General features: G+C 49.0%; 92 protein-coding genes (1 of these 92 running past the window's edge). 44 read left to right on the forward strand and 48 right to left on the reverse strand.

The annotated features are described in order from the left end of the window. The coding region (locus ACO0K2_RS14790) for a hypothetical protein (RefSeq protein WP_423020148.1) at window positions 1-6,835 on the reverse strand (6,835 nt) is incomplete at its 3' end. A gap of 60 nt (window positions 6,836-6,895) precedes the next feature. Continuing rightward, window positions 6,896-7,918 carry a filamentous hemagglutinin N-terminal domain-containing protein gene (locus ACO0K2_RS14795; protein ID WP_423020150.1) on the reverse strand — a complete coding sequence of 341 codons (1,023 nt, stop codon included), beginning with the start codon at window positions 7,916-7,918 and terminating at the stop codon, window positions 6,896-6,898. A gap of 729 nt (window positions 7,919-8,647) precedes the next feature. Here ACO0K2_RS14795 and ACO0K2_RS14800 point away from each other — a divergent pair. After that, the gene (locus ACO0K2_RS14800; RefSeq protein WP_423020152.1) at window positions 8,648-10,312 is read left to right on the forward strand and encodes a ShlB/FhaC/HecB family hemolysin secretion/activation protein; all 1,665 of its coding nucleotides are present in this window, start codon (window positions 8,648-8,650) and stop codon (window positions 10,310-10,312) included. A 76-nt stretch (window positions 10,313-10,388) separates the two neighbouring features. Continuing rightward, window positions 10,389-11,246, forward strand: a complete 858-nt coding sequence (locus ACO0K2_RS14805) for a sulfurtransferase (protein ID WP_423020154.1) — start codon at window positions 10,389-10,391, stop codon at window positions 11,244-11,246. Between the two features lie 50 nt (window positions 11,247-11,296). Here the strand turns inward: ACO0K2_RS14805 and ACO0K2_RS14810 are convergent, their stop codons facing one another. Together ACO0K2_RS14810 and ACO0K2_RS14815 are read right to left on the reverse strand one after the other, a co-directional pair. After that, a complete protein-coding gene (locus tag ACO0K2_RS14810; RefSeq protein WP_423020491.1) occupies window positions 11,297-12,049 on the reverse strand; it encodes a ZIP family metal transporter in 753 nt (250 codons plus the stop codon). A gap of 148 nt (window positions 12,050-12,197) precedes the next feature. Continuing rightward, the gene (locus tag ACO0K2_RS14815; RefSeq protein WP_423020156.1) at window positions 12,198-13,079 is read right to left on the reverse strand and encodes a dienelactone hydrolase family protein; all 882 of its coding nucleotides are present in this window, start codon (window positions 13,077-13,079) and stop codon (window positions 12,198-12,200) included. 272 nt (window positions 13,080-13,351) lie between these two features. On the opposite strand from ACO0K2_RS14815, the gene ACO0K2_RS14820 reads away from it, so the two are divergent. Then, window positions 13,352-14,980, forward strand: a complete 1,629-nt coding sequence (locus ACO0K2_RS14820; RefSeq protein ID WP_423020158.1) for a sensor histidine kinase — start codon at window positions 13,352-13,354, stop codon at window positions 14,978-14,980. 297 nt (window positions 14,981-15,277) lie between these two features. Then, window positions 15,278-16,975 (forward strand): L-lactate permease, encoded by a 1,698-nt coding sequence (locus ACO0K2_RS14825; RefSeq protein ID WP_423020160.1) that lies wholly within the window; start codon window positions 15,278-15,280, stop codon window positions 16,973-16,975. Between the two features lie 135 nt (window positions 16,976-17,110). Here ACO0K2_RS14825 and ACO0K2_RS14830 read toward each other — a convergent pair whose 3' ends face one another. The 8 genes from ACO0K2_RS14830 to rbsK form a co-directional block, all read right to left on the reverse strand. Continuing rightward, complete coding sequence (locus tag ACO0K2_RS14830; protein ID WP_423020162.1) at window positions 17,111-17,509, reverse strand: cytidine deaminase; 399 nt, start codon at window positions 17,507-17,509, stop codon at window positions 17,111-17,113. A 73-nt stretch (window positions 17,510-17,582) separates the two neighbouring features. Then, a complete protein-coding gene (locus tag ACO0K2_RS14835) occupies window positions 17,583-18,425 on the reverse strand; it encodes a 2OG-Fe(II) oxygenase family protein (protein WP_423020164.1) in 843 nt (280 codons plus the stop codon). 9 nt (window positions 18,426-18,434) lie between these two features. Further along, window positions 18,435-19,427 carry a nucleoside hydrolase gene (locus ACO0K2_RS14840; RefSeq protein ID WP_423020166.1) on the reverse strand — a complete coding sequence of 331 codons (993 nt, stop codon included), beginning with the start codon at window positions 19,425-19,427 and terminating at the stop codon, window positions 18,435-18,437. Between the two features lie 166 nt (window positions 19,428-19,593). Continuing rightward, entirely contained in the window at window positions 19,594-20,565 is a 972-nt protein-coding gene (locus ACO0K2_RS14845; RefSeq protein WP_423020168.1) for an ABC transporter permease, read from the reverse strand. Further along, complete coding sequence (locus tag ACO0K2_RS14850) at window positions 20,562-21,644, reverse strand: ABC transporter permease (protein WP_423020170.1); 1,083 nt, start codon at window positions 21,642-21,644, stop codon at window positions 20,562-20,564. Before ACO0K2_RS14850 ends, ACO0K2_RS14845 begins: the two co-directional genes overlap by 4 nt. A gap of 143 nt (window positions 21,645-21,787) precedes the next feature. Next, window positions 21,788-23,317 (reverse strand): ABC transporter ATP-binding protein, encoded by a 1,530-nt coding sequence (locus ACO0K2_RS14855; RefSeq protein WP_423020172.1) that lies wholly within the window; start codon window positions 23,315-23,317, stop codon window positions 21,788-21,790. Window positions 23,318-23,418: 101 nt separating this feature from the next. Next, window positions 23,419-24,414 carry a BMP family lipoprotein gene (locus ACO0K2_RS14860; RefSeq protein WP_423020174.1) on the reverse strand — a complete coding sequence of 332 codons (996 nt, stop codon included), beginning with the start codon at window positions 24,412-24,414 and terminating at the stop codon, window positions 23,419-23,421. Between the two features lie 163 nt (window positions 24,415-24,577). Continuing rightward, window positions 24,578-25,519: a ribokinase gene (rbsK, locus tag ACO0K2_RS14865; protein ID WP_423020176.1), complete on the reverse strand. Its 942-nt coding sequence runs from the start codon at window positions 25,517-25,519 to the stop codon at window positions 24,578-24,580. A gap of 417 nt (window positions 25,520-25,936) precedes the next feature. Here rbsK and ACO0K2_RS14870 point away from each other — a divergent pair, with 417 nt between their 5' ends. Continuing rightward, window positions 25,937-27,064, forward strand: a complete 1,128-nt coding sequence (locus ACO0K2_RS14870; protein WP_423020178.1) for a carbohydrate kinase — start codon at window positions 25,937-25,939, stop codon at window positions 27,062-27,064. Further along, entirely contained in the window at window positions 27,049-27,963 is a 915-nt protein-coding gene (locus ACO0K2_RS14875) for a pseudouridine-5'-phosphate glycosidase (protein WP_423020180.1), read from the forward strand. The genes ACO0K2_RS14870 and ACO0K2_RS14875 overlap by 16 nt, the downstream gene beginning before the upstream one ends. Window positions 27,964-28,009: 46 nt before the next feature. Here ACO0K2_RS14875 and ACO0K2_RS14880 read toward each other — a convergent pair whose 3' ends face one another. From ACO0K2_RS14880 to ACO0K2_RS14910, 7 genes are all read right to left on the reverse strand, one after another. Beyond that, complete coding sequence (locus ACO0K2_RS14880; protein WP_423020182.1) at window positions 28,010-29,350, reverse strand: DUF3426 domain-containing protein; 1,341 nt, start codon at window positions 29,348-29,350, stop codon at window positions 28,010-28,012. A 4-nt stretch (window positions 29,351-29,354) separates the two neighbouring features. Next, a complete protein-coding gene (prmA, locus tag ACO0K2_RS14885) occupies window positions 29,355-30,266 on the reverse strand; it encodes a 50S ribosomal protein L11 methyltransferase (RefSeq protein ID WP_423020184.1) in 912 nt (303 codons plus the stop codon). Window positions 30,267-30,443: 177 nt separating this feature from the next. Then, entirely contained in the window at window positions 30,444-31,811 is a 1,368-nt protein-coding gene (accC, locus tag ACO0K2_RS14890; RefSeq protein ID WP_423020186.1) for an acetyl-CoA carboxylase biotin carboxylase subunit, read from the reverse strand. 66 nt (window positions 31,812-31,877) lie between these two features. After that, the gene (gene accB / locus ACO0K2_RS14895; RefSeq protein WP_423020188.1) at window positions 31,878-32,336 is read right to left on the reverse strand and encodes an acetyl-CoA carboxylase biotin carboxyl carrier protein; all 459 of its coding nucleotides are present in this window, start codon (window positions 32,334-32,336) and stop codon (window positions 31,878-31,880) included. 145 nt (window positions 32,337-32,481) lie between these two features. Further along, on the reverse strand, window positions 32,482-32,919 hold the full coding sequence (gene aroQ / locus ACO0K2_RS14900; RefSeq protein WP_423020190.1) for a type II 3-dehydroquinate dehydratase: 438 nt from the start codon (window positions 32,917-32,919) through the stop codon (window positions 32,482-32,484). 72 nt (window positions 32,920-32,991) lie between these two features. Beyond that, on the reverse strand, window positions 32,992-33,534 hold the full coding sequence (locus tag ACO0K2_RS14905) for a TlpA family protein disulfide reductase (protein ID WP_423020192.1): 543 nt from the start codon (window positions 33,532-33,534) through the stop codon (window positions 32,992-32,994). 7 nt (window positions 33,535-33,541) lie between these two features. Then, a complete protein-coding gene (locus ACO0K2_RS14910) occupies window positions 33,542-34,144 on the reverse strand; it encodes a hypothetical protein (protein WP_423020194.1) in 603 nt (200 codons plus the stop codon). 93 nt (window positions 34,145-34,237) lie between these two features. On the opposite strand from ACO0K2_RS14910, the gene mpl reads away from it, so the two are divergent. From mpl to ACO0K2_RS14955, 9 genes are all read left to right on the forward strand, one after another. Continuing rightward, window positions 34,238-35,632: a UDP-N-acetylmuramate:L-alanyl-gamma-D-glutamyl-meso-diaminopimelate ligase gene (gene mpl / locus ACO0K2_RS14915; RefSeq protein ID WP_423020196.1), complete on the forward strand. Its 1,395-nt coding sequence runs from the start codon at window positions 34,238-34,240 to the stop codon at window positions 35,630-35,632. Then, the gene (locus tag ACO0K2_RS14920) at window positions 35,629-36,210 is read left to right on the forward strand and encodes a YqiA/YcfP family alpha/beta fold hydrolase (RefSeq protein ID WP_423020198.1); all 582 of its coding nucleotides are present in this window, start codon (window positions 35,629-35,631) and stop codon (window positions 36,208-36,210) included. Before mpl ends, ACO0K2_RS14920 begins: the two co-directional genes overlap by 4 nt. Next, the gene (locus tag ACO0K2_RS14925; protein WP_423020200.1) at window positions 36,200-36,805 is read left to right on the forward strand and encodes a chorismate--pyruvate lyase family protein; all 606 of its coding nucleotides are present in this window, start codon (window positions 36,200-36,202) and stop codon (window positions 36,803-36,805) included. Before ACO0K2_RS14920 ends, ACO0K2_RS14925 begins: the two co-directional genes overlap by 11 nt. 133 nt (window positions 36,806-36,938) lie before the next feature. Next, window positions 36,939-39,059: a ribonuclease catalytic domain-containing protein gene (locus ACO0K2_RS14930; RefSeq protein ID WP_423020202.1), complete on the forward strand. Its 2,121-nt coding sequence runs from the start codon at window positions 36,939-36,941 to the stop codon at window positions 39,057-39,059. A gap of 92 nt (window positions 39,060-39,151) precedes the next feature. Next, window positions 39,152-40,045: a TonB C-terminal domain-containing protein gene (locus ACO0K2_RS14935; RefSeq protein WP_423020204.1), complete on the forward strand. Its 894-nt coding sequence runs from the start codon at window positions 39,152-39,154 to the stop codon at window positions 40,043-40,045. Between the two features lie 17 nt (window positions 40,046-40,062). Continuing rightward, window positions 40,063-40,914: a shikimate dehydrogenase gene (gene aroE, locus ACO0K2_RS14940; RefSeq protein ID WP_423020493.1), complete on the forward strand. Its 852-nt coding sequence runs from the start codon at window positions 40,063-40,065 to the stop codon at window positions 40,912-40,914. Window positions 40,915-40,928: 14 nt separating this feature from the next. Further along, the gene (gene mtgA / locus ACO0K2_RS14945; protein WP_423020206.1) at window positions 40,929-41,624 is read left to right on the forward strand and encodes a monofunctional biosynthetic peptidoglycan transglycosylase; all 696 of its coding nucleotides are present in this window, start codon (window positions 40,929-40,931) and stop codon (window positions 41,622-41,624) included. Beyond that, window positions 41,621-42,085, forward strand: a complete 465-nt coding sequence (locus ACO0K2_RS14950) for a hypothetical protein (protein ID WP_423020208.1) — start codon at window positions 41,621-41,623, stop codon at window positions 42,083-42,085. Before mtgA ends, ACO0K2_RS14950 begins: the two co-directional genes overlap by 4 nt. Window positions 42,086-42,177: 92 nt before the next feature. Continuing rightward, window positions 42,178-42,567, forward strand: coding sequence for a VOC family protein (locus tag ACO0K2_RS14955; protein WP_423020210.1), 390 nt, complete (start codon window positions 42,178-42,180; stop codon window positions 42,565-42,567). Between the two features lie 11 nt (window positions 42,568-42,578). On the opposite strand, the gene ACO0K2_RS14960 is transcribed toward ACO0K2_RS14955, so the two are convergent. Together ACO0K2_RS14960 and recG are read right to left on the reverse strand one after the other, a co-directional pair. Then, window positions 42,579-43,352 carry a substrate-binding periplasmic protein gene (locus ACO0K2_RS14960; protein WP_423020212.1) on the reverse strand — a complete coding sequence of 258 codons (774 nt, stop codon included), beginning with the start codon at window positions 43,350-43,352 and terminating at the stop codon, window positions 42,579-42,581. 191 nt (window positions 43,353-43,543) lie between these two features. Next, a complete protein-coding gene (gene recG / locus ACO0K2_RS14965) occupies window positions 43,544-45,688 on the reverse strand; it encodes an ATP-dependent DNA helicase RecG (protein WP_423020214.1) in 2,145 nt (714 codons plus the stop codon). A gap of 164 nt (window positions 45,689-45,852) precedes the next feature. On the opposite strand from recG, the gene queA reads away from it, so the two are divergent. The 8 genes from queA (at window position 45,853) to ACO0K2_RS15005 (ending at window position 62,731) form a co-directional block, all read left to right on the forward strand. Continuing rightward, on the forward strand, window positions 45,853-46,902 hold the full coding sequence (queA, locus tag ACO0K2_RS14970) for a tRNA preQ1(34) S-adenosylmethionine ribosyltransferase-isomerase QueA (RefSeq protein ID WP_423020216.1): 1,050 nt from the start codon (window positions 45,853-45,855) through the stop codon (window positions 46,900-46,902). 46 nt (window positions 46,903-46,948) lie between these two features. Beyond that, on the forward strand, window positions 46,949-48,082 hold the full coding sequence (tgt, locus tag ACO0K2_RS14975) for a tRNA guanosine(34) transglycosylase Tgt (RefSeq protein ID WP_423020218.1): 1,134 nt from the start codon (window positions 46,949-46,951) through the stop codon (window positions 48,080-48,082). A gap of 249 nt (window positions 48,083-48,331) precedes the next feature. Further along, the gene (gene yajC / locus ACO0K2_RS14980) at window positions 48,332-48,667 is read left to right on the forward strand and encodes a preprotein translocase subunit YajC (protein ID WP_423020220.1); all 336 of its coding nucleotides are present in this window, start codon (window positions 48,332-48,334) and stop codon (window positions 48,665-48,667) included. Between the two features lie 76 nt (window positions 48,668-48,743). Further along, window positions 48,744-50,630: a protein translocase subunit SecD gene (gene secD / locus ACO0K2_RS14985; RefSeq protein ID WP_423020222.1), complete on the forward strand. Its 1,887-nt coding sequence runs from the start codon at window positions 48,744-48,746 to the stop codon at window positions 50,628-50,630. Between the two features lie 33 nt (window positions 50,631-50,663). Continuing rightward, window positions 50,664-51,605, forward strand: coding sequence for a protein translocase subunit SecF (secF, locus tag ACO0K2_RS14990; RefSeq protein ID WP_423020224.1), 942 nt, complete (start codon window positions 50,664-50,666; stop codon window positions 51,603-51,605). A gap of 426 nt (window positions 51,606-52,031) precedes the next feature. Then, complete coding sequence (locus ACO0K2_RS14995; RefSeq protein WP_423020226.1) at window positions 52,032-52,586, forward strand: hypothetical protein; 555 nt, start codon at window positions 52,032-52,034, stop codon at window positions 52,584-52,586. 156 nt (window positions 52,587-52,742) lie between these two features. Then, window positions 52,743-55,667, forward strand: a complete 2,925-nt coding sequence (locus ACO0K2_RS15000) for a beta strand repeat-containing protein (protein WP_423020228.1) — start codon at window positions 52,743-52,745, stop codon at window positions 55,665-55,667. A 56-nt stretch (window positions 55,668-55,723) separates the two neighbouring features. Then, window positions 55,724-62,731 carry a hypothetical protein gene (locus tag ACO0K2_RS15005; protein ID WP_423020230.1) on the forward strand — a complete coding sequence of 2,336 codons (7,008 nt, stop codon included), beginning with the start codon at window positions 55,724-55,726 and terminating at the stop codon, window positions 62,729-62,731. A gap of 42 nt (window positions 62,732-62,773) precedes the next feature. Here the strand turns inward: ACO0K2_RS15005 and ACO0K2_RS15010 are convergent, their stop codons facing one another. From ACO0K2_RS15010 to purB, 5 genes are all read right to left on the reverse strand, one after another. Next, a complete protein-coding gene (locus ACO0K2_RS15010; RefSeq protein WP_423020232.1) occupies window positions 62,774-63,202 on the reverse strand; it encodes a MarR family winged helix-turn-helix transcriptional regulator in 429 nt (142 codons plus the stop codon). A 148-nt stretch (window positions 63,203-63,350) separates the two neighbouring features. Beyond that, window positions 63,351-63,917 (reverse strand): YceI family protein, encoded by a 567-nt coding sequence (locus tag ACO0K2_RS15015; protein WP_423020234.1) that lies wholly within the window; start codon window positions 63,915-63,917, stop codon window positions 63,351-63,353. 103 nt (window positions 63,918-64,020) lie between these two features. Beyond that, window positions 64,021-64,533, reverse strand: coding sequence for a YceI family protein (locus ACO0K2_RS15020; protein WP_423020495.1), 513 nt, complete (start codon window positions 64,531-64,533; stop codon window positions 64,021-64,023). A gap of 69 nt (window positions 64,534-64,602) precedes the next feature. After that, window positions 64,603-65,139, reverse strand: coding sequence for a cytochrome b (locus tag ACO0K2_RS15025; RefSeq protein ID WP_423020236.1), 537 nt, complete (start codon window positions 65,137-65,139; stop codon window positions 64,603-64,605). Between the two features lie 319 nt (window positions 65,140-65,458). After that, window positions 65,459-66,826, reverse strand: coding sequence for an adenylosuccinate lyase (gene purB / locus ACO0K2_RS15030; RefSeq protein WP_423020238.1), 1,368 nt, complete (start codon window positions 66,824-66,826; stop codon window positions 65,459-65,461). Window positions 66,827-67,119: 293 nt separating this feature from the next. Between purB and ACO0K2_RS15035 the strand changes: the two genes are divergently transcribed. Continuing rightward, entirely contained in the window at window positions 67,120-67,728 is a 609-nt protein-coding gene (locus tag ACO0K2_RS15035; RefSeq protein ID WP_423020240.1) for a glutathione S-transferase C-terminal domain-containing protein, read from the forward strand. Window positions 67,729-67,811: 83 nt separating this feature from the next. Here ACO0K2_RS15035 and ACO0K2_RS15040 read toward each other — a convergent pair whose 3' ends face one another. From ACO0K2_RS15040 to asd, 3 genes are all read right to left on the reverse strand, one after another. Next, entirely contained in the window at window positions 67,812-68,165 is a 354-nt protein-coding gene (locus tag ACO0K2_RS15040; protein WP_423020242.1) for a hypothetical protein, read from the reverse strand. Between the two features lie 74 nt (window positions 68,166-68,239). Next, window positions 68,240-68,440 (reverse strand): hemin uptake protein HemP, encoded by a 201-nt coding sequence (gene hemP, locus ACO0K2_RS15045; protein ID WP_423020244.1) that lies wholly within the window; start codon window positions 68,438-68,440, stop codon window positions 68,240-68,242. Window positions 68,441-68,633: 193 nt separating this feature from the next. Further along, window positions 68,634-69,479, reverse strand: a complete 846-nt coding sequence (asd, locus tag ACO0K2_RS15050) for an archaetidylserine decarboxylase (protein WP_423020246.1) — start codon at window positions 69,477-69,479, stop codon at window positions 68,634-68,636. A gap of 354 nt (window positions 69,480-69,833) precedes the next feature. On the opposite strand from asd, the gene ahpC reads away from it, so the two are divergent. The 3 genes from ahpC to ACO0K2_RS15065 all read left to right on the forward strand — a co-directional run bounded on the left by ahpC (window position 69,834) and on the right by ACO0K2_RS15065 (window position 74,107). After that, the gene (gene ahpC, locus ACO0K2_RS15055) at window positions 69,834-70,397 is read left to right on the forward strand and encodes an alkyl hydroperoxide reductase subunit C (RefSeq protein ID WP_423020248.1); all 564 of its coding nucleotides are present in this window, start codon (window positions 69,834-69,836) and stop codon (window positions 70,395-70,397) included. Between the two features lie 209 nt (window positions 70,398-70,606). Next, window positions 70,607-72,154: an alkyl hydroperoxide reductase subunit F gene (gene ahpF, locus ACO0K2_RS15060; RefSeq protein WP_423020250.1), complete on the forward strand. Its 1,548-nt coding sequence runs from the start codon at window positions 70,607-70,609 to the stop codon at window positions 72,152-72,154. A 162-nt stretch (window positions 72,155-72,316) separates the two neighbouring features. After that, on the forward strand, window positions 72,317-74,107 hold the full coding sequence (locus ACO0K2_RS15065; RefSeq protein WP_423020252.1) for a hypothetical protein: 1,791 nt from the start codon (window positions 72,317-72,319) through the stop codon (window positions 74,105-74,107). Between the two features lie 68 nt (window positions 74,108-74,175). Here the strand turns inward: ACO0K2_RS15065 and ACO0K2_RS15070 are convergent, their stop codons facing one another. The 5 genes from ACO0K2_RS15070 to ACO0K2_RS15090 form a co-directional block, all read right to left on the reverse strand. Further along, on the reverse strand, window positions 74,176-75,120 hold the full coding sequence (locus ACO0K2_RS15070) for a MurR/RpiR family transcriptional regulator (RefSeq protein WP_423020254.1): 945 nt from the start codon (window positions 75,118-75,120) through the stop codon (window positions 74,176-74,178). 352 nt (window positions 75,121-75,472) lie between these two features. Then, window positions 75,473-75,838, reverse strand: a complete 366-nt coding sequence (locus ACO0K2_RS15075; protein ID WP_423020256.1) for a hypothetical protein — start codon at window positions 75,836-75,838, stop codon at window positions 75,473-75,475. Between the two features lie 12 nt (window positions 75,839-75,850). Further along, window positions 75,851-76,180, reverse strand: coding sequence for a hypothetical protein (locus ACO0K2_RS15080; protein WP_423020258.1), 330 nt, complete (start codon window positions 76,178-76,180; stop codon window positions 75,851-75,853). Between the two features lie 211 nt (window positions 76,181-76,391). After that, window positions 76,392-77,489 (reverse strand): tRNA 2-thiouridine(34) synthase MnmA, encoded by a 1,098-nt coding sequence (gene mnmA / locus ACO0K2_RS15085; protein WP_423020260.1) that lies wholly within the window; start codon window positions 77,487-77,489, stop codon window positions 76,392-76,394. Then, complete coding sequence (locus tag ACO0K2_RS15090; RefSeq protein WP_423020497.1) at window positions 77,486-77,968, reverse strand: NUDIX hydrolase; 483 nt, start codon at window positions 77,966-77,968, stop codon at window positions 77,486-77,488. Before ACO0K2_RS15090 ends, mnmA begins: the two co-directional genes overlap by 4 nt. A gap of 514 nt (window positions 77,969-78,482) precedes the next feature. On the opposite strand from ACO0K2_RS15090, the gene ACO0K2_RS15095 reads away from it, so the two are divergent. From ACO0K2_RS15095 to ACO0K2_RS15110, 4 genes are all read left to right on the forward strand, one after another. After that, window positions 78,483-79,598 carry a Re/Si-specific NAD(P)(+) transhydrogenase subunit alpha gene (locus ACO0K2_RS15095; protein WP_423020262.1) on the forward strand — a complete coding sequence of 372 codons (1,116 nt, stop codon included), beginning with the start codon at window positions 78,483-78,485 and terminating at the stop codon, window positions 79,596-79,598. A gap of 51 nt (window positions 79,599-79,649) precedes the next feature. Next, window positions 79,650-80,012: an aspartate 1-decarboxylase gene (panD, locus tag ACO0K2_RS15100; protein WP_186910976.1), complete on the forward strand. Its 363-nt coding sequence runs from the start codon at window positions 79,650-79,652 to the stop codon at window positions 80,010-80,012. Between the two features lie 111 nt (window positions 80,013-80,123). Beyond that, window positions 80,124-80,450: an NAD(P) transhydrogenase subunit alpha gene (locus ACO0K2_RS15105; RefSeq protein WP_423020264.1), complete on the forward strand. Its 327-nt coding sequence runs from the start codon at window positions 80,124-80,126 to the stop codon at window positions 80,448-80,450. After that, window positions 80,450-81,883, forward strand: coding sequence for an NAD(P)(+) transhydrogenase (Re/Si-specific) subunit beta (locus ACO0K2_RS15110; protein WP_423020266.1), 1,434 nt, complete (start codon window positions 80,450-80,452; stop codon window positions 81,881-81,883). Before ACO0K2_RS15105 ends, ACO0K2_RS15110 begins: the two co-directional genes overlap by 1 nt. A gap of 192 nt (window positions 81,884-82,075) precedes the next feature. Here ACO0K2_RS15110 and rocF read toward each other — a convergent pair whose 3' ends face one another. Together rocF and ACO0K2_RS15120 are read right to left on the reverse strand one after the other, a co-directional pair. Then, a complete protein-coding gene (gene rocF, locus ACO0K2_RS15115; protein WP_423020268.1) occupies window positions 82,076-82,987 on the reverse strand; it encodes an arginase in 912 nt (303 codons plus the stop codon). A 42-nt stretch (window positions 82,988-83,029) separates the two neighbouring features. Next, on the reverse strand, window positions 83,030-84,142 hold the full coding sequence (locus ACO0K2_RS15120) for an ornithine cyclodeaminase (protein WP_423020499.1): 1,113 nt from the start codon (window positions 84,140-84,142) through the stop codon (window positions 83,030-83,032). A 387-nt stretch (window positions 84,143-84,529) separates the two neighbouring features. On the opposite strand from ACO0K2_RS15120, the gene ACO0K2_RS15125 reads away from it, so the two are divergent. Continuing rightward, complete coding sequence (locus ACO0K2_RS15125) at window positions 84,530-84,985, forward strand: Lrp/AsnC family transcriptional regulator (RefSeq protein WP_423020270.1); 456 nt, start codon at window positions 84,530-84,532, stop codon at window positions 84,983-84,985. Between the two features lie 86 nt (window positions 84,986-85,071). On the opposite strand, the gene ACO0K2_RS15130 is transcribed toward ACO0K2_RS15125, so the two are convergent. The 5 genes from ACO0K2_RS15130 to ACO0K2_RS15150 form a co-directional block, all read right to left on the reverse strand. Further along, window positions 85,072-85,284, reverse strand: a complete 213-nt coding sequence (locus ACO0K2_RS15130; RefSeq protein ID WP_423020272.1) for a hypothetical protein — start codon at window positions 85,282-85,284, stop codon at window positions 85,072-85,074. Window positions 85,285-85,360: 76 nt separating this feature from the next. After that, window positions 85,361-86,533, reverse strand: a complete 1,173-nt coding sequence (locus tag ACO0K2_RS15135) for an FAD-dependent monooxygenase (RefSeq protein WP_423020274.1) — start codon at window positions 86,531-86,533, stop codon at window positions 85,361-85,363. Further along, window positions 86,530-87,897 (reverse strand): aminopeptidase P N-terminal domain-containing protein, encoded by a 1,368-nt coding sequence (locus tag ACO0K2_RS15140; RefSeq protein ID WP_423020276.1) that lies wholly within the window; start codon window positions 87,895-87,897, stop codon window positions 86,530-86,532. Before ACO0K2_RS15140 ends, ACO0K2_RS15135 begins: the two co-directional genes overlap by 4 nt. 2 nt (window positions 87,898-87,899) lie before the next feature. Next, a complete protein-coding gene (gene murU / locus ACO0K2_RS15145) occupies window positions 87,900-88,616 on the reverse strand; it encodes an N-acetylmuramate alpha-1-phosphate uridylyltransferase MurU (RefSeq protein WP_423020278.1) in 717 nt (238 codons plus the stop codon). 10 nt (window positions 88,617-88,626) lie between these two features. Further along, entirely contained in the window at window positions 88,627-89,691 is a 1,065-nt protein-coding gene (locus ACO0K2_RS15150) for an aminoglycoside phosphotransferase family protein (RefSeq protein ID WP_423020280.1), read from the reverse strand. Between the two features lie 183 nt (window positions 89,692-89,874). On the opposite strand from ACO0K2_RS15150, the gene ACO0K2_RS15155 reads away from it, so the two are divergent. The 6 genes from ACO0K2_RS15155 (at window position 89,875) to ACO0K2_RS15180 (ending at window position 100,438) form a co-directional block, all read left to right on the forward strand. After that, window positions 89,875-92,190, forward strand: coding sequence for an LPS-assembly protein LptD (locus ACO0K2_RS15155; protein WP_423020282.1), 2,316 nt, complete (start codon window positions 89,875-89,877; stop codon window positions 92,188-92,190). A 192-nt stretch (window positions 92,191-92,382) separates the two neighbouring features. Further along, complete coding sequence (locus ACO0K2_RS15160) at window positions 92,383-93,714, forward strand: peptidylprolyl isomerase (protein WP_423020284.1); 1,332 nt, start codon at window positions 92,383-92,385, stop codon at window positions 93,712-93,714. Next, window positions 93,714-94,757 (forward strand): 4-hydroxythreonine-4-phosphate dehydrogenase PdxA, encoded by a 1,044-nt coding sequence (gene pdxA / locus ACO0K2_RS15165; RefSeq protein WP_423020286.1) that lies wholly within the window; start codon window positions 93,714-93,716, stop codon window positions 94,755-94,757. Before ACO0K2_RS15160 ends, pdxA begins: the two co-directional genes overlap by 1 nt. Beyond that, on the forward strand, window positions 94,754-95,533 hold the full coding sequence (gene rsmA, locus ACO0K2_RS15170; RefSeq protein WP_423020288.1) for a 16S rRNA (adenine(1518)-N(6)/adenine(1519)-N(6))-dimethyltransferase RsmA: 780 nt from the start codon (window positions 94,754-94,756) through the stop codon (window positions 95,531-95,533). Before pdxA ends, rsmA begins: the two co-directional genes overlap by 4 nt. 57 nt (window positions 95,534-95,590) lie before the next feature. Continuing rightward, complete coding sequence (gene pgi / locus ACO0K2_RS15175; RefSeq protein ID WP_423020290.1) at window positions 95,591-97,237, forward strand: glucose-6-phosphate isomerase; 1,647 nt, start codon at window positions 95,591-95,593, stop codon at window positions 97,235-97,237. A gap of 372 nt (window positions 97,238-97,609) precedes the next feature. Further along, entirely contained in the window at window positions 97,610-100,438 is a 2,829-nt protein-coding gene (locus tag ACO0K2_RS15180; protein WP_423020292.1) for a hypothetical protein, read from the forward strand. A 105-nt stretch (window positions 100,439-100,543) separates the two neighbouring features. Here the strand turns inward: ACO0K2_RS15180 and gloA are convergent, their stop codons facing one another. The 6 genes from gloA to glyQ form a co-directional block, all read right to left on the reverse strand. Further along, window positions 100,544-100,942 carry a lactoylglutathione lyase gene (gloA, locus tag ACO0K2_RS15185; protein WP_423020294.1) on the reverse strand — a complete coding sequence of 133 codons (399 nt, stop codon included), beginning with the start codon at window positions 100,940-100,942 and terminating at the stop codon, window positions 100,544-100,546. 151 nt (window positions 100,943-101,093) lie between these two features. After that, a complete protein-coding gene (locus ACO0K2_RS15190) occupies window positions 101,094-102,020 on the reverse strand; it encodes a YgjP-like metallopeptidase domain-containing protein (RefSeq protein WP_423020296.1) in 927 nt (308 codons plus the stop codon). Window positions 102,021-102,125: 105 nt separating this feature from the next. After that, window positions 102,126-102,878 (reverse strand): lysophospholipid acyltransferase family protein, encoded by a 753-nt coding sequence (locus ACO0K2_RS15195; RefSeq protein WP_423020298.1) that lies wholly within the window; start codon window positions 102,876-102,878, stop codon window positions 102,126-102,128. Between the two features lie 60 nt (window positions 102,879-102,938). Then, window positions 102,939-103,505, reverse strand: a complete 567-nt coding sequence (gmhB, locus tag ACO0K2_RS15200; RefSeq protein WP_423020300.1) for a D-glycero-beta-D-manno-heptose 1,7-bisphosphate 7-phosphatase — start codon at window positions 103,503-103,505, stop codon at window positions 102,939-102,941. Between the two features lie 28 nt (window positions 103,506-103,533). Further along, a complete protein-coding gene (gene glyS, locus ACO0K2_RS15205) occupies window positions 103,534-105,618 on the reverse strand; it encodes a glycine--tRNA ligase subunit beta (protein WP_423020302.1) in 2,085 nt (694 codons plus the stop codon). A gap of 23 nt (window positions 105,619-105,641) precedes the next feature. After that, window positions 105,642-106,613, reverse strand: coding sequence for a glycine--tRNA ligase subunit alpha (glyQ, locus tag ACO0K2_RS15210; RefSeq protein WP_423020304.1), 972 nt, complete (start codon window positions 106,611-106,613; stop codon window positions 105,642-105,644). 380 nt (window positions 106,614-106,993) lie between these two features. On the opposite strand from glyQ, the gene ACO0K2_RS15215 reads away from it, so the two are divergent. The 6 genes from ACO0K2_RS15215 to ACO0K2_RS15240 all read left to right on the forward strand — a co-directional run bounded on the left by ACO0K2_RS15215 (window position 106,994) and on the right by ACO0K2_RS15240 (window position 115,217). Next, window positions 106,994-109,513 (forward strand): putative bifunctional diguanylate cyclase/phosphodiesterase, encoded by a 2,520-nt coding sequence (locus ACO0K2_RS15215; RefSeq protein WP_423020306.1) that lies wholly within the window; start codon window positions 106,994-106,996, stop codon window positions 109,511-109,513. After that, window positions 109,510-109,767, forward strand: a complete 258-nt coding sequence (locus tag ACO0K2_RS15220) for a hypothetical protein (protein WP_423020308.1) — start codon at window positions 109,510-109,512, stop codon at window positions 109,765-109,767. The genes ACO0K2_RS15215 and ACO0K2_RS15220 overlap by 4 nt, the downstream gene beginning before the upstream one ends. A gap of 87 nt (window positions 109,768-109,854) precedes the next feature. Further along, window positions 109,855-110,484 carry a 3'-5' exonuclease gene (locus ACO0K2_RS15225; protein WP_423020310.1) on the forward strand — a complete coding sequence of 210 codons (630 nt, stop codon included), beginning with the start codon at window positions 109,855-109,857 and terminating at the stop codon, window positions 110,482-110,484. 80 nt (window positions 110,485-110,564) lie between these two features. Next, window positions 110,565-111,341 (forward strand): hypothetical protein, encoded by a 777-nt coding sequence (locus ACO0K2_RS15230; protein ID WP_423020312.1) that lies wholly within the window; start codon window positions 110,565-110,567, stop codon window positions 111,339-111,341. Between the two features lie 43 nt (window positions 111,342-111,384). Beyond that, window positions 111,385-114,558: an alpha/beta hydrolase family protein gene (locus ACO0K2_RS15235; protein WP_423020313.1), complete on the forward strand. Its 3,174-nt coding sequence runs from the start codon at window positions 111,385-111,387 to the stop codon at window positions 114,556-114,558. Between the two features lie 35 nt (window positions 114,559-114,593). Then, window positions 114,594-115,217 carry a YkgJ family cysteine cluster protein gene (locus ACO0K2_RS15240; protein ID WP_423020315.1) on the forward strand — a complete coding sequence of 208 codons (624 nt, stop codon included), beginning with the start codon at window positions 114,594-114,596 and terminating at the stop codon, window positions 115,215-115,217. Between the two features lie 7 nt (window positions 115,218-115,224). Here ACO0K2_RS15240 and ACO0K2_RS15245 read toward each other — a convergent pair whose 3' ends face one another. Continuing rightward, a protein-coding gene (locus ACO0K2_RS15245) for a YncE family protein (RefSeq protein ID WP_423020317.1) crosses the window boundary here: on the reverse strand, window positions 115,225-115,343 show its 3' portion. The gene runs 868 nt beyond the window's last position; 119 of the gene's 987 nt are visible here — the last part of the coding sequence; its start codon lies off the right edge, out of view; it ends in the stop codon at window positions 115,225-115,227.

The following is a 115,343-nucleotide window of genomic DNA, read 5'->3' on the forward strand; positions in this document are numbered from 1 at the left end:
GACCTGACGATAAGTTCGTTGTGCTGTCGTAGGTCTTGGTGGCATTGATTGTCGCCGTAGCTTGATTAATCGTTACGCTGTTGGCACTGGAGTTGGTGGTTAAACTAGGTAAAACATAGTTTGATGCAAGGCCGGTGCCGTTGGTCAATCCTGTGATGCCGCTCACATAGTTACTGCCGTTAGCGAAAACGTTGGCATTGTTTGCTGATGCCGTTCCTGTGTAATTGAGTGTTTGTCCATTAACGCCGGTAATGTTGACCAGACCTGATGTTAAGCTCGTTGTGCTATCGTAGGTTTTGGTGGCGTTAATGGTGGCCGTTGCCGGTGTGACGCTCACCGATGTTTGCGAAGCGACGATGGGATTATAGTTACTGGTCAATGCACCGCCGACACCTGACAGGATCAGACCAGCGGTACTGCTCAGTGGCTGACTCGTTTGCACGTTACCGGCATTGAGTAAAGTGCCTGTCCCCGTCGCAGTGAAGGTCTCGCCATTGACGCCTGTAATGATCAAGTTGCTTCCACTAAAGTTCGATGTCCCGTTGTAGGTAGCGGTGCCAGTGGCACTGAGGTTGGCGGGTGTGATCGTTAAGCTGCCACCGGTAATGATGTCATTGCTAAATAGGGCGTTGCCGCGCAAGGTATAGGCATAGGGACCCGTGCTCACATTCTCTCCCGCGACGCGGCTCCCTGACATATTGGCGATCAGTGTTGCAGCACTGACGCTAAATGTATTATTTCCGCTCGTTGTAGTGAGGGTGGCAGGATTGCCCGCTGCCGTGTAGGCTGTCTGAAACGCGCTATTGAGCGTTGGATCGCTCTGACCATAGACTTTAGCAATGGATGCCAATGCCAGCGAGAATGCCGGGGCTGTTGTTGAGCGAAACATGACTTGCGTCGTGCCGCCGCCAGCGATGGTATTACCGCTGCCATACGCTGTATTAAAGGCGGTATTGAGCGAACTGCCTGACAGTGAGAGTGTCGTTAAGGCACTATTGAGATAACTTAAATTTCCGGTAGTGGCTGCATCCCCCGTATATAAATACAGATTACCACCACCGCTATTGCTGACGGTATTCCCATTCAGCGTGGTGATTTGTCCACCCGTAGTTGTTCCAGCACTAAGTAGCTTGCCAGCGATTAAACTCACATTGCCAGAACCGCTGTTAAGAATTTTAGCGGTAGTGAGATTACCTTGCCCATCAGTTGATAGAACGACATTCCCCGTGCCAGCCTGTGAGATCGTCGCTCCCGACGCCGCGGCTAATGTGGCTGTTGATGCAGCTGTGCCGTTACCCGCAGCAACAGTGATGTTGCCGGATGCGGTATTAGTGATATTGCTGTTGAGCGCCACGCCGTTCGTGCCTGTTAGGCTGGTGCCTGCAACGGAGACGATACTATTGTTCGTCGTCAATGTGCCGCTAGCACTGAAATTAACGCTACCGCCCGTCGTCAAATTAATTGGGGTATTGAGAGTCAGGTTGCCTGTGATGGTGGCAGAGACATTGCCATTTCCGGAAATGGCGTTGTTGATGGTCGTGTCTGTCGTTTGAGTGATGTTGAAGTTTGCGCCGTTATTCAGGGTGATGCTACTGCTGCCGAGCGTGCCCCCTGAATTCACATTTAATGTTTTTCCGCTGTTAATGGAGGTTGTCCCTGCAAACGTGGTACTTGCGCCTGTCAGTGTCAATGCGCCAGCGCCTGCTTGCGTAAGATTTCCAGCACCTGTGAATATCAGGTTCGACGACACAGCTTCAGCACGATCAAATGCTAAGGCGGATCCCGTTGCGATGTTGACTGTTGACACACCCAATGATTCTGTAAAGTTGGATGTTACCGACGTTCCATCACCAACCTGGACATAGCCCGCATTAATATTCAAGGAGTTTCCAGCGCTCCCGCTGATACCGGACTTAAACAATACGCCCCCGCCACCATTGACATTAATGACGCTGGCATTTGAGATACCTATTCCACTGGACCCGCTGGATGCAAAGGCGAGTGCGAGATAAGAACCTGTAGAGCCTAAGGTACCACTGGTCGCTGCAGCTAGGTTTAAAGTGAGGCTGTTGTTGTTCGCATTCCATAATCCATTGATCGTATCAGTTGCACCGCCGTTCGTAGAAAATTGCGTAGTTCCACTGCCGATTGGATTGCCCGTAAAATTAATGGTGCCTCCACCGCTTGTCCCCGTAAAATTAAAACTCGCATTGGTCCAATTGCTGCTGCCTGTGGTATTCAAAGAAAAGACCGACGCATTATTAACGTTGACGGTGGAAGGTCCTGTTAATGGAGAACTGGCGCTTGTGTTGAGTTGTAACGTTGATCCACCTTGCACAGTGTAGGCGTTTGAAATATTCGTATTTGCCGGTGTTGAGTAAGTCCATGAATCTAGCGTTAATGTGCCACCACCAGACATGGTGAGGTTGCTCGCGTTCGTTGCCCCGTCATAGGTACTGTTGCCAGTTTGAGAGAAGGTCACGTTCGCTTTGTTGTAGGTACTCGAACCAATCGCCCCATTGCCAGTTATTCCAGCGTTACCTGTTGACGTCAGATTAATCGATGAGCCTGCTGTCCTTGCAATGATGGGCGCTGCATTTTTGATCGCCGCATTGTAACCTGCCGTGTGTCCTTGAATACTGATGATAGAAGGACTCGCCCATGTATCAGTCACTGAAGCATTTGAGGCGATATTTATTCCACTACCAGTGATGTAACCCGATAACACCGTATTGTTGCCATTAAGGCTGATATTGCCACCGCTGGATGTGAGTGCCGTTGCGAGACTGATTCCGGTAGAGTTGGAACTGTTGGTCGCTCCACTGATATTCATATTGCCGCTGGCGGTGATCGCACCTCCGACAAGATTGATGCCATTGGTTCCGGTGCTACTGCTTGCGGAGGCAGTGCCGTTCGTGATGACACCTGTTGATGCATTGATGGTGCCATTGGTGTTATCAATGCTGATATTGTTGCCAGTTATGGTGCCAGTTTGTTGATAAATCATACTTCCATTGGTCGACTGAAGTATGACATTATTCGTGCCAGCTGCTATGTTGCCATTGAGTATAATCGCATTGCCTGACGCAGCTGACGCGCCGCCAGCCGTACTGCCTTGAATTGTCACGTTACTATTCGTGTTCGTATCGGTGATTGTCGCTCCGATACTCACACCGTTCCCCGTATTGCTGGCGCTGGTATTTGTATTATTACCTGTGATGGAAATCGCACCGTTGGCACTTAACGCTGTACTTGTGTACACGCCCTGCGTAGAAACACCAGCGGAATTGCCTGCAATTGTTAAGTAGCCACCTGAGCTTACTCCTTCTTGTACTTTGACTCCTGAGGCATTGGTCGAATTTCCAAACAGATTGATACCGGATGTCGCTGAAATACCAGCTCCAGTTAACGTTAAACCAGCTCCCCACGTCATCGATAATGGATTGGCTGTATTGGGTGCGTTGATGATGCCCCCAGAGTCCGTACCTCCAGTGTTATCGATACTGACATAATTACCCGCAATCGTGCCTGCTGTATGTGCTATTTGGCTACCATTCAGAGACTGAATCACCACGTTATTCGCGTTTGCTGTCGAACCAACGTTTGCACCAACCGACACGGCATAGTCGGTCCCAGAGGAAAGTCCTGATTTGCCTGAGATTGTAATAACACCATTAGTCAACGTATCCATCACGGGCTGGGAAACGAAAACACCATATGCTGTCGAGCTATTTGTTGCTGTGCCTGTAATATTGATCGCACCACCACTGCTCGTGAGTGAGCTACTCACTTGTGTACCTATCACATTGGTGGTCGAAGATGTATTTATGCCAGCGATGTTGAGATTTCCTGCCGCTGCGATGCTTCCGCCTGATAATAAAACGCCGGGTGAACTACCTTGCCCCCCTGCGCCGCTCCCCGTCGTAATGGCACCTGTAATCGAATCGATGATCCCATTCGTATTGTCGATGCTGATATTGGCTCCACTGATCGAAGTACTCGCTATACTCGTATAATCAATTAGCGTAACGTTACCCTGGTTGCCAGAAATGGTAATGTTGCCTGTCGCTTTCAACAGGGGAGTAGTTAGTGTAGATGTGCCTCTGATTTCAACCGAATTTGCGTTCCCAACGCTGCCAGTTGGTACCGTTGAGCTACTGACTGTCGTCGAACCACTGCCGCCACTTGCACCAAAGATGGCTGCGTTCGTGGTATAGCCAAGAATGCTGATGCCATTCGGCCCGACGGCTGTCGTGCCATTCGCGGTGGGCGATGCCGCTGCCCCCCAATAACCTGCGAGCAGAGTTGCATTGGTTGCTGGATTTACCTGCCCGCTTAGTATGCGTGCAGTGGTCGGCGCAGCGGTAACACCAAAGGTACTTCCATAGTACGTCGAACCATATGTAACTTCGACCATATATACCGTATAGGTTCCATTATTCTCTAAGCGATTTACCGCATACAGATAACTATTCGACCCATAATTGACCGTGTCAGAGCGGGAAATATTGACCGTCGCAGTTGACGCGGTTGTTCCGTTGGCGTTAGTGATCGTCGTTCCGTTATTTGCGAGGGTGAATGCAGATAAAGGATTGACGCCGTTGTATAAACCGTAGTTGCCTGTATTGTTTGCTGTACTAGCAGGTGCAATGCCAATTTCGGTGCCATTGGTCAACACACCGTTGCTATTCAAGGATCCAGCTGCAATTTTTCCGTTGATCGTAATCGATGCGCCTGATATCGGTGATGTAGGCCCTCCCACTCCAATTTGAACAGGGCTGGACGTACTGCCTGCACCATTTTGACCGAAAATATTAACGTTGCCTGATGCATTGATGGTCGTATCTGGCGAGTAAATGTATGAGCCAAAACTACTCGATGCAATCGCATTTCCTGGTGTAATTGTGCCAGTAAGGTTGTTGATGGCACCACCAGAATTGTCAATACTCACATTACCAGCAATCAGTGCGGATTGAGAGAGAATGATACGTCCAAAGTAATTACCACTCGACTGAATAAATAGATTGTGTGTGCCGACGTTGATTGTGGAGGATCCAACAGTCACGCTGGTGTAATTTGGTGCGAACGATGTGCCAATCAGCTTCGTGTCACCCCAACCAGATATTGTGGCGTATTCGTAAATGCCATTCGCATAAGTCGAACTACCGGTGATTGTGAGAGCACCCGAAGCACCTGTGATACTTCCGTGAAGATTAACACCGTCGCCCCCATAAGTGTTACTGCCAGGGGCAGCATAGCTATTGCCAACGATGCTGAGCGAACTCCCATTTCCAGCGGTTAAACTACCACCCATGTAGACGGCATGAATATCCGCATAGGCCGTCACGTTAGACATTTGTGTGCCAGTAATGGTGAGCGAACTATTTGCACTCTCATTAATCGTTCCTAACAAATTGACTGCACGATAGCTTCCACTGAATCCTGAAATGGACACGTTGCCACTCGTTGTCAATGTGTTGCCCGCGAATTCGATGACACCGTTCATACCATACGTGTCGTGCCCTGTACCAATCGAGGTTGCGTTCCCAATCAATGATAAAGTCGTACCGCTTGCTGCACTTAACGTCGTATTGCCTATTTCGAGAGCACCATAAGACGGTCCCCAGCCATAACTACCGTTATTATTCGAAGACGTACCGGTAATTGTGCTTGTCAAATTTCTGTTATTTAAATTAGTGACCGCTAAACTTCCGCCTAGCTCAATACCGTTGGCGACCGACGTGCCATTCATAACGATTTGATCGGATGTGATGACAGGAGTGCTAGCGGGACCAAATAATTCCACGCCGCGTTGCGACGCATTGCCTGTTCCATTAATAGTAACTATGCCGCCATTCGTTGATATTGCTCCGTTTGATGGCAAATTACTGATATTGATTCCCCATAATGACGAATTAATAGCACCTGAACCATCAATTTTGATCCCACTATAGGCATCGTTATTAATGCCATTGGCGGTCATTGCGACATTGATGGACGTTGGATTGGTTGCATATGTCGTTCCATTGGCAAACGTACCCGAAGCGGAAATAGGTGCATAAACAGAGATCGCGTTATTCGCATTCAGAGTTAGCGTTGGTGCCGCATTCGCTGACCAGCTCACCCCTGCGGCGGCGGTGACGTTGATGGGACTGCCAACCAAAATGTTGCCCCAAGATTGTGTCCCTGTGCCATTAATGCTCACCTGACCGGCTGTTGGGCTTGATGTGACGCTGGCATTTGTAGTGCCTGTGCCGCCCGTGGAAATCGTAACACTTGTGCCATTACCTAACGCCGTTGCAATTTGGCTGGCAGACACAACAGAATCCCCGTAAATATATGGTGTTGAAGAACTCGTTGCGAGAATCTCGACATTGTTCGGATCGAGCAACCATGTTTTGCCACGTACAGTGACACCGTCGCTTTTGAGAAAATCGCCCGACGTTTCAACGAGACCATTTTTCGCTTGCAGGTGAGCATTACTCACATCGGTACTTGCCGCGAGCACGCCGGTATCGGTATTGCGACCAATGATGATGTGTCCACTATCGGTGTTACCGCCATTGCTATCGGAAACAATGGTGCCGTGAATGGTGATCTTTCCATTGTCTGCACGTAGATCAATATTGCCACCTTCGCCGCTACGTCCGGTGGCACTCGCATCGATCATCGCCGTTGCTGCCAACGTGATAGCCGGAGTTGGATCGGCGGCTGTACCAGTGGATGTGCTATCGGCCTCGATGATAACTTTTCCACCTGTGATGCCAGTCGCTGAAATTTTGGCGTGATCCGTGAGGTGCACTTGATTTGCATTGAATGTGACGTCACCACCCATTCCCTCGTTGTTACTAACGTCAATGTTCGATTGCTCACTCAGAGTAATTTGATCCGATGCCTACAAGCGGATATGACCGTTGACGAGTTTGGTACCTGTTGCACTCAGGGTGCCGCTATTCTGGATAACGCCGGATGCCAATTGCCCAATCGACTTCGCACTGAGAATAATTAATCCGCCCGGCGCTAATACTGCACGTTGGTTTCGCACCAGACTCGCAATGGTCGATGGTGTGACCGTCATACCAATCAAACTACTGCCCTCGAATTGCAAGGCGATACCTTCGCCTGATGCTAATGCAACGGTACCCTGTCTCGCCAAAATGACACCGTCGTTACGTACCTCTGGCGCCAGCAGCGCAGCATACCCTGCAATGGCTGTTGTGATGTTTCCCTCATTGATGACAGCTGCTGACGATCCACTACGCGAAAACAGCGTGCGTCCCGCTAAGTAATCACTATCGCTCAACTGATGCGTTGTTGCGACGATACCGCCGACATTCACCTGTGATGTTTTACCGAATAGAATACCGCTCGGATTGATGATAAAGACTTGTCCCGTCGCATTCATTTTGCCGAGTATCTGGCTGATGTCGGCACTTTGAACACGGTTGAGTGTTGATGCTTGAGCGTCAGGTTGATTGAAGTTGACAGTAGCCGCACTGCCAATATTAAAACTTCCCCAATTAATGATGCCGGTTTTACTTGATTGGTTAATATTCATGACTGCAGTCGTTGGAGTGGTATTGCTTGTAATAGCAATATTCCCACTCACGATGCTTGCGTTACCAGGCAGTGTCGTTGGCGCGATCAGCGGTGATGCGGTGACGGTTGTGACAACAGGGGTGTCGAGATGTAATTTTGCAGGAGACGGTTTGGTGATGACTTCGGTCGTTGCCGTATTCGGACCAAGTGATGCTGCGATGGCGTTGAGTTGAAATAATCCAAGTGAGACGGCGGTAATGCCTAACGACGTACGACGTGAAATACTTCCTTGTCGTTTTCCATGTGCACGCGCTGTTTCAGCGACTGCGACAAAGCCACCCGCCACATCGCTCCATATTGTCCGATAAATGCAATTCATGTCATCACTCGTCAAATCCCGAAAGGCGGGTTGTTTGTTTTTGATTAATTAACTCATCAACGATCGCCTTTTTAGATGTGCAATGAACGCCATTTTTACCAAAGTCATTGTTGAGGCGATGTGTATTTTTTTGCGCCAAATGTTGCCGCGCGCCAATAATAAGTGAAAACGATTTGGATGAATTCACCTGCGTAATTGCTGTAACACTGCTTTACAAAGTTTCCGCCTTTTTTTGTTTTTCTAACTAGAAATTTATAAAAAATAGTTACTTCGAGATCCTTTATTTGTATCTCTACGACAAAGTTGTTTTTTTGATGCATCGTCATGTTTAAGATGCGCATGCATGGATGTTGACGATGTGAGAACAGGGAATGGGGGAGGGGGGATATGTCGTGTTGGAATAGGCAGTGACGTACGTTTTGATTACCGATCAATCACCGATCAATCAGCAGTCATAAAGACTGATTGATGTCTTTTAAGCGTCACATGGTGCGCAATAAAAATTGTACTTTGTGGCAAGCAGTAATAAGATGAGTGTGCTTTTATTGCAATATTTGAAATGTAAAAAGCGATCCCGACTCGGTTGTTGTTTGAATAAAATATTGAATTCCTGTTTTTTGAATGTTGATGAGATTTCGGGATTTACTTGCCCGCAGAAAATGCGGATGCCCACCTAAGCGATGCAATAAGACTTTATTGCCGTCGCTATTTGTTTTTACATTAGGGGTGATGGCGGTTACCGAACATGCCAGTGCCCAGACAACGCCCGACGCAGGTGCACTGTTGCGCCAAAATCAGCGTGATATGAATCCGTCACAAGCGCCGTCGTTGGTACACCCTCTCCACAAATCAGTAGCACCAGAATCAGCACCGACACCCGGAGAGGATGCGTTGAGCTTTATCGTTGACGCATTTCATTTTACAGGTGCAAATTTAGTCAGCGAAGAGGAGCTCAATCGGGTTGTAAAACCTTGGTTGCATCGTGAGCTCCATTTTAGTGATCTTGAACAAGTCAGCGATGCGATATCCGATGCGTACCGTCAGCATGGCTGGTTTGTGAGGGTCGTCATTCCTGAACAAGATATTGATCATCAGATCGTTACCTTGCAATTACTTGAAGCAAAGTTTGGAACGGCGCGCGTGATGGGGAATGCAGAACACACACGTTTTCGATCGCAAGCTTTGGTTGATATCGTCACCGTACGTCAACATACAGGCGATTATATTGATCTCAATAGTCTGGAGAGAGCGAGTAATTTGCTCAATGACTTTCCTGGCGTTACTGCGGGTTTATCGTTAGCGCCTGGCAAAAGTACGGGCTTAACTGACATCATCATCACGGCAGAAGATAAACCTCTGTTGTCGGGATTTTTGCAGGCGGATAACGATGGTTCACGCTCAACAGGTACCAATCGTGTTAACGGCTCTCTAAGTATTGATAATCTAAGAGGATCTGGCGATCAGATCGGTATCAACACAATTTCGACGCTGGGAAGTGAATATGGAAGTCTCAGGTACAGCACGCCATTGTTTTCAGACGGTCTTCAGCTTGGGGCTCAGTGGTCGACAATGACTTACCGCCTCATTGGCGATTTTTCCTCACCCAACGCCAGCGGTAAGGCGCAAACCGCCGGTGTATTTCTGAGCTATCCGTTTCTTAAATCGGCAAACCGAAGTGCCACATGGAATGTGGCATTCGATCATAAGGTCTACAATAACATCGCCAATCAGCAAACAATTTCTGATAAACGTGTGCATGAATTAACGTTGGGTCTCAGTACTGTTTTCTCTGCAATCGATGGTGGTTATGTGCTCCTTAACAGTAACGTTTACCTTGGACGGCTCGACTTATCGGGTGATAAGGCTAATGAGGCCGCCGATGTCACTGGACCGCATACGCAAGGTAGTTTCGGTAAAGTCGGTGGGAACATCGTGTATTTACAGCCGTTGCCACACAATATGAATGTGTCGCTTTCTGCGAATACGCAACTCGCGTTGAAAAATCTTGATTCGTCAGAGAAGTTGTCAATCGGAGGCAAGCAAGGTGTGACGGCGTATCCAAGTTTGGAAGGCTCAGCGGATACAGGGTACGTTCTCGTTGCGGAACTCAGTAAGGAATGGCGTCCTGGATTACAGACATCACTCGCTTACGATTATGGTTCTGTCTTTATCAATCAACATGCAAACTATCCCGGTGCCAGCTTGCTGAATCACTATTCATTGAGTGGAATTGCTGCTGGGGTCACCTTCAACAAAGCGCGACGGTATCAGTTCAGTGCAAACATTGGTCGAAAATTAGGTTCCAACCCCGCTGCTAACCGCAGCACTGGCGCAGATAGTGATGGCACAACTGGTCAGATACGGTATTGGGTATCGGGATCTCTCTACTTCTAATGCGTTACTATTCGTGATGTCATTAGTGTCAATGCACTCACAAATTAACCACTTTTTCTCATTGACGGAGTTGTCTATGGATTTATCAACGTATACCACGCTCATCAGCGCACAGGATGTCGCTGCCCATTTAAACGAGAAACATTGGGTCATTCTCGATGTCCGTCATGATCTGATGAATACTCAGGCAGGCGCTCAAGCTTATGCTGCTGGCCACCTTCCTGGCGCGCAATTTGTGCACGTAGATGATGCCTTGTCAGGACCCAAGTTAGGACCAGATGGTGCCTTTCGTGGACGTCATCCTTTACCTGAAAAGCAGCAGTTTATTCAAACATTACGTGGACTTGGCATTGATCATGATACGCAAGTAGTTGTCTATGACGCGCAGGGTGGCATGTTTGCAGCTCGCTTGTGGTGGATGTTGCGATGGGTTGGACATGCGGCTGTCGCTGTTCTCGATGGTGGGTTGCCAGCATGGACGGCACAGTCATTTCCAGTTTCGACCGACGTACCTGCAGCGCGCCTTGGTCAATTGACAGAGCGTCCGAGCTTAGTGACCCAAGTCGATGTCGCGAGTGTTGTGGCGAATCTCGATCATCCACAATGGACGGTGGTGGATGCACGTGCCCCAGATCGTTTTCGCGGTGAAAACGAAACGATAGATCCCGTGGGTGGGCATATTCCCGGCGCTCTCAATCGGTTCTTTAAGGACAACCTGCAAGCAGATGGTCGATTCAAATCAGCTGAACAATTGCGGGCTGAATGGTCTGGACTTCTGGCAGATCCGCAAAAAGCGGTGATGCAATGTGGGTCGGGCGTGACCGCCTGCCATAATCTATTGGCATTGGAAGCGGCCGGGTTAAGCGGTGCAGCCTTGTACCCAGGTTCTTGGAGCGAATGGTGCGCTGATCCGAGTCGCCCAGTGGCACGCTAAAAAAACGGGGATGATAGTCCCCGTTTTTTTTCGTAGGAGATTTCCTGATGTCACTCGTGTCGTGTCACAAAGAGAACAATGAGCACACCAAGGGCAACGAGTAAGATTTGAGGAATCGTTTCTTTCAAGGACGTTCTGCGCTGCATTTGTGGCATCAGATCGCTCACAGCAATGTAAATAAATCCTGACGAAGCGCATACCAACACATAAGGAATCATACCGTTGGCATGCTCCAATGTGAAATAGCCTAGAACACCGCCGAACACGCCCATCATGCTGCAGGCCAGGTTATACAGGTAAGCGCGAGTACGACTAAAGCCTGCATTGAGCAAGATAATAAAGTCGCCGATTTCCTGAGGAATTTCATGCGCAATAATGGCGAACGCCGTGACAAAACCAAGGTGAGGGTTCGCGAGAAACGCGGCGGCAATCAGAATCCCATCGGTAAAATTGTGCATCCCATCGCCAAGCAAAATCATCCAACCCGCTTTGCCTGCTTCATGGGCATCATGACCGTGTTCATGATGATGTCCATCGCCCTCATGGTGATGGGAGTGACGGAGGATCGCGAATTTCTCCAACAAGAAAAATGCGAGCAGACCACCTAGCAAACAAGCAAATAGGGTATGCGGATCGGCTTTTGACTCGAAAGCTTCTGGCAACGCATGCAACAGCGATGTCGATAACATAATGCCCACGGAGAGAGCAACCATGCGCTCTACGACTTTGGCGAGCAACGAAAATGAAAAGACCGCAGCAGCAGTGATACTCAATAACCCAGCCATGGCTGTGGTGATTAAGATGGAGATCAGAGTGGAGTGAATTTGGAACCTCGGCTTTAATTTGCAACTAAGTTGCAAATTAAAGCACAGAGCCGGATTTTATGCAAATCCGGCGTCCTTTTTATAGACGCACTCGTCGTGACGTTCTATGTATGAACGACCGCTGACGTTACACAACACCATGTGTTTTGAACCAATCAACAGCGCGAGACCAGCCGTCTTTGGCATCCGCTTCGACGTAGCTTGGGCGATAATCCGCATGGAACGCATGACCCGAGTGTTCATAGACTTTAAATTCTGAATGACTTTGGCCTTTGCTTAAGGCTTCTTTCATCTGTTCAACCGTTGCAACAGGAATACCGGTGTCTTTTGCACCGTATAAGCCGAGGATCGGTGTCGTGAGGCTTGCTGCAATATCGATAGGATGGCGTGGTGAAAGCGGCGTTGGATCGGCAACGAGCTTGCCATACCAAGCCACTCCCGCTTTGACTTTAGGATTGTGCGCGGAATACATCCACGTAATCCGTCCACCCCAGCAGAAGCCCGTAATACCAAGACGATTGATATCGCCTCCTTGCTCTTTTGCCCAAGCAACGGTGGCATCCAGATCGCCCATCACTTGGGCATCGGGTACTTTAGCGATGATGTTTTGGATAAGCTCAGCGACAGACGGATACTGATTCACATCGCCTTGGCGGAAGAAGAGGTCAGGTGCAATCGCCATGTAGCCTAACTTGGCAAAGCGACGGGCGACGTCCGCGATATGTTCGTGGACACCAAAAATTTCAGAAATGACCAAAATCACAGGTAAGTTTGTCTTGCCAGCCGGTTTAGCAACATACAGTGGCACCTGCTGGCCACCGACGGTGATGTGCGGACGACTATCTTCTAGTCCAGTCAGATCGGTTTTTACCATTGTTTGTGCACATACCGGCAATGCTGCTGCCGCAAAACCCACGCCAACAGCGGTTTGAATAAAATCACGACGGCTCATGGAATCGGACTCGTCGGAATTGCCCGTCATACTATTAAACTCTTCACGGTGTAGCATCGATTTCTCCTGCTGAATGATGGATGAGACCCAATGGGTGAGGGGGAAAATGCAAGCCGTATCTTAGCGTGAAATCAATTTTCAGGTGACCTGAGGAGTAAAAGCGTTAATGTTATGATCCATTTTCAGCCTCGCGAAGGCTTTTTGTACGGGTAGGACGAGCGAAGGGGAGTCGACGTCACTATTCTGCAACCGAAATAGTGTATGGTTTGCCTATACTGCCTGTTGGCAATATTTTTGAAGTTCAACGAGTACCCGCACGACGGTATGACATGATTATCTGGTTAGGTCGATTTGTTCATTCTTTGATAGGTTACTTTGCGGTAACTGCTGCCTTGTCGTTTTCATTGCTGATTGCAGGTGTCTTTTATGACGGTAACCGGACGCTAAAAACAGCTGTCGTTGAGAATGTTAAATCGAGTATTAATCAGACGTCACAAATTTTAAATATGACGGTCTCCACTTATGTTGCTAAAAACGATCTGAAAACGGTCAATATCTTTTTTAGTGAAATGCTGGATGAGCACGCTGAAAATGGATTGATTTATGTCGCACTTGGTGACTCGACCGGCAAAGTCTTAATCAATACGCTCAAGACCAACAGTGTATTGCCACCCCCGACGTCGCAGGCGGTGTTTGAGAACGCCGCATTGAAAGACGGCGTCGTACACATTCGGAATCCACTGCTACTGGCACACCGTGAAATTGGTTTTTTGCAGTATGGGTTTTCCACGCGAAGTCTGGTCAATGCGACGTCGAAAGAGCAGCAACGCTCCCTTCTTCGTACGGCAACCATCATGCTCGCCACCTTGATGGCAACACTGTTTTTGGGCTGGCGTATTTCTTTTCGTCTCAAAGAAATGGCGCGTGCTAGTCGGGCGATTGTCTCTGGTCGGTATGATCAAAAAATCGATATTTCAGGACGCGACGAATTAGCAGGTCTCGCAAATGATTTCAATCAGATGGCCTTCGAGATTGATAAGAAAATCAAAGAAATCACGGTACTCAATCAAACGCTAGAGCAGCGCGTGGCGCAACGTACTGCGGAATTAGAAATGTCCAATCATTTGCTGTCGGACAATTTGCAGTACCTGAAAAATACACAGGCGCAGTTAGTGAATTCTGAAAAGCTCGCTAGTCTTGGCTCGTTGGTGGCGGGTGTCGCCCATGAACTGAATACGCCGATTGGTAACGCTCTTACTGTTGCTACCTCGCTTATTGATAAGGTCAACCACACCCACGAAGAGTATCTCGCGGGGAACCTCAAAAAATCATTACTTGAGCGGCATTTCAATATGCTCAATGAGGCGAGCTATTTACTGACCACCAATATCGTCAGGGCTTCTGAACTGATTGTCAGTTTTAAAACCATCGCCGTCGATCAAACCAGTGAGTTGCGTCGGAAGTTCAATTTAAAAAAACTAATCGCAGAATCAGAACCCACCTTGCGTCTTCAGCTCAAAAAGCGCCAGTTGGTGTTACAGACTGATATTGAAGATGATATTGCGATGGATAGTTTTCCAGGTGCGTTGTCACAAGTGATCTTTAATCTGTTCAATAACGCCTTGCTCCATGCATTTGAAAATGATGAGCAAGGTCGCATTCAGATTTGGGCGAGCACACAAGGTGCGGCCGATGGGCATGTTTTAATTCGCTTTTCTGATAACGGCATTGGTATTCCAGAAACGCATCTCAATAAAGTATTTGATCCGTTCTTTACGACAAAATTCGGACAAGGCGGCTCAGGTCTCGGTCTTCATATTTGCCACAATCTCGTGGAAGCCGTTCTCGGCGGTACCGTACGAGTCTCCTCTGAACGGGGTGTCGGTACACAATTTGAGATTCTGATTCCATTATGCGCACCGGATAACCTCAGAAAGTCAGATCCGCTCTCCAAGTAAGCTGCTGTTGTTCATTGATGTTGTTACGCAACAATTCTGACGACCGATCCCGTCTCTCATTCATGCAAAAAGAACGCTTATCGCGTTTTCTTGGCGATCAAAGTGTTGGTGTGCAGAAATTTTTCTTCACTTTTAACTAGAATAACAAACTGTTTTGTTCAAAACATCTAAAAAATTCAACAATCGCTGAAATTCATTTCATGCCTGATCAATGAATTTCTCTCATCTTCCTGTCGTACCATCCAAAACTCAGAGCGACTACGGCTCGATGCACGAATAAAACAATGAGGAGATGAGATGGTCTGGAGTCAAGTTTACGACCCCTTGGGGAATGTATGGTTATCAGCGCTGATGGCGGCAATACCGGTTGTCGTGATGCTGGCATGTATCGCTTTTGGTCATATGAAAGCGCATTACGCAGCTGGTTTAGGCTTGATCAGTGCTTTGCTGGTGGCTATTTGGGGTTTTGGTATGCCTGCAGGCTTGGCGTGGAATGCCGCTGGCTTTGGTGCTGCATACGGTTTATTGCCTATTGGCTGGATCGTTCTCAATATTATTTTCTTGCATCAACTGACGATTGAAAACGGTTCTTTCAATGTGTTGCAAGACAGTCTGACGAATATCACTGATGATCGTCGGATTCAGTTGTTATTGATCGCTTTCTGTTTTGGCGCATTTTTCGAAGGTGCTGCAGGGTTTGGAACACCTGTTGCAGTGACAGCGGCGATTATGATTGGTTTAGGATTCTCGCCGCTCGCAGCCTCAGGTTTGTGTTTGATCGCCAATACTGCGCCTGTTGCTTACGGTGCGTTAGGAACCCCTGTCATTGCCCTCGCAGCAGTTACCGGACTTGATCTGATGCATCTCTCTGGCATGATTGGTCGTATCTTGCCTTTATTCTCTTTGCTCGTTCCCTTCTGGTTAATTTGGGCCTTTGCAGGCTTTAGAGGCATGATCCAAATTTGGCCTGCGATTTTGGTGGCTGGGTTGAGTTTCGCGATTCCTCAATATCTGGTGTCTAACTACCATGGTCCATGGTTGGTGGATGTGGTCGCGGCAATTGTTTCTATGCTGAGCCTGATTTTGTTCCTGAAGGTTTGGAAACCATCCAAAGTGTGGACTTCGGTGTCGCTCAAAGGTCATGCGGATGACTCTGGTGTGCCTGATGTCGCCAGTGAGCAAGCACACGGTCATGAAGCGGATGCCGCTGCGGCGATTTTCAAAAAGCACGATCGTCGCGCTTTGGTGTTGGCTTGGATGCCGTGGGTCATATTGACGATGTTGGTATTTATCTGGGGTGTACCAGAGTTTAAAAAATGGGTTGATAGCATCTCTATTTTCAAGATCCCATTTGCTGGCCTTGATAACCTCGTACAAAAAGTCGCTCCCGTTGTCGCGACGCCGCACAAAGAACCAGCGGTGTACGTCCTTAACTGGCTCTCAGCAACAGGTACAGGTATTTTCATTGCGAGTCTCTTGAGCGGCATGATGATGAAATACCGCTTCGTTGATCTGATACGTATTTATTTCCGTACGATTTGGTTGGTTCGCTATTCTTTATTAACAATCGTGTTGATGCTGGCGCTGGGTTATCTGACACGCTACTCAGGCACAGATGCAACGCTGGGTATTGCCTTTGCACATACGGGCAGTCTCTATCCGATTTTCGGTACGTTATTGGGCTGGATGGGCGTGGCATTGACTGGTTCTGATACGGCTGCGAACGTCTTATTTGGTGGTTTGCAAAAAACGACCGCCGAGCAACTGGGGTTGAATCCTATTCTGATGGCATCGGCAAACAGTGCTGGTGGTGTGATGGGTAAAATGGTCGATGCACAGAGTATCGTGGTCGCGAGTACTGCGACGCGGTGGTATGGTCACGAGAGCAGCATCTTGCGTTTCGTGTTCTTCCATAGTTTAGCGTTAGCTGTGTTGGTCGGTCTCTTTGTATTCTTATTGGCGTATGTGCCACCCTTTACTGCCTTAGTACACTGATCGTTTTTATTCATGGTGGATATGTTCCTCTTTCGCAGATGGAAGAGGAGCAAAGCGATTAAGAAAAAAAAGAGCGACATGACAGAGATGATCTGCATGTCGCTCTTTTCTTTTTTGAGTAATAGGAATGTCGATTTATTCCGGTTTCAAATAAAACGCATCGGGCAATTGTGCACCCGCTGTCGTTTCTTTGATATCGCCTTTGACGTTAGTGAGTACAACATCTAAATCGGGGCCACCCAGTTCAATGATTACCTGACGACATGCACCGCAAGGCGCAATAGGACCCTCTGTGTCGCCCGTTACGGCGATCTTTGCAAAATCGCCAGGGCGATAACCTGCTGCGATCGCACTGAATAAGGCAGTGCGCTCAGCGCAGTTACACAAGCCATAAGAGGCGTTTTCCACGTTGCAGCCGTGAAAAACTTTACCGTCTTTTGTCAAAACGGCCGCGCCGACCTTGAATTTTGAGTAGGGCGCGTAGGCACGCTCACGGGCGTGGTGTGCTTCTGAAATAAGTTGTTGAGTATTCATGGTTTTTCCATTAAAAAAAGGCATGTCGGAAAACGGCATGCCTTTAAGTCCAGTTCATCTTGCCGTCAAAAGCTTATTTTTTGACGCCTAATTCACGCAGACGTTCTTGCAAATAACTACCCGATGTGTGACGCTCGGAGAGCACGACATCTGGACGTGGATGCAAGAACAGCGGTAAAGAGATACGCGATTTTTTCGCTTCTTCGCCTGTCGGGTTCAGTACGCGGTGAATGGTCGATGGGTAGTAACCCTGAGACGCTTCATCGAGCATGTCACCGATGTTGACGATCAGCATACCGAAATCACAAGGTACGTCATGCCATGCATCATCTTTACCGAGCACTTGTAAGCCCGCTTGCGTTGCTGCTGGCAATACGGTCAGCAAGTTGATGTCGCCATGCGCCGCAGCGCGAACGGCATCAGGCTCCTCGTCACCTTGCAGCGGAGGGTAATGCAACACGCGCAGCAAGGTCAGATCGCTGTCCGTAATCATGTCTGATAACGGCATGGAGTACTTTGCTTTGATTTCAGCTGGAGAATGATCTTCCACCCATTGCAACAATTCTGCAGCGAGTTTAGAGCCTTCTGCGTAGTACTCAACGGCAGCGTTGGATACTTCCGATGGCACACGACCCCACGGATAGATGTGGTAGAACTCTTTTAAATCGCGCTTAGAAAAGCCCTTTGCTGTCTCGGACACTTTTGGCGAAAAATAGCCATCCATTTTCTCCGCGTCAAAGGGATATTTATTCTTCGCATCGGTCTGGAAGAACTCATACCATTCTTGATAAATGGTATTGAGCAAGTGTTGTGACAACGGATGATTTGTCAGCACACCAAAGCCTGTTTGATGCAGGCTTTCGGTGAATTTTCTGGCAGCATCTGGATCGCGATAATCAACAGGTTGAATATGCATGATCGCTCCTTATTTGCTCAATGGTGCTTGCAACCAATCGCTGCTCAATGTGGCATCGATCAGTCGAGAACAGGCATCTGCATCCACTTTCATACAAACGCGTGTTTCTGGTTTGCTTGCTTCCCATCCTGCTTGTGGATAAGGAATGGGCAGCTTTGCCATCATGGTCTGGCCATTGCCAATACCTTCTTTGGCAACACGAACGCGGCCGGATTGAGTTTCGAAAATTTCAGGGGCTACCAGCCATACAAACGCTAATACGTCGTGACCGTAGCAAGCGTGGCCCAGATCAGGGCGAATGCTTTGGTAGAAATTCGCGTAGAAATTCACAGCATGAGACAGCGTATCCATTGCTACGTGCTTGTGCTGCGCTGCTAAGCGGGCAAAGAAAGTCGAAGGCAAGACAACACGGTGTGTAACGTCCAGACCAACCATCGTCAGATCCCAGCCTGCGGTGAAGACGAGGTCAGCGGCATCCGGATCGTTCCAGACGTTTGCTTCTGCCACTGGCGACACATTACCTGGCTCATCGACTGCACCTGCCATCAGTACGACTTTTTTCAACAATTTTGGCAGTTGTGGTTCCATCTTCAATGCCAGACCCAAATTGCCCAATGGACCCACTGCGACCAGCGTAATTTCACCTGGATGTTGACGTGCCATTTTCACGATGAACTCAGCAGCGCTTTCAACTTCCGCTTTACCGCCGACTTCAATACGTGAAGGCAAATTACCCAGACCATCAGCACCGTGGATGAAGTCAGGCGGCGTGCCAGCAGCTTTTGCCAATGGTACATTCACACCTTGCGCCACCGGAATTTGACGACCAGCGATCCGCGTCAAATACAACGCATTCGTGGTGGCTTGTTCGACGTAGACATTACCAAATGTGGTGGTGATACCGACAACGTCGATATCTGGATGGGCGAGTGCAAAGTACAGCGCCATTGCATCATCTACACCTGGGTCGGTATCAAAAATGACTTTGTGTTTTGTTTGCATGGATGTTCTCCAAAAAATAACTCCGGCTGGCCATTGGACAGAACCCAGACGCGAAGCGATTTGTTGCGGTTGACCCGGTTCAAGGAGGCCGAAAATTGCGCTTTTCCTGAATCTAATCTGGCTGTGTCCGTGGTGTCAGCCAGATCGTGAAGTACTGAGGTTTGCGTTAGCGTGATTTCACAAAAGGTGTACCAATGGCTTTTGGCGCCACTGATTTAGCCATGAGGCCTGCTAAGACGATAACGGTTACGACATAGGGAATCATTTGAATCAGCGATCCTGGGACTTTACCAATCACAGGAAACACCACGCCTTCGATTTGTACCTGCAGGGCGGTAAAGAAACCAAACATCAAGCATCCCAATGCTGTTTGTAATGGCCGCCAGTTACCAAATACCAGCGCAGTCAGGGCAAGGTAGCCGTTACCTGCGGACATGTCTCGCAAGAAAAAGCCGCTTTGCACGATCGATAAGTAGGCACCGGACAGCGAGCATAAAACGCCGGCACACAACATCGCCATAAAGCGCGTACGTTCCACATTGACACCAGCAGCATCTGCAGCGTGGGGGTTTTCACCGACGGCGCGCAGACGTAAACCAAAGCGGCTGTGATAGAGCACCCAATGCACAATCGGAATCAATGCAAAAGCGACGTACACCAACACGCTATGTCCACCCAGTAGCTGTGTGTAGAACCAGCCTAAGAAAGGGATATGAGCAATGGCTGCTGATCCCGGTAAGACGATGTCAAACAGACGCGCTTCGCCGAGATCTGGCGTACGGCCGCCCTGCATAAAGAAAAATTGCGCCAATACAAAGGTCAGCCCACTGAGCGCGATATTAATGGCAATACCTGCGACTAGCTGATTGCCCTTTTGGGTGATGCTCACAAAACCCTGAAGGACGGCAATAGCGACCGAGACACCAACGCCTGCGAGCACGCCTAGCCATGGATTTTGCGTCGTATAAGCGACAGCCGCCGAGGCAAACGCTGCAGCCAGCATTTTTCCTTCTAGCGCAAGATCAACGACGCCACTACGTTCAGAGAAGAGACCAGCCATCGCTGCAAAAATGAGCACCGGTGCGTTGCGAATCGTGGCGACCAGAATGCTGGAAAATTGAAAATCATCAAACATCATTTTTCCTTACGTTTTAACAGTGCGGATAAAGCTGGCGCATAGAGGTTTTCCATTGCACCGCAGAACAAAATAATGAGACCCTGAATAAAAATGAACGTCTCTGGTGGAATGTTTGGTTTTTCCAGCGAGAGATCAAACCCACCCTGAATGAGCGCGCCAAATAGAATGGACGACAAGAAAATCCCGATCGGATGCTGACGTCCCATCAGAGCAATCGCAATACCGATAAATCCAGCGCCGGCAGGGAAGTTCAGATTGAGATAGTGTGTCGAGCCCATGACCGAGTTGACCGCTGCCAAGCCCGCCAGTGCACCTGAAATCATCATCGTGACGATGATCGTTTTCTTGATAGAAATCCCGGCATAGTGCGCTGCATGTTGGTTTAATCCAGTGGCACGTAATTGATAACCCCAGGTCGTTCGCCAGATAGCAATGCCATAAATGACCAACGCGAGGATCGCCAGAAGGAAACTGATATTGAGAGGTGTTTCACCGAGGATGGGGAATAAACCATTCAGCTTCGGCAACCAAGAACTCTCTGCAAACAAACGACTTGCGGTATTTTGCTGACCCTCTGGGATCATAAAGCCGATGATCAGGTAATTCATCAAACTGGCGGCAATAAAGTTAAACATGATCGTTGTGACGACCACGTGACTGCCGCGCTTGGCTTGTAAGTAGCCTGGCAAGAAGGCCCACGCCGCACCAAAAATGGCACTCCCTGCAATAGCCAGCGGGATGAGGAGCCAGCCAGGCAAGTGAGCGTCAAACGCCAGTAAGACGAGCGTCAGACCAAGTCCGCCGATATACATCTGACCTTCACTACCAATATTAAATAAGCCGGCTTGCATTGCGATGGATACCGATAAGCCGGTAAAAATAAAGGTCGCAGCGTAAAACAAGGTATAACCAAGTCCCTCGGGGTCGAGGACGGCGGCGTTAATGAGGATTTGTAGCGACTCAATCGGGCTTTCGCCGAGCAAATAAATGACGCCTGCTGCGACTAAAAGCGCAGAGAATAAATTGAGTAAGGGCAGGGCGAAGGCGCTGGCCCAGCGGGGAAGATCTGCTTGATTCATACGTGTAACTCTATCGTCACTGTTAGCTTTATATTTTCCGGGGACTTCATGTGAACTGACCGCTTGTGCGAATCAATATTCGTCCTGATTGGTTCCTACTGTTGAATGAAGCAACTCGCTATCATTCGGGCATCGCGATATGGCTAGTGCTTGTGCAAACCACCCATCAATAAACCAATACGGGTGGCATCAAATTCTTCTACTTTTAGCTCGCCCGTGATTTCACCACTGGATATCACCAAAATGCGGTCAGCAAGGGCGCGTACTTCTTCGAGTTCAACGGAAACCAGCAAAATGGCAACACCAGCATCGCGCATCGCAAGTAAGCGCGCATGAAGACTTTCGATGGTGCCGATATCGACACCGCGCGTGGGTTGTCCAACCAGCATCAGTTGCGGCTTCGCGTCAATCTCACGCGCCATTACAACCTTTTGCTGATTACCGCCTGAAAGCAGCGCAATACGCAGATGAGGATCCGCTGGACGCACATCGAACTGACTGAGCATCTCTTGGCAGTTCTTGAGAATCTGCTTGTAATTCAGTAAGCCAAACGCTTTGCCAAGTTTTTTTTGATAGCCAAGGAAACTATTCATCATGACCGAGAAATTTTTGACGACCGCATCTCGCAAGCGATCTTCAGGCACGTGGCCAATACCCCAGTCGCGATACACCGCAGGTAATCCATCTGCATCTTTGCGTCCTGCAAACGGGAGCTGTTTTCCGTGCATCGTGATGCTGCCGTTGGAAGGCAGACGCATACCGCTGAGAATCTCGAGCAACTCACTTTGCCCATTACCAGACACCCCGGCAATGGCCACAATTTCGCCAGCCCGGATGCTGAAATTCAGATTCTTCAACAAGCTGACTTGCTGATCATTAATGAGGTTGAGACCTTTCACCTCAAGGACGTTTGCCCCTGGCGCATAAGGTGCGCGTGGCAAATGGTTTTCGATGGGGCGACCGACCATCAGTTCTGCCAACTGTTCTTTGTTGGTATCCGCAGTCACGACGGAGCCTACCACCGTGCCACCGCGCATGACGGTCACTTCATCGGTAATTTCCAGAATCTCTTGCAGCTTATGCGTGATCAGGATAATTGTTTTTCCCTGCTCTTTGAATAAGCGTAAAACTTCGAACAGCGAAGCAGTCTCTTGTACTGTTAGCACCGCTGTTGGCTCATCCAAAATCAGGATATTAGCGCTACGATAAATCTGCTTGAGGATTTCAACACGCTGCTGAACACCGACCGATAAATCTTCGATCTTATCCAGAGGATCGACGTCAAGGTTATAGCGTTTGCAAATATCGCGGAGCGTGGCTTCAACTTCTTTTCGACGCTGCGCGAGACGGAAACCACCTTCACCACCGAGCATGACGTTATCGAGCACCGTCATGTTTTCAACCAGCATAAAGTGCTGATGAACCATGCCGATCCCTAGCATAATCGCTTCGTGACTGTTACGGATGTGCTGAGCCTGACCATGGATGAGGACGTTACCGCTATCCGCTTGGTAGTAGCCGTAAAGGATACTCATCAACGTCGACTTACCCGCGCCATTTTCACCAATCACGCCATGAATGGAGCCGGGCGCGATGGAAAAACTCACATCGCGATTAGCCTGTACTGCGCCAAAGCGTTTGGCAATGTGTTGAAATTCGACGGCTGGCTGCATACTTTCAGATTTCCAGAGGGTAAATAGGGCAGGGTACTAAGGTAAGACAATAAAAAAATTGCGGGGCGCTATGATTCAGCGCCCCGTTGACCAGATCTGAATCAGACCGGACACTTGTTCGCATCGCGGAAATCAACCACTTTTACTTTGCCGTTGATGATGTCCTGTTTTGCTGCATTCACGCGTTTTTCGACTTCTGCGCTGACGACGCTACGGTTGTCTTTGTCTAACGCCCAATCCACGCCGCCTTCTTTCAGACCTTTGTAAGTCACGCCGCCTTTCCAGGTACCGTTTTTGACTTCCATGAAGCTGTCGTAAATCACTTGATCAACGCGTTTTACCATGGAGGTGAGCATGTTGCCTGGGTGGATGTAGTTTTGGTTAGAGTCTACGCCGATACCCAATTTGCCTTTTTCTTTAATGGCTTGCAATGCACCCATACCGCTACCACCGGCTGCAGCGAAGATCACGTCGACGCCACGCTCAATTTGGGCACGGGCGAGTTCGCCACCTTTTGCAGGATCATTCCATGCCGCAGTCGTTGTGCCCACCATGTTCTGTACCAGATCAACTTTGGCATCCGTGGCTTTTGCACCTTGGGCGTAACCGCAAGAGAAATTACGGATCAATGGAATGTCCATACCGCCGATAAAGCCCAGCTTTTTCGATTTGCTTGATAAAGCGGCAGCAACACCGACTAAGTAGGAGCCTTCCTGTTCTTTAAACAAGACAGAGTTGACGTTATCGCCCTTTGCGATACCGTCAATAATCACGAATTTCGTTTTTGGGAATTCTTTAGCGATATTCTGTACAGCTTGTGCTTGGGCAAAGCCAATCGCCGCGATCAGATCGACATTTTTACGCGCCAGATTCCGCAGCATTTGTTCAGCCTGTGTATCGCTGGCGACCTGCACTTCAATCACATTGATCTTGGTTTCTTTTTTGAAGCGTTCTGCACCTTCCGATGCAGATTGATTGAAAGATTTATCAAACTTACCGCCTGCATCGTAGATGACCGCGACTTTAGGATCTGCTGCATAGACACTGCTTGCCGCTAACAGACCAGCCAGAGACAGGCAAATTTGCTTGAGTTTCATAAAAGCTTCCTTTTTAGATGTCGTAGTGTGATAGTGCTTAGGTCGAGACCAGTCTGGAATCAGACAAGTGGCGCTATCACTAGCCTACCATGCCCATCGCGATTGCTTTGTCATGGTAGCCAAATTTTATCAAATACTGATGTTTCTTATTCTGTTTGCCGCATTATGCCGCTTGGCATGCTGCTTGGCGTGCGGTCATAAACTGAATAACGTCCTGACGCTGCGGAATAGACGTCTGCGCGCCGAGTTTCGTTACTGTCAGTGCTGCCGTGTATTGCGCTTCGACACTCGCCTCTAAAACGCTGAGACCGTTTGCAATTCCGACGGCAAACGCGCCAACAAATGTATCACCTGCTGCGGTGGTGTCCACGACATCGACTTTGATCGCAGGAATGAATTGTGAACCGCTTTTCTCCGTGATGAGCGCGCCATGGCCACCCATCGTGAGGATGACGGTATTGACGCCCATTGCAGTCATCGCGAGAGACGCTTGTTCTGCAGTCGCTGTGTCTTTGACCGTGATACCACTCAGAAGGGTGGCTTCGGTTTCGTTCAGGATCAGTACATCAACTTGCGCTAACAGCGCTTGGCTTAATGCTTGTGCTGGCGCAGGATTGAGGATGACTTTCACGCCTTGTGCCTGCGCGACACTGATCGCATGTTCTACTGTCGCTAACGGTGTTTCAAGCTGGCATACCAAGAGTTTCGCAGCGCCGATCGTCGCGCGGGCCGCATCAATGTGCGCGGGCGTTAAGCAGGCGTTAGCACCAGCAGCGAGAACAATACTGTTATCCCCACCATCTTCCACCAAAATACCTGCGACACCCGTCGCGACGCCGTTGACAGTGGAGAGGTGATTGATATCGATTCCTTCAGCAGAGAGGCACTGCTGTGAGAATTGGCCAAAGCCATCATTACCAACGGCACCAATAAAACTGACTTCGGCACCCTGACGCGCGGCTGCGACGGCTTGGTTGGCACCCTTGCCGCCAGGAATCTGACGGAACTCATGCCCATGTAGTGTTTCGCCGAGCGCAGGCATGCGCGGGGTGCGAAAGACCAAATCCATATTGACGCTGCCGACTACCGTTATCCGTGGCTTCATGATGCTATTTTCTCGATAAAAAGTGGATGCGCAATCGTTTGCGCAATCGATTTCGTATTTAACTATGCGCTCATCAGCCAGTCAAGCGCATTCTCTGTTTTTGGTGAAATTTTGTGCAATTTAAAGACTTGCGGAGCGTCTTTGCGACATGACAAGCGGTCATTTTTATGATTTTGATCTCGATGACATTGTCGATTGCAGATGCGATTGTGGGGCTGATGAGCGACGCTGTCAAATGCTCCGAATGCTCAAAAAGCGCGTTACCTTGCGCCCCTTGCTTGAGGTAAAAAGAAGCCTGCGTTGACAAAGATAAGACAATTGTTTATTGTAATAAACAATTGTTTAATTTTTGATCGTTTGAGGTGTCTTTTTGCGCGTCATTTTGACCTCTTCGCCTTCCCATGATCCATTTAAAGTATGACTAAAGTACTTTCCAAAAAAGACCAACTATTCGAACTCGTCAGGGCGAATCCGTATATTTCGCAGCAGGAGTTGGCGGACCAACTACAATTGTCGCGCTCTGCGGTCGCCGGTTATCTCTCTAGCTTAACGAAAGACGGTCGCATCCTTGGTCGTGCTTACGTGCTGCCAGACCGCAGTCCCATTGTCTGTATCGGGGGTGCCAACATTGATCGCAAATTGCGCAGCCTCGCCCCTTTACAGATGGGTACGTCCAATCCTGTCAGTCAACACGAAAGCTACGGCGGCGTGGCGCGTAATATCGCTGAAAATCTGAGTCGTTTAGGTGCCGCGACACGGCTCATTTGTGCCGTCGGCGATGACGCGGCGGGACAAAGTTTATTGACCCATGCCGCCTCGGTGGGGATTGATGCGGATGCGAGCTTGCATGTTCCTGGTGCACTCAGTGGTAGTTACACCGCCTTACTCGACGATGCGGGTGAACTCGTACTCGCGCTGGCACATATGGAACTTTGTGAACATTTGACGCCGGCCTTTTTGCGCTCGCGCCAGCAACAATGGGCACATGCATCCATGACCGTCGCCGATATGAATCTGCCACTTGATAGCATGCAATTATTGCTCGACGAAGCCAAACGCGGGCGAACACCGCTGATTGTGGTCGCAGTGTCGCAACCCAAAATGGCGCGCTTGCCTGAGGATTTAACGGGGTTGCGTTTATTGATTCTGAACCAAGCAGAGTTGTCACAACGTTATGGCAAAACCTTGACCCATCACGACGAAATGGTGACCGCTGGACGCCAATTACAAGCGCAGGGGGCACAAGACGTCATGATCACGCTGGGAGATCAGGGTGTCCTGGTGAGTCATCGGAACCAAGGTGACGCTTGGATTTACGCTGAGGCCGCGCCAGTCGACGCATCTGCCGTTGTTGACGTCACCGGGGCGGGTGACGCATTTGTCGCCGGTGTCTGCTGGTCGCTGAGCGAACAACCCTTTGATTTGATGCGCGCCTGCCGTCGTGGGCAGCAACTGGCATCGATCACCATTCAAACAACAGCAACGGTTGCCCAACATTTGCACCCAACCTTATTTGACGAGGAACCTCAATGCATTCCCACTTAATTTATTCAGAAGAAGTTCGCGCAGCCACGTTATCAGGAAAGCCCGTCGTCGCCCTGGAATCGACCATTATTTCTCATGGCATGCCTTATCCACAGAATGTGCAAACCGCCCGAGAAGTCGAACAACTGATCCGCGATAGAGGGGCTGTGCCAGCCACGATCGCCGTGATGAATGGCAAGATTCATATTGGTTTATCTGATGCAGAGCTCGAATTGCTCGGTCAGTCTGGGGATGCATTGAAGGTCAGCCGTCGTGATTTACCTTATGTGCTGACCACCAAAAAACTGGGAGCCACGACAGTGGCTGCGACGATGATTTGTGCGCAGTTGGCGGGTATTCAAGTCTTTGTGACGGGCGGGATTGGCGGTGTTCATCGTGGTGCTGAGACCAGCTTTGATATTTCAGCCGATCTGCAAGAGTTGGCGCGCACTTCAGTCGCGGTCGTCTGTGCAGGGGCGAAATCAATCCTCGATATCGGCCTCACACTCGAGTATCTCGAAACCTATGGCGTACCTGTCGTGAGCGTTGGTCAATCGGCGTTTCCAGCATTTTTTACACGTGATAGTGGCTTCCGTGCTGATTTCCAATTAGATACAGCAGAAGCGCAGGCTGAGTTCGTACATGCAAAATGGGAACTGGGTTTGAGCGGCGGTATTGTCATTGCTAATCCTGTTCCAGAATCGGATGCAATGCCAAAAGAATATATTGATCAGATCACGTTACAAGCCTTGGCAGAGGCGGATGCGCAAGGCATTCAAGGCAAGGCGATTACTCCTTTCCTCTTGAGTCGTATTAAAGAGTTGACTGGGGGGCAGAGCCTCGCCACCAATATTGCATTAGTCAAAAATAACGCGATCGTGGGTGCCGAGTTGGCGTTGGCATTGCATAAAAAGCATTGAGCGTAGGCACTTAACTCAAAAAACGATGGTGGGCGAGGGCTCGCCATCAGGGGTAAAAGATACTGACGTGGTAGCCAGACGCTTTTGTCTTCGGTAACTCAAAATAGAGTTTAATATTTTGCTGACTTTTCGCTGCAAAGCCTTTGCTGATGACGGCTGGATCCACCAAATATTCTGATGGTTTGAAGGCTTTTTGCAAGACGGCTCTCTCTTTTTCATCATTCAAGACCAGCTCAACATAAGGCCACGCTTGTAAGGTGCTGCTGTTATTTTGCAATTGCATCGCAAGCGAAAATGCTTTGTTATCAGGCGGGAGTGATTCCAGCTCATTCGACTCGACGCTGATACGCTCGATCTGCGCGGGAAGATCAACTTGGCAATGAATAACCCCACAGGCCTGGATCAGACTCGCTTTGCTTTCCGGGAAATTAGCGGCAATTTGCACACGGAACAGGTAGGTCGCTTGGAGCAATAATAATGGCAGCAACAACAGAATCGCTACGACCATCGCGATCCGAATCAGGCGACCCCGTTTCTGTTCGCGTTCCGCTTTCAAGACGAAATCAGGTTTTGGCTCACCTGTCGCTTCACCGCTAGCGTCTGTCGTGGGATCGCTCACTGAGTCTTCCGCGAGGGCCGCTTGCTGAGCGAGCGGAGATTCCTCTTCGCTGATGTAGGGTTCACGTGCTTCATCAAGTCCGTCGCCGGACGTGCGATGATCTCCTTCTGACTCGGGACCGGATGGCAGTGGAACATCGGCCAGACCGTTCAGATTGTCAGGGGAATCGCTGACGGACCAAGCATCGTCAGCGGGCGCTAGTGTCGCTGCCTTTGTCTCTAGTTCGACGGCAGCCGCCAGTGCAGCATCCGGGGTGGCACCATCCAATGCAGGGGCAATCTCTTCATCGCCAAGTAAAAAGTCGAGTGAGGCGGCAGAGTCTGGTAATGATTCTGCTTCTGCTAATGCTACTGGCGCGTCAGTGACTGGCGGCGCTTGCTCTTCTGCTACATTGCTTGGCAGATCATTATTCTGCCAAGAGGCGGGATCAGGGTGATCATCCGTCGGGATAATCGAAAATATGTCTTCTGAAATGGTCTCTTGAGGGACCGCACTCTCAGTCTGCATCGTATCAGAAGACGAATCGACGGTGGCGTCGGCAAGCGCCTCTGATTTTTCTTCTTGAGCAGGGATTGGTCGTCGTGCGCCTGATATTGATGAGGTCGCTGGGGTAATCATCTTGCTACCGTCGAGCGGGATGAGATGCTCGACCCCATTGAAAGCTTGCTGGCACGAGCCACAACGCACAAGACCAGCATGTAACTTCAGTTGGTCGTTAGCGACTCTGAATGTTGTCTGGCAATGGGGGCAGCGGGTGGCAAGTGCCATGGCTTTATCCTGCTAATTGACCGGAAAGGGCAACCCAACCTTCATGTTCTGCCCAAACGCTCAGTTGAATGAAAGGTGCGTAGGCTGCCGCAACTTCTTCTGCCTGTCGTGCCAGCACACCGGACAAAATCAATGAGCCACCAGCAGCAACACGACCAGCAAGCATCGGAGCCATTAATTTCAGAGGGCTCGACAAAATGTTCGCAACCACGACGTCAAATTTTTCGGAGGCTGGATGTGCTTCACCGAAGGCTTCTGGTAAAGCATACTCAATCTCACAGGTATTACGTTCAGCGTTGTATTGTGCTGATTCGATCGCTTGTGGATCGATATCCACACCGATGACCTTGGCGGCACCTAACTTCTTTGCCACCATCGCTAAAATGCCAGAGCCGCAGCCATAATCGAGGACGCTCAGATTTTTGGGGGCGTGTTCTTCTAACCATTCCATGCACAAGCGCGTAGTGGGGTGGCTGCCAGTGCCAAATGCGAGGCCAGGATCTAATTCGAGAATCAGACCATTGGCGTCAGGAGCATCATGCCAGCTTGGCACAACCCAGATATTCTTACCGATGTGGATGGGCGCAAATTGGGATTGCGTCAAACGAACCCAATCTTGCTCTTCGACTTTGCGGGTCGTATAACGAGGAGATTCTGGCAGATGGATTGCAGCGGCTGCATCGGCGACGATGGTAGCGTGATCACTGTCGGTATCGGCCAAGGCAACCACACGGCTACGATCCCAAGCGGCTTCATCGGGTTCCATACCTGGTTCACCAAACAATGGCTTTTCGTCAGCAGTGCCTTCATCCGCATCTTCCACCGAAACAGACAGAGCGCCTGCATCCATGAGGGCGTCTGATAAGGGTTCTGCGTGTGCGCGTGCTACTTCGATGACGATTTCTATCCAAGCCATATTGATTACTTTCTATTCCTACAGGATCTTTAGGTGACGACTAAATTAAAACCAAGCACTCAAAACAGTGCTACAGAGAAAACACTAAAGGGCAACATCCGGATTTGATATAAAGCGTTCACTCTATTCTAATCCTTCTGTGCCCTTTTGTACCTCTGTGTGACGAGGTTTTAAGCTTTACTTATTTTTCTTCGACAAATCTGGCATGTCTGCCAATTTGTGTTCCAGATAGTGAATGTTGGTGCCGCCTTCAATAAAGCGTGCATCAATCATCAGTTCTCTGTGCAGCGGGATATTCGTTTGAATACCTTCTACGACCATTTCCGATAAGGCAATTTGCATACGGCGAATTGCTTGTTCGCGTGTTTCGCCGTAAGAGATGACTTTACCAATCATGGAGTCATAGTTTGGTGGAACGAAGTAACCAGCATACGCATGCGAGTCAACACGAATACCAGGACCGCCTGGCGTGTGCCAAGAAGTAATACGACCTGGTGATGGCGTAAATTTGAATGGATCTTCCGCATTGATACGGCATTCAATCGAGTGACCTTTAATCGAAATATCGCTTTGCTTAAAGCGCAATTTTTCGTTAAAGGCAATACGAATTTGTTCTTGAACAATGTCCACGCCAGTAATCATTTCTGTCACCGGATGTTCCACCTGAACACGCGTATTCATTTCGATGAAATAGAATTCGCCGTTTTCGTACAAGAATTCAAATGTACCTGCACCACGGTAGCCGATTTTGCGGCAAGCAGCAGCACAACGGTCGCCGACTTTTTCGATCAGTTTGCGTGGAATGCCTGGTGCTGGTGCTTCTTCGATCACTTTTTGATGGCGACGTTGCATCGAGCAGTCACGTTCGCCCAGCCAGATGGCATTGCCGTGTTGGTCGGCGAGTACCTGGATTTCCACGTGACGTGGATTTTCCAGGAATTTTTCCATATAGACTTCAGGATTACCAAATGCAGCGCCAGCTTCGGCTTTTGTCATGGTCACTGCGTTGAGCAGTGCAGCTTCTGTGTGAACAACGCGCATACCGCGTCCACCGCCACCACCGGCTGCTTTGATGATGACTGGATAGCCCACTTTACGAGCGGTTTGTACGATCACTTTTGGATCATCAGGCAAAGCGCCTTCGGAACCAGGTACGCAAGGAACGCCTGCTTCGATCATGGCGTGTTTTGCTGATACCTTGTCGCCCATCAGACGAATCGATTCTGCACGTGGTCCGATGAAAACGAAACCGGATTGCTCTACGCGTTCAGCGAAGTCGGCGTTTTCCGACAGGAACCCGTAACCAGGGTGAATTGCTTGTGCATCAGTCACTTCAGCAGCGCTGATAATCGCGGGCATGCTGAGGTAACTCAGATTCGAGGGTGCAGGACCGATACAAACGGATTCATCGGCCAGCTTGACATATTTCGCTTCGCGGTCGGCTTCGGAATGCACGACAACGGTTTTGATGCCCATCTCGCGGCAGGCGCGCTGAATACGGAGCGCGATTTCACCACGGTTGGCGATAAGAATTTTTTCAAACATGATTTAACTTTGCTGTGGCAATGGTTGCAGCTTCGCGTGTCACGACGGGTGACACATTAGCCTGGATTAGCCAATGACGAACAGAGGTTGGCCGTATTCAACAGGCTGACCATTTTCGACCAGAATTTGTTTGATCACGCCGTCGAAATCGCTTTCGATTTCGTTGAGCAATTTCATTGCTTCGATGATGCAAAGAGTGTCGCCTTTGTTGATTTGTTTGCCAATATCGACAAACGGTGCGGAGCCAGGGGAGGATGAGCGATAGAAAGTGCCGACCATTGGGGATTTGACGATCTGACCTTCTGGTGCTGCTGCAACTGGTGCTGCTACTGGCGCTGATGCTGGTGCGGCGGCCATCGGTTGCTGCGCTTGTTGTGGCTGCTGCTGCATCATCACCACTTGGTTCTGGGGTAATGCGGAAGATTTAACGATGCGGACTTTACCTTCGCCTTCTGTGACTTCGAGTTCGGCGATATCCGATTCTGCAACAAGGTCAATCAGGGTCTTGAGTTTTCTTAAATCCATGTGTAATCCCCTTAAAAAAAGTAGTTCTGAATTATCTGAAGGGCGCAATATAGAACGATTTATCCGTTCTTGCAATGCTGCCGGACTGCGGATTGTACATTAAAATAAATGAAAATGTACGGTAAATGAGCGAAGTTAAAAGAAATTAGATATTTTTTAGAGAAAAATCAATTGCCAAGCGATAACCGTCGGTGCCGCAACCGCAGATGACTGCTTTAGCTATTGCTGATAGGAAAGAATGGTGCCGAAATGCTTCGCGTTGATGGACGTTGGAGATGTGCACTTCAATGAAGGGGATGGCAACGCCTGCTAAGGCATCACGCAATGCGACGCTGGTGTGTGTTAATCCACCGGGATTAATGACGATCGCATCGACGTTTTCTTGGCGCGCAGCATGAATGCGGTCAATCAATGCGCCTTCATGGTTACTCTGAAAAACGGCAAGTTGCGCGCCAGCGGCTTGCGCCTGTGCTTGTGCGGCGGCTTCGACGTCCGCGAGCGTCGTGTAGCCATAGGTGGCAGGCTCGCGGGTGCCAAGTAAATTCAGATTGGGGCCATTCAGTAGCAGCAGTTTGCTTGCCATAGTCGGATTCAATTTGACGAAGATGGGCGCATTTTGCCGCTAATGACTACAGATTGGCAAGAAAAAAAAGAGTTACTTTGATTTTTCCGCAGAAAATTTGGCGATGTCAGCGCGCAGTTGGTCCATTTTTAGTCGTCCAAGATAGTTTTTGACAACTTTTCCATCGGCATTAATCAATACAGTAAAAGGTAATCCGCCAGCTTGATTTCCTAATTGTCTTGTCAACTCGCTACCATCCATGCCAGCGACGTAAATGGGATAGCTAATATTGTATTTCTTTGTAAATTCTGCAATGTTACTTGGACTATCAATGCCCAAGCCAATAATTTGCACAGATTTACTTTGGAGCTCTTTTTGGAGTGCAGACAATTCTGGCATTTCTTGAACACAAGGGCCGCACCACGTTGCCCAGAAGTTAACGACCAAGAAATGATGTTGCCATTGACTTAACGCTTGTGGCTTTCCAGTGCTATCAGGCAATGTTTTTGCGAAGAGTTGTGCGACGGTTTTGTCTTGAGGCGTATCGGTGCTGGCGCTCAGATTGCCAGCAAAAATGCCTAGACCAAGACCGCAAGCAGCAATAATGGCCGCGATGGGAAGAAATTTTTTGTCCATATGTAACTCAATTCTCTGAAAGTTCTGCGTTGATTAGCGCTTGTACCGTTGCAAGATTAGCACGTTCTATATGTTTGCCGCTGCCGTTACGGATATCGTCATGGCTATGCAACACCAAATGAACGCCTTCATTCTCGACCATAAAACTCAGGGTTTCGATACTTTCGTTGCGCTTGCCGTAGGTCTCTGAGACCTCAAATTGGATATCTTTGTTCAACAAAAATATAGCAACGTCTTTATTGTTGTCGGTATATAAATGTAGGTAGATATCAGAATGAGGGCCGGCCGTACCGTTGAGCACTGATCCCACAAGATAGGGATTGAAGCGTTCAAACTCGGTCATCAACCTGACTGCAAGTTGTCTTAATTGCAGCAGTCGAAGCGGTTGGGTGTCACCGAAAAATAATTCGTTGTATTCCCTGACCGATTGTTCGATCTCTTCATTATCAGGTAGTACGTCACCTTTGATTTTTTGATTGCCAAGTAATTGTTTGGCTGCTTTTCGCTTGGCTGTGGCGTAATCGGCACCGTCTTCCGCAATCATGCGGGCGGCAAGGGCGGCGATTTCAGCGCGCAATGCTTCTGCTTCAGTGGGAGTATGGATCATCATGCTGGCATCATAACTCAAGATCTACCCCTTCGTGCATAGGGAAACCACGCTGCTCTCAGGTAGAATTATGGGATTCTGAAAATAATTGAAATTATGCATATTCATATCTTAGGTATCTGCGGCACGTTTATGGGTGGACTTGCTGTTTTGGCAAAGGAAGCCGGACACAAAGTCACAGGCTGTGACGCCAACGTTTATCCACCAATGAGCACGCAGCTCGAGGCGCAAGGCATTCAGTTAATTCAAGGCTTTGGTGCGGATCAGGTGAGCTTAGCGCCCGATCTGTATGTCATTGGTAACGTCGTTTCACGCGGAAACCCTTTGATGGAAGAAATTCTTAACCGTGGCTTGCCTTACGTGTCGGGTCCACAGTGGATGGGTGAGCATATTTTGCGGGATAAGTGGGTACTTGCCGTCGCGGGAACGCATGGGAAGACCACCACATCTGCGATGTTGACGTGGATTCTTGAGCATGCGGGTTATGCACCGGGCTTCTTGATTGGCGGTGTTCCATTGAATTTTGGTATTTCTGCGCGCTTGCATGGTCAACAGGACTCTGATTTTTTTGTCATCGAGGCCGATGAGTACGATACGGCTTTCTTTGATAAACGCAGTAAGTTTGTGCATTACCACGCCAAAACCGCGATCCTGAACAATCTTGAATACGACCATGCCGATATTTTTCCGGATGTGACAGCAATTGAGACACAGTTCCACCATTTAGTACGCACCGTACCCGGCGTTGGTCGCTTGATTGTGAATGGTCAGGATGCGTCGCTTGCCCGCGTCGTTGCGCGCGGATGTTGGAGTGAGAAAGAATTCTTTGGTGCCGAACAGGCATGGCGTCTTGTTTTAGGCGAAGGGGAAGACTTTGATGTTTATTTCAACGATGAATTACAAGGCACCGTTCGCTGGCAATTAAATGGTGAACACAACCGTCAGAACGCGCTGGCAGCGATTGCTGCGGCACGTCATGTTGGCGTGACCCCCGCGATGGCGATTGCCGCCTTAGCCGAGTTTGTGAATGTTAAACGCCGCATGGAGGTGCGCGGCGTAGAGAATGGTGTGACCGTCATTGATGATTTTGCACATCATCCGACTGCCATTACGACGACCGTGGCAGGGTTGCGTCGCAAAGTGGGGTCCGCACGGATTCTTGCTGTGCTGGAGCCGCGTTCCAATACAATGAAGCTCGGGACGATGAAGCAGGCACTCGCGGCAAGCCTCAGCGAAGCGGATGTGGTCTTTGGTTTTGGTGCACTCACCGGAAAAGACGCCCTCGGTTGGGATCTCGCGGAAGCGTTGTCTCCGTTAGGATCGAAGGCCCATAGTTTTCATGAAATACCGACGTTGGTGGCGGCAATTGTTGCCGCTGCACAGCCGGGTGATTATGTATTGGTCATGAGTAACGGTGGTTTTGGCGGTGTACATCAGCAGTTATTGACCGCGTTGAATGCCGCTCATCGCGCTAAGGCGAGCGCTGTATGATTTTATATTTGCACGGCTTTCGCTCGTCGCCGCATTCGTTTAAAGCGAAGGCAATGCAAGACTACATGGCGCGTTGCGGTCGAAGTGCCGAGTTTTTTTGTCCCGCATTGTCTCCTTCGCCAGCGATCGCTATTGCGCAAGCAGAAGTCATATTGGCCGGAGTTGACCCAGCAGAGGTAACGGTGGTCGGCTCTTCGTTGGGAGGCTTTTACGCGACGTGGTTGGCAGAAAAATATGGCTGCAAGGCATTCTTGGTCAATCCAGCAGTCAAGCCACCACGTGAGTTGGAAAGTTACGTTGGCGTCACGACGTATTACCACAGCGATGAGGTATTTGAATTTAAAGTGGAATATGTCGACGAGCTTCGTGCGCTGGCTATACCTGCTATTACGCAACCTGAGCGCTACTTTTTATTGGCGGCGACTGGGGATGAAGTATTGGATTGGCGTGAAATGGTTGCCTTCTATCAAGGTGCGCAGCAGCACATTATCGAAGGAAGCGATCATGGTCTTGCTGAGTTTGCTGAGATGTTTGATGTTGTGATGGCGTTTTGCGATGCGGGCGTGCATGATGCGTGATCCGTATGTGCTCTCTAAGCTGAGTCCGCCACGCCGCCTTACGGTGGCCAATTGGGTCGACCACGTCAACACGGTCGATAGCGACCGAGTGATGCAGGACTGGCTGTGCAATCGAGACTCACTGACCGCCAGATTGGTGGCACGGTGCGATCAATTTCGTGTGCATCGGTTATCGCAACATCAGGCGCAATGCTTACACGATGAATATGCAGCGATCGGGTTGGCGCGACCTACCAAAGTGCACCAGCGCGAGGTGTTGCTGAAATGCGATGGTGTGCCAATGATTTATGGGCATACTGTCGTGCCACTGAGTGCAACTGCGAATCAATGGCCGCTATTTCATGCACTCGGAGAGCGGTCACTGGGAAGTACCTTATTTAACGACCCATTGGTGGAACGGGGTGTGCTGTTTTATGCGCGTTTGCATACATGCCATCCATTGATGCAAAGAATTAAACGGGCGGTGCCAGAGATCAATGTGACGAGTTTGCCTGCAAGGCGATCCTTATTCTGGCGAAAAGGCGCTTGTTTATTGGTGACAGAAGTATTCTTGCCTGGCGTCACGCGTTTAACACTGACGCCAAGAAAAAAGTAGGGCAGGTCCTCAGCAAGCTGAGACATAACAGACATATCAAGGTGGGGAGGCTCAAGGGCTCCCTGAAATACAGCAAGTTGTCGATGAGCCATGGTAGACACAGCACACATCGATGTTTATAAAGAAGTATTGAATGAATTTATTTTTTGAAGAGTCCGGTGATTTCAAGGCAGGCAGCGTGTTGTCGCAGGCAGGTGAAGCCTATCAAGTTGAATTAGCCAGTGGCAAGCGTACGAAGGTCAAAGCAAAAGACGTGCTGCTGCAATTCACATCGCCCGATCCCGTGACCCTGATCGAGCAAGCGAAAGCTGCCGCTGCTGACATTGATCTGGAGTTCTTGTGGGAAGTAGCCGGTCAAGACGAGTTTGGTTTTGCTGAATTAGGCGCCGAATATTTTGGTCACGCACCGCAAGCGACTGAAGCGGCAGGATTGATTTTTGCGTTGCACACGGCGCCCGTTTATTTTTATAAAAAAGGTCGTGGCCGATACAAAGCCGCTCCGGAGGCTTCTCTAAAGGCAGCACTTGCAGGCATTGAAAAGAAGAAGCAGCAATTGCTGATTCAAGCAGGCTATGTCGAAGAATTGAAGCAGCAACGCCTTCCAGACGCCATGAAGTCGCTGGCGTTACAGCTCTTATTCAAACCCGATAAAAATAGCATTGAATACAAAGCCCTTGCAGAAGCATGTGATGCTTTACAAACGTCTGCACAGCGACTCATGCTGGCCGTCGGTGGTATTCCGAGTCCGAAAGAGCTGCATTTAGCCAAATTCCATTTTGAAAATTTCCCGAAAGGGGTTGGTTTTCCCTCGATTGAGGTACCCGCACTACCGACGGATTTGCCCGTGGCGGACGTGCAGGCGTTTTCGATCGATGACGTCACCACAACCGAGATTGACGATGCGTTCTCTGTCGTTGAATTAGAAAATGGTCAGATACGCGTTGGTATTCATATCGCAGCACCAGCATTGGGTATTGCGCGAGGCGATGCGATCGATCACATCGCGCGTGCGCGGATGTCCACCGTCTATATGCCCGGCGATAAAATCACGATGTTGCCTGATGAGTTGGTGAATACCTACACCTTGGGCGCAGGGCAAACGCGTCCGGCGGTATCGTTATACGCCACGATCAATACAGAAGACTGGACGGTCGTCGCTACCGAGACCAAGGTCGAAGCAGTCCCGATGGTATCGAATTTACGCCACAATGATTTAGATGCCTTGGTCACAGAAGAAAATCTGGCGAACGGTACGGGTGATTATCCCCACAAAGCCGAGATTGCCCACATCTGGAAATGGGCGTTGGAGTTAGAAAAAGGCCGTATGGCGAAGCGCGAAAGTTTTGGTATGAAGCCAGAACAAACTAATCGCGTTGATTTTAATTTTTATGTTGAAGACGACGTGGTTCGTATCGTTCGTCGTAAGCGTGGCGCACCGCTGGATAAAATGGTGGCAGAGCTGATGATTTTTGCCAATAGTACCTGGGGCAAATTGATGGCAGACCATGGTATTCCGGGGATTTACCGTGCGCAAGGTGTGGCGGGTGGCCGTGGTCAAGGCGGCTGGGCGGGACGTATGCAAGTACGGATGCTGACCCACGCGGCACCGCATCAGGGGCTAGGTGTTGATCAATACGCATGGAGCACGTCGCCACTGCGTCGGTACACAGATTTGGTTAATCAATGGCAGATCATCGCTTGTGTTCAACACGGCATCACAGCGCCGTTCGTCGCCACCTTTAAACCCAAAGATGCGGATTTATTTGCGATCGTTTCTGGCTTTGACGCAGCGTATTCCGCTTATGCTGATTTCCAAACAACGATGGAACGTTACTGGTGTTTGCGGTGGTTACAGCAAGAAGAGGCGCGTCAGGTGGACGCTGTTGTCTTAAAAGATGAAATCTTGCGTTTGGTCGATATTCCGCTGGTGATTCGTTTGCCAGGCATGCCACAAACCGCCCGCGGTGCGCAGGTGAAACTCGACATCCTGCGTTGGGATGAGGTTGATTTGACTGTCGAGGCACGGATTCTCGAAGTGTTGAATACAGTGACAGAGCTCGAGGAAGAGGATGAAGAGGAGTTGATCGAGGGCGGTGACGATGTTGTTGCTGACAACGACGCCGCGGAGGGAGAATCCGATGTCGGTGCCGCGTCTGGTGAGTCGTCAGGTGACGTCGATACCACGATCAGCAGCGATACTGGCGGTGTTTTGCTGGACGAAACAGGGACAACACAAGAAAATAGCCCATCCTAGAACAGACGCAACATCGTCATTAACCCACAGGCCATCAGTTCTGCTTTTGTCAGGCTGGTACCAAGTCAGCATATGAGACGGAAAATACGCCATTGAAATCTATTTTCGATAATTTGATACTGACCATTGCCATCACCATTTCGGTGATGGTGCATGCGGCATTGTTGCTGGTACATTTTGTTGCGCCTGACACCAATGAAACAAAGGCTGCTGATCCTGGCCTTGAAGTCATTTTGGTGAATGCAAAGCACGATAAAAAACCGTTGAAAGCAGAGGCGCTCGCGCAGGCGGATCTTGATGGTGGTGGCGCTAGCGATAGCGGGCGGAGCAAATCGCCCTTACCTGACATGCAAAAAAGCGAGGATGGTGACAATATCCGCGAAGCGACTAAACGCATCGAAGCATTAGAGCAGCAGCAAAAAGAGTTATTAGATCAGGCAAAGCGTCAGGAAAATTTTCGGTTACCGCAACAAGAGAAACGTCGCCTCGATGATAGCCGTGCCCCGACGAAGGGAACGGATGATCTAGATACCACCAAGGCTCTGGCTCGGATGGCAGCGGAAATTGCACAGACCATTGAAGACCAAAACAAACGACCACGTAAAACATTCATTACGCCAAGTACCCAAAAGGTCGGCTATGCGATGTATTACAAGGAAATGCAGAAAAAAATCGAAGATTTTGGAACGGTGCATTTTCCGCAAAAAGAAGGCAAAAAATTATATGGTGAGCTGATTGTGTACATCCCGATTTTTCAGGATGGTACGATTTATGAAAAAGACGGCGGTCCACGTATTGAAAAATCGTCCGGCAGCAAAGCCCTCGATAAAGCTGCATTACGGATCATCCGACATGCAGCCCCCTTTGGAAAATTTCCACAGAATATGCGTTCGACGGACAAAGATGATTTATGGGTGGTCATCACTCGTTTTAAATTTACCCGCGATGAACAATTAGAGACTGAATTGCGCGGAGGTAAAAATTGACGACCGAGTCCTTGAACATGCAGGATCCGTATGTGGTCATCGGTAACCCGATCGTACACAGTAAATCACCTTCGATTCATACTGCATTCGCAAAGCAAACGGGACAGCATTTACGTTACGAGCGTTTGCTAGCGCCGCTGGATGGCTTCGTGCAGACCGTGGATGCGTTCCGACAGTCCGGTGGCAAGGGTGCCAACGTGACGGTCCCTTTCAAACTAGACGCCTTCGCTTTGGCGACGCAAGCAGGGAATCGTTTATCGGAACGTGCCGCCGCTGCGGGGGCCGTGAATACCCTCAAGTTTGAAGCAGATCATGTCTTTGGTGATAACACCGATGGTTTGGGACTGGTCGCTGATATCATCCACAATGCGGGTGTGACGCTACGCGGAAAACGGGTTTTGCTTCTCGGCGCAGGTGGTGCCGCGCGAGGTGCGATGTTGCCCTTGCTTGAACAAGAGCCTGCTAGTCTGTGGATTGCAAACCGGACACTGTCTAAAGCCCAAGAACTACAACAAATCGCCCAACAATTTTCGCCACACAGCGTGGTTAAAGTCGCGACGTTTACAGCGTTGTCGGGGCCGTTTGATGTGATCATCAATGCGACGTCGGCCAGTCTGCATGATGATGTGCCACCTTTGCCAACAGGGATCATGACCTCGTCAACAATGGCGTATGACATGATGTACGCGGCAACGCCGACCGCCTTTTTGCGCTTGGCGCAGGCCTCTGGTGCAACGTGTCGTGACGGCTTAGGTATGCTCGTAGAGCAAGCGGCAGAAGCCTTCTATCTGTGGCGGGGCGTTCGCCCAGACACCGAAGAGGTATTACGGTCGTTGCGCGAAGAATTACAAGCCGTATCGCTTCTCTGAGATCATTGGGAAATATGAAAATCTTTCGTCGTTTATTGTTTTGGTTGGTCGGCGTTCCGCTGATGCTGATTGTGTTGTTGCAGGTGTACTTTTTTGTACAGATTGCTTGGTGGATTAATTTCAATCCTTCATCGACTAGCTTTATGCGCCATCAACTAAGCGTCTTACAAGAAAAAGACCCGAACGCCAAGTTGCAGCATCAATGGGTCCCGTACAACCGAATTTCCAATAATCTAAAGCGGGCAGTCATTGCCTCAGAAGATGACAGTTTTGTTGACCACGAAGGTGTCGATTGGGAAGCACTTCAAAAAGCCTACGAAAAGAATCAAAAAAAAGGAAAAGTGGTTTCCGGCGGTTCTACGATCACGCAGCAGTTAGCGAAAAACTTATTTTTATCTGGTGAACGCAGCTATCTGCGTAAAGGCCAGGAACTGATCATTACCTATATGCTCGAATTTTGTATGAGCAAAGAGCGTATCTTGGAGATTTACCTCAATTCTGTTGAGTGGGGCGTCGGCGTTTTTGGTGCCGAAGCAGCGGCCCACCACTACTATGGTATCAATGCCGCATCGCTTGGACCCGCGCAGGCGGCGCGTTTGGCGGTGATGCTGCCGAAGCCACGCTACTTTGATAAAAACCAAGGATCAAGTTATCTACAGCGTCGGACAGAGCTCATTTTAAAACGGATGAATAGCGCAGAATTACCATGAATATCAAACGACAACGCGGTATTAATCTCGTCTGGGTATCGATTCTTTCAATGTGTGTCGCGGCGGCGGGGATGGCGACGTTATATACCATCCGCTACGGTCATTTACCCTTTCAGGAAACGCTGTCGCGGTGGCAGAGTTCAGGTAAAGTCATTGGTAATGAATTGAAAAAAGCGACGAACATGGGTGATCTCCATGCGCCGGGTCTCGCGAATGAGGAAGGGCCGCCGCCTGTTACAGTACAGACAGGCGTTCGTCGCTGCTTGATCGATGGGAAAACAGTGATTTCGAATACCGAATGCACTGATCAGAATCCGACAACTAAACTCATGAAGCTCCATGATACACAGGGCTTCGTTCATCCGAAACCAGCGCAAGCAGAGGAGTCTGGCTCTAGCGACCCGGATACCGACGTGCGTCGTAAAATGATCGATAAAATCATCGACAAAAGCGGTCATTAGGCCTGCAACGGTCACACTAACAGTCGTACTCATGGTCGCATGAACGACTGATCAATCATTGCCTACAATGATTACTGAAAGAGGATAAAGCAATGCCAGCAACTGCCTTGAGCCATTACAATTTACGCTCTGATCGACGCCAAATGGAGGTCTTAAAGGACTTCTACTGTCAGTTTGTAGGCTTGCGCGTTGGTCCACGTCCAGCATTTGATAGCGTTGGTTATTGGCTCTATGCGGGATCAGAAGCGGTGTTGCATTTATCTGAAGTCAAGGGTGGGGAGCAGCGGCAGCATGCCCTTAGGACGAGTTTCGATCATGTGGCCTTTCAATGTATCGACCATGATGCCATGTTGCAGCAACTGCAGGCGGCGGCGATACCCTATCGTTTGGCAGGCGTCCCAGCCTCTGAGGCATTACCAGCCCAGCGGCAAATTTTCTTTTTCGATCCGCTTGGTAACGGCATCGAACTCAATTTTTCTTGATCAAGCGCGCGTTATTCGAATTTTAGCGCGTTTGCGGCTTCCACCTGATAGGCGCGGCTTTTTCTGATACGGGCCAAGGTCTCCCAAATCGTATTGACCTGCGCTTGATGCGCGAGATAATAGTTCGTATTGAATAATAAAAATTGCTCCGCAACCATGATCGGCTCATCATCTCGGATGATCGTGTTTTTGAGGGACGGGGCAGTACTGATGATTCTTTTGGCCTCTGAGCTTTCGAGCACGATGAAATCAAGTTCACCTGATCGAAACGCATTGACGAGATCATCACTAGCAGGAAGATAGGTGATGGGATAGCCGTGTTTTTCGAGTTCTCTGCCTACGCTGTATCCTAACTGAATGCCAATATGCTGCTGCTCTAAGTTCATCAGTTGCTGATCGTGCCAGCGAACCTCGCTACCAACGCGTTTATAAAGATAAAAACTGGCGTTAAATAGCCGGAGATCTTTGTTCAGACGACCTTGTGCCGTTGTTGGATAACTCCCCCAACTGGCACGTTCTTTTAAATAACTCGCCCCAATTGCTGCTTGTATTCTTCCTTCTTTCACTTCATTCAGACACCGTTTCCAAGGCAGTCGCACCAACTCAAATGTCTGATGGAGTTCTTTTTCTGCCTTACGAATGGCAGAAATTACTAGCCCTTGGTTCGTGCCGATGACCCATGGCGACATCGAATGATCGACATAGCAAAATTTTAAAGGGGGATCTTCCGCATGCGCCAGAAATGAGACCAAGGAGAACAGTAAAAAAATACACAGTCGTACCATGGACGTTGCCTCCGCAATGAGCAGCACTAATGACAGAAAGAGTTGGTATAAGGAATTGCTAATGATGTAATGACTATCGAGTATATGCTGATATTTGAAAATAATTCAGCGCGATCACGATTTTATGCTGAGATGGGAAAATACGTCTGAGGCAATGATTGTCGATGGGCAACTTGTGACGGGAGGGGGCGCTATACGCGTAAGAATTCTTCCCGATTCCCTAACCAACGTTCTAAGTGTGCCGCAACGGTCACAGGATCGTTTTTCAATAAATCGTCAGCCAGATTGCGCGCCTTCTCGACAAGCCATTGGTCTGTTTCTAAATTCGCGAAGCGCAACATGGCCTCGCCTGACTGCCGTGCACCAAGAAATTCACCTGGGCCGCGGAGTTCGAGATCTTTACGGGCGATTTCAAAGCCGTCGTTACTTTCACGCATGGTCGCCAAGCGTTGTTTAGCGGTACCCCCGAGCGGTCCTTGGTACAACAATAGACATACGCTCGCGGCAGCACCGCGACCAACCCGTCCACGCAACTGGTGCAACTGTGATAGTCCGAAACGTTCAGCGTGTTCGATCACCATCAGGCTAGCATTGGGAACATCAACCCCAACTTCAATGACGGTCGTCGCCACCAATACCTGACTGCGCTGGTGAATAAAATCGTCCATCACTTGCTGCTTTTCAGCAGGCTTTAAACGACCATGGACCAGCCCAACCTGGATCCCTGGCAGCGCTTCCGCTAACATAGCGTGGGTGTCCGTGGCGGTTTGTAATTGGAGGGTTTCTGATTCTTCGATGAGTGGGCAAACCCAGTACACCTGTTTGCCTTCTTGTGCGGCGGCATGGACACGGGCAATCACCTCGTCGCGACGATTTTGATCGATGACGCGGGTAACGATAGGCGTACGACCGGGTGGTAATTCGTCGATGACGGAGACTTCCAAGTCGGCAAAATAGGTCATTGCCAGGGTACGAGGAATCGGTGTTGCTGACATCATTAATTGATGCGGTACTTTGCCTTGTTCGGCTTTATTAGCGAGGTTAAGCCGTTGGCCGACACCGAAACGGTGCTGCTCATCGACGATGACTAAGCCCAGTTTTTTGAAATGCACTGTATCTTGGATCAATGCGTGGGTGCCGATCACTAACTGTGCTTCGCCTGAAGTAATCAAGGCATTGGCGGCCTCTTTTTCTTTTTTCTTAAGGCTACCAGTGAGCCACGCTGTCTTGACGCCGAGCGGCTCAAGCCATGCGGCGATTTTGCGAAAATGTTGTTCCGCTAAAATCTCAGTCGGTGCCATCAGCGCTGCTTGAAAGCCATTGTCAATCGCTTGGGCAGCAGCCAAGGCCGCGACGATTGTTTTTCCACTTCCTACGTCGCCTTGCAGTAAGCGTTGCATCGGATAGCTAGCGCGCAAGTCGTGACGAATTTCGGCCAGCACTTTTTCTTGGGCACCTGTCAGCGAAAATGGCAGTGTGAGCAGAAACGCATTGCTGAGCTCTCCAACGAGGGGCAATGCGCTCGCGCCTTTGCTGCGGCGCGTCTGTTGTGCGCGTTTGAGGGAGAGTTGTTGTGCTAATAACTCATCGAATTTGACTCGTTGCCACGCTGGATGCTCATGTTCAATCAGACTGTACTGATCAATATCTGGTGGTGGATTGTGGAGGATACGAACGCTTTCCTCGATACCGGGTAACCCTAATGCGGCAAGCCGCGCAGGGGAGAGCGTATCGCGCCAGTGCATGCGGCTCAGCGCATTAGCGATGGCTTTCCGTAATAGGGCTTGCGGTACGCCTTCTCCTGATGGGTAGACAGGGGTCAATGCTACCGGCAGCGGTGCACCTTCATTGACGATCTTATACCCAGGGTGGACCATTTCAGGACCAAAAAAACCGTGTTTTAATTCGCCACGTGCCCGTACACGAATGCCGGTCGCGAGCTGTTTGAGCTGGCTGCCATAAAAATTCAGAAACCGGAGCACGATCTGACCCGTATCGTCGCTCAGGGTAACGACTAATTGTCGTCTGGGCCGGTACTGCACGTCGGCCTCGGTAATCACGCCCTCAACTTGTACCGAGCTGCCACCACGAAGGGCCGCTTCTCGCATACTTGTAATGCTGGTTTCATCCTCATAGCGCATCGGTAAATGCAAGGCAAAGTCCATGTCCTTGCGCAATCCAAGTTTGGCGAGTTTGTCGCTCGCTTTGACGGCATTGCTGGTAGCAGGCTTTTTACTGGTTTTCTTCGCGGCAGCCCGTCCATTGCTTTTAGCGTCGTCAGAGATGACGGCGATTTCTGATGGTTCGGCGGTTGGATTTGGGGCTTGCGCTGCCATGGGTGTAAAATGGTAGGTTTTGCTGTTGGCGTAGTTGAGAAAAATAGTGCCATTTGATTAAAAACAGAGGCCTTATTCTCAAAAGAATAGCATGTCGCAAACTATTCTACTGATTTTTTATACAGTGCGCAGCATTTTGTTTTCACTCTTTTGGTTTTCCGAGCATGAAATATACCCTTAGTGACTTTGATTTTGATTTGCCCGAGTCGTTGATCGCGCAAATTCCATTGCCGGATCGGACTGCATCGCGCTTATTGCACGTCGACGGTGACCATTTGGTGGATCGCCGGTTTTCTGATGTCCTTGACCAGTTGAATGCAGGGGATGTACTGGTATTTAATGATACCCGGGTTCTCAAGGCACGTTTTTTTGGTGTGAAAGAAACGGGCGGCAAAGTACAGTTGCTGGTCGAGCGTGTTTTGTCGAATACGGATGACAACCGCAGTGTATTGGTGCAGATGCGCGCATCGAAATCACCCTTGCCAGGCAGTAAAATTCGTTTAGCGGATGCCTTTGACGTCGTTGTTGGTGAGCGACAAGGAGAGTTTTTCACCTTATTCTTCCCCGCTGACATCTTTTCGCTTCTGGAGCAATACGGACGCCTGCCATTGCCTCCGTACATTGAGCATGATGCCGATGACTTTGATGAGCAACGATATCAAACCGTCTACAACCGCGTTCCGGGCGCTGTTGCAGCACCCACTGCTGGTCTGCACTTTGATCAAGACTTGCTGCAGCGTTGCCAAGCCAAGGGTGTGCACCTTGCCTATGTCACCTTGCACGTGGGTGCGGGAACGTTTCAGCCGGTGCGTGTCGAAGATTTGAAAGAACACGTCATGCATAGTGAGTGGTACACCGTGCCGACCGAAACCGTCGAGGTCATTCGTGCTGCCAAGGCGTCTGGGGGCAAGGTTGTTGCTGTTGGAACGACGAGTATGCGTGCATTGGAGTCGGCTTCTCAAACGGGCCAATTAGAGGCGGGCAGTGATGATACGCAGTTGTTCATTACGCCGGGGTATGTATTCAAAACGGTGGATCGCTTAATCACGAATTTCCACTTACCAAAATCAACATTGATGATGCTGGTATCGGCCTTTGCAGGGTACGATAGCATCAAGGCAGCGTATGCTCACGCTATCGCCCAGCAGTATCGCTTCTTTAGTTATGGCGATGCGATGCTACTGACTAACACCTCTGGCACGACAGAGAAATAATAAGACACATTTAGCGTGTCCTCGACGAAGGGCACAAGGAAAGATTATGCTGGAATTTACGCTCATCAAAAAAGACAAGACCACGGCAGCCCGTCGCGGTCGTGTGAAGGTTAACCACGGTGAAATCGAAACACCGATTTTTATGCCTGTTGGTACGTATGGCTCGGTCAAGGCCATGTCGCCGCTGGAATTGAAAGAGATTGATGCGCATATCATTCTGGGTAACACCTTCCATTTGTGGCTGCGTCCTGGACTCAGTGTGCTCAATAAGTTTGGTGGTTTGCATGATTTCATGGGCTGGGATAAGCCCATTCTGACCGATTCCGGCGGTTTTCAGGTGTTTTCTCTTGGCGCGATGCGCAAGATCACCGAAGAGGGCGTTAAGTTTTCTTCGCCGATTAGTGGCGAACGCCTGTTTCTGTCGCCTGAAATATCGATGCAGATTCAACGTGCATTAAATTCCGACATCGTCATGCAGTTTGACGAATGCACGCCATACGAAATCGATGGTCGACCTGCCACGACTGAAGAAGCAGGTAAATCGATGCGTATGTCATTGCGTTGGGCGAAGCGTTCGATTGATGAATTTAATGCCAACGAAAATCCGAATGCGTTGTTTGGGATTGTTCAAGGCGGCATGTTTGAGCATCTGCGCGATGAATCCTTGGCAGGCTTGAATGAATTAGGCTTCCACGGTATTGCGATCGGTGGTCTCTCTGTCGGTGAGCCAAAAGAAGACATGATGCGTATTCTCGCGCATACCGGACCAAAACTCCCTGAAAACAAGCCGCACTATTTGATGGGTGTCGGTACGCCAGAAGACTTGGTTGCAGGCGTGGCCAATGGTATCGATATGTTTGACTGCGTGATGCCGACGCGTAATGCGCGCAATGGATGGATCTTCACCCGCTTTGGTGACGTCAAAATTAAAAATGCACGGTATAAAGAAGACAAAGAGCCATTAGATGCGACTTGCGACTGCTATACCTGCAAGAATTTCTCTCGTGCTTACTTGCATCATTTGCATCGTACCGGTGAAATTCTTGGCGCACGTCTCAATACCATTCATAACCTGCATTACTACTTGGATTTAATGAAAAACATCCGTAAAGCATTGGATGACGAACGGTTCCCTGAATTTGTGCAGCAGTTCCATGCAGACCGTGCGCGTGGTGTGTAAAACGGGTCAGAAGTGATCTCCTGTCTGTAATGGTTGTTAAATTGATAAAATTTGATGATCAGAAACGACGGTCATGATGCGGCTTTTTTCGTCTTAACACTGGAAAAAGCAGTATTTTTGCCTGCCAATGCTAGAATGTGGCGCTTTGCTAATTGAAAATGTCCTAAATGTCACGACATAAGGATAATTGCAACAAAAAGTGGTCTGAAGTGTTCTGCCACTGATTCTTATAACGAATGGAGTCTTAACGTGTTTATTTCTAACGCTTATGCGCAGTCCGCTGGTGCTGCAAGTGTTCTTGGTGGCGATGGTGGATTGATGAGCTTTTTGCCGTTGGTGTTGATGTTTGTGGTGCTGTACTTCTTGATGTTGCGCCCACAAATGAAGCGTCAGAAAGAGCAAAAAGCAATGATGGACGCTTTGGCAAAAAATGACGAAGTGATCACCTCGGGCGGTATTTTAGGCAAAGTGGTCAAAGTGACCGACGCTTATGTGACCATCGAAGTTGCGACTGGCACAGAAATCGTAGTACAAAAAATTGCTATCACAATGTTGTTGCCGAAGGGCACCATTAAAGCGATTTAATTAGTAAACACCGGCAACGCAGTCCATTTCACCTTGGACTGCGTTGTGCTTTTTAGCTTCCATTTCTATTTTTATTATGAATCGCTACCCACTCTGGAAGTATCTGTTGATTTTGATCGCGCTTATTTTTGGCGGTTTATATACGGCACCGAATTTTTTTGGCGAATCGCCAGCCGTACAAGTCAGTAGCGCGAAGTCGACAGTCAAAATTGATAGCAGCTTGTCTGATCGCGTTGAGCAGGCATTGCAACAAGCTGGCCTGAAAGACAATGGTATTTTTTACGATTTTAATGGCTTACAAGGAACCGTTAGTGCCCGCTTTGCCGACACGGATACGCAATTCAAAGCCAAAGATGTGATCGAAAAAGCCCTCAATACCGATCCATCAGATCCAACCTATACTGTTGCGTTCAACCTGTTGTCGAATACGCCAAAGTGGATGCAACGTTTGAATGCCTTGCCGATGTACCTGGGTCTGGATTTGCGCGGTGGTGTGCATTTTCTGATGCAGGTCGATACCAAGGCCGTCTTAAGCAAACGCGTACTCGGTTTGCAATCGAGCGTTCGTGCGACGTTGCGCGATAAAGAAATTCACCACGCCGGTATTAATCGCGACGGTGACATGATTTCGATTAAATTCCGTGATGCAGAAACACGTGCTGCTGCAAAAGCGCTGTTAGTGTCGCAGTTGACGGATGTGAATTTTGTCGATGTTGCTGGAAGCGATGCGACCGAGTTTAATCTGCAAGCAAGTCTGAAACCAGAAGCCCTGAAGGCCGTGGTTACCGAAGGCGTGAAACAAAATATCAGCGCGCTCTCTAAGCGTGTGAATGAATTGGGCGTAGCTGAACCGATTATTCAACAGCAAGGCCCTGATCGTATCGTTGTGCAATTGCCGGGTGTACAAGACGTTCCTCGTGCAAAAGAAATTATCGGTCGTACGGCGACACTGGAAGTTCGTTTGCTTGATGATAGTGTTATCGGTCCTGTTGACACCAATACGCCTGTACCGTTTGGTTCTGAATTGTTTAAATCGAACCGTGGTGAATGGTTGATTTTGAATAAAGATCCTGTCGTCACGGGTGATTACATTACCAGCGCTTCTGCGAGTTTTGATCAGCGTCAGCAAGCCGCCGTGTCTGTGGATCTGAACGGCGACGGAGGTCGCAAAATGCGTGATGCAACGCGTAGCCGTATCGGTAAGCGTATGGCCATCGTGTTATTTGAAAAAAGCAAGGGCGAAGTATTGATTGCTCCGACGATTAACGATGAACTCGGTTCCCGCTTCCAGATTACAGGGATGGGTACCGCTGCCGCCGCGAGCGATCTGGCGCTGTTGTTACGTGCAGGTTCGTTGGCAGCACCAATGGAAATCATCGAAGAACGTACAATCGGACCACAGTTAGGTGTTGAGAACATCAAGCAAGGTCGTAATTCAACCTTGTACGGTTTTGCTGCCATCTCTGTCTTTATGGTTGTGTATTACATGTTGTTCGGTGCGTTTAGTGTGTTAGCGCTGTCCGTCAACTTGTTGTTGCTGGTCGCGACCTTATCGTTGCTGCAGGCCACATTGACCTTGCCTGGTATCGCCGCAATTGCGCTGGCGCTGGGTATGGCGATTGACGCCAACGTGCTGATTAACGAGCGGATTCGTGAAGAGCTGCGTGGCGGTAAATCACCACAAAAAGCAATCGAAGAAGGCTTTGGACATGCGTGGGCCACTATTTTGGATTCGAACGTAACGACCTTCATCGTTGGTCTGGCGCTGTTGATTTTTGGTTCTGGTCCGATCAAGGGCTTTGCGGTCGTGCATTGCCTCGGTATTCTGACTTCGATTTTCTCTTCCGTTTTTGTGTCGCGCGGTGTGGTTAATCTCTGGTATGGCCGTCAAAAGAAACTGACTTCGTTATCCATTGGTCAGATCTGGAAACCAAGCAGTGACAGCACTGACGTTGCTCAATAATCGTAAGACTAGATAAGAATTCAGGGATTCATTATGGAATTATTCCGCATTAAAAAAGACATTCCGTTCATGCGCCATGCGCTGATCTTCAATGTCATTTCTGCTTTAACGTTTGTGGCTGCTGTTTTCTTCTTGTTCCACAAGGGACTGCACTTTTCTGTTGAGTTCACGGGCGGTACGGTGATGGAAGTCTCCTACACCAAAGCAGCAGACGTGGACATGGTTCGTAAGACCGTCGAGTCACTTGGGTATGCGGATGTGCCTGTGCAGACGTTTGGTAAAGCACAGGATGTGGTCATTCGTTTGCCATTGCCTAAACAAAACACATCAGCAGATGATCAAGCGAAGAAAGTGTTCACAGCATTGCAAGCGGTTGATCCTGACGTGAAGTTGCAGCGGACAGAACAAGTCGGTTCGCAAGTCGGTGATGAATTGGCACATGATGGTTTGATGGCGTTGTTGTTTGTGGTGATTGGTGTTGTGATTTACCTCGCGATCCGTTTTGAATGGAAATTCGCGGTAGCGGCGATTGTCGCTAACTTGCATGACGTGATCATCATTTTGGGTTTCTTTGCATTTTTTCAGTGGGAATTTAACTTGTCCGTTCTCGCTGCGGTGTTAGCGGTGCTGGGTTATTCGGTGAATGAATCGGTGGTTATTTTTGATCGTATTCGTGAAAACTTCCGCAAGCAACGTAAGATGACTGTGAAAGAAGTGATTGATAGTGCAATTACCAGCACCATCTCACGTACGATCATTACTCACGGTTGTACGCAGATGATGGTCTTGTCGATGTTGATCATTGGCGGACCTACCTTGCATTACTTTGCCGTTGCGCTGACGATTGGTATTTGCTTTGGTATTTATTCTTCAGTTTTTGTGGCTGCCGCGATTGCAATGTGGTTAGGCGTCAAGCGTGAAGATCTGATTAAGCCAGTCAAAGAAAAAGACGATACCGATGGCGCAGTAGTGTAATCGGTTCAGATCTTACTGACATTGCGTATTTTAGAAAAGCCAGCGATTGAACTGACCCCATTTAGTTGGACAGTTTAATTGCTGGCTTTTTTTATTTCTCATTCACAGCAATTTTTTTACTCCCGCTATCTCATTCATCTCATTCTTCTTTTGAGTGACGCCCTCTCTTTTTTCGTTATACCTCCTGCACCGCATCTCTCTACCGGTCGTTCTAATGCGGCACACGCTCTCTCGCTCATTTTTTGTCTAACCTGACACGCTTAGGTAACCTATTTATAGCGATAGACGTGCACTTGATAAAGATGAACAGTAGCGAAAACGATAAGCGAGATCGCTATTGGCATTAGAAAAAAGAGCGGTTGAAAATCACTGATCTAGTCGACGGTTTTTCGTCAAGCAAACGACCAATTCAAGAGCGGGGCATGGATGAAATTAAGTCTCATTATTTCGCAGCATCACAGCGTATATGCGGGAATGCTGGGGCTTCTCTTCGCACTATCACTGGGTTCAGCGATGGATGCGAATGGAGAAAATGTATCCAATCGTGAAAGCAAAAAAAATACAGAAATCAGTTCTCCTTTGGCGATCACTTTAAAACAATTTAAGGTCACTGTCGTCGGTGATAAAGAGCAACTGGAAGAGGTGAGTGTGATTAAACCCGGCGACATAATTGAGTATCAGGCGACATACCGCAACGGCGGATCGTCAGCGATTAGTGGTGTATTAGCAACGCTTCCCGTTCCAGAGGGCATGGAATATCTACCGGCGTCTCACCAACAATTGGCGCCAACTTTAGCGGCAACGGCGAATGGAAAGTATGGATCAATTCCACTGCGGAAAAAAACAAGTGATGCCAAGGGTATCGCACATATTGAAGATGTACCTGCTGCTGAGTATCGCAATTTACGTTGGATGTTAGGAAAGTTGGAGGCGGGGAAAGTGGTCATGATTTCATTGCGGGCAAAAGTTAATACGCATTAGCTGACTGCCCATCAATTGAAAAATACTTCAGGTTAAAACAATGACGATCAATGATTGTTGGGAGAAAACTGAAATGTCGGGCAATAACAAAAAAGATGATAACGATCTGACGTTGATGACTTCTGAAGCAGTCATGAAAGATCCTTGGAGCTACACATGATAGGCTATTTGATCTCTCGATTTTTGCGAAAAAAAATGCGCTTAGTTTGTATTGCGCAGCGCAGTTTACTTCTGACATTCCTCTGTGTTTTACCCGTTGCTCATGGTGCTGCCCCGCCTGCTAATACGAAAATTATTAATCAGGCGACTGCCACCTATTTTGACTCGGTCAATGTACAGCGCAGTGTCACGTCCAATGCCGTTGTGAGTAATGTGTCTCAGGTTGGCGCGATGACATTTAGTGCTGGAACAAGTCTGGGTGGAACAACGGGTAGTACCGTCTACGCCCCACACACGTTGGTCAACACAGGGAATGGAAGTGATACGTTTAACATCAGCGTCTCCGATAACAGAACTCTCGCTTCGTTTGCTGGTATTGCTATTTATGCGGATCCAAATGGAACCGGACTTCCAGCGGCAAATACAGCACCGTTATGTTCAAGCTTGACGACGGCATGTACCACGGCGATCAAGCAGACGATTGCTGCAGGTAGTGCATTTCGTTTTGTTGTTGCCTATAGTTTGCCGACCACGGCGACATCGGGTTCGTGGCCGTCTGATACTGCGGCGGTGGTGGCAACGGTGGATCCTTCGTCAACTGTGCTATCAAGCTATTCACCCAGCACACTCACAAGCACTGATACGGTCACGTTTTCAGGGGCAGCGTCTTTTGGCGTGAATACGGTGATTGGCCTTCCAAGCGTGAATGCACCGGGTAAGGTAGCGTGGCCTGTGAGCGCTCTGAATAGTGGTAATGCTTCCAGCGACCCGAGCTGCACCACCACCTACTCGACGACACTCAGCTCGACACCAAGCTGTACCTACACCGTCTTTACGATCAATTACAACAATAACGGTGCTTCCTCAGGCATTCTTTCTATCGTGGATGCGTTGCCGTCAGGCTTGAGCTATGTGACGGGATCGACTGTGTGGAGTAATAACCCTGGTGTGGCATTAAATGATGCAGGCACCGGGAATCCAACCGGGATCACCTTCAGCGCCACGACGAATGGACTGATGAATATTCAAATCGCCGACGTTGGCTCCAATGTGTCTGGTTCAGTCAGCTTTATCGCATTGGTCAATACTGCTGCCACTTTTGGTGGAACGAATGCCAATAATTTTGCGAGTTACAGTCCCTCGACGTGTACAGGGACGGCCACAAGCTGCGCGACGATAGCGACAAACACCGCCGTTTTTGTTGTGAAGCAAAAATTTGGTGTCGTTGTGGCTAACGTGAAATCACTTATTGCTGATACGGCGAATGGCGTCGCGGGAGCACCAAATAAGAGCGGTATTGATCTTGTATCACAGGCGTCTTCTGCACCTGGTAGTGTCGTTACGTTTACGCAGTTTGTCACTAACACAGGTAATGGCACAGATAATTTTTCCTTGTCATTAAGTGGCAGTACGTTCCCTGCAGGAACCGTATTCGGTCTGTATCAATCTGATGGACAAACACTGATTAATAGTTCCGTGAGCGGGTATCAATACACTACAGGACCGATTGCCCCCGGCACTGCCAATAGTTTTACTGTGATCGTCAAAGCGACAATCCCCACAAACGCTGTAGCAACAAGCACACCTTCCTTTGTCCTCTTAACCGCGACATCCACTGGGGCGGCTTCTGCGGGTGCGGCGGTTGTTCCGGATGCGGTGTGGGATCAGTTGCAGACGATTACAGGTGTCTTGCTCGATTTGAAAAATAGTGCGGCAGGTACCCCCTGTTCTTCATCGCCGACGACCTGTGATATTGGGCCAGGTCCAAGTACAGCGCCGACGGTTGTGCAGTCAACGCCCGCTGGAACAACGACGTCGTTTAGTTTATGGGTAACAAATAACGACACAATTACCAATAGCTACAATGTGAGTTACAGCAATACTTCGAGCTTCCCAGGCGCGCTACCATCTGGCTGGACAGTGACATTCATGGCGAGCGGCAGTTGTGATACTGGAACACCGTTATCCACTCCTTTGGTTGTTGCAGCGGGTGGGCAGGCGAGTCTTTTGGCTTGTGTGACACCACCACTGAACGCTGCAGTCGGCACGCAGAATATTTATTTCAGAGCGCAGGCAGTCTCGCCATCGTCGAGCGGAACGCTGCTTTCGGATTTTCTATTTGACGCCATCAACGTGACCGCGGTGAAAACTTTCACGCTCAATCTGAGTCCAACAACTAGTAATGGACAGGCGTCTTCTGGCGCCTCTTACGTGTACCCCCACACACTCACTAATACGGGATCGCAACCCTGTGGATCAACAGGTGGCTTTAACATCAGCGCGCAATTGCCCGCAGCGGACGTTGCCGCTGGGTGGTCAGCCTCTGTCTATGTGGATACCGATAATGTTGGCGTGATCAATAAAAACTCCGTATTGATCACCAGTAATGGACAACTTGGAGCGATCGCTCCTGGTAGCAATGTGCGCCTGCTTATTAAGGTATTCGTGCCAGGGGGAATCGCTCTCGGTGCAAGCGATACGCTGATCTTGACGATAACAGATAACACACCAGCACCTAATACCTGTCCCGCACAATCAGCCACTGACGTGACGACGGTTGTCTCTTCTTCCATCGCGATGATCAAGTATCAGGTACTCGATAGCACCTGTAGTGCAACAGCTGTTCCGATTCAGGGGAGCGCGGGTTTAGCACAAGTGAATGTTGTGCCAGGAGGTTGCATTAACTATCTGATTATCGTGACGAATCAAGGAGCCAGTAACGTGACGAATTTGACGATTAACGACACCGCGTCTGCTTACACGTCGATTGCTTCGATACAACCTGCAACACCTTGCTCTTTTTCTGGAAGTGGCAGCTTTACTTCAACCAAAACATCAACGTCGATGACTTGTGGTGGTACCAACACGCTTCCACCCGGTGGTACTGCGATGATGAATTTTTCGGTCAAGGTGGATAACTGACTTAAGAATCAGTTTTTGCTTTAAAACACATTGCGCCAACCAATGCTGAAGAAAATATGAAACGACAAATATTTCTTTCGCTAATCAATGATCGCGCTGGTTGGCGGCGTTGGATAGTGAGCATCGTGATGCTCACATTGTGTTGCTTTGCCTATGCTACACCGCCATTAGCGGGCACTGTTTTGCAGACAAGTGCTTTGGCAAATTATTATCCCTCTGACATAAATAGGGCGTTGCAAGCAGCAACATCCAACATCCTTGTGAGTACCGTTGCGAGTTTGGAGAGGTTCAATATCAGCCAAAATCAGCACGTTGTACGTGGACCCAATCTAACAAGTCAGTTGCCGCATTTGCTGGTCAATACGGGTAATGCTACGTCTACCTACGTATTTCATATTGGACCCACGACTGACACTTGTGTTCCAGATGTGACACTGTCTTCACTCAGCTTGTGGCTAGATCATAACAACAACGGCGTCGTTGAGCCCGGTGAAACAGAAATCAATCTTGGTCAATCACGTGCATTCCAGCTCGCACCGGGAGAGGGTGTTAATTTGATCGTGAAGAGCAAAACACCAGGGAACGTTATTCGAGGAAAAGCGTGCTATGCGTTAAACGTGACGGCAGAATCGAGCGGAGTGAGCGGCTCGGTGATGGATATTGTGGAATTAGGTAATAACGCTGCGATAACACTCAGCAATACCGTCGTCAAACAAGACCCCATTATTCTTCCAGGCATTAGCACGATGAGCTATCGTGTCCTTGCTTCTAATATCGGCATCGAGTCTGCGACCGGTATCATCTACACACCTAATAGCAGCCCTTTGCTCGTTGATGGTATGCCTAGTTCCTTGATCTTACTACGGGAAGTGGTACCAGCTGGAATGCAGTACGTGCTGGGAAGTTTAAGTGCCTCACATGCCAATACTATTCGCTTATTCCGCTTACCAGGTGATCCACCGATGAGCTATCGCACTGCTGGTGACGATGCAAGCGCCATTGAAGTCGCAGTCGGCTTTCCCACGATGCCAACCAACAGTGATTTGGCGATGACATTTGATATGAAGGTACTGAGCAATACCACAGGATCTGTATTGAGCATGGCTGTTGTTGATTATTATGACGGACAACAAAATCAAGAGCAAAGTTCCAATATTATCTCTTCGATTGTGAATAACGAGAAGATTGGTGCCGCGCTTGCCGCAAGCCCTACGGTTGCTTCTTTAAACGCCCAAGGTCAGCTTGATGGCGGCGCACTTGTCGCATTGTCATTGCGTATTAAAAATTACGGTACGGCGCCTCTTTACAACGTGTCTGTGACGGATGTTCTAGAAGGCGGTAATACGCAATTGGGTAGTTTTAATCCTTCGCTCACGCTAACCGCGGGACAATACACCATTGTGCCAGGGAGTACGAGCATAACCCAGGTGATCGGTAGTTTGACGAAGGCGCAATTTTCAGCTGATTTTACGGGGCAGGCAGCGCATTCTTCGATGCTCTCGCCGGGTGCAGTGCTTGATGTGAATGGTGAATTCACACTCAATTTTTCAGTGCGATTTAATTCATCAGATCGTCCTGGGGTGGCAACTCTATATAACAATGCCTCTGTACAGGCTGCGGCAACGCCCGATGGCAATCAGGTAGTCGTTGATCAATCGACGAATGGACGTGATCCTGATCCATCAGGAGCAGGCGCGCCGGAGAAAAGCAACACACCTACACCGATTAGCACCTTGCTACCACAAATGAGCCTACAACAAACCGCTGACGAGCCGGTGTTAAGTGGTATGCCAGGGGTCTATAACATTACGTATCATCTTACTGTCACCAACACCGGATCGGTACCTATACCGTTTGTACACATCGCGGATAATCTCGATTGTGCATTTCAAATGGATGCGGAAAATGGACCAGTCACGTCTTGGCGTCTTGTTTCCGCACCAGTCGCTTCAAATGGCATTCTTATTCCATCATCGCAATTTACAGGTCATGCCACTTGTGACAGAGCTGGACAAAATAATAGTGATCCAGTTGCCAGTTTTCCTGCATCCTTGTCTTTGAATATCGTCGATGGTATGCAACCACTACTGCCTGGGAAATCCGAAAACATTAGCTTCACAGTTCAAATCGTATTGAAGCCGATTGAGGTCGGTATGACGATTTTGCTCAACAACAAAGCGTGGGCGGTAGGGTTGAGTAGCAATAATATGGCTCTCTCGCCTGCACTATTTGTTGTTGCTACCAGTGCGAATTCATCAACCAGTGTGATGGCTTCACAGGGGATCGTCTATGACTCGCAAACGTTTGAGCCAGTGACAAAGGCAATAGTGACGCTTCAGCGTCTTAGTTGCAACGACGGGCCCGCAAAGCCCATTGTCCCGTCAGATTTATTTGGAACAAACGGATTCATTTTTAATGCTGACGGCACAGTTTCAATGATGTCTGAGGATAATGGTGCGTACGCTTTTTTTCTGGTGACGCCAGATCTTTGTCAATACAAAATCTCTGTCACGCCACCGCCCAATTCGGGTCTCGTGTGGCCATCCTCCATTATTCCACCACAAAAGGGCGCAGACCAGCAGTGTGGCAGTATCTCTGGCGTAGCACCGAGTATCAGCGATCAACAGCCTACACCTTACTATTTACAATTCGTCGCTGGGGCCACTGCAAATGGCGTCCCCGCATGTCAAGTCACCAATAATAATTTGCCGCTTGATCCAGCCGCTTCACCTGGTTCGATGGTGCTCGTTAAGCAGGCGAGCAAAACAACCGCAGAATTAGGGGATGCGCTGGATTACACATTAACACTGACCAATACTGGTGGGAGCGATCTCAGTGGCATTCATCTCCATGATTTTTTACCCCCAGGATTTCGGTATCAGACTGGTTCGTCTCGCTTGAACGGCGTCAAGATGGCTGACCCTGATTCGGCCGATCACGTAAGTCTCATTTATTCACTGTCATCGGCGACGTTGGCACCCAACGCGCATCTCACATTGACATATCGCGTTCGCATTGGTGTGGGTGCAGTAAGGCAAGGTGATGCCATTAATCGTGCACAAGCGTTTGCGGTCAGTGGATCGACAGCACTGCAGTCAAACACGGCAAAATCAGTGGTGCATGTCACCGGCGGTGTGTTCTCCGATGATGCATTTATTTTCGGAAAAGTCATGCTTCGATGCGAACAGGAAGGCAAGGCATCGCAAGCGATAGGCGTTCCTGGCGTGCGACTCTTCATTGAGGATGGTACGGGCGCGGTGACAGACAGTGAGGGTAAATGGAGTATTTACGGTATTCGTGCCATCACACATGCGTTAAAAATTGATCGCACTACTTTGCCTCCAGAAGCCATCTTGGAAGTGAATGATCATCGCCAGTCCGGCGCTCCTGACAGTCGCTTCGTTGATGTCAAAAATGGTGAATTAGATCAGGCAAATTTTTACATCAGTAACTGTGATCATCAGAAAGTGATTGACGAAGTGAACCGTCGACGCGCCGCTTTTCAGGGAAAGAAAAATGATCTGCCGGTGCTGACAGCATTAGATTTGAAGGCGAACACACCGTCGACGAATAACAACGTCAATGCGGGTCCAGCTTCGGGTGCGAGTGGCGGAGATAGCGTCAATAATCTGAGCAAAGTCACGGGCACTGATGTGCCGCTCATCTCACTTCCCAAAGCGCTACATGCGACGTCGACTCCTTCTTCTTTGGCTGCAAGTGCTGGTAGCACGACACATGCAGCAATTCATGATGGGAAAGTTCTGCCCTCAAGCATACAGAGTGAAAAAATAAATACTGCAGACCATACACCCGATAGCGCTCTACGATCAAACTCGGTGGTGAAAGAGATGGAGGCGGCGTTATTGACCTCATCGAACGAGCTTGATTTCATGGATATCAAGGATGGCGATATTTTGCCCAGCGATCAATTGAATCTGCGGGTGAAAGGGATGCTCGGTTCCCATTTTCTTCTCCAAGTCAATGGCAAGGATATTGATGGGAGTCGTGTGGGTAAGCGTTCTTCAATTGAAGATAAACATATTTTAGGGTGGGAATATATTGGTATCAACCTCATTCCTGGACCGAATGAACTCGTTATTCAAGCGCTGGATAATTTTGGTAATCACCATGGCCAGAAAAAAATCACTGTCATCGTTCCGGGCAACATTGCACAAATCAAGGTACAGGTGTCTGGGACAGCACTAGCTGACGGTAAAACACCCGTGAAAGTGAAGGTTGAAATAGTCGATAAGCAAGGCATTGTCGTGGCTGCAAGGACACCTGTTACGCTAGAGACCGATCTTGGTCGGTGGGTTGGCGTAGATCAGAATTCGCAATTAGCAGGGATGCAGACAATGATCGACGGTGGCAAGGCGGAGTTCGAACTGATCCCGCCAGACCAGCCGGGTGAGGGGCGCATTGCTATCGTCAGTGGTGAATTATCGGAACATACGAGTATTGTATTTTTGCCTGACCTGCGACCGCTCACAGGCATTGGCATCATCGAGGGCATTGTTCATTTGCGCCATGGTGCCGTATTGGGTTTACCAAGGGCAGGGGATCAGTTTGAAGAAGAATTGTCCAATTTTTCAAGAGGAACAGACAAAAACGCCGCTGCGAGGGCGGCATTCTTTCTCAAAGGTACTATCAAAGGAGAATATTTGCTAACGGCATCCTACGACTCTGATAAACAGGCGCAGGCCACTTTATTTCGCGATATTCGGCCAGATCAATACTATCCAGTGTATGGAGATTCCTCCACCAAGGTTTTTGATGCCCAAAGTACAGGACGCCTCTATCTTCGTCTCGATAAAAATCGCTCTTACTTATTGTATGGAGACTTTACCGCATCAACGAGCACCGAAGTGCGGCAGTTGAGTCAGGTGAATCGTACATTGACGGGTATTCGGGATGAATACAGAGATGGCAATGTGCGGGTGAATAGCTACCTAGCACGTGACAATTCTACGCAAGTAATTTTAGAAATTCCAGCGAATGGAACCTCTGGCCCTTATTTATTGACTGCGCCCGGTGACCTCGTCATTAACAGTGAAATAGTCCAATTAATTGTCCGTGATAAGAACCAGTCAGAGATTGTTTTGTCGACGAAAGCAATGACACGGATTAATGATTATTCGATTGATAGCATCTCAAAATCGATTTTATTCACACGACCGATTGCAACACTCGATAGTGATCTCAATCCACAATCCATCCGTATTACGTACCAGGTCAGTAATGGAGGTCCCACATTTTGGGTCGGAGGGGTCGATGGACAAATGAAGTGGAATGACCGTCTGCAGCTTGGATTCATTGGCGCTTACGATGGTAATCCGGTGGATAGTCGACGAATGGAGGCGATTACTGTACTCAGTAAGATTGATGACTTTACGTCCGCTTCAGGAGAAATCGTACGAACGGATACCAGTGCGTTACAGACGGGGTATGCAGAGAGAGTTGAGGTGAATCATGAAAGTCCAACGCTGCAATACCTCGTCCAATGGAAACATACTGGTACGCATTTTGATAATCCAGGTGCGGCGATCGCTGCGGGACAAACCCTATTCAATGAACACAGCACATCTATCCTGAGCGAAACCACGCGGTTTAGAACAGAAATGATGTATGCCAAGACTGAACAGAATAACGCGGAGCAGCGCAGTGTGAGTGCGAGTATTCAGACAAAAGTGCTGACCGCATCGACGGTTGAAGTGGGATTACATGCTGGTCAAGAGGTGAATTCACCGAATGGAAACTTTGAATACGGTAGCGTCTCTTCAGGCGGGAGCATCGCAGGAGGTATTCCCGCTGCTAATAGTTTAGGGGTAGCAACTAATACAGATAGCTTTGTGAGTCTCCGAAGCCGCTTTACGACGGCGATGCCTGGCCTCTCGCAAAGTCAAGTGTATATCGAGGGCGAACAAGCGCTCAATGCGAAGGAGAAACATGTTGTCGCCTTTGGTGCTCAATATCAGCTCAATGATAAAACCCGCATTTATGGTCGCTATGAAATAATCGATTCTTTGTTTGGAACGAGTCAAATGACAGCAAGCACACCGCGTAACCTAGGGCTTGTTGGTATCGATAATGCGTATTCAGAAGCGACAAAAACGTATGATGAATTGCGACTGAATGATACGATCGATGGTCGATCTGCTGTGGCCGCGACGGGCATTCGCCATACCTTAAAGATCTCCGACGGTTGGAATGCGACAATCGGCGCAGAACATACAGACCAATTAGGGAATGCGACCGGTATACCGGGAGTGCGTTCGACGGCATTAACGGGTAATGTTGATTTTCTGGGAACGGGCGATTGGAAAGATCGTCTGCGTGGGAGTTTCACCTTGGAAGGTCGTGAAGGAGATGATGCCAGAACCGTACTCAATAAAGCGGCGGTCGCTTATAAAATAAACGACAAGTGGAGCCTACTGTCTCGCTTTTTGCTGAGTGATGCAATGAGTCCGACAGCCGGTAATTTATTGCAGATAAGGGAGCAAATTGGTTTTGCATATCGTCCCTTGAATAAGGAGACAAGCGAGAATGGTACTCTCGCTGATACATGGAATGTCTTAGGTCGATTGGAACATAATCGCTCTCGCAATTCAAATGGTGCACAGGCCGTTGATCCCGTTTCTGGGAATCTGACGGCACTACCAGAGGACACTGTCACTACTATTTTCTCACTGAACGCCCATGTTCAACCTGACGAAAAAACGGAAGTGATGTTGAGATTGGCCGCAAAACAAAGTGATTACATCGCTAGCGGTATCAATAGCAAATACACTGCGCAATTACTCCAAGGGCGCTACATCCACGATCTCTTCCGTCAATGGGATCTTGGCATTCAAGCTGCGTTGATGCGTGGTACTGGTGGTGTCATGCAGCGGAGTGCAGGGCTTGAATGCGGTTATCAAATCCTCGGCAATACCTGGCTGAGTGCTGGATATAACGTGCTTGGATTTAGAGATCCAGATCTTACCGCCAATAACTACACAGACAGAGGTTTCTATTTCCGTCTACGACTCAAATTTGATGAAAAGAGTATCGGACTCAGAGAGTGAACGCCGCGTCGAGATGGATGTTGGAGATGGAGAGCTTGCCTACTAGTCAGCGATTAATTGCTGTTTTAGTTTGGTCAATGTTAGTTCTAACAATTGATAATCTTCTTCTGTATAACTGGCAAATCGGCGATTTCCTGCTTCGACCACTTGTGGAAAAGCCTTTGTGAATTCTGCTTCACCTGATGCGGTGAGTTTTACAAATAACTGACGTCGGTCTTCGCCGCCACGCTCACGAATAATGAGTCCTTTTTGCTCCATGCGATCAAGTACACCCGTAAGCGTGCCCTTCGTGATCAGTGTTTTTTCACCCAGTTCCTTGCATGTCATGCCTGACGTGTTTCCGAGGGTCGCGATGATGTCAAACTGTGCAGGGGTATAACCGAGTTGACGAACAGTACGGTTGGATGCGGACTCGAATAATTGGACGCATTCACATAAGAGACGGATGCTGCGGAGGTGACGTTTACTCATACATTCATTGGTGGGTATCTGAAGCACAGGCGGTATGCTTCTTGATGATGGATTCCGTCCCGACAATGATCAACATTGATCAACATTGATCACCAGCAGGACGGAAGTTTTCTTCATAATCAGAGATGCTTATGAAGCAGGACCATAATTAGTCAGCGCGGACAGCTTCAACTTGGATCGCCAATTTTACTTCTGGTGCGAAGCGTGGTGTGCCATAGTTCAAACCAAAATCGGTACGTTTGAATTCAGCAGATGCGTCTGCACCGCATACTTCTTTTTTCCACATTGGATGTTGAATGCACTTGAATTTGTTGATTGTCAGTGTCAATGGCTTTGTGACGCCCAACAGAGTGAATTCGCCTTCAACAGCGACTGGTGTGTCACCGTTAAATTTGATCGATGTGCCTTTGTATGTCGCAGTTGGGAATTTTTCTACGTTGAACATGTCAGCAGATTTTGCGTGGTCGTTCATTTTTGAATAACCAAAATCGATCGATGCTGTATCGATGGTGATATTGACTGTACCTGTTTTTGCAACGCGATCGAGAGTGATGTTGCCGCTTGTTTTATCAAACTTACCGCGCCAAACGGACGTACCAAAATGGTCCGCTTCAAAACTTGGGTAAGTATGTGTTGGATCAATGGTGTAGTTATCTGCAAATGCTGGTGCTGCACTAACGACGAACGCTGCTGCGATAAGTGTTGCTAATTTCATAGATGCTCCTGAGTGAAAAATAACGGAATGTGGACGATGATCGTTAACATTCCAGAGTTAACATAAAAACCAAGCGGCGTTGTGTTCACCGCTTGTGTGATAGTTACTGCGTGGTGACTACATGAAACTTGATTGCGACTTCATCGGCGACCATCCCGGTGTCTTTCCATTCACCTTCGCCGATATTAAATGTCAGACGCTTGATTGGGAGGGTGCCATCGAATACCTGATTGGCGCCCTCTTGTTTGACCGTCATTGGGAAGCTCACATTGGCTGCTTTACCTTTGATCGTCAATGTACCCGTAACGACTAACTTACCTGCACCGTTCGCCTTCATACCAGTAGAGACAAACGTCGCTTTAGGAAATTGCGCTGCGTTAAACCATTCTTTTTTCAGCACTTCTTTGTTGTATTCAGCATCACCCAAATCAAAACTTGCGAGTTCGATTTCAACATTTGCTTTGGATGTTTCTGGGTTAGCGGCGTTGTAATCGATGTTGGCGGCAAATTTCTTAAACTTGGCGTCGACGGGCACATTCATTTGTTTAAAGGTGATAGCGACGTTGCTCTTTGCGTTATCCACACGCACCACTGCTGCTAAGGCTGGTACGGACATCGCCACAACGAGTGCCGATGCGATCAGGTGTTTGGGGTTCAATTGAAAAGTCATAGCATTCCTTGAAATTTATTTGTTGAGCGTCATCCGACGCAGTAAGCCATCTTTATCGATGAATTGATGCTTTAGTGCAGCCAGTACATGTAAAACCACGACCGCCAGAATCACATCAGTGAGTAATTCATGTAATTCTTTGAGCGAGCTTTTTAACGCAGGATCGGGAGCAATAAAGGTCGGCAATTGAACGAGCCCGAGGTAGACCACTGGATAGCCTGCAGCGGATGTATAAAAGTAGCCCGATAGCGGAACGGCAAACATCAGGACATATAACAGCACATGTACCGCGTCGGCGGCTTTAGCTTGCCACGCGCTCATGCCAGTTGGGTGCGCTGGTGCACGTGTGAAAAGGCGTGTCAACAAACGAATCGCGACCAATCCGAGCACGGTGACGCCGATCCATTTATGATAAGAATAATATTGCAACTTGGTAGGACTAATACGCATGTCCGTCATCACAGTACCGAGTGCAAAAGCCGACACGATCAGCAGGGCAATGACCCAATGCAAGATCACGATCGTTTTGGGATAGCGTTGATTCTCCGTCATGCAGAACTCCAGTTAAAAAGTAAATTAGTTCGTGTTAGAACTAATATAGCAAAAAAAGTTCAAGTCTGCTTGCGATGGCTATTTTTGGGGCTGGCGGTGGTCGGCACTGCATTGTTTCATTGCTAAAAAGAAAATACTTTTATTAAGTTTTGCTATTTTTGCGATGTTGCAGCGACCTTACCGCAACGTTGTTGACGCCACAGCACTGATTGGTTGTGTCATCACTATAGTGGTTAAAAAAATAAGCGCAATCAAAAAATGATGGCGCTTATCTTCACATTCACATGATGCGTAGAGGGTTTTCCTCTACGTGGTGATATTAAATTGCTTTTGCCAAGCGAGCGGCGATACCGATGTAGTTGGCTGGGGTCATTGCCAGCAAGACGTCTTTTGCTTCTTGTGGAATGGCCAGACCTTCGACAAACTCACGCAGCGCCTCTTTGGAAATACCTTTTCCGCGTGTCAATTCTTTTAATTGCTCGTACGGATTTTCGATGGCATAGCGACGCATAACGGTCTGCACTGGTTCTGCCAACACTTCCCATGTCGCATCCAGATCTGCCGCCAAACGCTCTGGATTGGTTTCCAGTTTGTTCAGTCCGCGCAGGCAGCTGTCGTAGGCCAGCAAGGTGTAGCCCAATGCAACGCCGATGTTACGCAAAACAGTCGAATCGGTCAGGTCACGCTGCCAACGAGAAACAGGCAATTTTTCAGACAGGTGGCGTAACAGCGAATTAGCGAGGCCCAGATTACCTTCTGAGTTTTCAAAGTCGATTGGATTGACTTTATGTGGCATGGTGGATGAGCCGATTTCGCCTGCTTTGGTTTTTTGCTTGAAGTAACCGACGGAGATATAACCCCAAATGTCGCGGTTCAGATCCAGCAAAATCGTGTTTGCACGGGCAAAGGCATCGAACATTTCTGCCATGTAATCGTGCGGTTCGATCTGAATCGTGTAGGGGTTGTAGACCAATCCCAGACGTTGTTCGATGACGTTTTTGGAGAAACTTTCCCAGTCAAAATGGGGGTACGCAGACAAATGCGCGTTGTAGTTACCGACGGCACCGTTCATTTTGCCTAAAATTTCAACTTGCTCAATGCGTTTGATCGCACGTTGCAGACGGGCGACAACGTTCGCCATCTCTTTGCCGAGGGTCGTTGGGCTAGCAGCTTGACCGTGGGTGCGGGATAACATTGGCACATCGGCGTTGGTGTGTGCTAACTCAGTCAAACGGGCGATGACTTTTTTCAGGGCTGGCACCATCACGCTGTCACGGGCTGTTTTCAACATCATGCCATGCGAGGTGTTGTTAATATCTTCAGAAGTACACGCAAAGTGAATGAACTCACTCGCTGCCACCAGTTCAGGCACATCTTTCACCTGTTCTTTGAGCCAGTATTCAACCGCTTTCACATCGTGGTTAGTGACTGCTTCGATATCTTTGATGCGCTGCGCATCGGCTTCCGAGAACTCTGCTGCTAATTTATCCAAGAGGGCATTCGCAGCCGGAGAAAATGGCTTGATTTCATCAAAGCCTGCTTGGGATAAAGCTTGCAACCACGAGATTTCAACCTTGACGCGGTGGTGCATGAAGCCAGCTTCGGATAAAGTCTGACGCAGGGCATCGACTTTGCCTGCGTAACGACCGTCAAGGGGGGAAAGGGCGGAAAGGGAGGATAAGGACATGATCGCTCGATGTGATGGAGTAAAAGAGAAAGGCTTGCGCAAAAAACAACACTTGCAGTGAATTTTACAAATTTTCCAAAGTTTTAAATTAAGCTCGGGAATGAACAGTTTTGTGTTCTTTGCTTTTTTTTGCGTTGAAACCTCGATTTTACCATTTGATGGTCGCCGAAAGCAGGGGCTGCTGGCGTGTTTGCGGAAAAAAATGGCACTCGCAAGTTGCGCTGTGGAGTCTCGGAGACAGTTTCTCCTCATCAAAATGCTATAATCAAACCCACATTATTCTTGTAAAAACTATGAAACTCATCGGCTCTACTACTAGTCCTTACGTCAGAAAAGTACGCATTGTCTTAGCGGAAAAGAAACTTGAGTACACGTTTTTGTTGGAGAATGTCTGGGCAAGCGATACGACAATTCAAGAGTCTAACCCACTTGGAAAAGTCCCTTGCTTGTTGATGGAAGACGGCGGTGCGATGTTTGATTCTCGTGTCATCGTAGAATATTTAGATACGTTGACCCCCGTCGGAAAATTGATTCCAGCATTAGGGCGTGAACGTGCTGAAGTGAAATGCTGGGAAGCCCTTGCTGACGGCGTCCTCGATGCGGCGATTCTTGTTCGCCTCGAAAAAACCTTGCGTCCTGCTGAGCAACAAAGCGACGAATGGATTGAACGGCAAATGGCGAAGGTACATGCAGGGCTGAAAGCGATGTCATCGGGACTTGGCGACACGCCATTTTGCTCTGGAAATCATATGACGCTCGCTGATATTAGCGTGGTCTGCGCGGTGGAATGGTTGAGTTTCCGTTTCCCTGAGATTGACTGGCGGTCTGAGTATCCTAATTTGGCAAAATTGGCCGACAAGTTAGCCGAGCGCCCCTCCTTTAAAGATACGATCCCAGCTTAAATCATCGCTATTATCCCTACTGACAGGTCGCCTAGTTTGCTCGGCGACCTGTTTTCATTTGCGCTGGTGAGTAATACATCGGATCAGAATAAGCCGAGGGTATAACGATGCTTTTTCTGTTGGCGACGCAGCTGATCATCAATCAAATTTGCCCATTGCTCGTGCAGTTGTTGGCAAGTCGCTAGGAGTACTGGCGTGAGGCCAGGGAGTTCGCTTAAGGCTTTCAAGTGACGTTCAATCACCGACGCGAGTTTTAAGCACGTTGTGCCACCTTCGGGCGACGCCGATCTCACACTGTAGTGGGACATCAAATGCAGGGCTGCGGATAAGAGTAATTCGGCTTGCACAGGTTTACTAGCGGGCGTTTTAGTGGTGAGACCTGTCAGATGTTGGGTGGGACGGTCAGTTGGAACATGGCGATATAAGATGTTTTGCACAATCATTCTCCCTAAGGTAGAGGGTGGTCTGGCTGACTGGCATGTGATTGCGTAGCTGGCTGACGGGGTTCAATTCAGGCGGTTAAGATGAGTTTGTTGAGTTGCGTCACGCGTAATCGATAAATTCTGCCTTCATGGTCAATCTCTAGCTCACGAAGGTTATGCATGAGCACTTTGCTCTTGAGTCGTAGCACGGGTCTTGCCGCGTCATTGCTGCGCACGGAGATCGGTGTGTTTGCCTTTGATGCCACTGGTTGTTGTTCATGGGTAGTCATAAGGATCTTTCGTCAATCAATGAGGTCGTTAAATTTAAATAAGAATCATTCTCATTTAATTATTGGCGAAAAAAAGGGAATATGCAAGCAATTTCGCTCGCCTTTGCATCGTTGATGTCAGTGGATTGTGACGGTCGAGGGTGACTGTCGATAGGACTACGTGGGAAAGCCACCGAGGCTCTCCCAAATTCAATTATGAGAAGTGAGCCATTGCTTCACCTAACCGAACACTGCCAGCAGGTTTCCAAGAGGGGTTAAATCGCATGTCTGCTTGCGGGAACAACAAGACCACCGTCGAGCCCAACATGAAACGGCCCATCTCTTCGCCTTGCTTGAGAGTGATGTTCTGGTCTTGATAATCCCAGGCGCATATTTTCCCAGGACGGGGTGGGTTAATGGTGCCATGCCAGACCGTTGCCATGCTCCCCACAATAGTCGCGCCAACTAACGTCAGTACGAAGCTCCCTGCGGCAGAGTCAAAAAAGCAAACGACACGTTCATTGCGGGCAAATAAATTCGGCACACCCCGGGCAGTTGTGGGATTGACCGAAAACAGATCGCCAGGAATATAAACCATGCGCGTCAACTTCCCATCGCAAGGCATGTGAATCCGGTGGTAATCACGCGGGCTCAAATAAATATTGGCGAAACTGCCATTAGCATAAGCCGCAGCCGCTTTTTCGTCGCCACCGATCAAGGTCGTGGCAGAAAACTGATGTCCTTTGGCTTGAAATATCTGTCCTTGAGAAATAGGTCCAAACTGGCTAATCGCTCCATCAACCGGACAAATCAAATCACTGTTGGCAAGCGGGCGCGCACCCGCTTTCAATGGGCGTGTAAAAAATTCATTAAAGGTCGCGTAGCTACTGATATCCGGATTAACGGCTTCACTCATATTGACCTGGTATTTATTCACAAACCATCGAATAAAACTGGTGGTGAGGCTACCCCATTGAGCATTTGCTGCTTTACCTGCCAGACTAGTCAGTGCCTGCTTTGGTAAGAGATATTGAGTAAGGACGGCAAGTCGATCTGACACAGTAGGTAACCTTAGAATTGAAGTGGTAGGGAATTATAACGTTGTGCAAAGATAAATCGCATTTTTCCTGCATTGCGCCGCAAAAAAAGGGTCTTTTTTGGGGCAGGGCTCAGAAGGAACAACCGCGATCGAAAAGAGGGCATGACATATGCCTTGAACAAAATTGCGGTATACTTGCGATGATAGTTAAAATTAATTGAGTTGATAAAATTAATTAGTTTTTCATAATTGCGAAAACGCACTATCATGGTGTCTTCATCACGTAGCACACCGCGTCAACAAGTATGTACTTACCACGTGTCAGCATCGGTAGCGAAGCACGTTAAATACGTTTCAACCATAAAGGAAATTACCATGTCATTGATTAACACAATCGTAAAACCATTCAAAGCAACTGCTTACCACAATGGTAAATTTGTACCAGTAACGAATGAAGATCTGAACGGCAAATGGTCTGTTTTCGTATTCTACCCAGCAGACTTCACATTCGTTTGCCCAACAGAATTAGGTGATCTGGCTGATCACTACGCAGAATTCCAAAAACTGGGCGTAGAGATCTACAGTGTTTCTACTGACACGCATTTCACACACAAAGCATGGCACGATACATCCGACACGATCGGCAAAATCGCTTACCCAATGATCGCTGATCCAACATTGGCAATCTCCCGCAATTTTGAAGTGCTGATCGAAGAAGAAGGTCTGGCACTGCGCGGTACATTCGTTGTGAATCCAGCGGGCGAGATCAAAGTCATGGAAGTGCATGACAACGGTATCGGTCGTGATGCAAAAGAATTGCTGCGTAAAGTACAAGCTGCACAGTACGTTGCAAGCCACCCAGGTGAAGTTTGCCCAGCAAAATGGACACCAGGCGCAGAAACATTGACACCGTCTTTGGATCTGGTTGGCAAGATCTAAGTCTGTGAATTGATTCTGACGACACCACAGTAGGTGACGTCAAGATACGCCATACCCTGATGATCATGTCAGGGTATGGACTGATACAAAATTGCCCCAGTTGTCCTCATCCAATCAACGATGAGCACAAAGTACGCAATCTCAAACGCCGTCGGGACCATTTTGCATCCGTCCTACAACACCCAGTGAACGAATAGGAAAGAATTGCCATGTTAGATACAACACTCAAAGCCCAGCTCAAAGCCTACCTCGAACGATTAACCCGTCCGATTCAATTAGTTGCTTCGCTCGACGACAGCGACAAAGCAAAAGAAATGCAAACCCTGCTCAATGAAATCGTTGAGTTATCGGACAAAATTTCTTTGAGCGACAATAACGATCCAGCGATCCGCAAGCCATCATTTGCGATCACCTCGCCAGGTCACGATATCTCGATTCGCTTCGCAGGTATTCCGATGGGGCATGAGTTCACCTCCTTGGTGCTGGCGCTGTTACAAGCAGGTGGACATCCTCCCAAAGTCGATGCAGATGTGATCCAGCAGATCAAGAATCTGGACGGGGATTTCCACTTTGAGACCTATATTTCTCTGAGCTGCCAGAACTGCCCAGAGGTGGTGCAATCATTGAACCTGATGGCTGTGCTCAATCCGCGCATCCAATCAGTGACGATCGATGGTGCCTTGTTCCAAGCCGAAGTTGAACAACGTCAGATCATGGCGGTACCAACCATTTACCTCAATGGTCAAGTGTTTGGTCAGGGACGTATGTCTGTCGAAGAAATTTTGGCGAAGCTTGATACGGGTTCCGTTCAGCGCGCTGCCGAGAAGCTCGATGCCAAAGCACCGTACGATGTATTGATCGTTGGCGGTGGCCCTGCTGGTGCGGCAGCTGCGATTTACGCTGCACGCAAAGGCATTCGCACCGGTATCGTTGCCGAGCGTTTTGGTGGTCAAGTGCTTGATACGATGTCGATTGAAAACTTTGTGTCCGTCACCGAAACGGAAGGGCCGAAATTTGCCGTGGCGTTAGAGCAGCATGTCAAAGCGTATGACGTCGATATCACTAACCTGCAACGTGCTGAAAAACTCACACAAAAAGACGGCATGACCGAAATCGCCTTGGCAAGTGGAGCGACCTTAAAAGCAAAAGCGGTCATTCTGGCGACGGGTGCACGCTGGCGCGAAGTGAACGTCCCTGGCGAGAAAGAATACCGTAACCACGGTGTTGCCTATTGCCCGCACTGTGATGGTCCGCTGTTTAAAGGCAAGCGCGTTGCGGTGATTGGCGGCGGAAACTCCGGCGTTGAAGCAGCAATTGATTTGGCAGGGATCGTTGGTCACGTGACATTGATTGAATTTGCCGCTGAATTGCGCGCTGATGCCGTGTTACAGAAGAAACTGCATAGTTTGCCAAACGTCACCGTCATCACTCAAGCGCAAACGACAGAGATTCATGGCGATGGCAAAAAGGTCAACGGCATTAGCTACAAAGACCGCACGAATGAAGAAGTAAAACACATTGAGTTGGAAGGCGTGTTTGTTCAGATCGGTTTGGTACCGAACACAGAATGGCTCAAAGGTACATTGGAGTTGTCACGCCACGGCGAGATCATTGTTGATCCACGCGGTCAGACATCCTTGCCAGGCGTATTTGCAGCCGGCGACGTGACGACCGTTCCATACAAACAGATCGTGATCGCGGTGGGTGAAGGTGCAAAAGCAGCGTTAGGTGCATTCGATCATTTGATTCGCAGCTAAAAACAACCGTCGAAGTACTCCTCAGGTGCTTCTGAATCAAAACCTCGTCGCTGGATGGACGAGGTTTTTTTTATGACTACATTTTGCTTCAAAGAAAAATATGGTCATAGTTGCAATTGAATTGTTATAATTAAAGCTAAATTTAATTGCAACATTAAGACAATGACTCTGCTACCACGATGGCTGCATGACTGGTTGGGATTACAGTACGCCGAGAAACGCCTTCCCTTTTCTATTGCCCTGCCGCTGGTCAAGTCAGCAACGGCACCTGTGCTCAGTACCTTATATCAACGCCAGAAGCACAGAGAGACGCAAGAGCACGATGAGCAGTTTCTGGTCTTGTTACTCAAGAATGTGAGACAACTGAACCGGTATAAGGCCAGCATGTCGAGGCGATTAGACTACAACCATCGACTGACTGCCTTGTTTTATCCATTGGCAGTTGTGTTGGTTGGTCAGTTCTCAAAAAATGGTGGCGTGCCGGACAGTCAGCGAAGAGCAGAAGTACTCGATTGCATGATTGCGATTTGTGGTGAGTTAGTGAATTCGTATGGGCTCGTTATCCAGCATTACCAGCAAAGCTCTCCTTTCCGCTATGCCAGATCGCTAAAAAAAATTGATCTGGCGACCTTCCGTTTGCTGGAATTACTGAAATTCAAGCAAACAATGAAAGCACTACGCTATCAGGCGCTATCAGCGCGATCATGGGGGATGGCAAATTCCGTGGTGCATATTCTGGCAGCGAATCAACGTTTAACTGTTCTGCAAAAGACACTGGATCAGCAATACCGTCGAGATCAACCCTTGGCGTTAGGAAGAGCCGTCGATGTCTATCTTGCTTTACAGATGGTCGAGCGGATGCAACTCAGTTATTGGCCTGTTCAATGGCAGACATGGCTCATCCGTTCGATTGGGTGTGGTGATTTGAAAATCAATCTCTGCCAGGATGGGAGCAACGTTAAGTCGACACAAACGTCTTTGGTCTACTACGCCGATACAGAGCCAACCCGTTTTACTGCCATTCAATCACATGACCAACGATCACCCCTTGTCATTGAGTGGGATGCATTACAACAGGTCATGACCGCTGATCTAGCCCAGGTCATTCGTTCGCGGCAGAGTGGCGGTAGTGTGTCGTTGTCGAAACATCTGAGCCTGTTCGGCCCTGACGAACAGTTAGCCATTGCACAGTTGCAGTACCAATGTTTTCGTCGCTACCCCTCTCGCAATACCTATCCGAGTGATCAGAAAAAAGAGATCCCGGATTTACGGATTTTTATTGGATTTAACGAAATACTGGCGCTGTTGCGTCACGTCGAATCTGGCGGGGGATGGAAGGGCGTTGGGCGTCGCATGTCGGACTTATTAGCGCGTCATTCGGCGGTATTTTCTGATGATGCCGTTGGCACTGTCGAAAGTGCATGGTTTTTACAGCATCAGGATGACAACATGATTTGTTTGTCGACCTTGGAAAGTCGCCATACTTCTCACATGAACATTGGTGATTTGGCAGCGTACATGCTGGAACAACGCGATTGGCATCAACCGCGGTTGGGTATTATTCAGCGCATTGTCCGACCACAGGCCGGGCAAGTGAATGTCGAAATACAATTCATGAGTGAACACGCAGAGTCAGTTCTGATCGACATGACAGAAGCGTCGTTAGTGAATCAGCCCAATGACAAACACGTTGGTGCGGAAGAACCCATCAGAGCGATCAAAGGAATGCGTGACGGTGTGTTACAGCTCATCTTGCCACGCGGAGTTCACTTACCTGACCAGCAGAAGTTAGTGTTGCACTCGAAGAAGGGACAGCAACGTGTGCAGCGAGGTCATGTGATTAGTGCCAGCAAAGCTTGTACCGTTTTTGCACTTCGGGCAGGCAACGATGCCAGTAATGGAAAGCAGGGAGAAACGGCTCCGGTACGCATGAGTGACGTCATCGACCAATAGCGCGTTGATCAAGCCGCAAACTGGTGTACGACAGCCAGAACGCGGTTACTCTTGACGATGAATACGTGTTAGGCAGGTCTTTCTACGTCGACTAATTTTCGCTCAGCCTGCGATGCTTTATTCGTCGTATGTGCTGGATCCTGATACAGCCAATGCATCACAAATTTAGTCAATTCTGACGCCGCATGAACGGGCGCTTCAGCCTGATGGGCGACAGCACTACACAGTGCTTCGATCAGACACAACGCGGCGCCTTCGGAATTGGGAGAAAACTGGCGTCTTGTCTGCGCATAGAGTGTCACGTTAGCCAGCGCTGCTAATGGCGAACTTGGCGCATCTGTCAGTGCCAGAATAGGGACATTTTTTTCTTTGATCTGGCGCATGATCGTCACGACATCCTCCGCATAGCGAGGAAACGAGATTCCGATCACTAAATCACGTGGCGTAAATTTAAACAACTGCCGAGCGACCGTTGACGGGCCGCCAGAACCAATTGTCGATTGCACCGTGCTACAAAACGGATCCAAATTATGTGCCATCAACCCAGCCAAGAATGCACTCGCACCATAGCCAACGATATAAATCCGCTCGGCATTTAAAATCATTTTGACGGCTTGATTGCACGATTCGATATCGAGACCACGACGTGTTGCTTCGAGATTCGATAAATCTTCGGTCAGTGATCCAGCAATAATTTCAGTACTCGTCGCAGGTCGACTGACTTCGCTCCGCAGATTATCAATCGGTGCCAACATGGCCTCAAAACCTGTCACTAACTCTGCCCTGAACTGAGGATAACCCTCAAACCCCAATGCCCGAGCAAATCGGTTAGCTGTTGCAACCGAGATACCGACGGCGTTTGCAAGCTCGTCGATCGACATCGTTGCCGACCTGAACACGTTCGATAACACATAGTCGGCTGCTTTTTTGTGTGCTTTCGACAAATTCATGTACACCTTGCCAATGCGAACATTGACCGTACCACCGAGAGTTTGCGTATCAGGACGATTCATAATAGGTGAACGTTTTCAGGAAAAAGATATGTAAATATAGTTTCACAGATTTTGATTGTAAAGTAATGAAACGTATCAGTGAAAACTAATTTAATGTTTATGGATAGATGGATAGTCGCATTACCTGCACAGAATATTCATCCGAAAATTGGATTTAAGATAAATTATATTTTTCCAAGCCTGTTATATCGCTTCTAACAATCGTATTGATCGGTATCGAACCTTACTACAGTCTGCACGATGATGGCGCAGATGGCGGGCGTAAATTGAGGTAAATGTTTTCAATTTTTTTGAAAACGAGGTTCAGGGCGGGGGGCGTAATTTGCTTTGAGGGGAAGCGGGATGCCACCTTTTAAGCAGTAAGTCCTCTGCCGCGTAGACCCCACACTCCGTCGCTCCCGCGAAGGCGGGAGCCCAGTGGCGCGGCAGCGCCTTTCAAGCTGTGAGTTAGTTGAAAAGGCAAGAAAGCGCTGACGCGCACTGGATCCTCCGCCTGCGCGGAGGATGACGGAGAGTGATGGGCGACGACGGGGTAAGGGAGGATGACGGAGAGAGTGAGGGGCGACGAAGGGGTTAGGGAGGATGACGAGAATAAGGGCAGGTAACGGAAATAGTAGCGAACGACGGAAATAACAAACCCCGACAAATCAACGTGCGCCCCCCACACACCGTCGCTCCCGCGAACGCGGGAGTCCAGTGGCGCGGTAGCGCCTTTCAAGATGTGAGTTAGTTAAAAAGGCAAGAAAGCGCTAGCGCGCACTGGATCCTCCGCCTGCGCGGAGGATGACGGAGAGTGAGGGGCGACGAAGGGGATAAGGGACGATGACAGAGCGTTAGGAAGGACGACGGGGCGTTGGCGAGGATGCCGTTGGGTTAGGGAGGATGACGAGAATAAGGGCAGGTAACGGAAATAGTAGCGAACGACGGAAATAACAAACCCCGACAAACCAACGCGCAGACCCCTTACACCGTCGCTCCCGCGAACGCGGGAGTCCAGTGGCGCGGCAGCGCCTTTCAAGCTGCGAGTTAGTTGAAAATGCAAGAAAGCGCTGACGCGCACTGGATCCTCCGCCTGCGCGGAGGATGACGGAGAGTCGGAGCCGACGAAGGGAATAAGGGAGGATGACGGAGAGTGAGGGGCGACGACGGGAATAAGGGAGGATGACGGAGAGTCGGGGGTGACGAAGGGGATGAGGAAGGGTCGCGAGACTAAGAAAAGAAACGCGACCAACCCGAAGACCGACTACGATTTCAAAGAACGTCGCCGAACCTTATGCGGATGCAGAATGAATAATCCCACCACCAAGACAAATGTCGCCGTCGTACAACACCGCAGACTGTCCGGGGGTGACTGCCCACTGAGCTTGCTCAAAATGAAGATTAAATTGCTCGTTGTCACCATTAAATGTGCAGTGCATATCAGGCTGGCGATAGCGAGTTTTTGCAGATAAGTCTGGATTGACTGGTGCATGACCCGCGACCCAACTTACCTGAGTGGCATCAAGACTAGACGATAATAACCAAGGATGATCGTGCCCTTGTACGGCGTACAGCGTGTTCGCAGCCACATCTTTCCGCGCTACATACCACGCGTCACTGCTGCCATCGGCGTTTTGATGCGTTTTGATACCGCCGATGCCGATTCCTTTACGTTGTCCCAGGGTATAAAAACTCAAACCAACGTGTTGACCGATGATCTGATTTTCAGGGGTTTTAATATCGCCTGGCTTATAAGATAAATAACGGTTTAAAAAGTCGCGGAAAGGACGTTCTCCGATGAAGCAGATACCCGTTGAATCTTTCTTCTTCGCGTTTGGTAATTGCAATTGTTCAGCAATTTTCCGAACCTCGGTTTTGTGGATTTCGCCTAGCGGAAACAAGGTGTTGGCCAACTGCTTTTGATTCAACCGGTGCAAGAAATAGCTTTGATCTTTACTCGCATCAAGGGCCTTGAGCAATTGGAACTCACCATTGACCTCGCGGACGCGTGCGTAGTGGCCGGTGGCGATATAGTCCGCTCCTAGCTTCATGGCGTGGTCGAGAAATGCTTTAAACTTAATTTCGGCGTTACACAAGACGTCTGGGTTGGGAGTGCGACCCGCTTGATATTCGCGTAAAAACTCAGCAAAAACGCGATCTTTGTATTCGCTCGCAAAATTCACCGCTTCGATGTCAACACCGACCACATCGGCCACGCTGACGGCATCAATCCAGTCTTCGCGTGTGGAACAATATTCAGAGTCGTCGTCATCTTCCCAATTTTTCATGAAAAGACCGATCACTTCGTAACCCTGTTCTTTTAATAACCAAGCCGAGACGGAGGAATCAACGCCGCCCGACATACCGATAACAACTCTTTTTTTGCTCATAATGGTGATCCAAGTACGCTTGGATGGGTAAATAACAAAGAGAGCGGCGCGCGCTGTCCTTGCAGATAATCATGAATACATTGCAGAACCAATGGACTGCGATGCATGTGCTTACAATCGACGATCTCCTGAAAACTCATCCAGCGGGTGCGAACAATACCATCATCCAAGGGGTGATCATATTGTTGCCCAACTTCTCCGGTAAAGGCAAACCGCAGATAAGTCACTTCCTCTTTTGTCGTTGGCGAGACAAATGTCGATAAATAGGTGCCTACCAAGGCTGTCGGCGTGAAATCGTGCGCGGTTTCTTCCCGTGTTTCTCGGATGACAGCGTCAATTAACGATTCATGCGGATCAAGATGCCCCGCTGCCTGATTTAGGCGGAGACCATCTGGGGTTTCCTCTTCAATCATTAAAAACCGCTGATCCCGTTCAATGATCGCCGCAACAGTCACTGATGGCTTCCAGATGGAGGACATAACTTCTTTCATTGAGTCAGCTAAGGTGACATTTTACTTTGCCATCAAATTTTGTGTGGCAAACCAGCAAATTTGAAAGTGAATTAGCTAATGCTATTTCGATATATCGCGATAAATCACGTGTCATTCGTTGCGATAAATTAAATTTTCTTCTCCAAAATAAGGTAACGTATGCTTTTGAAAAAGTGCTAATTCTCTGTTTTTAAAAGAGAAAATTATTCCGGCGGCGAATGAAATAGTATCAAGATGACTCTGTCGCAAAATTTAATTTTGTAAAAATCATAAAAAATCGAACGGTTGTGCCAAAAAACATTTTGCGTGTAATATTGTTGTCGAATACGAAATGTAAGATTCAGGTAAGAATAGGGTTGACCACGAAACCCACTTATCGGATCGCAAACGCAGCAGAGAGAAACAGAAAATAACACCGACAGTGCTGCGCTCTAATCAAGCTCATCGCAGCACGTCACGTCAACGACGTAAAGATTTTTTTTCACAATCAGGGAGCAATTCTATGAAAATCGGCATTCCCGCCGAGACTCGGCCTGGAGAGACGCGTGTCGCGGCGACTCCGGAAACCATTAAGAAGTACGTTGCTGCAAAACATCAGGTGATTGTGCAGTCTGGTGCTGGCGTGGCTTCGAGTATCACAGATGAAGCGTATCTGGCAGCTGGCGCCCAGATCGGCACGGCTGCAGAAGCATTTGGCGCAGAATTAGTACTAAAAGTACGCGCGCCAGACGCAGGTGAAAGGGCTTTGATCAAGTCCGGAGCAGTATTGGTTGGCATGCTCAATCCATTTGATGCCGACAATATTGCAGCAATGGCGACTCACGGCATTAGCGCGTTTGCACTGGAAGCCGCACCACGTATTACCCGTGCGCAATCCATGGACGTGTTGTCGTCTCAAGCCAATATCGCAGGTTACAAAGCGGTCATGCTGGCCGCGAATACGTATCAACGTTTTATGCCCATGCTGATGACCGCGGCAGGTACCGTCAAAGCGGCGCGTGTCCTGATCATGGGTGTGGGTGTCGCCGGTTTGCAAGCCATTGCAACCGCCAAACGCTTGGGTGCCGTCATCGAGGCATCCGACGTGAGGCCACCTGTGAAAGAACAAGTTGAATCCCTTGGCGCGAAATTCATTGATGTGCCTTATGAGACCGATGAAGAACGCGAGATTGCACAAGGTACAGGCGGCTATGCACGCCCGATGCCTGCTGCTTGGATGCAACGACAAGCGGCGTTGGTCCATGAGCGCGCTAAACAAGCCGACATTATTATCACGACAGCGTTGATTCCTGGTCGTAAAGCACCGGTGTTGATTTCCGAAGAAACAGTCAAAGCCATGAAACCTGGTTCTGTCATTGTCGATATGGCAGTCGAACAGGGCGGCAATTGCCCGCTCTCAGAATTAGGCAAAACGGTGACAAAGTACGGCGTTCATATTATTGGTGAACCCAACTTGGCAACATTGCTGGCAGCCGACGCATCAGCGTTATATGCCCGGAACGTGCTCGATTTTCTGAAACTGATCATCGACAAAGACGCGGCATTAGCGATCAATCGTGAAGATGAAATCGTTGCTGCCACACTGGTCTGTGCAGGCGGCGAAGTGCTCAAAAAGTAGTCGATGTCATTTTTTAGATTTTAATAACACGTATCAGGAAGTAGAAACACCATGCAAAGAAATATGCTCCGCGCCAAAATTCATCGCGCAACTGTGACCCAGTGCGATCTCCACTATGAAGGTTCATGTGGAATTGATGAAGATCTGCTCGACGCTGCGAATATCATCGAGAACGAACAGATCGAGCTGTACAACGTAAACAATGGCGAGCGCTTCTCCACCTATGCCATCAAAGGCAAACGTGGTAGTGGCGAAATCTCATTGAACGGTGCTGCAGCCCGCCGCGTGCAACTGGGCGATTTGATGATTATTTGTACTTACGCACCGATGACAGAAGAAGAAGCGCGTGCGCACAAACCGAATGTTGTGTTTGTGAATGCAAAAAATCAGATCACCAGTCTGAAGGAGTATTGAGTCGATGACGAAGGAGGCGTTGGTGGTAGGAGGAAGTTGTCTCGCCGCACAGCGCCTTGATTGAAATCGACGATGTTTGCATGTCTTAATCCCTACAACAGAGAGGACATCATGGAAGTTAGTCATACCCTTACCAACCTCATCATTTTTGTGCTGGCGATTTACGTTGGCTATCACGTGGTCTGGACGGTAACACCAGCATTACACACCCCGCTCATGGCGGTTACTAATGCTATTTCAGCCATCATCATTGTTGGTGCGATGCTTGCAGCGGGCCTGACTGAAGGTTTACTGGCACAAGTCATGGGCACCGTTGCTGTGGCGCTGGCGGCAGTCAACGTGTTCGGTGGATTTCTGGTCACCCAGAGGATGCTCGAAATGTTCAAGAAAAAAGAGCCCAAAGCGGCAAAAGCCGATGGTAGCAAGGAGGGCAAATAATGAGTATGAATCTCGTCACAATGCTCTATCTCATCGCCTCGGTTTGTTTTATTCAGGCGTTGAAAGGCTTATCGCATCCGTCGACGGCACGTCGCGGTAATGCGTTCGGTATGGTCGGCATGGCGGTGGCCGTGGCCACCACGATTGCATTGATCGTTAAGCTGAAAACAGAAAGCGCCGGTGGCGGCATGGGCTATGGTCTGGTTGCCTTAGGTGTGATTGTCGGCGGCAGTATTGGTGCTATTTTAGCCAAGCGCGTCGAAATGACAAAAATGCCTGAACTGGTTGCAGCGATGCACTCCTTGATTGGCTTGGCTGCGGTTTGTATTGCAGTGGCGGTGGTGTCTGAACCTTGGGTGTTTAACATCGTTGGTAAAGATTTACCGATTCCGGTGGGTAACCGTATTGAATTGTTTATCGGCACGTTTGTTGGCGCTATTACCTTCTCTGGATCGGTGATTGCGTTCGGAAAATTGTCTGGTAAATATAAGTTCCGCTTATTCCAAGGCGCACCCGTGAGCTTTAGTGGACAACATCAGTTAAATCTGGTGCTGGCGCTGGCCATGGTGGGCTTGGGCATTGCTTTCTGCGTGACGCAAAGCTGGACACCATTTGTTTTAATGGCGGCCATTGCCTTTGCGCTGGGTGTGCTGATCATCATTCCGATCGGAGGCGCGGATATGCCGGTCGTTGTGTCGATGCTCAACAGTTATTCCGGTTGGGCAGCAGCAGGGATTGGTTTTTCGTTAAACAATTCGATGTTGATTATTGCCGGTTCGCTGGTTGGATCAAGCGGCGCGATTCTCTCTTACATCATGTGTAAGGCGATGAACCGTTCCTTCTTTAATGTGATTCTCGGTGGTTTCGGTGGCGAAGCAGCTGCTGCAACCGGTGGCGCACAAGCACAGCGTAACGTCAAATCTGGCTCTGCAGACGACGTTGCATTTTTGCTGGGTAACGCAGAAACCGTCATCATTGTTCCAGGCTATGGTTTGGCCGTAGCACGTGCGCAACATGCCTTGAAAGAACTGACGGAAAAACTGACGCACAGAGGTATTACTGTGAAGTACGCGATTCATCCGGTGGCGGGTCGTATGCCTGGTCATATGAACGTGTTGTTGGCAGAAGCGGAAGTGCCGTACGATCAAGTGTTTGAGATGGAAGACATCAACAGCGAGTTTGGTCAGGCCGATGTGGTGCTGGTTCTGGGCGCGAATGACGTTGTTAATCCTGCCGCCAAAGATCCTAAATCACCGATCGCCGGTATGCCGATTTTGGAAGCAAACAAGGCAAAAACCGTGATCGTGAACAAGCGGTCGATGGCATCCGGTTATGCCGGTCTGGACAATGAGTTGTTCTACATGGATAAAACTATGATGGTCTTCGGTGATGCGAAGAAAGTCATTGAAGACATGGTGAAAGCCGTCGAGTAAGCGCTGCATTGATAAAAAAATCCTCGTCAACGGACTTGTTGGCGAGGATTTTTTTTGTTGAAACTACAGCGTATAGAGCAGTCGTTACCTCTGCCGAGAGAGCGATATTGTTCGGTATACCGATAAAAAAAGCCACCTGCAATGCAAGTGGCTCGTACTTGACGACCAAGGAATCGGTGCGATGTCAGGCGCTCACATTCTGACCAATGTTGATTTGCCAAACAGGCTTTCAATCAAATCGACCGCCAGAATCGCCGTTTGATTGCGCAAATCCAGTGCCGGATTGAGTTCAACCAAATCGAGCGATGCCAGTAAGCCAGTATCAGCAATCATTTCCATACACAACTGCGCTTCACGGTAGGTGGGGCCACCGAGAACGGCGGTGCCGACACCCGGTGCAATGGCAGGGTCGAGGCAATCCATATCAAAACTGACGTGCAAGTGCGTATTGGAATCCACACCAGCTAAGGCAGAGCTCATGACGTTTCGCATGCCATATTCATCGATGTAACGCATGTCATAGACTTGAATGCCCATTTCGTGAATGAATTTTTTCTCACCTGCGTCAACACTACGAATACCAATCTGACGGATCTCATCGGGTTGCATCGCGGGTGTGTGACCGCCATACGAAATCAACTCTTTTGGACCATGTCCCATCAGGCACGCCACTGGCATGCCGTGGATATTACCCGTTGGGCTGATCGTTGATAAATTACTATCTGCATGGGCATCAAACCACAGTACGCGTAATTTCTTACCAACGCGACGGCAATGAGAAGCCACGGCGCTAATGGAACCAATCGCGAGGCAATGATCGCCCCCCAGCATCATTGGAATGTGACCATTCAGCAAGGCGTTATCGACGGCATCGTAGACGGCTTGATTCCAGTCGATTGCCTCTTTCAGGTGGCGCAAGCCATTGACAGGTTGCTCCCATGGATTGGCAGGTCCCCGCAGGTTGCCATGATCAATCACCTTGAGTTGGCGACCTTCAAGGGCTTCATTGAGTCCTGCAACCCGTAATGCATCAGGCCCCATGCCTGCGCCTTTGACGCTGGCACCAACATCTGTCGGTGCTCCGATTAAGGAAATGGTTTTCATTCTATGTTTAATTTTCAGACTAAGTTATGCGTATTAAGCGAATTAAGCATGTATTGGCACTTTTGGTGCCGTTGGTGTTTCTGGTGTTACATATCTTGCTTGTTCCGTCATCGGTACAGGGGCGGCGTTGCTATCAGCGACCACACCCATTCCCATGCCAAATAAATCTTTTGGATTCATCATCTCTGGAATGAGATCCAGCATTGGTGATGTTTTTTGCATCACATATTTTTCGAGATAACGCATCGCAGAAAAGTCTTCCAGCGCAAATCCCACAGAATCAAAGACGGTGACTTGATCAGCAGAGGCTCTTCCTTGTGCCTTGCCTTCCAAGATCGTCCACAGTTCTGTGACTTGGAAGTCGGCAGGCATTTGCTGCAATTCGCCTTCAATTCTCGATTGCGGTTCATATTCAACCACAACAAATGCGTTATTCAAAATATCGGCGTGTAACTCTGTTTTTCCTGGGCAATCGCCACCAACGCCATTGATATGCATTCCTGGTTCAATCATCTCAGGGGTCAGAATCGTGGCATTAGTTTTGTCGGCGGTGACAGTCGTAATGATATCAGCACCTTTAACCGCTTCCGCCACCGAGGCGGCGCGCACGACGCGTAAAGCGGGGTACATGCGGAGATTATGAATCAATTTTTGTGTTGCTGCTGGATCAACATCAAAAACGCGGATTTCATTGATACCCAACATGGCATGAAAGGCGATGGCTTGAAATTCGCTTTGTGCGCCATTGCCGATTAAGGCCATCGTCCGACTATCAGGACGTGCCATATAGCGTGCCGCCAGTGCGGAGGTAGCAGCCGTGCGGAGTGCTGTCGTGAGCGTCAGTTCTGATAACAACCGTGGGTAGCCAGTGTCCACATCCGCAAGCACACCAAATGCAGTCACCGTCAGTAAGCCAGCTTGGGTGTTTTTAGGATGACCGTTGACGTATTTGAAGGAGTAATTCTTACCATCAGAGATTGGCATTAACTCAATGACACCGACGTCTGAATGATTGGCAACGCGAGCAGATTTGTCGAAACTCGCCCATCGTAAATAATCTTCTTTAATCATTTCCGCCATACGCGCAATCGCCGTTTCTGGCTTTACTTTACGTAAGTGGGCTTGCATTTCTTGTGTGCCAATATAGGTCACCATGATGTTCTCCGGTTCGTTAGTCTTATGACGAATGCCTTGGTGGAGCAGGTCCAGCATGCATTTGCCTTCACCAGAACATCGTCATTGGACTTAGCCACGAAGTTATCCAACAGGCATGTCCGGAAGCCGCTGCGAAATTTTTCCACATTTCGCAAAAGCCTCTTGTACGCAGGTACTGATCAAAACGACGAGTTCTGCTTACCATTGTAGCTATCCGGTTGAATAATTAGATTGCTAAATTTGTTGTATTTGCCATGAAAAGAGAAACTTAATTTCTTTAATAGTAAAAAAGAGAATTAAAATTTCTTTTAATATTGGTTACATAAAATATCTCATTGAATGCAAGGCATTTTCATGTGATGACCGATCAAAGAAAAAGGAAACCCGATGGACGCCTACGATCTCAGCATTCTCCGCCACCTGCAAGAAGACGGTCGCATGAGTAATCTTCACCTAGCAGAAAAAATTCACCTGTCTGCACCGCAAACGCTGCGCCGGGTTCGGACCTTAGAAGAAAACAAAGTCATTCGAGGCTACACAGCGCAGGTCGCTCCGGAAGCAATTGGACTTGGTGTGATGGCGTTTGTGAATTTGTCGCTCGACAGGGAGCAATTCCGCAATGTGCGTGAAGTCGAGCGGCAATTACGCGCGTTTCCAGACATCATTGAATGCCACACCATCTCTGGAGACTTTGACTACATTTTGAAAGTAGTGGCTACCGATTTGAAGAGCTTGTCGCAATTTTTGACCGACACGCTGATGCAAGTACCCGGCGTTGCGTCGCTGCGGTCGATGATTTGTATGGAAGAGGTGAAGCCTGTCTCTGGTTTGCCGATTGAATAATGCGAGCGTGGCAGCCGCTGAGAGAGAGGATGGGGAAGGCGGACCCGATGCCCATGGTGAGCTCGGGTTCGCTACCTGCCGGATGCTTAGTGCGAAATCGCGAAACGAATCGAGAATTTTTTGAAATGACGGTAGCTAGCGCCGAGTTTGTGCAAGGCTTCTAAGGATTGTTCGACGGATTCGCCTTCTTTCGTGAAGTTCGCGCGGAACTCTTCAAAAGCAGCTTCCAGTACGACGGACAGTTGGTGGTTGTAGATACGACCATAATTCATTAAACGGCGTTTTGTGCGGAGTTTCATCGTGCATCCTTTATGTGTTGAGGGGCGGATTATAACGGGTTAAGAGAGTCATTGACGCGTTTTGTAGAACACGCTGTTATCGCCAGCCGAACATCATTTGTCCAGCAAGCACGTCTTTGATTGGCTTGCAGATATCTAATGCACCCAAGGTGAATCCCAATAACGACTGCATCGGCGAACCATCTGATGAACTCGCAAAGACTCGTGCCATGGTGTCTGTCAGCCGTATCGTCAATTGACGATCTTGGTGGCGCTCTGCCATGAACGTCTGGAGACATTCGGCGATAGTCGAACTTGATAAACCATCGCAGCGGCTGAGGCATTTCGCTAATGTATGGGCATCACGTAGACCTAAATTTAATCCTTGGCCCGCAACAGGGTGTAGGGTTTGCGCCGCATTACCAATGCTCACGGTGCGTTGCGTCGCTACTGCTTGGGCATTGAGACCGAGCGGGTAGGCGTGACGCGCCGCGATGTGCGTGAATTGACCAAGGCGATGCCCAAAAGCGTTCTGTAGCGCGGACAAGAAGGCGTTGTCGTCTAAGGCGAGCAGTGTCGAAACCAAGGCAGGGCGTGCGCACCATACCAAGGCGTAACCATCTTCTTGCGGCAATAACGCTAAGGGACCTTGGTCGGTGAAGCGTTCAAAAGCACGCTGCGGCATCGGCTGATCGCATCTGACATGCGAGATGATTGCCGTTTGCTCGTAATCATGACGACGACCTCGTTGAGACTGATCGGCAAAGGTGCCACCTTCGGCCTGAATGAGGACTTTGGCCGTCATTTCAGACATGGCACCAGTCTCAACGTGCTTGAGTGTCAATGACACAACCTGTTCTTGCTCTTCGGTGGCTTCCACGAAGAAAGGACGTAACATCGGTACATTGGCTGTCTGTAGCGCCGCCTGCATGGGACGGATGATGTCGCCATAACGCGCGACATAGCCCAACGCAGGGACTTGATAGTCACTCGCAAGAATCAAGCTACGCCCAAAATGCTGGCGTCGTGATACATGTATTTCCTGGATCGCAGTCGCTTTCACGGGCCAACTGCCAGCACGTTGTAATAATTGCTGGCTGCCATACGAAATCGCAATTGACCGCGCATCATTCTCAGCCTGCGTCGCTGTTTTTGCATCGAGTAGCACGATACTGTTTGCAGGAACGCCCTGTTTAACGAGGAGTAATGCGAGTGCTTGTCCTACGGGACCAGCACCACAAATAGCAATATCAAAATCTGTCTTCATCATGATTGAAGTGAGTGTGACTGTCGCATTTCTGATTCTATTTCACTGACCGTTTTGGGTGTGTCGCGGCTGAAATTCACATGACCATCCGCCGTGATCAGAATATCGTCTTCGATGCGTATGCCGATGTTCCAAAACTCTTTTGGCACATGATCGGCAGGTCGTACATACATTCCTGGTTCAATGGTGATCACCATGCCGGCTTCGAGTTGTCGGTATGGTTTTTCGTCGGCGATTACCCGATTCTCTCGATACAGTCCGACATCGTGCACATCGAGGCCCAGCCAATGACCAGTGCCATGCATATAAAACTCACGATAAGCGAGACTGCTGATGGCATCATCGACGGAGCCGACTTGCTGCTTATCGAGTAATCCCGTTTCCAGCATTCCCTCTGTGAGCACGCGGACGGCGGCGTGGTGACCGTCCATATAACGCGCACCAGGTTTGGCACAAGCGAGTGCCGCGGTCTGTGCTGCAAGGACGATGTCGTACAAGGTTTTTTGGGCGGGTGTAAATCTGCCATTCACTGGGAATGTCCGCGTAATATCGGCGGCATAACTGTCATATTCGCAACCTGCATCAATTAACACTAAATCACCGTCGTTGATCTGTGCTTGATTGCTTTGATAGTGCAGCACACACGCGTTCGCACCAGCGGCAACAATCGAACCATAGGCAGGGGATTGTGCACCGTTACGACGGAATTCATACAGCAGCTCAGCCTCTAATTCATATTCAAATTGTCCGGGTCGCGCCGATCGCATCGCTCGTGTATGTGCTGCGCCGGAGATGCTGGCAGCCCGTTGCATCAAGGCGATCTCGACATGGTCTTTAAAGAGCCGCATTTCATCAAGTAAGACGCGGACATCCACCGTTACCGCAGGTGGACTAATTCCAGTGCGATTTTTTGCTCTCACATCTTGTAGCCATTGCTGTAATTGCGCATCGAGATGAGGTTCTGCGGCATTGCTATAAAACAGAGTTGCCGCATCAGAGAGCACACCAGGCATGATGGCGTTGATATCGTTGATGGAATAGGCTGCATCAAAGCCAAACGTCGCTTGCGCGGCCGCAGGGCCATACCGGAAACCATCCCAGATTTCGCGTTCGACATCTTTATCGCGACAAAATAACATCGCACTTTCCTCGGTGCTATTAGCAACAAGAACGATGACCGCCTCGGGTTCTGTGAAACCCGATAAGTAGTAGAAATAACTGTCGTGCCGGAAAGGAAACGTATTGTCGCTGTTTCTGGTCCATTCGCGGGCTGTCGGAATGATCGCGACACCACCACCCTGTGCCCGCATCAGGGCCATGAGTTGCTGACGACGGGCAGAAAAATGGAGGTGACTGACCTGAGTCATTGCTATCCTTTGCTGAAATGGAGAGGCGCATTCAGTGCTTCTAATTGCGCTGGCGTTCCCAGATTATGCCATTGTCCACGATACAGTTCTCCGCCCACCCGACCCGCATCAATGTACTGACGCATAAGCGGACCGAGTTTGGCATGCTCACCGGCTTGAATGCTGGCAAACATCTCTGGACGATACACGCCAATGTTGGCGAAGGTATGTCGTGGCGATCCTTCATTTGATAAGCCCATCAAAGTCAGTACAAAGTCTCCCTCGGGATGGAAATCGGGATTATTGACCATATAGAGCCACGCAATATCCCGCTCTTCTTCAGGCAAAGGATTGCCCCACGGATCACTGTCTTCAAGCGTCGTGAGGCACTCTTTAAAATCAAAGTGGGGGATGTAAATATCCGATGACACCACGATAAAAGGGTCTGGACCCAGCAACGGCAAGGCTTTGGCGATGCCGCCCGCCGTTTCTAATGCCGTTTCTTCTGCGGAATACGTGATCTGCGCACCAAATTGACTGCCATCGCCGAGTGTATCAACGATCATTTGTCCGAGATGGGCATGGTTAATGACGATCTCCGTAATGCCTGCTTTGACCAAGTTAAGAATGTGCCACACGATGAGTGGGCGACCCCGCACTTTCAGTAAGGGTTTGGGGCAGGTGTCGGTCAGTGGTCGCATACGTTCGCCGCGACCTGCCGCAAGTAACATCGCTTTCATCTGTCGCGCCTTAGAAGGTGTAACCAACTTGTGGGGCTGTATTTTCTAACTCATCGAGTAAGCGCAGCAGTGGGACTAATTCTTTGTAACGATGGCATGTTTTACGCACGTATTCCATGACGGTTGGAATATCTGCCAAGAAATTATCTTTGCCATCACGGTGAGATAAACGGCTGAAAATACCCAGAATTTTTAAATGACGTTGTAACCCCATCCATTCAAAATCGCGGTAAAAACTATCAATATCGGGCGACACCGGCAAACCGGCCCGTTTGGCTTTTTCCCAATAGCGGATTGCCCAGTCGAGCACCATTTCTTCATCCCACTGGACATAAGCATCGCGCAACAGCGAAACCAGATCATAAGTAATCGGACCATACACCGCATCCTGAAAATCTACGATGCCTGGATTGCCTTGATCCATCCACATCAGATTGCGGGAGTGGAAATCACGATGCACATACACTTGCGGCTGCGCTAAGGCGCTGGCGAGCAGATGGTCAAATACTTTGTTTAATGTGGCAGTTTGCTTCTCATTGAGCGTGATGCCCAAATGTTTGTTGATGTACCACTCTGTAAAGAGATTGAGTTCACGCAATAAGAATGGGCGGTCGTACTCTGGCAGTACATCCGGCTGGCTCTGTGCTTGCATGAGGACAAGCGCATCAATCGCGTCGAGGTACAGTTTATGGGCGGTATCGTGGTTCAAGACGTGGGCGTAGATGTGTAAGCCAAGGTCGGTCACCAGCAAAAAACCGGATTCCAGATCGTGCTCGAGTACTTCTGGTACCGTCAGGTGGATGTTTTTGAGTAACTGTGCCACTTTCACAAAAGCGGCAGAATTTTCGGTCGCTGGCGGTGCGTCCATGGCGATCAATGTCCGTCCGTCTTCGGTGTTGATGCGATAAAACTGTCGGAAACTCGCGTCAGACGAGGCGGCGCGCAGCGTGTCAAGTTGCAGCGCGTAGCCAGAAAGACCCGATAGCCACGTTTTCAACGCGGCGCGACGTTGTTCCCGTATCTCAGAAACGGCTGGAATAGCTGGTTGAGCAGACTGATTTTCAGTTGATGACATGGTTAAATTGGCAATAGAGTGAGTTTGTGCGCATACTTCGGCTAGTTTTAGCGTCATTTCACCTATAATAGGCGACTAATTTCTGGCGGATTGTCTGATTGATACCGTCCAACATGCTGGCTAAAACGCTTACTGACTACTGAATACATGCGCAGGAAACCCGTATTATCTCACTCACCGCTCTTGTTTCCTACTATCCCGGCGATTGTCGTGTCGGTATTGGTGCCGGCCTTCTATGCAGAGGCAAGGGCACAGACTGTTTTTGTCGGTACACCTGTCAGTGAAATGCGTGACATCAGTGCTAATCAGCAGGACCAACAATCCAAAACAGACGCCGATCACTTGACATTTGAGCAAGATAAAACCTTGCGCCAGCAAAGTAAAAAAGAAAAGCAGGCGGAAAAAGAGGCAGAAAAAGAGCGGCAGCGCCAAGCGGATAAAACGGCACCCGTGGTGGTTCGTGCTGAAAACGTGGTGGGCAGACCTGAGCGTGACATTCATTTTGAAAATAATGTCGAGATCGTCAAAGGAAGTACCACGCTTACCGCGGATAAAGCGAACTACCTCTACCTCGAAGATGAATTTAACGCCGAAGGTAACGTAAAGGTTCAGCGTTCTGGTGATTGCTTTGAGAGTGACAGTGCAAGGCTTCAGTTAGAGTCCGGTATTGGTAACGTGTCCAAGGCAAATTACCATCTCCTTGAAACCAATGCGCAAGGTAAAGCCGAGCGTATCGAGTTTCTTGATGCCGAACGTTCTATTGTGCATCAGGGCACCTACAGTACTTGCGAAGGCACCAATCCTGATTGGTATTTAAGTGCTGATACCTTGAGCCTTGATAGCGGGCTCGACACGGGTGTGGCGGGGAAATCTGTATTGTATTTTCTGGGTAAGCCTATCCTCGGTACGCCAGCACTGACATTCCCGCTTTCTGGTGCGCGCCATTCGGGCTTTTTACCGCCGACCATTGGCGCTACAACAGCGGGTGGTGCAGAGTTTGGTATTCCGTATTACTACAATATCGCGCCAAACCGAGATGTGACGTTTTATCCGAAGATGATTTCACGCCGTGGCTTACAGCTCGGTGCGGACATGCGTTACCTTGGTGATGATTATCGCGGCGAAACCACCATCGAAGGCCTGGAAGCTGATCGCGTGACCAATACTAGCCGTTATGCGTTGACCTCGACCCACCAGCAATGGCTTAACCCCGCGTTGAATGTTAACTGGGACATCAACATTGCGTCAGACGATAACTATCCGTCTGATTTTTCGAGTTCGATTACAAAAACTTCTCAGCGTTTATTGCCGCGCAATATTAACGCTACCTATACTGGATCGTTCTGGAGTCTGAACGTTCTGGCAAGTAATTATCAGGTTCTCCAGGATCAGGCGGATCCGATTTTGCGACCTTACGATCGCTTACCGCAGATTCAGTTCCATGCTGAAAAACGGGATGTGATGGGATTTGACGTGTCGTTCGACGCGATCATGACGCGCTTTTGGCATCCTGAGTATGTGCGGGGCGATCGTTTAGTGATCAATCCGAAGATTTCATACCCCATCGTTGAGCCGGGCTACTTCATTGTGCCGAAACTGATGTTGCACACGAATTACTATCAGTTATCGAATACGGATCCAGGTGATCCGACCACCGTTCGTACGAATGTGCCGACGTTCTCGATTGATAGTGGATTGGTGTTTGATCGACCCAGTACTTTATTTGGGCGTGATGTGACACAAACGCTCGAGCCGCGTTTGTTTTATGTGCGCACCCCTTTTGTTGATCAATCGAATGTTCCGTTGTTCGATACAGCGGATGCCGACTTTAACTTTACACAGATTTTTAGTGAAAATCGTTTTAGTGGGCAAGATCTTGTTGGCGATTCGAACCAGATTACGGCGGCGTTGATTTCTCGCTACATTGAGCTCGATGGTGAAGAGCGCCTGAAATTCGCGATTGGTCAGCGTTTCTACTTTAATACGCAAAAAGTTCGGGTGGACGATACGATTGCCCCGAGCCGCTCTGATATGTTGTTAGCGGCGTCGGGACAAATTACGCGTGAGTTGGCGTCCGATGTCGCGGTGCAGATCAGTCAGAGTACGCGCCAGTCAGTGAAATCGAACTATGGGATTCGCTGGCAGCCAGATGCCAAGAAAGTCTTGAACTTTGCTTACCGTTTCCAACGCGATACCCTAGAAGAACTTGATTTGTCCGGACAGTGGCCGATTGCCCGAAATTGGTATGCGGTCGGTCGTAGCAACTACTCGTTAATGAACAAAAAAGTCGTTGATGGTCTAGTCGGACTGGAATACAAGGCGGATTGCTGGGCGCTCCGATTTGTTGCACAACGATTTGCGGTGGATAGTTTTACCAACAATACGGGCTTCTCAATTCAGTTAGAACTGAGTGGCTTGGGGCGTTTAGGTGTCGGTAACGATCCGATAGAAGCGTTAAAACGGAACATTTCCGGTTATCAGCCGATTACCGAGCGTTAAATCGCTTCGTTTCAGCGATCCATGGAATTTCTGTCAGGTCGTTAGTGACGGTGTCAGATAGCGATGCGCGTGCATCCTTGTTTGTGAAAACTCCGCTAACGTGTATATTGCAACTTTTATGCCGTATCAGCAGTCTATACCTGCGGTATTGCTCAAACAGTTTTTTAGATCCTTATGCGACATTTATTGCACATGAAACAACGTACTCTCTTATCCGTAGCGGCATTTTCTGTCGGCTTACTCGCGATGCAGTCGACGCTGGCGCAACAAACGCCTGCGGCAAAATCACAAGTTGTGAATAGTATTGTTGCAGTCGTCAATGACGAGGTCATCACAAAACAAGAAATGGACGAGCGACTCGCCGTTGTTGAAAAGCGCTTAAAAGCCCAAGGAACAGCGTTGCCTGACCGTGCTGATCTGAGAAAACAATTGCTAGAGAGAATGATTGTTGATCGTGCACAATTGCAGTTAGCCAAAGAAAACGGTATGCGCGTGGACGACGTTATGTTGGATCGTGCGATGTTGCGGATGGCAGAACAGCAAAAAATGTCCTTGCAGCAATTCCGTAATCAAATCGAACGCGAAGGAACGCCTTATGCTTCTTTCCGTGAAGAAATTCGTGACGACATCATGATGCAGCGTATTCGTGAGCGCGAAGTGGATAGCAAGATTTTGATTACAGAAAGTGAAGTCGACAATTACTTAGCTGTTGAGGCGAGTACCAAAGTGGGTAAGCAAGAGTTAAATCTTGCACACATTCTGATTCGTATCCCAGAGAACGCGACCGCAGATCAAATTGCCTTACGTCGTAATCGTGCCGAAGAAGTCCTTCAAAAACTGCGCGATGGTGGCGATTTTGCCAAGCTGGCAGTGACTTATTCTGATAGTGCTGAAGCACTGAAAGGTGGCGATTTGGGATGGCGTGAACAAGACCGTTTGCCGCAGTTGTTTTTAGATGCGGTTGGTAAAATCAAACCAGGTCAGTACACAGACATCATCCGTAGCCCGAACGGTTTTCATATTGTGAAACTCAATGGCCAGCGTGCAGCGAACGATGTGAAACAAGATGCTGCCGTCGTTCAGCAAACGCATGTTCGTCATATTCTCATGAAAGCAAATCAGATTATTTCTGAGGCAGACGTGCTGAAGAAAATGCAGGACATGAAGCAACAAATCGTATCGAAATCAGCAACTTTCGAAGAATTAGCAAAAGCAAATTCGACCGACGGCTCTGCGGCCAAAGGTGGCGATCTGGGATGGATTTATCCTGGTGATACGGTCCCTGAGTTTGAGCAAGCAATGAATAAGCTGGCAATCAATGAAGTGAGCGATCCAGTTAAATCGCCGTTTGGTTACCACTTGATCCAAGTGTTCGAGCGTAAAACCGAAGACCAGTCCAATGACCGTCAACGCTTAGCTGCACGGAATGCATTGCGTGAACGTAAAGCCGACGAAGCCTTGCAAGATTGGCTGCGTGAATTGCGCGATCGTACTTATGTCGAATACCGTACGGACGACAAATAATGCCTGAATCAAGATTGCCGGTCATTGCACTGACGGTCGGTGAACCGGCAGGGATAGGGCCCGAAATCTCGATTCGTGCAGCGTGGGCCTTAAGACAAGAAGTGCGGCCCGTATTAGTGGGTGACGCCGCTTATCTGGCGATGCTTGCGAATGAAATCGATCCTGCGATTCAACTCATGGGCGTTTCTCTGGAAGCGCTCAGGAACGACGGGTTGTCAGCGACGGGAAACGACCGAATCACGGTCATTGATTGTCCTCTCAACGCCCACGTCGTTGCTGGTCAGTTAGATCCACGTAATGGCAGAGCGGTATTGCATACCCTCGACGTTGCGATCGAAAGTGTCACGAAGGGATGGTGTGACGCCATCGTGACCGCACCCTTGCAGAAAAGTACCATTAACGATGCTGGCGTAAAGTTTAGCGGCCATACCGAATACTTGGCTGAGAAGTCCCAGACAGCACAAGTCGTGATGATGTTGGCCTGTGAAGCCAACGCCCATCTCTCGCAGCCATTGCGCGTCGCATTGGCAACAACCCATTTACCGCTGAAAGACGTGCCAGCGGCGATTGTTTTTGACGATCTGTTGCGTACCCTACAGATCATCAATACTGATTTGAAGAAAAAAATGGGCATTACGCAACCGCGTATCCTCGTGACTGGATTGAATCCACATGCAGGGGAAAACGGCTATTTAGGGCGCGAAGAAATTGACGTCATTGCACCTGTGATCAATGCGGCACAGCGCGCTGGGATCAATGCGACCGGGCCGTATCCTGCCGACACCTTGTTTCAACCGAAATATTTGGAAAACGCTGACTGTGTCTTAGCGATGTATCACGACCAAGGATTGAGTGTGCTCAAGCATGCCAGTTTTGGTTTGGGTGTGAACATCACACTGGGATTACCTTTCATCCGTACCTCTGTTGACCATGGCACCGCGTTGGATTTAGCAGTACAAGGTCTCGGCTATGCCGACATCAGTAGCATGTTAGTGGCCATACGTGTGGCGGCTGACATGGCAAAACATACACAATCATCATGAAACATATTCCTCGTAAACGTTTCGGACAGAATTTTCTGACCGATCAATTAGTATTAAGTCAGATCATTCGTGCGATTAATCCCAAGTCGGGTGACACCATGGTCGAGATCGGCCCTGGTCTGGCGGCGATGACCAGCTTGTTATTGCAGGGCGTACCACAGATGCACGTGGTCGAGCTGGATCGCGATTTGGTGACGCGCCTGAAGAAAAGTTTTCCGGCGGAGAAGCTGATTATTCACGAAGGTGATGCATTGAAATTTGATTTCAACACCATCCCCGTGCCAGAAGGGAAAAAATTACGGGTCGTCGGTAACTTGCCGTATAACATTTCCAGCCCTTTGTTATTCCATCTCGCCGAGATCGCGAATGATGTTGAAGACCAGCATTTTATGCTGCAAAAAGAGGTGGTTGAGCGCATGGTGGCGCCACCAGGAAGTAAAACGTATGGTCGTCTTTCCGTCATGTTGCAGTGGCGTTATGAGATGGACTTGTTGTTCGTGGTTCCGCCAGAGGCATTTGATCCTCCTCCTAGAGTGGATTCCGCCATCGTGCGCATGATTCCAAAAAAAGAAACACTCGCTTGTGATCAAAAGAATTTGGAAGCCGTGGTCACGAAAGCCTTTTCTCAGCGTCGTAAAGTCGTGCGCAATTGTGTTGCGGGGATGTTTACGGAGCAGCAACTGATTGCCGCGGGGATTGACCCACAAGCGCGTCCAGAAACGATTTCACTCGAACACTACGTGAACCTTGCACGCATGCTGCCCGTCACTGCTTGATGAGTAGTTGATCCGCGTCTTGGTTTTGTTGTTTCTCTTAACGTTCATTTTCACACTATGAATATTACGCAAACGCCTCAATGGAATTCGTTGTTGCAGCATCAGGCTCGTCTTGAAAAAAAACATTTACGTGATTTGTTCGCTGAAGATGCAGCGCGGTTTTCGCATTTTTCTGCAGAATTGGATGGGCTGTTAATTGATTATTCTAAGCAACGGATCGATCAGGCAACATTAGACAGCCTGTTGGCATTAGCACGTTTATCCAACGTCGAAGAATGGCGCGACCGGATGTTTGCCGGCGAAAAAATCAATATCAGCGAAGACCGTGCTGTGCTGCATACCGCACTGCGTTACATGGACTTCAAGCCTTTTCCTAATGCCGAACATGACGTCATGCCGCAAGTACGTGCCGTTCGCAAGCAAATGCGCGATATCGTCGAACGCGTTCGAAGCGGTCTATGGCGCGGTTTTAAAGGCGATGCGATTCAGAATATTGTGAACATCGGTATTGGCGGCTCTGATCTAGGACCAAAGCTGGTGACACGTGCGCTCTCCGCGATGCAGCATCCTCACCTCAATTTTTACTACGTGTCCAACCTCGATAGTGCGCACCTTGCACCGTTGTTGGAAGAGCTGGATCCGCGTACTACTTTGTTTGTTGTCGCGTCAAAAACTTTCACGACACAAGAAACCAGCATCAATGCCCACACGGCCCGTACGTGGCTCATGGCGGCGGCGATGGAAGAGTGGGCGATTAGTAAGCATTTTATTGCTGTCACCGCTAGCCCAGAAAAAGCCCATGAGTTCGGCATTCCCGATGAAAATATCCTCACGATCTGGGATTGGGTAGGTGGACGTTATTCGTTGTGGTCAGCGGTGGGTTTATCGGTGGCACTTGCTATTGGTATGAGCGGGTTTGAGCGCATGTTGCTCGGTGCTGAGACCATGGATAAACATTTCTGTACCGCCCCGTTAGAGAAAAATTTGCCAGTACTGATGGCATTGATTTCCGTATGGAATACGAATTTCCTTGGCGCAGAAACCACTGCTATTTTGCCGTATAACGAATCGATTCGACATTTGCCAGCGTTTTTGCAGCAGCTTGAAATGGAGTCGAACGGTAAAACGGTAGGGCGTAATGGCGAACCGCTGACATGCCGTGCGAACCCGATTGTGTGGGGTGAAATTGGTGTGAACGGTCAGCATGCGTTTTTCCAGCTGCTGCACCAAGGGGGCTGGCTGATTCCGTGTGACTTTATTGTTGCTGCCTCAAGTGATCATCCATTGCCAGGTCACCAAGCGCCGCTGCTCGCGAACTGTCTTGCGCAAAGTGCTGCATTGGCCTTTGGCAAAACCGAGGCGCAGGCAAGGGAAGAGCTGACACATGCAGGTCTGAGCGAAGCGCAAATTGCAACGCTATTACCGCATAAAGTGTTTGCTGGTAACCAACCATCCACCACGATTCTGATGCCAAGTTTGGATCCTTTCCAATTAGGCATGTTACTGGCGTTGTATGAACACAAAGTGTTTGTGCAAGGGGTGATTTGGGGAATTAATTCGTTTGATCAATGGGGTGTAGAACTTGGTAAGCAACTTGCTAATCGCTTATTGCCGGCCATTTTGGGGAATCAGGACTTTGACACCCAGTTAGACACGTCCACCAGTGGTTTAATTTCTTATTTCCGCCGTCACGGCCACGTTTAATCCGCTTTCATGATCGCCCATTGACCATTGACGCGACGTCGAAGGTCAATGGGCTGACTTCTGTTTTACTCTCTCTTTTCCTATGTTGTCGCACGTCATCAAGACGTTGCTTTCGTTCCACATTCTTTCGCTTTCCTTGCCATTCAGTGTACCCGTGGTTTAAAAAGCACATATATAGCGATGCGGTTCCGCAGATCCTCTCTTATTCTTGATGTCATTGAATCCTAAGTTTAGTGCGCTGCGTTAACGTTATTGGCGAAGTGGAATCAGATCTCACACTCAATACGATGTAACTTGTGAAGTTGTGTAGTTAGGGTTGACATACCCCTCGGCGGAATGTCTTCTGGATTGATTTTGACAATAGGCATCGACATGAAAAATAGAATCAAAAACTGGACTGCGCGTCTTTTTGTTTCAAAGGTCATTTTCATTTTACTCGCCGCAGTCGCATGTGCCGGCACTGTTTATTTCACGATTCAAGAGGCACCATTTACCCTAGTTGAGGGCGATGCGCGCGGTAACCGTACGGTGACAGATACCTCCAATACCGCGTTGGCCGTGAGAGTCATTGACGATCCTGACTCTGTCACAAAATATGGTGACGACGATGCCAATTTTCAGGGGCGTTACGATTATTTTTCAGCTGCCGATGATGACACTGCTGTACCTAACCGTTTTAAGGTATTGCGTTCAGAGAAGTTCACAGAGATTACTGCTAGTGATTTAACGTTTCCGCTTGCACCCAATCCTGGTTCCTATATGGATTTGAGAAGTCCGGTCATTGGTGGACCCCGATTTTATCTTTACTGGTATGACAAAAATGGCCGTTATTTAGCGGCCGGTCCTGATCATGATGCAGTCTGGTCAAATCAAGTACAAAGCAGAGGGGGCACGCTTTTTTGGTCTTCGACAAGCTATTTACTGCATTTCAAACGCAATGATCAGCCTAACGAATATGGCGATAACTTGTGCGTTGAATATAAGCCTGAGGGGGCGCAACTGAATCCTTGTCGTTTGGATTATCCCCCAATGATGTGGGACGTCGTGCCCTTATATGCTTTCGAAGAGGCGAGAACGAATCGTACAGCGCTTTTTCTACTACGGTCGTTATACAAGAAAAATAAGTGTTTGCAGTATCACTCTCTGCAACATTGGGTTTATCCAAACTACGATTGCGATGCTTCCGTTAACTCGAATCAGCGTTTTAATTTAAATCTTCTCAAGGTGCCTGAAGAAGCCTCAGGTATCCAACGTTTTTATTCACCAACTTTTTTTTGGGATGCGAGTAACCAAGCGACACCTTGGACCACATCGCTCGCCTGCAAAGTGCAAGTAGCGAAATATGTCAAGCAAATCGGAGATGCAACGGCGACAGATGCCGACGCAATCCGATGTGGTGGCACGATTAAACCGCCAACGGACAGTCATATCGAATTGAAACGGAGTGCCGATGGCAGGCCGAACAAAACCTACAAGGACAAGATGGGGCGAACCTATGAGGAGAATCAATCTTTAAGTCCCCTCTTGCCCGGGCAGAGCCGTGTTTATGTGTTTGGCGTTGGGCAGGGAAACTTTGTCATGTTTGATGGATACGGTTGGTCGCATCCTGTGATTGTCGACGCCGGATCATTAGAATCGAGCGAAGAATGCAATCCTGATGGCACGAGACGTCTTGCGATTGATCGCTATGTCAACAGAGTGGATGCAGTGCAGATAGCCCGTTATCTCATGCGGCCACAAGGCGTGAATAGTCCGATCCGTCGACCTTTGGTGTTCCTGAGTCATGGAGATGCAGATCATACCAATCTCGTGAGTGTGCCGGAGCAGCAAAGAGATCTCAGCATTTTTAGTGGTTCGGGTATTTTTCCACAGGCAATATACCTCGGTGGAACGTATCTGGATTACCCACAAAACGTGCGGAATTGGATCGATGATGTGCTCAGAAATGGTGGCCCAGATACGCAAGTGGTCGATCAGATTTCGATTAATCCCAATGATCCACATCATAGTTTTGCACGAAGCCTTACTGTACCTGGCGCGCTGTCAGACGCGATGTCAACGTCGCCAGACCCGCAGCCATCAAGCTTGGCGTCAAACGAGACGGAGAGTCGGAAACGAAAATGTGCAGCCCCAGACGGTGCACCGCGGGCAAAAAAATACAAAGCCCAAAATAGTGAACCAGCACAGAGCCGTATTCCCTTTAATGTGTCGATTGATTTGATTCCTTCGACAGGACAATTTCATGGCCCAAGAATCAATATTCTTGCCTCCAATTATGCAGCGACAAGTCGCAATGGTCGCAGTTTGGTCGTCCAGTTCACTGATGGTGATTATTCCGTCATCACTTCAGGCGATGCCGATGCTAGTGCAGAGTCAACAGCGATAGCGACAGCAACACGCTTAGGCACATTAAATTATCGTCATCAAGGTATGTGGATTGGCTCACATCATGGTGCGGAAACCGCAGGTAGCAACAGCCGACAATTGGCTGATGCGATTCAGCCTTCGATTGTCATCTTTTCTGCTGGTAACGCAGGCGAGCACCATGGCCATCCACGGTCATCAGTGATCGATAACCTGATTGGCTATGTCATGCCGTTGATGCCACATATTTCTGCCAGTTTTACCCCACAGCCTGTGACATGGCCATCAGGTGCCAGCGGATGGACCTATGAGAGGCCCGATCCGAAGAAAAAGAAATTAACGAAAGAAGAAAAGGAGCAATTGGTCGGGTGGGAATTCGATATGATGGAAGAGGCCATCTTTAATACCCGCGATTCAGGTTCTCTGGTCTTCACATTGACTGCGGGTGGGGCATGGCATCAGCCAAACAATGCGCTCGTTGCGACACGTAATAGGAACAGTCAGACTTACATCCAGTATTATTTCCCGGGTAATTTTGATCGAAGCGATATCGACCGCTTCATTGTGCAGATCACTGGGCATAATCTCTTCGAAGTGAGCGATGCTGTGCTGGCGGATTTCAATGAGTATGTGCGTCGACCAGAACCCGTTGATCAGGTGCATCCGTTGATTATCACTGATGCAGCAGCCGCATCGATGCCAGTGACGAGGCCAACATCCATGGTGCTTCCATTAGACGGTGTTAATGACGTTTTATTTACGGCCGCATTTGCTATTTGGTTGAGAAGTGTGTTTGTCAATCAGGCGTTTAATTCGCCATGGGGGAAATCCCCCTGAAGCGTTGCCATACTAAAACGCAACCGATACCGGTAGAAGGTGCATCATCGGTCAAGAACAGCGATGAGATGAAGTCGATCTCATTGCTGTTCGTTCATCATCGACTTAAATCGTCACGTTGGCACTACGCTGGATGAGCTCAATCTTATAGCCATCTGGGTCTTGCACAAAAGCAATGACGGTTTTTCCGCCTTTGACTGGACCTGCTTCGCGGGTGACATTGCCACCTCGCGCTTTTACCGCCTCGCAGGCTGCATAGGCGTCAGGGACTGCAATGGCGATATGCCCATACGCTGTCCCCATCTCATATTGCTCAACGCCATAGTTGTAGGTCAGTTCTAACTCGGCGTGTTCTGGGTTACTACCGTAGCCTAAAAACGCCAACGTGTACTTGTATTCTGGATTATCGGATTGACGCAGCAAGGTCATCCCTAGTACGGTGGTATAAAAATCAATGGAACGCTGTAAATTTCCAACGCGTAACATGGTGTGTAAAATTCTCATGGATCTTCCTTGGGTAGAGCGAATGATTCGATTCAATGTGGGCGTCTTTTTTGAACTGAAAGACGATCAAGTTCTATTCTTACACAGTCTGTGATTTTACGTCGCCACCCGATAGATCTCACCCTCGATGTGCCGAGGAGGAGGTGTGTCCTTAGACGGCAAAATCTGGCAAGTCGGCTGTGGCATGCTGGCGCAATGCTTGTCGTGCGGTCTCGTAATCGGGATAGATGGCGGCGACGGTCGCCCAGAATTGGGGGCTGTGGTTCATTTCGCGAAGGTGCGCTACCTCGTGGGCAATCACATAATCAATGATCGATGGCGAGAAATGAATTAAACGCCAATTTAAGCGAATATTCCCCTCTGAGGTACATGACCCCCAGCGTGTTCTGGCAGACGTTAAGGAGATCTTCTGATAGCGAACCTGCAGCTGCTCTGCAAAGCCAGGAAGGCGTTGCTGGAACTCTTTTTTCGCTTGCTGCTGAAACCACTGTTGCACCCGTGCTTTTAATTGTGTTTGTCCTGCAGTGGGCAATAAGCAGAGATGTAATTCCTTGGCGTCATGGTCGAAACGGACAAACTGGCTTGCCGCTTGGGAGACACGTAAAATAATCTCTTGACCAAGGTAGGGGAGGCGAGTGCCATCGCCCCACAAGGCTTTTGTTCGTGGACGCTGTTGGACACGCTCTTGCCGTTCGCTGAGTTTCGTCAAAATCCAGCGTTGTTTTTCTTGAATCGCCGATTCAATCGCCGCAATGGTCGCCCAACGGGGTGCCGTAATGCGTAATCCATGGTCGTTGATTAGAAAGCCGATACTGCGCCTTGTTGAGCGTTGCAACACGTACTCGACCAAGATGTCATTGAGTAGAATGCGGCGCTTGTTGATGCTGCTCGTGTTGTCGGGTGCTGGCGAGAGAGGCGGTACTACTTCTTTCTCGATGACGGGTGTCGGCGTTTTCGGCGGGACGGATGGTCGCTTAGGTGTCTGTGTTGGTGTTGGTTTCGGACGTTCACTCGACAAAAAATCACTGAATAAATCCAGTTGGAGTGCAAGTTGGAGCGCTTTGACTATAGATGACATACTTCACGATATGGGCGATGTGCATGGAGCATAGCACAGCGTTTGTTTGCTCGCCAATCAGTCATCCTGACGCCATGAAGGCGTCAAGGGTGACACGTGTCAACATTACTTTTGGGAGCCATCCGCATTGTATGCCCCAGGGGAAATCACACGCATTTCCGCCTCGATCCATGCTTCTACTTTCAGCATTAAATCGACGGGATTGTCGTCGCCTGGCTGGATTGGCTTACCGACCGAGACGGTGACAGTACCTGGGCGCTTGATGAATGAATTCTTTGGCCAGCATTCGCCTGAGTTGAGTGCGATGGGTACGACCTGCGTCTTGGTTTCGACAGCAAGGCGCGCGCCGCCGCCTTTGTAGGTTCCTTTTTTGCCGACGGCAATACGTGTCCCTTCAGGGAACATGATGATCCATTGCCCATCTGCCAGCCGTTTTTTGCCATGAGCGACGACTTGTGCGAAGGCGTCTTTACCTTTGCTGCGATCAATGGGAATCATACGGAGTAAAGAAATTGCCCAACCAAAAAATGGGATATAGGTAATCTCTTTTTTAAAGACGAAGACCAGCGGGCGTGGTGTTGCCATCAGCAAAAAGATGGTTTCCCATGCCGATTGATGTTTGGCTAAGACAATGGCGGGGCCATCTGGGAAATTTTCATAACCCTTGAACTGGTAATGAATGCCGCAGACTACTTTTGCCGCCCAAATGATAAAAACGTTCCAGCGTGCTGTGATGTAATAACGTTGGTTATAAGGCAAAAACGCAAACAACATACTGATCGGTGCCCAGACCACTGTCGCGACAACCATCAGTAATAAGAAAATCAAAGAACGGATAAACGGAATGACATTACGCATGAAATCTCCATGGTAGCGATACCCTGCGGCATCGCTGGTTTGTTCGTACAGTGTTGATGTTCAAACAGCGAAGTTGAGTTCGGTTTGAACCGCACTGGAAAGTAAATGGTCGACCATTGTTTCCAGATTAGGATAAATCTGTGTTCCTGGCGGCAAACCACCTTTTTCTTGCGTCTTCACCCCTTTGCCAGTCAGAACCAGATGCGGCACGCAGCCCATCATGAAGCCTGATTGTAAATCGCGCAATGAATCACCGACGCTATGAATCCCTTTGAGGTTAATGCCATAGCGGCGGCTGATTTCGTGCAGCATGCCTGGCTTTGGTTTGCGGCAATCACAATTGTCATCGGCGGTATGAGGGCAGAAAAACACCGCATCGATCGTGGCCCCCACTTGTTGAGCCGCAGTGTGCATTTTCTGATGAATCGCATTTAAGGTCGCCATATCGAACAATTTGCGGCCAATGCCCGACTGATTGGTCGCGACCACCACCGTATAACCCGCCTGATTCAGGCGAGCGATGGCTTCGAGCGAACCAGGGATCGGGATCCACTCAGCAGGCGATTTGATGAACGCATCAGAGTCGTGATTAATCACCCCATCGCGATCGAGAACGATCAGTTTCATACCTTGTCCTTTGTCAGTCATGAGCACCTCAGGCGGCCAGCTTGGAAATATCCGCCACCTGATTGAGCATCACGTGCAGACTGGCTAACAATGCCAGACGATTATTACGCAGTGCCAGATCTTCGGCATTCACCATCACATCATTGAAGAAATTATCCACCTCGGTACGCAAGGCTGCCAGCGTTTTTAATGCCCCTGTAAAGTCACCAGCAGCAAATGCCGCATCCACTTGCGGTTTCACGTTGGTCATGGCGTTTGCCAGTGCTTGTTCAGCAGCTTCCTGCAGCAGTGCAGGATTGACGCTACCCGGCGTGCCTTCGGCTTTTTTGAGGATATTGGTGATCCGTTTGTTGGCAGCTGCCAGGGAAACCGATTCTGGTAAAGCGGCAAACGCTTGTACAGCTTGCAGACGCTCGACGATGTTATCGAGGGTATCTGGATTTTGGGCAACAACCGCTTCGACTTCATTCTGCGCGAAGCCGCGTTCACGCAACTGGCCACGCAGACGGTCAAACAAGAAATTCAATACGTCAGCACGGGGGTCTTTGCATTGCGGGTTGCCCGCAAACAAAGCGACCGCATCATTCAACAAGCCAGAGAGGGACAACGGCAGGCGTTTTTCAACCAACATACGCAAAATACCCAGCGCATGGCGACGCAATGCGAATGGATCACGATCGCCAGTTGGCTGTAGACCGATACTCCAGATACCGACCAAGGTTTCCAATTTGTCTGCCAGCGCAACGGCGGTTCCCGTCATTGTTGCGGGCAATGCATCGCCTGCAAAACGTGGTTGATAATGTTCAGAAGCCGCTGCCGCCACGTCGGCGTGTTCACCGTCGTGCTGGGCGTAGTAAGTACCCATGATACCTTGCAGCTCAGGGAATTCACCGACCATGTCAGTCAATAAGTCTGTTTTTGCCAGCAATGCAGCACGCTCAGCCAATGCCACGTCTGTTTGCAGATGAGCGGCGATTTTACCTGCCAATGTTTTGACACGTTCTGTCCGTTCAGCTTGGCTGCCCAGCTTATTGTGGTACACCACGTTGGCTAATAAAGGTAAACGGGATGCGAGTGTTTTTTTCTTGTCTTGCTCAAAGAAGAATTTCGCATCGGATAAACGTGGACGGACAACACGTTCATTTCCTTGAATGATGTGTTGCGGATCACTGGTTTCCAGATTTGAGACAATCAAGAAACGTGAACGTAGTTTGCCGTTAGCGTCTGTCAGTGCAAAATATTTCTGATTGGTTTGCATCGTCAGAATCAGGCATTCTTGCGGGACCGTTAAAAATTCTTGTTCAAAGTGGCATTCATACACGACAGGCCATTCAACCAGCGCAGTCACTTCATCGAGCAAGGATTCTGGCATCAGGACCAGATCATCGCCTGCTTTTTGCAGCAACGCTGTGCGGATTTGCTCTTTACGCTCCGTGACGCTTGCCACCACTTTACCTTCTGTTTTTAATGCAGCTGCATAGTCGTTAGCATGGGCGATGCTGACTTTTCCAGCGGACAAAAAGCGATGCCCTTGGGTCACGCGGTCGCTGTTCAGACCCAGCAATGCGATTGGCAACACGTCGCTACCATGCAGCGCGATAATGCTGTGGACAGGGCGGACAAAGTGAACAGTATCGCCATTAGGACGTTGGTAGCTCATCACTTTAGGGATCGGCAGTTTGCTGATTGCTTCTTCAACGACCGCTTGCAGCGCAGGTGCCAATGCAGAACCAGGCGCAGTGTGGTTATAAAACAGGCTCTCTGCTTTACCGTCCATTGCACGTTCTAAATCGCTGATCTGCAGGTGAGGGAAGCCCATTGCAGTCAGTTTTTTGATTAACGGTGCTGTAGCGTTTCCTGCCGCATCAATCGCGACGCTGACCGGTAACACTTTATCGCGCATCTGTTTGTCGGGCGAGGTGGCTCGTACTTCAGTGATGCTCACCGCCAAGCGGCGTGGTGATGCATAGCTCGTCGTCACTGCATGTTGATCTAAAAAGTCACGTGACTTCAAGCCCGCCTCGACGCCCGCTGCGAAGGCTTCGCCTAATTTTGCCAGGGCTTTTGGGGGTAATTCTTCGGTAAATAATTCAACTAATAAGGTGTGATTCATTTTTAAATCCAGTCAATTCTGTCTTAAGCAGCGTCTGAAACAGGAGACGCAGAAGGCGCAGCCACGGCTGGCGCAGGTTTGTGCTTATCGTCCGCAGCGCACATAGGGAAACCCAGTGCTTCACGTGACGCGTAGTAGGCAGCGGCAACAGCGCGCGACAGATTACGGATACGACCGATGTAAGCAGCACGTTCAGTGACCGAGATCGCTCCGCGTGCATCCAGCAGATTGAATGTGTGTGCTGCTTTGAGGATCATTTCATAGGCGGGCAAGGCCAAGGATTTTTCTGTGACTTCGAGCAAGCGCTTTGCTTCCGCTTCGTAATTGGTGAACAAGGAGAACAGGAAATCGGTGTTGGAATACTCAAAACTGAACGTGGATTGCTCGACTTCGTTTTGATGGAAGACATCGCCGTAGGTCAGGCGAATTGTTTTGCCGTTTTCTTCACGCTCGGTCCACACGAGATTGTAGATGTTGTCGACACCTTGCAAGTACATCGCCAAACGTTCCAAGCCGTAGGTGATTTCACCCAAAATAGGTTTGCAGTCCAGGCCACCAACTTGCTGGAAATACGTGAACTGGGTGACTTCCATCCCGTTGAGCCAGACTTCCCAGCCAAGGCCCCATGCGCCCAGCGTAGGGTTTTCCCAGTCGTCTTCTACAAAGCGAATGTCGTTTTGCTGTAAGTCGAGCCCCAATGCCTTGAGCGACCCGAGGTACAAATCAAGAATGTTTTCTGGTGCGGGTTTCAGGACCACCTGATACTGGTAGTAATGCTGCAGACGGTTTGGGTTTTCACCATAACGACCATCTTTCGGACGACGGGAGGGTTGCACGTAGGCAGCGCGCCAAGGTTCTGGACCGATTGCTCGCAAGAATGTGCCAGTGTGGGAGGTGCCTGCCCCGACTTCCATATCATAAGGTTGCAGCAAGGCACAGCCTTGTTTGTCCCAGTAATCTTGTAATGTCAGGATGATTTGTTGAAATGTAAGCATCGTGCTATCTACCTTTGTCGCGTCCAATGGAGGGCGAGGAATATTGTTTGCTAAACCTTCGATTTTACCTCAGAAATGGTGCTGATCCGACACGAACACAGGCAGAAATGCTGTTCGTCTGGCACGATGTTGTCGTTGGTAATCATTTGTTTGCCGAACATCACGCTGAAAAAGGGTGGTTTGTTGCGCCGCGCCATAAGTTGGCTTGTCAAAATTATATGTTCTGTGAATGTTTCTATTGCGTTAATATTTCTTACAAGGTATAAAAAAGTGCTGGTGGTTGTGCGTTCAAGCGATCCAATCGCAAAAGGCATAAAAAAGACATAAAAAGACATAAAAATCACAACACCGATCATCCATCATGGAGAGAGACAACGCTGATGAAAACGCTTGTGCCAGAAGATTCTTTAAATGCCGAATCAGAAAAAGTAGAGCAATGGTATCGGCTATTAGGAGAATTAACTGATTGTCTTTGGTATCCCACCGACTTGCCGACCATGTTGCACGGCTTCTGTCGGATCCTGGTGGAACGGGCATCTTATGCGACCGCCGAAATTATTTATGAATCGGGCGACCAGTCTTACTCGTATCAGGCGAGTTCTGCACAAGCAGGTAACCCACTTCTCAATTATCTGAGTTTGGGACTGTCACTGCATCCACTAAACCCGCAACAAGCGTATGTTCGTTTGCTACTGAGTGCAGAAGTAGACCTGGATGAGGGGAGTGAGGCGCGCCAGATTCTTGATCGCTTTGTGAAAGAACTCAGTGAAGCCATTGTCGCGATGCTCACGACGCCTGCGCATCATAACTTGCAGGACAACCTTGAGTTATTGGGCTTGTTGGTCAAACAAAGCCCACTCTCCATTCTGATCACCAATGCGCAGGGGCAATTTGAATACGGCAACGCGAGTTATTTGAACCGCGCTGGTGTCACAGCCGATGCGCTTATTGGTCGAGAAGTGCTCTGGGACAGTGCGGACCCGCATGTCAATGAACAGAACCGCGCCGCTTTCCTTGCGCTGACGCCGGGGCAGCATTGGCAAGGTCAGATCGATAGCAAAACTAGCGATGGCCGTCGATTCCGAGAATTACAAGTCGTGAGCCCATTGAGCGACGCATCAGGACAGGTCACGCATCTGATTGCGGTCAGACAAGACCTTATTGAAGAACACATCGACGATCACCAATTGGAATTGAAGGAAGTCGAGCAAGCGTTGCTGTTACGAGAACAGGCGCTCGTTTCTAGTAGCAACGGCATTATGATCACCCGGAGCGATAAAGACGATCATTCGATTGTGTATGTCAATCCGGCCTTTGAGCGCATTACAGGCTACACCGCAAGTGAGGTGATTGGACTGGAAGGGCGATTCTTGGTGCGCGATGATCTCGCGCAGCCTGATCTGGAAGAAATTCGCACGGCATTGCGTGAAAAACGCGAGGGTTGTGCGTTGTTACGTAACTATCGGAAAGACGGGACACAATTTTGGAATGAGCTGCATATTTCTCCAGTCAAAGATGCGTCCGGTGCCATTACCACGCATTTTGTCAGCGTCATCAACGATGTAAGCGAGCGAGTTAATTACCAGCGGGAACTCGAGTACCAGGCCACCCACGACAGTTTGACCGGCCTCGCCAATCGCAACTTACTCAACGACCGCATCACGCAGGCGATTTCATGGGGGCGACGTCAAAATTTATTGGTCGGTCTGATGCTATTAGACCTGGATCATTTTAAGTTGATTAATGATGCGTCTGGTCATGGAGCAGGTGATGAGATGCTCAAGCAGGTCGCGCAACGTCTCACGCAATGCGTGCGTGATACCGACACGGTAGCGCGCTTAGGTGGCGATGAGTTCGTCATTGTCCTGACAGATCTTGAATCGTATGACCATGTTGACGTGATTGCAGAGAAAATACTTGAATCACTGAACCGTCCGATCACCATTAACGGTAATGATATATTTGTGACGGCGAGTATTGGGATTTCAGTGTACCCGCGGGATGGCGATCACGGTGAAATTCTGCTGCGGTATGCGGATATCGCGATGTACCGAGTCAAAGAGCATGGCCGTAATAGTGTGCGTCAATTTATGCCCGAGATGGGACTGACAGCGATCAGTCGCCTCAATATGAAAAGCGCGATTCGACGTGGCCTCGAACAACATGAATTTGTTTTGTACTATCAGCCCAAGATCGATTTGCGGACACAACAAGTGATCGGTGCAGAAGCATTGGTGCGATGGCGCCATCCTCAGGTGGGCCTCATTATGCCGATGGAGTTTATTCCTTTGGCAGAAGAAACGGGGCTCATTTTGCCGCTGGGAGAATGGGTGATTGCAGAGGCGTGTCGTCAGCAGGTGATTTGGAAGCAGCAACGTGGACTGGATTTACATATCGCGATCAACATGTCGTCACGTCAATTTCGACAAGAGGATCTTGCCGATAGGGTGGCGCAAATCATCCAAGAAACGGGCGCAGATCCGACAAGGCTTACTTTGGAATTAACCGAGAGCATGGTGATGCAGGATGTCACTGCCACATTGATCGCACTCAAAGCGCTTAAAAACTTGGGTTTATCGATTTCACTTGATGATTTTGGTACAGGGTATTCCAGTCTTTCGTATCTGCGACGTTTTCCGATTGATGAGCTCAAGATCGATAAATCGTTCATCAATGATATCCACGTCAATCCCGATGATGCAGCCATTGCGAGTGCCATTATCGCCATGGGCTTAAGTCTTGGACTGAGCGTCGTTGCAGAGGGCGTGGAGACGATTGAACAGATCGACGCACTCAACCAGATGCACTGCCATCAAGTACAGGGTTATTATTTTTCGAAGCCTTTGGATGTCAGCGCGTTTGAACACTATCTCAATAAAAAACCGACAGATATCCTATGACCAAGTTAACATGGCGAATTGTTCCTGTGGCTGAGTTGTCGCAGATGTTGGTCGAGGGACAATTAGAAAAATCGACAGCGATCAGTCAACATACGCTCTATCAGCTGTCGCTAGATGGACAGGAAAAAATCGCCGTCGCGTTGGCGGATGGACAAACGGTCGTGATAGAGCTGACTGGTCAAGAACCGCATCGCCGACGTAAGATTGATGGCCGAAACGTGGCGATCGATGCGATCGATGCGAGCAAGGACTGAGATCGATCTTGGTTGAACCTGTCGTTCGTTTAGAAAAAATACTTATAGTTAAAAAAAGAAAATGCTCTTTACCTCAATGATTGCCGCATGATAATCGATACCGACCAAGATACCAACGCTGACAACGAGACCGTTACAACACTACCTCCTTATCCAGGGATTGCACGCAGCAATATCCTCCTTGTTCAACATGATGCCGATGCTGAGATTGCTTATCGCGCACTTTCTACAGCGACCGTGGTGGGATTTGACACTGAGACAAAGCCCGTCTTTTTAAAAGGGCAAAAAAATGACGGCCCGCATCTCATTCAATTGGCAACGGAGACGCAGGCATTTTTATTTCCTGTTGTAAAAACACTGAGTATCGATGGCGTTAAGGCCATCCTCGAAGCGCCGAGTATTCTCAAAGTAGGGTACGGACTGAATGACGATCTGAAGTTATTGAAAAGTAAGCTGGGCATTGTGACCACCAATGTCCTTGATTTGGCCAAGGCGATGCGGGAGAGTAAACAGCGTGACATGGGGGCAAAGGCTGCGGTTGCCAAGTACTTTGGCATGCAACTTGCTAAATCAAAAAAGACATCGACATCAAATTGGGCCCACCATCCGCTGACTGAGAAGCAAATTCTCTACGCGGCAAATGATGCACAAGTTGCGTTACTCACTTACCTGCGTTGGCTTGAATTGAAGAACAACAATTGCACCAAAACAAAATGATCTTTTTTGAGAACAATGTCGAACTAAATTCAGCCATGGTGCTCCAAGACAGGCGACACATTTTTTCAAGGAGACACATTATGTTGAAGCACAGTAGCAAAGGCATTATACAAAAAATGATCATGTTAGGCATGGCGCTATGGGTAACGCAAGTGCACGCAGATGGCGTGACGGATCTCAAGGCCGCGCTCGTCAAATTGCAAGGAAATACGCCGCTCAAAGCCAGTATTGAATCGAAGTCATGGAATCGTCAGGGCGAGGGGAAAAAGGCGGAAGAAATGCAGGCGACCGCGAGTGTCAATATCGAAGATAGTACACGCGGATTACAAGTGATGTATAGCAAAGATCTCTTGGCGCGATTGCAATCTGAAGAGCGTGCAAAGGAAAAAGACGCGAATAGCAAGATGCCAATGACGACGACATTGAAAGAGTTTAATGCCAATGAATTACGTCCGATGGTCTCGGCGGCCAACAACCTTTCTCATCGTCTTGAAACCGCGGTCTATAAGCAAGAAAAACAAGATACATTCAACGGTAAACCCGCTCGCTTGTTGAGCTTTGACATCCCTGTTGAACATTTAAGTGCCAAAGAACGTAAGTATCTCAAAACCTATGAAGGCAAGTTAGACATTTGGATTGATGCCGACGGTACCCCACTCGCGAGTCGTGTCTCTGAAACTATCAAAGGGAGCGCGTTTGTGGTCGTGAGCTTTGAGGCAAAAGAAGATGAAAGTGTCGTCTACGGCGTGACAGGTGATCGTTTGGTTGTCCTCAGAAAGGAATCGAAAAATCTGAGTGCTGGTGCGGGTGAGCAGAATGAAACCCGTGTCATTAAATCTTTGCAAATTCAATCATGATGATGCGCATCGTGATTTCTTAACCTTATTTTTTATAGTTAATATGCGTTTTCCCCTCTACTTTTCTCGTCAACATGCCTATTTTTATCCTGTTTGTGCGAGTGCATTATTGTTGTCGTTGCTGACGCCTGTTGTTGCCCAGAGCCAGGAGGCGTCACCGCCACAGGTGGTCGAGAAAGTTCAGGGGAACAAGACGCAAAAAAAACCGATCTCGCATCACGCTTACGCCAATTGGCGAAGCATTGCCAACACGGTGTTGAGCCGTGATGGTCAATGGGTGGCCTATGCTCTTGTGGGACAAGAAACGGATGGTGAGATCGTTTTTAAAAATAGAGTACAAGGTACCGAGTGGCGTTTTCCAAGAGGTGTAACGCCTGCTTTTAGTGCAGATGGTCGGTATGCCGCTTTTGCGATTAAACCAACGCAGGCTGACCTCGAGAAAGCAAGAAAAGAAAAGAAAAAAGGGGATGATCTTCCCAAATCCGATGTAGGGGTGGTCGATCTGACGACCGGTAAAGTAGACACGGTAACGCGTGTAAAGCAATTTGCCTGGCCGGAACAGGGAGGCAACTTTCTTGCCATATTCAAGGAACCAATACCTGTTAGTAAAAAAGCCGGCGCGAGTCCAGAAAGCGCTAAAGCAGACGTTGATCTAGACAATAGCGATGATGATCAGGAAAGTCCTGCAGCAGCGGACAGTAAGAAAAAGAATGTCTCTGCTGAACTCATTTTGATGGATGTCGAACATCAGCAGTCGCAGCACATTGAACACGTTGCGAACTTCTCTTGGGATAAACACGGCACGTTATTAGCGTTCAGTGTTCAACAAGCTGGTTCGAATGAGGCAAAGCCCGACACGACTAGTACGCCAGATCAGGCTAAAGCAGCAATTGAAAAATTGTCAGATGGTGTCTATGTGATTGAGCCTCAGACGCGTGAAGTCCATTCGGTACTGAGTGGTAGTGGTAGCTACAAGCAACTACGCTTCAATGAGCGCGGGGATACCTTGGCGTTTGTCACGAATCGGGATGAGGTGGCAAAGCAGAAAATAAAGACGACTGACGCGTCAGATCATACCAACGATACGAAAGACAAAGAAGCGGTCGTTAGCGAGAAACCTGACAGCAAAAAAGCGGATAAGAAGCCAGAAAAAGAAGCGTTGATTTACCAATTGTATGTATGGCAAAAGGGAAGCAATGATGCGATACGATTAGCCAGCGCAGAGACAACAGGCATGCCACAGGGATGGGGCGTGAGCGAATTCGGCGAACTCACCTTTAGCAAGGATGGCTTGCGACTTTTTTTATCGACGGCGCCGCTTCCCGTTGTCGAGCATCCAGGTGACGAAGAGACCGTGAATGTCGATTTATGGCACTGGCAAGATCCTGAACTGCAGTCAGTACAAAAGGTCAACGCTGAAAAAGACAAGCACAAGCATTACAAGGCGATGATTCATCTTCCCGATCATCGCTTTATCCAGTTGGCCACACCACAAATACCGACCGTGGTGGTAAACGATAACCCATCCTACGCCCTAGGAACGAGCAACGTCCCATACCAAATGCTGTCCTCTTGGGATGGGCATTATGAGGACGCATATGCAATCGACCTCGCTACCGGAAAGGCATTACTATTGGCGAAGAAATTGCGCTTTCCAGCGAGCCTTTCACCTGCAGGTCGATTTGTCACGGCATTTGATGCAAAAAGCAGCCAGTGGATGGCATGGCGAACAGTGGACGCGCGTATGATCAATTTGACTGGCCGTATTCAGAGTCACTTTGAAGACCATGAACACGATACCCCAGAGCCACGCTCACCCTACGGTATGGCCGGCTGGCGCGCCGATGACAAGGCAGTGGTGATCTATGATCAATATGATCTTTGGCAAGTGAACCCTGATACTGGAGCGGCGAAAAATCTCAGCAATCATCTCGGACGGCAACGACAAATCAGTTTGCGATATCTGCCACTTGATACCGAGATCAAACCGGAATCGGAAGACCCCGTGCCGACTGCGGAGATGAAGCCCTTACCCGATCAAGCATGGTTATTGACCGCAACAAATCAACAAGATCGTTCAACAGGTTTTTTTAGGCTAGCGCCAGACGTTGGTCAACCAGAACAGCTCATGCTTGCACCCAAAATGCTTGGATCTGTCGTTAAAGCAAAAGAGGCGGATACTCTTGTCTTTACGCAGCAAAGTTTCACCGAGTTTCCAGATGTGTGGGCGAGTAATTTGCGTTTCGAGCATCCAGAACGCATCAGTTTTGCGAATCCCCAACAAACGAAGTACAACTGGGGAACGCAAGAAATGATTGAATTCACCAGCAAAGACGGCAAAAAGCTCAAAGCCTTATTAGCAAAACCTGAGAACTTCGATCCGTCCAAAAAATACCCGATGATGGTGTATCTCTATGAGAAGTTAAGTGACAACTTACATCGATATATTCCACCAGCACCGAGCCAAAATATTAACGTGACACGCTATGTCAGCAACGGCTACATCGTGTTGCGTCCCGATATCGTGTACCAGACAGGGCATCCTGGTCAGAGTGCGATGAATGCTGTGATTCCAGCGATCAAAAAAGTGTTGGCATCAGGATACGTTGATCCAAAGCGCATTGGCATTCAAGGTCATAGCTGGGGTGCTTATCAGATTAATTACATGCTGACAAAAACAGATATGTTCCGCGCGGCGGAAGCTGGCGCGGCGGTGGGTGATATGGTCAGTGCCTATGGCGGTATTCGGTGGGGGAAAGGTGTTTCACGGGCATTCCAATATGAAACAGGACAAAGCCGGATGGCAGGTACGCCGTGGAATAAAACGGCCGAATACATCGAAAATTCAGCGATCTTTCATATCGACAAAATCCATACGCCGTATCTGACCAAACATAACGACGGTGACGATGCTGTGCCTTGGTATCAGGCCATTGAATTTTTTACCGCCATGCGTCGTCTAGGAAAAGAAGCCTATTGGTTTAACTATAACGGCGAAAAACATGGTCTGAAAGATAAAGAAAATGTGAAGCATTACACGGTCCATTTGGACGAGTATTTCGATTATTTTTTACTCGGTCAGCCGAAACCAGAGTGGATGAACAATCCCATTCCTTATCTGCAACGTGGTAGACGCGACATTAAACCACTCTTTAACCCTGATGATCTTTCTGATCTTGGGATAAACACGGTAAAATCGATTCAGAGCAAGGACTAAGCTGATCTGAACAATGGTTTAATGCTGGGGAAGACATGTTGACAGCGGATGAACAAGCGCATTTTTTTGCGGCAATTGAAGCAGTGAAAAACGCAGCACAGCGGCAGTTGGCAACGCGACCGTTTCCTGAAAATGTCGTTCATTTATATCCGCAATTGCATCGACAAGTCGATGATCTTTTCGTCAAAGCATCAGAGGCGGGAAGAGTAACAGCGTGCCATGCTGGCTGCAGTTATTGCTGCCATGTCAGAGTTGAAGCGAAGCAGACCGAAGTCGACTATATTGCTGGGCAGCTTAAACAACTCCCCCGTGATGCACTGGAACATATCATTGATCATATGCGACAAGGCATCCTCCGCAAACAAGCCATCGAGGAACAAGCGCCAGGCCAACGCGGCGCTTGTATTTTGCTTGAGAACCAGCGATGCGCCATTTACGCCTACCGCCCCGCTGTATGCCGTAAGGGCCATTCTCTTGATGCGGAGCAGTGCGCTACTGGCGCGGCCACCATTCCACAACATCTGGATCTGATTTTAAAAACAGAAGCCTTAATACAAGGTATCGGTGCTGCTGTTGCTGCGGCGATTCCAGATGGTGCGCCATCGGCATCAACAGAGTTTGCTGATGCCCTGTGGATGGCGCTTGCCGACGCGCACTAAGATGGGCTTACTTATTCCCGAATGACATCACCGTGAACTGCTGATCAATCAGTGCTGGCAGATAGATCACGTGGTGAGCGAAATCCATCGCCATGGTGCGTGCACCTTTACTGGTTTTGACGGTCG

This window comes from Undibacterium sp. MH2W (genome assembly GCF_049340215.1).
GTDB lineage: Bacteria > Pseudomonadota > Gammaproteobacteria > Burkholderiales > Burkholderiaceae_D > Undibacterium.

What these genes read in the sequence shown, in the direction of transcription:
- ACO0K2_RS14795 (WP_423020150.1), bottom strand. Translation starts at nt 7,918, where the DNA reads ATGAATTGCATTTATCGGACAATATGGAGCGATGTGGCGGGTGGCTTT.
- ACO0K2_RS14800 (WP_423020152.1), top strand. Translation starts at nt 8,648, where the DNA reads ATGGCGGTTACCGAACATGCCAGTGCCCAGACAACGCCCGACGCAGGT.
- ACO0K2_RS14805 (WP_423020154.1), top strand. Translation starts at nt 10,389, where the DNA reads ATGGATTTATCAACGTATACCACGCTCATCAGCGCACAGGATGTCGCT.
- ACO0K2_RS14815 (WP_423020156.1), bottom strand. Translation starts at nt 13,079, where the DNA reads ATGCTACACCGTGAAGAGTTTAATAGTATGACGGGCAATTCCGACGAG.
- ACO0K2_RS14820 (WP_423020158.1), top strand. Translation starts at nt 13,352, where the DNA reads ATGATTATCTGGTTAGGTCGATTTGTTCATTCTTTGATAGGTTACTTT.
- ACO0K2_RS14825 (WP_423020160.1), top strand. Translation starts at nt 15,278, where the DNA reads ATGGTCTGGAGTCAAGTTTACGACCCCTTGGGGAATGTATGGTTATCA.
- ACO0K2_RS14830 (WP_423020162.1), bottom strand. Translation starts at nt 17,509, where the DNA reads ATGAATACTCAACAACTTATTTCAGAAGCACACCACGCCCGTGAGCGT.
- ACO0K2_RS14835 (WP_423020164.1), bottom strand. Translation starts at nt 18,425, where the DNA reads ATGCATATTCAACCTGTTGATTATCGCGATCCAGATGCTGCCAGAAAA.
- ACO0K2_RS14840 (WP_423020166.1), bottom strand. Translation starts at nt 19,427, where the DNA reads ATGCAAACAAAACACAAAGTCATTTTTGATACCGACCCAGGTGTAGAT.
- ACO0K2_RS14845 (WP_423020168.1), bottom strand. Translation starts at nt 20,565, where the DNA reads ATGATGTTTGATGATTTTCAATTTTCCAGCATTCTGGTCGCCACGATT.
- ACO0K2_RS14850 (WP_423020170.1), bottom strand. Translation starts at nt 21,644, where the DNA reads ATGAATCAAGCAGATCTTCCCCGCTGGGCCAGCGCCTTCGCCCTGCCC.
- ACO0K2_RS14855 (WP_423020172.1), bottom strand. Translation starts at nt 23,317, where the DNA reads ATGCAGCCAGCCGTCGAATTTCAACACATTGCCAAACGCTTTGGCGCA.
- ACO0K2_RS14860 (WP_423020174.1), bottom strand. Translation starts at nt 24,414, where the DNA reads ATGAAACTCAAGCAAATTTGCCTGTCTCTGGCTGGTCTGTTAGCGGCA.
- rbsK (WP_423020176.1), bottom strand. Translation starts at nt 25,519, where the DNA reads ATGAAGCCACGGATAACGGTAGTCGGCAGCGTCAATATGGATTTGGTC.
- ACO0K2_RS14870 (WP_423020178.1), top strand. Translation starts at nt 25,937, where the DNA reads ATGACTAAAGTACTTTCCAAAAAAGACCAACTATTCGAACTCGTCAGG.
- ACO0K2_RS14875 (WP_423020180.1), top strand. Translation starts at nt 27,049, where the DNA reads ATGCATTCCCACTTAATTTATTCAGAAGAAGTTCGCGCAGCCACGTTA.
- ACO0K2_RS14880 (WP_423020182.1), bottom strand. Translation starts at nt 29,350, where the DNA reads ATGGCACTTGCCACCCGCTGCCCCCATTGCCAGACAACATTCAGAGTC.
- prmA (WP_423020184.1), bottom strand. Translation starts at nt 30,266, where the DNA reads ATGGCTTGGATAGAAATCGTCATCGAAGTAGCACGCGCACACGCAGAA.
- accC (WP_423020186.1), bottom strand. Translation starts at nt 31,811, where the DNA reads ATGTTTGAAAAAATTCTTATCGCCAACCGTGGTGAAATCGCGCTCCGT.
- accB (WP_423020188.1), bottom strand. Translation starts at nt 32,336, where the DNA reads ATGGATTTAAGAAAACTCAAGACCCTGATTGACCTTGTTGCAGAATCG.
- aroQ (WP_423020190.1), bottom strand. Translation starts at nt 32,919, where the DNA reads ATGGCAAGCAAACTGCTGCTACTGAATGGCCCCAATCTGAATTTACTT.
- ACO0K2_RS14905 (WP_423020192.1), bottom strand. Translation starts at nt 33,534, where the DNA reads ATGGACAAAAAATTTCTTCCCATCGCGGCCATTATTGCTGCTTGCGGT.
- ACO0K2_RS14910 (WP_423020194.1), bottom strand. Translation starts at nt 34,144, where the DNA reads ATGATGATCCATACTCCCACTGAAGCAGAAGCATTGCGCGCTGAAATC.
- mpl (WP_423020196.1), top strand. Translation starts at nt 34,238, where the DNA reads ATGCATATTCATATCTTAGGTATCTGCGGCACGTTTATGGGTGGACTT.
- ACO0K2_RS14920 (WP_423020198.1), top strand. Translation starts at nt 35,629, where the DNA reads ATGATTTTATATTTGCACGGCTTTCGCTCGTCGCCGCATTCGTTTAAA.
- ACO0K2_RS14925 (WP_423020200.1), top strand. Translation starts at nt 36,200, where the DNA reads ATGATGCGTGATCCGTATGTGCTCTCTAAGCTGAGTCCGCCACGCCGC.
- ACO0K2_RS14930 (WP_423020202.1), top strand. Translation starts at nt 36,939, where the DNA reads ATGAATTTATTTTTTGAAGAGTCCGGTGATTTCAAGGCAGGCAGCGTG.
- aroE (WP_423020493.1), top strand. Translation starts at nt 40,063, where the DNA reads ATGCAGGATCCGTATGTGGTCATCGGTAACCCGATCGTACACAGTAAA.
- mtgA (WP_423020206.1), top strand. Translation starts at nt 40,929, where the DNA reads ATGAAAATCTTTCGTCGTTTATTGTTTTGGTTGGTCGGCGTTCCGCTG.
- ACO0K2_RS14950 (WP_423020208.1), top strand. Translation starts at nt 41,621, where the DNA reads ATGAATATCAAACGACAACGCGGTATTAATCTCGTCTGGGTATCGATT.
- ACO0K2_RS14955 (WP_423020210.1), top strand. Translation starts at nt 42,178, where the DNA reads ATGCCAGCAACTGCCTTGAGCCATTACAATTTACGCTCTGATCGACGC.
- ACO0K2_RS14960 (WP_423020212.1), bottom strand. Translation starts at nt 43,352, where the DNA reads ATGGTACGACTGTGTATTTTTTTACTGTTCTCCTTGGTCTCATTTCTG.
- recG (WP_423020214.1), bottom strand. Translation starts at nt 45,688, where the DNA reads ATGGCAGCGCAAGCCCCAAATCCAACCGCCGAACCATCAGAAATCGCC.
- queA (WP_423020216.1), top strand. Translation starts at nt 45,853, where the DNA reads ATGAAATATACCCTTAGTGACTTTGATTTTGATTTGCCCGAGTCGTTG.
- tgt (WP_423020218.1), top strand. Translation starts at nt 46,949, where the DNA reads ATGCTGGAATTTACGCTCATCAAAAAAGACAAGACCACGGCAGCCCGT.
- secD (WP_423020222.1), top strand. Translation starts at nt 48,744, where the DNA reads ATGAATCGCTACCCACTCTGGAAGTATCTGTTGATTTTGATCGCGCTT.
- secF (WP_423020224.1), top strand. Translation starts at nt 50,664, where the DNA reads ATGGAATTATTCCGCATTAAAAAAGACATTCCGTTCATGCGCCATGCG.
- ACO0K2_RS14995 (WP_423020226.1), top strand. Translation starts at nt 52,032, where the DNA reads ATGAAATTAAGTCTCATTATTTCGCAGCATCACAGCGTATATGCGGGA.
- ACO0K2_RS15000 (WP_423020228.1), top strand. Translation starts at nt 52,743, where the DNA reads ATGATAGGCTATTTGATCTCTCGATTTTTGCGAAAAAAAATGCGCTTA.
- ACO0K2_RS15005 (WP_423020230.1), top strand. Translation starts at nt 55,724, where the DNA reads ATGAAACGACAAATATTTCTTTCGCTAATCAATGATCGCGCTGGTTGG.
- ACO0K2_RS15010 (WP_423020232.1), bottom strand. Translation starts at nt 63,202, where the DNA reads ATGAGTAAACGTCACCTCCGCAGCATCCGTCTCTTATGTGAATGCGTC.
- ACO0K2_RS15015 (WP_423020234.1), bottom strand. Translation starts at nt 63,917, where the DNA reads ATGAAATTAGCAACACTTATCGCAGCAGCGTTCGTCGTTAGTGCAGCA.
- ACO0K2_RS15020 (WP_423020495.1), bottom strand. Translation starts at nt 64,533, where the DNA reads ATGTCCGTACCAGCCTTAGCAGCAGTGGTGCGTGTGGATAACGCAAAG.
- ACO0K2_RS15025 (WP_423020236.1), bottom strand. Translation starts at nt 65,139, where the DNA reads ATGACGGAGAATCAACGCTATCCCAAAACGATCGTGATCTTGCATTGG.
- purB (WP_423020238.1), bottom strand. Translation starts at nt 66,826, where the DNA reads ATGTCCTTATCCTCCCTTTCCGCCCTTTCCCCCCTTGACGGTCGTTAC.
- ACO0K2_RS15035 (WP_423020240.1), top strand. Translation starts at nt 67,120, where the DNA reads ATGAAACTCATCGGCTCTACTACTAGTCCTTACGTCAGAAAAGTACGC.
- hemP (WP_423020244.1), bottom strand. Translation starts at nt 68,440, where the DNA reads ATGACTACCCATGAACAACAACCAGTGGCATCAAAGGCAAACACACCG.
- ahpC (WP_423020248.1), top strand. Translation starts at nt 69,834, where the DNA reads ATGTCATTGATTAACACAATCGTAAAACCATTCAAAGCAACTGCTTAC.
- ahpF (WP_423020250.1), top strand. Translation starts at nt 70,607, where the DNA reads ATGTTAGATACAACACTCAAAGCCCAGCTCAAAGCCTACCTCGAACGA.
- ACO0K2_RS15065 (WP_423020252.1), top strand. Translation starts at nt 72,317, where the DNA reads ATGACTCTGCTACCACGATGGCTGCATGACTGGTTGGGATTACAGTAC.
- ACO0K2_RS15070 (WP_423020254.1), bottom strand. Translation starts at nt 75,120, where the DNA reads ATGAATCGTCCTGATACGCAAACTCTCGGTGGTACGGTCAATGTTCGC.
- mnmA (WP_423020260.1), bottom strand. Translation starts at nt 77,489, where the DNA reads ATGAGCAAAAAAAGAGTTGTTATCGGTATGTCGGGCGGCGTTGATTCC.
- ACO0K2_RS15090 (WP_423020497.1), bottom strand. Translation starts at nt 77,968, where the DNA reads ATGTCCTCCATCTGGAAGCCATCAGTGACTGTTGCGGCGATCATTGAA.
- ACO0K2_RS15095 (WP_423020262.1), top strand. Translation starts at nt 78,483, where the DNA reads ATGAAAATCGGCATTCCCGCCGAGACTCGGCCTGGAGAGACGCGTGTC.
- panD (WP_186910976.1), top strand. Translation starts at nt 79,650, where the DNA reads ATGCAAAGAAATATGCTCCGCGCCAAAATTCATCGCGCAACTGTGACC.
- ACO0K2_RS15105 (WP_423020264.1), top strand. Translation starts at nt 80,124, where the DNA reads ATGGAAGTTAGTCATACCCTTACCAACCTCATCATTTTTGTGCTGGCG.
- ACO0K2_RS15110 (WP_423020266.1), top strand. Translation starts at nt 80,450, where the DNA reads ATGAGTATGAATCTCGTCACAATGCTCTATCTCATCGCCTCGGTTTGT.
- rocF (WP_423020268.1), bottom strand. Translation starts at nt 82,987, where the DNA reads ATGAAAACCATTTCCTTAATCGGAGCACCGACAGATGTTGGTGCCAGC.
- ACO0K2_RS15120 (WP_423020499.1), bottom strand. Translation starts at nt 84,142, where the DNA reads ATGGTGACCTATATTGGCACACAAGAAATGCAAGCCCACTTACGTAAA.
- ACO0K2_RS15125 (WP_423020270.1), top strand. Translation starts at nt 84,530, where the DNA reads ATGGACGCCTACGATCTCAGCATTCTCCGCCACCTGCAAGAAGACGGT.
- ACO0K2_RS15130 (WP_423020272.1), bottom strand. Translation starts at nt 85,284, where the DNA reads ATGAAACTCCGCACAAAACGCCGTTTAATGAATTATGGTCGTATCTAC.
- ACO0K2_RS15135 (WP_423020274.1), bottom strand. Translation starts at nt 86,533, where the DNA reads ATGATGAAGACAGATTTTGATATTGCTATTTGTGGTGCTGGTCCCGTA.
- ACO0K2_RS15140 (WP_423020276.1), bottom strand. Translation starts at nt 87,897, where the DNA reads ATGACTCAGGTCAGTCACCTCCATTTTTCTGCCCGTCGTCAGCAACTC.
- murU (WP_423020278.1), bottom strand. Translation starts at nt 88,616, where the DNA reads ATGAAAGCGATGTTACTTGCGGCAGGTCGCGGCGAACGTATGCGACCA.
- ACO0K2_RS15150 (WP_423020280.1), bottom strand. Translation starts at nt 89,691, where the DNA reads ATGTCATCAACTGAAAATCAGTCTGCTCAACCAGCTATTCCAGCCGTT.
- ACO0K2_RS15160 (WP_423020284.1), top strand. Translation starts at nt 92,383, where the DNA reads ATGAAACAACGTACTCTCTTATCCGTAGCGGCATTTTCTGTCGGCTTA.
- pdxA (WP_423020286.1), top strand. Translation starts at nt 93,714, where the DNA reads ATGCCTGAATCAAGATTGCCGGTCATTGCACTGACGGTCGGTGAACCG.
- rsmA (WP_423020288.1), top strand. Translation starts at nt 94,754, where the DNA reads ATGAAACATATTCCTCGTAAACGTTTCGGACAGAATTTTCTGACCGAT.
- pgi (WP_423020290.1), top strand. Translation starts at nt 95,591, where the DNA reads ATGAATATTACGCAAACGCCTCAATGGAATTCGTTGTTGCAGCATCAG.
- ACO0K2_RS15180 (WP_423020292.1), top strand. Translation starts at nt 97,610, where the DNA reads ATGAAAAATAGAATCAAAAACTGGACTGCGCGTCTTTTTGTTTCAAAG.
- gloA (WP_423020294.1), bottom strand. Translation starts at nt 100,942, where the DNA reads ATGAGAATTTTACACACCATGTTACGCGTTGGAAATTTACAGCGTTCC.
- ACO0K2_RS15190 (WP_423020296.1), bottom strand. Translation starts at nt 102,020, where the DNA reads ATGTCATCTATAGTCAAAGCGCTCCAACTTGCACTCCAACTGGATTTA.
- ACO0K2_RS15195 (WP_423020298.1), bottom strand. Translation starts at nt 102,878, where the DNA reads ATGCGTAATGTCATTCCGTTTATCCGTTCTTTGATTTTCTTATTACTG.
- gmhB (WP_423020300.1), bottom strand. Translation starts at nt 103,505, where the DNA reads ATGAAACTGATCGTTCTCGATCGCGATGGGGTGATTAATCACGACTCT.
- glyS (WP_423020302.1), bottom strand. Translation starts at nt 105,618, where the DNA reads ATGAATCACACCTTATTAGTTGAATTATTTACCGAAGAATTACCCCCA.
- glyQ (WP_423020304.1), bottom strand. Translation starts at nt 106,613, where the DNA reads ATGCTTACATTTCAACAAATCATCCTGACATTACAAGATTACTGGGAC.
- ACO0K2_RS15215 (WP_423020306.1), top strand. Translation starts at nt 106,994, where the DNA reads ATGAAAACGCTTGTGCCAGAAGATTCTTTAAATGCCGAATCAGAAAAA.
- ACO0K2_RS15220 (WP_423020308.1), top strand. Translation starts at nt 109,510, where the DNA reads ATGACCAAGTTAACATGGCGAATTGTTCCTGTGGCTGAGTTGTCGCAG.
- ACO0K2_RS15225 (WP_423020310.1), top strand. Translation starts at nt 109,855, where the DNA reads ATGATAATCGATACCGACCAAGATACCAACGCTGACAACGAGACCGTT.
- ACO0K2_RS15230 (WP_423020312.1), top strand. Translation starts at nt 110,565, where the DNA reads ATGTTGAAGCACAGTAGCAAAGGCATTATACAAAAAATGATCATGTTA.
- ACO0K2_RS15235 (WP_423020313.1), top strand. Translation starts at nt 111,385, where the DNA reads ATGCGTTTTCCCCTCTACTTTTCTCGTCAACATGCCTATTTTTATCCT.
- ACO0K2_RS15240 (WP_423020315.1), top strand. Translation starts at nt 114,594, where the DNA reads ATGTTGACAGCGGATGAACAAGCGCATTTTTTTGCGGCAATTGAAGCA.